The sequence below is a fragment of the Bacillus sp. USDA818B3_A genome (assembly GCF_009928415.1).
Lineage (GTDB): Bacteria > Bacillota > Bacilli > Bacillales > Cytobacillaceae > Neobacillus.
The window spans coordinates 519,043-634,385 of record NZ_JAABNN010000002.1; the positions used below are offsets into that span (position 1 = coordinate 519,043).

General features: G+C 38.9%; 89 protein-coding genes and 1 pseudogene (1 of these 90 running past the window's edge). 8 read left to right on the plus strand and 82 right to left on the minus strand.

All coding sequences use genetic code 11. The features are described 5' to 3' along the window. The first annotated feature begins 220 nt into the window (after positions 1–220). Complete coding sequence (locus GXK58_RS05510) at positions 221–709, plus strand: CBO0543 family protein (RefSeq protein ID WP_160720613.1); 489 nt, start codon at positions 221–223, stop codon at positions 707–709. Between the two features lie 55 nt (positions 710–764). Here GXK58_RS05510 and GXK58_RS05515 read toward each other — a convergent pair whose 3' ends face one another. The 21 genes from GXK58_RS05515 to GXK58_RS05615 all read right to left on the minus strand — a co-directional run bounded on the left by GXK58_RS05515 (position 765) and on the right by GXK58_RS05615 (position 25,324). After that, positions 765–1,877 carry an L-dopachrome tautomerase-related protein gene (locus GXK58_RS05515; RefSeq protein ID WP_202171293.1) on the minus strand — a complete coding sequence of 371 codons (1,113 nt, stop codon included), beginning with the start codon at positions 1,875–1,877 and terminating at the stop codon, positions 765–767. 62 nt (positions 1,878–1,939) lie between these two features. Beyond that, positions 1,940–2,923, minus strand: a complete 984-nt coding sequence (locus GXK58_RS05520) for an ROK family glucokinase (RefSeq protein ID WP_160720617.1) — start codon at positions 2,921–2,923, stop codon at positions 1,940–1,942. A 147-nt stretch (positions 2,924–3,070) separates the two neighbouring features. Next, positions 3,071–4,258 carry a Gfo/Idh/MocA family protein gene (locus GXK58_RS05525; RefSeq protein WP_160720619.1) on the minus strand — a complete coding sequence of 396 codons (1,188 nt, stop codon included), beginning with the start codon at positions 4,256–4,258 and terminating at the stop codon, positions 3,071–3,073. A 66-nt stretch (positions 4,259–4,324) separates the two neighbouring features. Continuing rightward, a complete protein-coding gene (locus GXK58_RS05530) occupies positions 4,325–5,146 on the minus strand; it encodes a sugar phosphate isomerase/epimerase family protein (protein ID WP_160720621.1) in 822 nt (273 codons plus the stop codon). A gap of 341 nt (positions 5,147–5,487) precedes the next feature. Then, positions 5,488–6,168, minus strand: coding sequence for an ATP-binding protein (locus GXK58_RS05535; RefSeq protein WP_160720623.1), 681 nt, complete (start codon positions 6,166–6,168; stop codon positions 5,488–5,490). Between the two features lie 16 nt (positions 6,169–6,184). Further along, on the minus strand, positions 6,185–7,039 hold the full coding sequence (locus GXK58_RS05540) for an SDR family NAD(P)-dependent oxidoreductase (RefSeq protein ID WP_202171294.1): 855 nt from the start codon (positions 7,037–7,039) through the stop codon (positions 6,185–6,187). 32 nt (positions 7,040–7,071) lie between these two features. Next, positions 7,072–7,365 carry a putative quinol monooxygenase gene (locus tag GXK58_RS05545; RefSeq protein WP_160720625.1) on the minus strand — a complete coding sequence of 98 codons (294 nt, stop codon included), beginning with the start codon at positions 7,363–7,365 and terminating at the stop codon, positions 7,072–7,074. Positions 7,366–7,406: 41 nt separating this feature from the next. Then, positions 7,407–8,684, minus strand: a complete 1,278-nt coding sequence (locus tag GXK58_RS05550; RefSeq protein ID WP_160720627.1) for an MFS transporter — start codon at positions 8,682–8,684, stop codon at positions 7,407–7,409. A gap of 81 nt (positions 8,685–8,765) precedes the next feature. Continuing rightward, positions 8,766–9,737, minus strand: coding sequence for a sugar phosphate isomerase/epimerase family protein (locus GXK58_RS05555; protein ID WP_160720629.1), 972 nt, complete (start codon positions 9,735–9,737; stop codon positions 8,766–8,768). Beyond that, positions 9,734–10,912: a Gfo/Idh/MocA family protein gene (locus GXK58_RS05560; protein ID WP_160720631.1), complete on the minus strand. Its 1,179-nt coding sequence runs from the start codon at positions 10,910–10,912 to the stop codon at positions 9,734–9,736. The genes GXK58_RS05555 and GXK58_RS05560 overlap by 4 nt, the downstream gene beginning before the upstream one ends. A gap of 471 nt (positions 10,913–11,383) precedes the next feature. Next, on the minus strand, positions 11,384–12,388 hold the full coding sequence (locus GXK58_RS05565) for a LacI family DNA-binding transcriptional regulator (RefSeq protein ID WP_160720632.1): 1,005 nt from the start codon (positions 12,386–12,388) through the stop codon (positions 11,384–11,386). A 710-nt stretch (positions 12,389–13,098) separates the two neighbouring features. Next, positions 13,099–13,800 carry a bifunctional 4-hydroxy-2-oxoglutarate aldolase/2-dehydro-3-deoxy-phosphogluconate aldolase gene (locus GXK58_RS05570; RefSeq protein ID WP_160720634.1) on the minus strand — a complete coding sequence of 234 codons (702 nt, stop codon included), beginning with the start codon at positions 13,798–13,800 and terminating at the stop codon, positions 13,099–13,101. Positions 13,801–13,809: 9 nt separating this feature from the next. Beyond that, a complete protein-coding gene (locus tag GXK58_RS05575) occupies positions 13,810–15,306 on the minus strand; it encodes a tagaturonate reductase (protein ID WP_160720636.1) in 1,497 nt (498 codons plus the stop codon). A 30-nt stretch (positions 15,307–15,336) separates the two neighbouring features. Next, positions 15,337–16,839, minus strand: a complete 1,503-nt coding sequence (locus tag GXK58_RS05580) for a UxaA family hydrolase (RefSeq protein ID WP_160720638.1) — start codon at positions 16,837–16,839, stop codon at positions 15,337–15,339. Between the two features lie 87 nt (positions 16,840–16,926). Next, positions 16,927–17,730 (minus strand): 5-deoxy-glucuronate isomerase, encoded by an 804-nt coding sequence (iolB, locus tag GXK58_RS05585; RefSeq protein WP_160720640.1) that lies wholly within the window; start codon positions 17,728–17,730, stop codon positions 16,927–16,929. A gap of 66 nt (positions 17,731–17,796) precedes the next feature. Beyond that, positions 17,797–19,011: an iron-containing alcohol dehydrogenase gene (locus GXK58_RS05590; RefSeq protein ID WP_160720642.1), complete on the minus strand. Its 1,215-nt coding sequence runs from the start codon at positions 19,009–19,011 to the stop codon at positions 17,797–17,799. Positions 19,012–19,059: 48 nt separating this feature from the next. Beyond that, entirely contained in the window at positions 19,060–20,550 is a 1,491-nt protein-coding gene (locus GXK58_RS05595; protein ID WP_160720644.1) for an aldehyde dehydrogenase family protein, read from the minus strand. Between the two features lie 41 nt (positions 20,551–20,591). Beyond that, on the minus strand, positions 20,592–21,683 hold the full coding sequence (locus tag GXK58_RS05600) for a substrate-binding domain-containing protein (RefSeq protein ID WP_160720646.1): 1,092 nt from the start codon (positions 21,681–21,683) through the stop codon (positions 20,592–20,594). A 108-nt stretch (positions 21,684–21,791) separates the two neighbouring features. After that, complete coding sequence (locus GXK58_RS05605; RefSeq protein ID WP_160720647.1) at positions 21,792–22,781, minus strand: ABC transporter permease; 990 nt, start codon at positions 22,779–22,781, stop codon at positions 21,792–21,794. Positions 22,782–22,793: 12 nt separating this feature from the next. Then, entirely contained in the window at positions 22,794–24,278 is a 1,485-nt protein-coding gene (locus GXK58_RS05610) for a sugar ABC transporter ATP-binding protein (RefSeq protein ID WP_160720649.1), read from the minus strand. Continuing rightward, positions 24,275–25,324 carry a LacI family DNA-binding transcriptional regulator gene (locus tag GXK58_RS05615; RefSeq protein WP_160720650.1) on the minus strand — a complete coding sequence of 350 codons (1,050 nt, stop codon included), beginning with the start codon at positions 25,322–25,324 and terminating at the stop codon, positions 24,275–24,277. The genes GXK58_RS05610 and GXK58_RS05615 overlap by 4 nt, the downstream gene beginning before the upstream one ends. A gap of 302 nt (positions 25,325–25,626) precedes the next feature. Between GXK58_RS05615 and GXK58_RS05620 the strand changes: the two genes are divergently transcribed. The 3 genes from GXK58_RS05620 to GXK58_RS05630 all read left to right on the plus strand — a co-directional run bounded on the left by GXK58_RS05620 (position 25,627) and on the right by GXK58_RS05630 (position 28,737). After that, entirely contained in the window at positions 25,627–26,799 is a 1,173-nt protein-coding gene (locus GXK58_RS05620; RefSeq protein ID WP_160720651.1) for a M24 family metallopeptidase, read from the plus strand. A 280-nt stretch (positions 26,800–27,079) separates the two neighbouring features. Continuing rightward, on the plus strand, positions 27,080–27,520 hold the full coding sequence (locus tag GXK58_RS05625) for a DUF1641 domain-containing protein (RefSeq protein WP_160720653.1): 441 nt from the start codon (positions 27,080–27,082) through the stop codon (positions 27,518–27,520). Positions 27,521–27,558: 38 nt separating this feature from the next. Then, positions 27,559–28,737, plus strand: coding sequence for an NAD(P)/FAD-dependent oxidoreductase (locus tag GXK58_RS05630; protein ID WP_160720654.1), 1,179 nt, complete (start codon positions 27,559–27,561; stop codon positions 28,735–28,737). A gap of 409 nt (positions 28,738–29,146) precedes the next feature. On the opposite strand, the gene GXK58_RS05635 is transcribed toward GXK58_RS05630, so the two are convergent. Together GXK58_RS05635 and GXK58_RS05640 are read right to left on the minus strand one after the other, a co-directional pair. Continuing rightward, positions 29,147–30,154, minus strand: a complete 1,008-nt coding sequence (locus GXK58_RS05635) for a LacI family DNA-binding transcriptional regulator (protein ID WP_160720655.1) — start codon at positions 30,152–30,154, stop codon at positions 29,147–29,149. A 103-nt stretch (positions 30,155–30,257) separates the two neighbouring features. After that, the gene (locus GXK58_RS05640) at positions 30,258–30,458 is read right to left on the minus strand and encodes a hypothetical protein (RefSeq protein ID WP_160720657.1); all 201 of its coding nucleotides are present in this window, start codon (positions 30,456–30,458) and stop codon (positions 30,258–30,260) included. Positions 30,459–30,663: 205 nt separating this feature from the next. On the opposite strand from GXK58_RS05640, the pseudogene GXK58_RS05645 reads away from it, so the two are divergent. Continuing rightward, positions 30,664–30,951: pseudogene (locus GXK58_RS05645) on the plus strand (formate dehydrogenase accessory sulfurtransferase FdhD); the annotation flags it as partial. A 314-nt stretch (positions 30,952–31,265) separates the two neighbouring features. Here the strand turns inward: GXK58_RS05645 and GXK58_RS05650 are convergent. The 14 genes from GXK58_RS05650 to GXK58_RS05715 form a co-directional block, all read right to left on the minus strand. Then, entirely contained in the window at positions 31,266–32,513 is a 1,248-nt protein-coding gene (locus tag GXK58_RS05650; protein WP_202171295.1) for an MFS transporter, read from the minus strand. A 427-nt stretch (positions 32,514–32,940) separates the two neighbouring features. Then, positions 32,941–33,240: a putative quinol monooxygenase gene (locus GXK58_RS05655; RefSeq protein WP_160720660.1), complete on the minus strand. Its 300-nt coding sequence runs from the start codon at positions 33,238–33,240 to the stop codon at positions 32,941–32,943. 31 nt (positions 33,241–33,271) lie between these two features. After that, positions 33,272–34,105, minus strand: a complete 834-nt coding sequence (locus GXK58_RS05660; protein WP_160720662.1) for a sugar phosphate isomerase/epimerase family protein — start codon at positions 34,103–34,105, stop codon at positions 33,272–33,274. 72 nt (positions 34,106–34,177) lie between these two features. Next, the gene (locus GXK58_RS05665; RefSeq protein ID WP_160720663.1) at positions 34,178–35,263 is read right to left on the minus strand and encodes a zinc-dependent alcohol dehydrogenase; all 1,086 of its coding nucleotides are present in this window, start codon (positions 35,261–35,263) and stop codon (positions 34,178–34,180) included. A gap of 1 nt (position 35,264) precedes the next feature. Next, positions 35,265–36,089, minus strand: a complete 825-nt coding sequence (locus GXK58_RS05670) for a sugar phosphate isomerase/epimerase family protein (protein ID WP_160720665.1) — start codon at positions 36,087–36,089, stop codon at positions 35,265–35,267. A gap of 146 nt (positions 36,090–36,235) precedes the next feature. Further along, positions 36,236–37,405 (minus strand): substrate-binding domain-containing protein, encoded by a 1,170-nt coding sequence (locus tag GXK58_RS05675; protein WP_160720666.1) that lies wholly within the window; start codon positions 37,403–37,405, stop codon positions 36,236–36,238. A gap of 42 nt (positions 37,406–37,447) precedes the next feature. Beyond that, a complete protein-coding gene (locus GXK58_RS05680; protein WP_160720667.1) occupies positions 37,448–38,623 on the minus strand; it encodes a substrate-binding domain-containing protein in 1,176 nt (391 codons plus the stop codon). A gap of 261 nt (positions 38,624–38,884) precedes the next feature. After that, on the minus strand, positions 38,885–39,727 hold the full coding sequence (locus GXK58_RS05685) for a sugar phosphate isomerase/epimerase family protein (protein WP_160720669.1): 843 nt from the start codon (positions 39,725–39,727) through the stop codon (positions 38,885–38,887). Between the two features lie 54 nt (positions 39,728–39,781). Beyond that, complete coding sequence (locus tag GXK58_RS05690; RefSeq protein ID WP_237389575.1) at positions 39,782–40,816, minus strand: zinc-dependent alcohol dehydrogenase family protein; 1,035 nt, start codon at positions 40,814–40,816, stop codon at positions 39,782–39,784. Between the two features lie 51 nt (positions 40,817–40,867). Beyond that, positions 40,868–42,091, minus strand: coding sequence for a Gfo/Idh/MocA family protein (locus GXK58_RS05695; RefSeq protein ID WP_160720670.1), 1,224 nt, complete (start codon positions 42,089–42,091; stop codon positions 40,868–40,870). 211 nt (positions 42,092–42,302) lie between these two features. Next, positions 42,303–43,283, minus strand: coding sequence for an ABC transporter permease (locus GXK58_RS05700; RefSeq protein WP_160720672.1), 981 nt, complete (start codon positions 43,281–43,283; stop codon positions 42,303–42,305). After that, positions 43,264–44,760, minus strand: a complete 1,497-nt coding sequence (locus GXK58_RS05705; protein WP_160720673.1) for a sugar ABC transporter ATP-binding protein — start codon at positions 44,758–44,760, stop codon at positions 43,264–43,266. The genes GXK58_RS05700 and GXK58_RS05705 overlap by 20 nt, the downstream gene beginning before the upstream one ends. 59 nt (positions 44,761–44,819) lie before the next feature. Further along, complete coding sequence (locus tag GXK58_RS05710) at positions 44,820–45,989, minus strand: substrate-binding domain-containing protein (protein ID WP_160720674.1); 1,170 nt, start codon at positions 45,987–45,989, stop codon at positions 44,820–44,822. A gap of 461 nt (positions 45,990–46,450) precedes the next feature. Further along, positions 46,451–47,164 (minus strand): LytR/AlgR family response regulator transcription factor, encoded by a 714-nt coding sequence (locus tag GXK58_RS05715; protein WP_160720676.1) that lies wholly within the window; start codon positions 47,162–47,164, stop codon positions 46,451–46,453. 241 nt (positions 47,165–47,405) lie between these two features. On the opposite strand from GXK58_RS05715, the gene GXK58_RS05720 reads away from it, so the two are divergent. Then, entirely contained in the window at positions 47,406–49,988 is a 2,583-nt protein-coding gene (locus GXK58_RS05720) for a substrate-binding domain-containing protein (protein WP_237389576.1), read from the plus strand. Positions 49,989–50,376: 388 nt separating this feature from the next. On the opposite strand, the gene GXK58_RS05725 is transcribed toward GXK58_RS05720, so the two are convergent. The 8 genes from GXK58_RS05725 to GXK58_RS05760 all read right to left on the minus strand — a co-directional run bounded on the left by GXK58_RS05725 (position 50,377) and on the right by GXK58_RS05760 (position 57,781). Then, positions 50,377–50,829, minus strand: a complete 453-nt coding sequence (locus GXK58_RS05725; RefSeq protein ID WP_160720679.1) for a CBO0543 family protein — start codon at positions 50,827–50,829, stop codon at positions 50,377–50,379. Between the two features lie 211 nt (positions 50,830–51,040). After that, a complete protein-coding gene (locus GXK58_RS05730; protein ID WP_160720681.1) occupies positions 51,041–51,379 on the minus strand; it encodes a DUF5655 domain-containing protein in 339 nt (112 codons plus the stop codon). A gap of 360 nt (positions 51,380–51,739) precedes the next feature. After that, the gene (locus GXK58_RS05735) at positions 51,740–52,183 is read right to left on the minus strand and encodes a pyridoxamine 5'-phosphate oxidase (protein ID WP_160720682.1); all 444 of its coding nucleotides are present in this window, start codon (positions 52,181–52,183) and stop codon (positions 51,740–51,742) included. Positions 52,184–52,205: 22 nt separating this feature from the next. Next, positions 52,206–53,384 (minus strand): acyl-CoA dehydrogenase family protein, encoded by a 1,179-nt coding sequence (locus tag GXK58_RS05740; RefSeq protein ID WP_160720684.1) that lies wholly within the window; start codon positions 53,382–53,384, stop codon positions 52,206–52,208. Positions 53,385–53,403: 19 nt separating this feature from the next. Beyond that, positions 53,404–54,375 (minus strand): VOC family protein, encoded by a 972-nt coding sequence (locus GXK58_RS05745; protein WP_160720685.1) that lies wholly within the window; start codon positions 54,373–54,375, stop codon positions 53,404–53,406. Further along, entirely contained in the window at positions 54,372–55,310 is a 939-nt protein-coding gene (locus tag GXK58_RS05750; RefSeq protein WP_160720687.1) for a fumarylacetoacetate hydrolase family protein, read from the minus strand. The genes GXK58_RS05745 and GXK58_RS05750 overlap by 4 nt, the downstream gene beginning before the upstream one ends. A 438-nt stretch (positions 55,311–55,748) precedes the next feature. Beyond that, positions 55,749–56,726 carry an alpha/beta hydrolase gene (locus GXK58_RS05755; RefSeq protein ID WP_160720689.1) on the minus strand — a complete coding sequence of 326 codons (978 nt, stop codon included), beginning with the start codon at positions 56,724–56,726 and terminating at the stop codon, positions 55,749–55,751. A 2-nt stretch (positions 56,727–56,728) separates the two neighbouring features. Then, the gene (locus tag GXK58_RS05760; protein ID WP_160720896.1) at positions 56,729–57,781 is read right to left on the minus strand and encodes a quercetin 2,3-dioxygenase; all 1,053 of its coding nucleotides are present in this window, start codon (positions 57,779–57,781) and stop codon (positions 56,729–56,731) included. A 238-nt stretch (positions 57,782–58,019) separates the two neighbouring features. Between GXK58_RS05760 and GXK58_RS05765 the strand changes: the two genes are divergently transcribed. Beyond that, complete coding sequence (locus GXK58_RS05765) at positions 58,020–58,919, plus strand: LysR family transcriptional regulator (protein ID WP_160720691.1); 900 nt, start codon at positions 58,020–58,022, stop codon at positions 58,917–58,919. Positions 58,920–58,954: 35 nt separating this feature from the next. Here GXK58_RS05765 and GXK58_RS05770 read toward each other — a convergent pair whose 3' ends face one another. From GXK58_RS05770 to GXK58_RS05890, 25 genes are all read right to left on the minus strand, one after another. After that, positions 58,955–60,361 (minus strand): family 4 glycosyl hydrolase, encoded by a 1,407-nt coding sequence (locus GXK58_RS05770; protein WP_160720693.1) that lies wholly within the window; start codon positions 60,359–60,361, stop codon positions 58,955–58,957. A 38-nt stretch (positions 60,362–60,399) separates the two neighbouring features. After that, the gene (locus tag GXK58_RS05775) at positions 60,400–61,299 is read right to left on the minus strand and encodes a glycoside hydrolase family 43 protein (RefSeq protein ID WP_160720695.1); all 900 of its coding nucleotides are present in this window, start codon (positions 61,297–61,299) and stop codon (positions 60,400–60,402) included. Positions 61,300–61,328: 29 nt separating this feature from the next. Next, complete coding sequence (locus GXK58_RS05780; protein ID WP_160720897.1) at positions 61,329–63,380, minus strand: glycoside hydrolase family 65; 2,052 nt, start codon at positions 63,378–63,380, stop codon at positions 61,329–61,331. 22 nt (positions 63,381–63,402) lie between these two features. Continuing rightward, the gene (locus GXK58_RS05785) at positions 63,403–65,022 is read right to left on the minus strand and encodes a response regulator (RefSeq protein ID WP_160720697.1); all 1,620 of its coding nucleotides are present in this window, start codon (positions 65,020–65,022) and stop codon (positions 63,403–63,405) included. A 6-nt stretch (positions 65,023–65,028) separates the two neighbouring features. Further along, a complete protein-coding gene (locus GXK58_RS05790; protein ID WP_160720699.1) occupies positions 65,029–66,855 on the minus strand; it encodes a sensor histidine kinase in 1,827 nt (608 codons plus the stop codon). A gap of 39 nt (positions 66,856–66,894) precedes the next feature. Further along, positions 66,895–67,740 carry a carbohydrate ABC transporter permease gene (locus GXK58_RS05795; RefSeq protein WP_160720701.1) on the minus strand — a complete coding sequence of 282 codons (846 nt, stop codon included), beginning with the start codon at positions 67,738–67,740 and terminating at the stop codon, positions 66,895–66,897. Continuing rightward, complete coding sequence (locus GXK58_RS05800; RefSeq protein WP_160720703.1) at positions 67,741–68,700, minus strand: carbohydrate ABC transporter permease; 960 nt, start codon at positions 68,698–68,700, stop codon at positions 67,741–67,743. 71 nt (positions 68,701–68,771) lie between these two features. Next, positions 68,772–70,076 carry an ABC transporter substrate-binding protein gene (locus tag GXK58_RS05805; protein ID WP_237389579.1) on the minus strand — a complete coding sequence of 435 codons (1,305 nt, stop codon included), beginning with the start codon at positions 70,074–70,076 and terminating at the stop codon, positions 68,772–68,774. A 220-nt stretch (positions 70,077–70,296) separates the two neighbouring features. Beyond that, the gene (locus GXK58_RS05810; protein ID WP_160720707.1) at positions 70,297–72,366 is read right to left on the minus strand and encodes a bifunctional aldolase/short-chain dehydrogenase; all 2,070 of its coding nucleotides are present in this window, start codon (positions 72,364–72,366) and stop codon (positions 70,297–70,299) included. A 120-nt stretch (positions 72,367–72,486) separates the two neighbouring features. Then, positions 72,487–73,449: a Gfo/Idh/MocA family protein gene (locus GXK58_RS05815; protein WP_160720709.1), complete on the minus strand. Its 963-nt coding sequence runs from the start codon at positions 73,447–73,449 to the stop codon at positions 72,487–72,489. Between the two features lie 119 nt (positions 73,450–73,568). Then, positions 73,569–74,288, minus strand: coding sequence for a LutC/YkgG family protein (locus GXK58_RS05820; protein WP_202171296.1), 720 nt, complete (start codon positions 74,286–74,288; stop codon positions 73,569–73,571). 2 nt (positions 74,289–74,290) lie between these two features. After that, positions 74,291–75,715: a LutB/LldF family L-lactate oxidation iron-sulfur protein gene (locus GXK58_RS05825; RefSeq protein WP_160720711.1), complete on the minus strand. Its 1,425-nt coding sequence runs from the start codon at positions 75,713–75,715 to the stop codon at positions 74,291–74,293. Between the two features lie 51 nt (positions 75,716–75,766). Then, positions 75,767–76,483: a (Fe-S)-binding protein gene (locus tag GXK58_RS05830; RefSeq protein ID WP_160720713.1), complete on the minus strand. Its 717-nt coding sequence runs from the start codon at positions 76,481–76,483 to the stop codon at positions 75,767–75,769. A gap of 283 nt (positions 76,484–76,766) precedes the next feature. Beyond that, positions 76,767–77,558 carry an alpha/beta hydrolase gene (locus tag GXK58_RS05835; RefSeq protein ID WP_160720715.1) on the minus strand — a complete coding sequence of 264 codons (792 nt, stop codon included), beginning with the start codon at positions 77,556–77,558 and terminating at the stop codon, positions 76,767–76,769. A 76-nt stretch (positions 77,559–77,634) separates the two neighbouring features. After that, positions 77,635–80,871, minus strand: a complete 3,237-nt coding sequence (locus GXK58_RS05840; RefSeq protein WP_272928122.1) for a rhamnogalacturonan lyase family protein — start codon at positions 80,869–80,871, stop codon at positions 77,635–77,637. A 127-nt stretch (positions 80,872–80,998) separates the two neighbouring features. Further along, a complete protein-coding gene (locus tag GXK58_RS05845; RefSeq protein WP_160720717.1) occupies positions 80,999–81,643 on the minus strand; it encodes a YesL family protein in 645 nt (214 codons plus the stop codon). A 72-nt stretch (positions 81,644–81,715) separates the two neighbouring features. After that, positions 81,716–82,555 carry a carbohydrate ABC transporter permease gene (locus GXK58_RS05850; protein WP_160720719.1) on the minus strand — a complete coding sequence of 280 codons (840 nt, stop codon included), beginning with the start codon at positions 82,553–82,555 and terminating at the stop codon, positions 81,716–81,718. A 3-nt stretch (positions 82,556–82,558) separates the two neighbouring features. Then, positions 82,559–83,521, minus strand: coding sequence for a carbohydrate ABC transporter permease (locus GXK58_RS05855; protein WP_160720721.1), 963 nt, complete (start codon positions 83,519–83,521; stop codon positions 82,559–82,561). An 86-nt stretch (positions 83,522–83,607) separates the two neighbouring features. After that, positions 83,608–84,918: an ABC transporter substrate-binding protein gene (locus GXK58_RS05860; protein WP_160720723.1), complete on the minus strand. Its 1,311-nt coding sequence runs from the start codon at positions 84,916–84,918 to the stop codon at positions 83,608–83,610. Between the two features lie 189 nt (positions 84,919–85,107). Next, positions 85,108–86,400 carry an ABC transporter substrate-binding protein gene (locus GXK58_RS05865; protein WP_160720725.1) on the minus strand — a complete coding sequence of 431 codons (1,293 nt, stop codon included), beginning with the start codon at positions 86,398–86,400 and terminating at the stop codon, positions 85,108–85,110. Positions 86,401–86,424: 24 nt separating this feature from the next. Continuing rightward, positions 86,425–87,984, minus strand: a complete 1,560-nt coding sequence (locus GXK58_RS05870; protein WP_160720727.1) for a response regulator transcription factor — start codon at positions 87,982–87,984, stop codon at positions 86,425–86,427. Beyond that, complete coding sequence (locus GXK58_RS05875) at positions 87,962–89,752, minus strand: sensor histidine kinase (RefSeq protein ID WP_160720729.1); 1,791 nt, start codon at positions 89,750–89,752, stop codon at positions 87,962–87,964. Before GXK58_RS05875 ends, GXK58_RS05870 begins: the two co-directional genes overlap by 23 nt. A 303-nt stretch (positions 89,753–90,055) precedes the next feature. Continuing rightward, entirely contained in the window at positions 90,056–90,862 is an 807-nt protein-coding gene (locus GXK58_RS05880; RefSeq protein ID WP_160720731.1) for a polysaccharide deacetylase family protein, read from the minus strand. A gap of 89 nt (positions 90,863–90,951) precedes the next feature. Beyond that, positions 90,952–92,352, minus strand: a complete 1,401-nt coding sequence (locus GXK58_RS05885) for a family 4 glycosyl hydrolase (RefSeq protein WP_160720733.1) — start codon at positions 92,350–92,352, stop codon at positions 90,952–90,954. Continuing rightward, positions 92,345–94,528: a glycoside hydrolase family 88/105 protein gene (locus tag GXK58_RS05890; RefSeq protein ID WP_160720902.1), complete on the minus strand. Its 2,184-nt coding sequence runs from the start codon at positions 94,526–94,528 to the stop codon at positions 92,345–92,347. Before GXK58_RS05890 ends, GXK58_RS05885 begins: the two co-directional genes overlap by 8 nt. 576 nt (positions 94,529–95,104) lie before the next feature. Between GXK58_RS05890 and GXK58_RS05895 the strand changes: the two genes are divergently transcribed. Continuing rightward, positions 95,105–98,218: a rhamnogalacturonan lyase family protein gene (locus tag GXK58_RS05895; RefSeq protein ID WP_160720735.1), complete on the plus strand. Its 3,114-nt coding sequence runs from the start codon at positions 95,105–95,107 to the stop codon at positions 98,216–98,218. Between the two features lie 123 nt (positions 98,219–98,341). Here GXK58_RS05895 and GXK58_RS05900 read toward each other — a convergent pair whose 3' ends face one another. The 12 genes from GXK58_RS05900 to GXK58_RS05955 all read right to left on the minus strand — a co-directional run. Beyond that, positions 98,342–100,672, minus strand: a complete 2,331-nt coding sequence (locus GXK58_RS05900) for an AraC family transcriptional regulator (protein WP_160720737.1) — start codon at positions 100,670–100,672, stop codon at positions 98,342–98,344. A 204-nt stretch (positions 100,673–100,876) separates the two neighbouring features. Next, on the minus strand, positions 100,877–101,542 hold the full coding sequence (locus GXK58_RS05905) for a YesL family protein (protein ID WP_160720738.1): 666 nt from the start codon (positions 101,540–101,542) through the stop codon (positions 100,877–100,879). A 33-nt stretch (positions 101,543–101,575) separates the two neighbouring features. After that, positions 101,576–102,268 (minus strand): DUF1961 family protein, encoded by a 693-nt coding sequence (locus GXK58_RS05910; protein WP_160720739.1) that lies wholly within the window; start codon positions 102,266–102,268, stop codon positions 101,576–101,578. Between the two features lie 183 nt (positions 102,269–102,451). Next, the gene (locus GXK58_RS05915) at positions 102,452–104,938 is read right to left on the minus strand and encodes a glycosyl hydrolase (protein ID WP_160720741.1); all 2,487 of its coding nucleotides are present in this window, start codon (positions 104,936–104,938) and stop codon (positions 102,452–102,454) included. Between the two features lie 147 nt (positions 104,939–105,085). Beyond that, positions 105,086–105,976: a carbohydrate ABC transporter permease gene (locus GXK58_RS05920; protein WP_160720742.1), complete on the minus strand. Its 891-nt coding sequence runs from the start codon at positions 105,974–105,976 to the stop codon at positions 105,086–105,088. 27 nt (positions 105,977–106,003) lie between these two features. Beyond that, positions 106,004–106,987, minus strand: coding sequence for an ABC transporter permease (locus GXK58_RS05925; RefSeq protein ID WP_160720744.1), 984 nt, complete (start codon positions 106,985–106,987; stop codon positions 106,004–106,006). A gap of 94 nt (positions 106,988–107,081) precedes the next feature. Then, complete coding sequence (locus GXK58_RS05930) at positions 107,082–108,596, minus strand: extracellular solute-binding protein (RefSeq protein WP_160720745.1); 1,515 nt, start codon at positions 108,594–108,596, stop codon at positions 107,082–107,084. Positions 108,597–108,775: 179 nt separating this feature from the next. Then, a complete protein-coding gene (locus GXK58_RS05935; protein WP_160720903.1) occupies positions 108,776–111,361 on the minus strand; it encodes an exo-rhamnogalacturonan lyase family protein in 2,586 nt (861 codons plus the stop codon). 180 nt (positions 111,362–111,541) lie between these two features. Further along, positions 111,542–112,738, minus strand: a complete 1,197-nt coding sequence (locus GXK58_RS05940; RefSeq protein WP_160720747.1) for an oligogalacturonate lyase family protein — start codon at positions 112,736–112,738, stop codon at positions 111,542–111,544. Positions 112,739–112,851: 113 nt separating this feature from the next. Continuing rightward, positions 112,852–113,166, minus strand: coding sequence for an L-rhamnose mutarotase (rhaM, locus tag GXK58_RS05945; protein ID WP_160720749.1), 315 nt, complete (start codon positions 113,164–113,166; stop codon positions 112,852–112,854). Then, entirely contained in the window at positions 113,167–115,167 is a 2,001-nt protein-coding gene (locus GXK58_RS05950) for a beta-galactosidase (protein ID WP_160720750.1), read from the minus strand. 47 nt (positions 115,168–115,214) lie between these two features. After that, positions 115,215–115,343, minus strand: partial view of a rhamnogalacturonan acetylesterase gene (locus GXK58_RS05955; protein ID WP_160720752.1) — the end only. 552 nt of this gene lie beyond the right edge of the window; only the last 129 of its 681 coding nucleotides appear in the window; its start codon lies off the right edge, out of view — the gene reads right to left on this strand; it ends in the stop codon at positions 115,215–115,217.

Here is a 115,343-nt window from a genome sequence, read left to right on the forward strand (position 1 = left end):
ATATGAATGAATAGAGAAAGAGACTTATTATTGCGTTTTTTCGTGGATTCAAAAAGTTTTAGAAGGAGCCAACATCAAACCGGGTTCAGTTCACAATAAGGACACCATTTTATATGAAAATAGAGCCTTATTAATTCACTGTTTACTTATCTAATTTTTGAATGTCCATAGTATAACCTCCTGCATCAGAGATAACCTATCATTATGGAGGTGCTAGACATTGGGTAAAAAATTCGAAAAAAACCTTATAAAATTCCTTTATTTATTCGGTATTAGTTCTTTTATATATTTAATTAAAAAACCACTTGCAAAGGACTGGCTCCTTGTTTTCTTTATAAAAAGTTATTATGCATCACTTGTCGATAATCTGGTTGTAAATAAAGGCTATGTTCAATATCCCACCCGATTTCCAAAACAAGTTAAAACAAACGTGTTGTTTGATTACATACTTTTCCCAATTACTTGTGTCTTTTATAATCAACTAACTAAAGATTCTCGCATTATTCAGTGCCTTATAAAAGTTCTGTATTTCAGTGTACCGATGACAATTGCTGAGCTATGGCTAGAAAAAAATACACAGCTTGTTAAATATAAAAAAGGATGGAATTGGAAAATCACTTTTTGTTCTCTCTCTATTTCCTTTTTATTGGTTAGATTTACAATGTCTGTTATAAGACGTATCTTCAATAATAAATACGAGTTATCTTAGATGGACATTCTTTAATCTCCTATAAGAATCAAAAAGATATTAGGAATGTTTTCTTTTAAAAGGTCGGAGCAGGAAATTGATCAATTTTGATACGAAGTAAACTATAAGGTTTCTGTCGTAAGTCTTTTCCATAATGATATCTAGGCTGTCGATGTAATTGGTTCACAATGACATACAAATATTGATCCGGACCAATTGAAAAAGTATCCGGCCACAAAATTCTCGGATCATGTGCGATAGTTTCCATTATGCCATTTGGCAATATCTTACGGATACTGTTGTTTTCATAATCTCCAGCATAAACAGTTCCCTTTGCATCGGTGATCATTCCATCAGACGCACCTTTTTCTCCCCAATACTCCACATGATAAGGTAAATCGATGTCCTGTATTATTCTGTCTCTTAGGGCTTCTGTTGAGATCGAGAACAAATGACGACTGGTTAGTGGAGCAAAAAATAATATCTTTCCATCGGGAGAAATCGCAAGACTATCAGACGCCAATCTAAATGGAGAAGTTGAACCGTCTTTGTTTCGATTCATTAAAATTTGACCTTCTACTTTTGGTAAAAAATAGGGGTCGGGTGAAGTTGAAGGTGCCCCATTTAACCGTCTAAACGCGTCTCCATTTGATAAATCTACGACGATAATAGCTCCTGGGCCTCTTGAAGAAGAATCCGTTATATAGGCATAACCTTCTTTTCCAACACGAAAATCAAAACGGACATCATTCAGATAAGTTGTAGGCAGGACAACATCTTCTTTAAAGGTATATACTTTTCTTATTGTATTGGTTTTTAAATCAACAGCGACTAATTTTGCCCCCCCTTTAATAGGTTCAGAAAAATTGGGTGCGGCTGTATCTAATATCCAAAGCGTTCCCCTTCCATCAGCAACTACACTTTGGACACTGATGAAAGTCATTGTGATATTCTCGGGGTTAACCAAATTGGTTTGTAAATTAGGATAAGGCTGCAATTTATCCTCAACAATTTCCGCCACCGTAAATTTAACATCGTCTCCCCATTTCGGAAAGCAAATAAAAATACGACCGGTTTCTGAAACAGTAACACCTGTAGGCATAGCCCCATAAAATGCATAAACTAGTTCTAACTTACCGAAATATTTTTCACTTGGTAACATAGGTTTCAAAATATCCTCCTCAGGCATTCAAACGGGATATCTCCTATATATGATTTATATTTTTTCTAGTGCATGTTTCTTAATAAGTTTTAAAGTGGTACTAACTTATTAATTAGCTTCTCTTTCGCCAGCCAAGCTCCTCCAATGACCCCTGCGTTATTGCCTAGTGTGGCAATAACAATCTCGACACCATGTGCAACTCTCGGAAAAGCGAATCGAATAAATTCCTCTTTCAGAGGTCTCAGCAATGTATCACCAGCTTTTGATACTCCGCCTCCAATAACGATTTTTTCAGGATTTAAGCCATTGGCTAAATTAGCAAGGGCCAATCCTAAATGGTAGGCAACCTCACCTATGACTCTGTTTGCGAGTTCATCCCCTTCGTTTGCAGCGTCAAAAACACGCTTGGCAGTCAGAGCCTGTCCATCATAAAAATTTCGTAATATACTAGTCTTGTTGGTAGAAGCTAATCCCTCCATTGCCAAACGGACAACTCCTGTTGCGGATGCTACCGTTTCCAGACATCCTGATTTCCCACAATTACAAGGTGAACCATCTCTAGGTACCGATGTTATATGACCTATTTCACCACCGGCTCCATTTACCCCATGTACAATCTCGCCATTAACGATAATTCCGCCACCAACACCTGTTCCTAAAGTAACACAAATTAAGTTTTTAGCCCCTTTACCCGCACCTTTCCACATTTCACCGATTGCAGCAATATTTGCATCATTGTCCACAACAACCGGCAGGGAGGTTTCCCTCTCAAGAATGGTTTGTAAAAGGAATCGCTCCCAGCCTAGGTTAACCGCCACTTCAACAGAACCATCATCCGAATTAACAGGGCCCGGCGCACCGATTCCGATTCCGACTAATTGATTTTTTGTTTGATTTAATTCTACTAACTTTTGATCAATCGCTCTTGCAATCGATGCAGGTATGTGTTTGCCCTTATTACTTAGATCAGTATCGATCTCCCAGCTATATATGATGTCACCCTGCAAACTGATAAAAGCCATTTTAACCGTGGTCCCACCTACATCAACACCAACTAACCATCTTTCTTCCATAACCATTCACTCATTTCCTTTAAGTTTTCCCACTTTGAAAAGCGCCATGTTTACAAAAGAGGCTCCTCGATTGAGAAGCCTCTTGTTAAGTTTGAGAATTGTCCAACTCCAACGCCCAGTGACTAATGGGCGCTTCTGCCTATCTCATTATTTTACAGCTGCCGCTGTTTTTTCAAGGTTAACCCATTGTCCATTTTCAGCGGATTCAAGGATTGCATCTGCAATTAATTCAATCTGGTAGCCATCATGGAAGTTAGGTGAGAATTCAGTACCCTCACTTATTGCTTTAAAGAAATCATATGTTTCAATGATCTTTGTTTCGCCGTAACCAATACCTAGAGCAGGAATTGGCCATAATCCTTCACCGTAAGGAGTAGCTGGTCCTGTGTAAACAGTTCTGAAGCCTTTTGCATCACTTGGATCATCTGCAAAGCAAACTTGAAGCTCGTCACGGCGCTCATAGTTAAAGTATAAAGAACCTTTTTCACCATGAATTTCAAAAGTTAGGAAGTTGTTGCGGCCATGTGCATTACGAGTTGCCTCGATCGTTCCAATTGCACCATTATCGAATTTGACCATGGTGATAAATTCATCGTCTACATCAACAGCTGCTTTTGGCACATCGTCGCCTCCAGCTTTCACTGTACCTAACTTGTCGATGCCGCCAGTTTGAATTGGTCTTTCAGGAATCCACGTTTTTGTGATCGCATTTACATCTGTAACTTCACCTACAAGGTAACGAGCATAATCAACCACGTGTGTTCCGATATCACCTAGAGCACCTGATCCAGCAATTTTCTTTTGGAAGCGCCATGATAATGGAGAATTCGGATCCGCAGACCAGTCTTGTAAGTATGTTCCACGGAAGCTTAGAACTTTACCAATTCTTCCTTCTTCAATATATTTTTTCGCAAGAGCAACAGCTGGTGTTCTTCTGTAATTGAAAGCAACGGCGTGTTTTACACCTGCAGCTTTTACTGCTTCTAACATTTCCTTCGCTTGTTCAGCGCCTAATGCTAAGGGCTTTTCACAAATAATATGCTTGCCTGCTTTTGCTGCTGCAATCGCGATTTCAGCATGAGTATTGTTTGGAGTAACAATGTCGATGACATCGATTTCTGGGTTGTTAACAACTTCTCTCCAATCGGTAGCATAGTTGTCAAAGCCTAATCTCGCTGCCGCATCTTTAGCTAATCCTTCGTTAACGTCAACTACTGTGTGACGATGAGGAATTGCTGGTGCAGGCCAGAAAAACATTGGCATACCTGCATATGCAAGTGAATGCGCCTTACCCATAAATCCTCCGCCGATCATACCTACGTTTAATTTTTTCATCTTAGTATCCTCCCACAATTATCTTCTTATTTTTAAAAAGTTTGATATTCTTAATGGATGAAACGTTTATGCTTGATTTACTTTATCAAATTGATTTAAATAGCTGCGGCTGATTTTAGCCCCTTGTTTTGGATCTGGGTAGCTGTCTAACTCAACTGTAATCCAGCCATCATAGTTTGCCTCTTCTAATGCTTTAACCATTTCATCAAATTTTTGATGCCCTTCACCTAATGGTAAAAACTCACCATTGGCATAATCTTTGAAGTGAACATATTTGATGCGGTCCACATATTTTCTGATGACAGCCACCGGATCTCCACCGCCAGCTTCAATGTGAGCTGTATCTGGGCAAAGGTTAATCTTTGTTAATGGCATTAGTTTATCTAATTGTTCAGGAGCCTGAACGTTCGTACCTAAATGCGGATGATAACTTGCAATCAGATTATATTTTTCAGCAATTTCAACTACTTTATTAAGTGCATTACCAAGAGCCGTATAATCGCTTTCAAGAATGCCGTTTGCACGCACCGCTCCGCCGCCGATTACCAGGTGGATTGCACCTGCTTCTGACGCGAATTGTGCTACACTTTCAATTTTTATTAATTCTTCTTCTAAAATATCAGGGAAAATAAAATTCCCGCCTGTATATACACCAACCAAAGATAAAGAATAGTCATTCATTAATTTTAAAAATTCTTCTTTTTTATCTTTATATTGCATCAGGTTTCCATCGAAGATTTCAAAGCCGTCATAGCCAGCTTCGGAAATATCCTTTAATGCCTCTTCTGTTGATCCGTAAGCAAGGTAGTAAGAATCCTTAACAGAAGTAACACCCGCTGGATGACCAACTACGCCGCCCCAAGTATTTGTTTGATAACCTAATTTCATGTGATTACCTCCATATCTTTTGGAATTTAGTGTGCCATATTTCATCCTATAAAAACCGAAGCAAACTCACCTTCAAAGTTAGTAATCGATTACATTTTTGCTAATATTATTACTCTCCACCTTAATAATATTAATATTTAAACTAAGTAATAAAAAAACATTAATGTAATCCATTACATTTTTATCTAAAGATGAAAATGCTGTTTCCTATAAGAAAGTAATGATTTATCCTATCTATCGCTAGTCCTCACTATCATCTGACTAAGAAATAGATGTTGTATCGCTTACAAGAATTATTGTAATCGATTACACCTGAATTTGCAACAACTAAATTTCGATTGTCACAATTTGTTCACGATAAGCGTAGGAGGAAAGGAAATTGTAAATATAGTTCCCTTTCCTTGCGAACTATCCACATGTATGGATCCGCCTAATCGCTCAATAATTTCTTTACTTACACTTAAACCTACTCCAGTCCCCTTTTCTTTTGTTGAGAAAAAAGGGATATATAACATCTCCCTCGCTTCTTCTGACATCCCACAGCCATTATCCTCGATGACGATTGTAGCAAATTCATTTTGAACAGACGCAGATAAATTAATTTCTCTTTCATGCTGATCGTCAATTGCTTCCATGGCATTCTTCATCAAATTCATGATTACCTGTTTTAATTGGTTCGTTGGGATATTCAGTACAACGTCATGATCGGCAGTAGAAGTAGAGAGTCGAATATCCCTTAATATCGCTTCACCTTCATAGAGCATGGCCATATCTTTGATCAGTTTATTCAGGGATGTTTTTTGTGCCAAAGGATGTTGTGGCTTTCCTGCATTCAAAAATTCATTAATGATTTGATTAACGCGATCAATTTCTTCTATCATCACATCCGCATAATATTCCTTGCCGATTTCCTTCAAATCGGGCTTTAGCAACTGAATAAAACCTTTTATGGTTGTCAATGGGTTACGGATTTCATGAGCGATACTAACTGCCAGCTTTTCAAGATGTTGACGTTTGTCCATTTCTAACGCTGCCAACTTACAGACTTGCAACGGAGCCACCATCAACTCGAAGGTTGACACCGTTTATAAAAGAAGCCTTGTTTGAAGCAAGGTACACAACAGCTGAAGCAACTTCTTCCACCGTCCCTGGCCGCTTCACTTCAACATGCGGACGATTTTCCTTAAGGAATTGCTGGATTGCTTCATCATAACTGATGTTCAACTTTTTGGCATTATCCTTCAACAGGCCCTCAAGCATGGGTGTCATTATAAACGCAGGCGATACCGTATTGACAAGTATTCCTTCTGCAGCATATGCCTTGGATAAGCTTTTTGTAAAATTAATCAGTGCTGCTTTAGAGGCATTGTAATGAGGCATGAATGCGTCTGGTTGAATGCCGGATTCTGATGAAATGTTAATAATGCGGCCAAATCCTGTTCTTCTCATAAAAGGAATAGTTGCTTTAGTTACACGTACAGTTCCAAAAAGATTGACGTCAAAAATATGCTGCCATTGGTCTATATCTAATGATTCAAAATCATCAAATCCACTAGCAATCCCCGCATTATTAACGAGGATGTCGACGGTTTTAAAACGATCAATAGCAGAAGCAATAAGATTGTCGACGTCTGCTTGTTTCGTTAGATCGGCTTGAATAGCAAGAACACTACCGCCGGTTTTCTCTAATTCAGCCGACGCCTCATTTAACGCTTCCGCGCCGCGTGCACAAATTACAACGTTGGCACCTTCTTCCGCAAAAGCCATGGCAATTGCTTTCCCAATACCTTTACTGCTGCCAGTCACAAGTGCGGTTTTATTTTTTAATTCCAGATTCATTTTTTCATCCACACCTTTCTTTACTAACCTGATACGCTTCCTTAGCTGATACATTGATCGAAGTTAAACCTTATGTTTGTTCAATATTATCTTTTTATTGAAGCCTCAAATAATTCTGCATGGATAGGTTCAGCAACAATAGGTTCAACAGCTTTTATGAATCTTTTAAAGTGTGGGGTTTCCTCATGCAGTTGAATCGCTTCTTCATCATTCCATTTCTCAACAAAGATAAAGCTGTTCACCTCTTCTGGGTTTTCATAATATTGGTAACTAATATTTCCAGACTCCGCTTGTGACGATTTTGTTACAAGTCTTGCCTCTTCCAAGAATATTTCCCGATAAGGCTCCTTCACCTTTATGTTTGCGTGAATGATAATCATGGTACATCCCCCTTAATTTAATTGGTGGCATTTCTAAAAAACTAACCTGCGTGTTTTTCTAATAAGATTTCTTTTTTATTATTTTCTTCGGAAGGAAGCTTCATAAACTTCATTAAATAAGCACCAAGGAAATACGTACCTGCGAAAATCCAGATAACCCCTTTTGCACCAATAAGTCCGATAAAAAGCCCAACAATTGCAGGTGCGATAAAGTAAGACATTCCTGCACCAAAGCTTACAATCGCCATCGCTGATCCTTTTTTCTCAGGAGCAAGTGATGCTACCAATGCTGAAAGCGGAACGAAACCACAAAGAACAATCCCCATAAAAATGCCCGCAATATTTAAAGCCAAGAAACTGTTGCCAAATACTTCAGGTGTGTAAAGCAAGACGAGTAACATTACGCCCATACCGAAGCTGCCAAGCCATTGAATCGTTTTTTGCCAGCCTAACCATTTATCACTGATGTAAGGAATGATTAGGTTAAAGATTATATTTGCAAACCACATGGTTCCCCACATTTGTAAAAACTGTTCAGTTGTGAATCCGTAATTGGACTTCAAGTACATTGGGAAAAAGATTGGCAATGAACCGATCCCTGTTGAATTGATAATCCGAACCACGCCGCCGATCGCCACTTTCGGCTGTTCGACACAAATGGTAAATCCACTCATTAAGCTCTTTAGCTTTTCCTTTGGATCTCCCTTTTGTTCCTTTTTTACATCACCTTTTACTACAATAAGACCGACAATTCCTCCGACTAACACCCAAGCTACAGCACTCCACAATAACCCGATATATCCGATCTTCGGAAGCATGTAAGCCGGGAAATAACTTCCTACAACATAAAGTCCGCCGCTCCACGCTGCCCAGAACAATCCTATAGCTGTTGCCAGAATCCGCTCTGGACTGCGATAAGTAACCCACACTAAGAAAGAGTAGCAGAACAAAGGATAACCTAAACCACGAATCCCATAAGTCGGGAGCATAATAGCGTAATTGTTTAACTTTAAACCATATTCAATGAATAGTACCTGACCGATTAACCAAGTAACAAGACCGATGACCATTACCTTCCTTGGTCCCCACATCTCGGTGAGTACACCAGAAAAATAAGATGCGATAGCTAAGATTGCTCCATAAACCGCAAAAAGAGTGGCTGATTGTTGAACGGTCAATCCCTTTTCAATCAGATAGGGAGACAACCATGCATGCTCAAGACCGTCACCAGCCATAAAAATTAACGTTGCTACAAACCCCCAAACCACTCCCATTGGAAGACCGCCTAAAGTACGTTCTTGACCTACAAACGTTTTCATTTTAACACCCCATTTTTATTAATTGGATGGATGGGTTGGTTCTCATGCTTTGGAAACACGCGAACCGTCCCTGTGCAATCCCTAAGCCCACCACATTTCCGATACTTGCTCTTTAAACAACGTCCCTTTTAACAGTGTGATTGCTTTCATTAAGCCTTCATCGATAGACGCCAACATATCTTCATGTTCAATGGAAACTACGTAATCATACCCTACCGCACGAAGTGTACTGATCATATCTTTCCACATTTTTTCGTTATGGCCATAGCCAACTGAGCGGAAGGTCCATGAACGATCCAATACTTGACTGTAATGCTTCGTATCGAGAACACCATTCACCTTGATATTGGCTTGGTCTAAATAGGTATCTTTTGCATGGAAATGGAAGATCGCATTTTCACGGCCTAATTTTTTAATGGCCTCAACTGGATCAATTCCTTGCCACACCAAATGGCTTGGGTCAAAGTTAGCTCCGATGTTCAGTCCTGCATGTTCCCTTAGTTTTAGTAATGTTTCCGGATTATAGACAACAAAGCCTGGATGCATTTCGAAAGCGATTTGGTGAATCCCATGCTTTTCCGCGAACTTTGCTTCTTCTTTCCAATACGGGATAACCACATCATTCCATTGCCATTCTAAAACTTCTGTATATTCAGGAGGCCAAGAGCATGTCACCCAGTTCGGAAACTTGGCACCCGGATGATCTCCTGGACATCCGGCAAATCCATTGATAACCGGTACCTCCAACTGCTCAGCCAGTAAGACCGTTTTTCTCCAAACGTCATGGGCGTCCTTGGCAGCCTTTACATTTGGATGAAGCGGGTTCCCATGACAGCTTAGTCCGCTGATGATTAATCCCCTGCTTTCAATCGCCCGTTTGAACGATCTGATTTTATCCGGATTCCCTAACAATTCTTCCGGATTACAATGACTATTTCCCGGATAGTTTCCGGTCCCTAACTCAACCGCCTCAACGCCCATTTCAGCTAATTTATCTAGCATCCCTTCGAATGGAAGATTTTGATATAGAACTGTAAACACACCTAGTTTCATACTAAAACCTCCTTTTCCACCTTAACCTTGACCCATTTTTGCTGTTCATGGCTTTCTAAAATGGCATCGGTAATAGCCATTGAAATATGACCGTCCTCGAATGTAGCAAAATTAGCTTGATCCTTTAAAGGATCTTTGCGATCACGTATAAAGGCATAATAATTTAACATCATATTTTTCAGTGCATCCGGCCAGCCTTCGTTATGTCCTCCTGGATGATGGATGGCTGATCTTGCTTCAGGTGCGAACATTGCCGGATCGGCTAGAAGGATTTCATTCGGCTTATCCCTGTGCCCCATCCATAGTTTTTCAGGCTCTTCCTGATTCCAGTAAGCAGAGCTCTCACTGCCATCGATTTCAAAGCTTAGTCGATTTTTTCGGCCTGCACTTACTTGTGAAACAGTGAAGACTCCTCTTGATCCATCTTCGAAACGAACTAGTACGGATGCATAGTCTTCTGTATTGATTGAAACATCTTCATATTCTACATCTTCAGTACCTTGTGTGCTGAAAGTGGCCACACTTCCAATTGCTTTCTTTCTAACTGGAATGACCGTTGCTAAATCAGCAAATACTTCAACAATCTTTTTACCGGTAACAAATTGAACGGTGTCACACCAATGGGAACCGATATCTGCCACCGCACGTGATTTTCCGCCGACTTCCGGTGCTAAACGCCAGTTAAAATCAGTTTGATATAGTAACCAATCCTGCAAATAGCTTCCGTGAACCAAATTCACTTTCCCAAGGTCACCGTTAGCAATTTTAGCTCGCAGGTTTTGCACACTCGCATGCTGTCTGTAATTAAAGTTCACACCATGTACAACACCCTGTTTTTGAGCCAATGCCAGCAATTCCGCTGATTCTTCACTATTCATCGCAAGCGGTTTCTCTGAGATCACATGTTTACCTGCTAAAATAATTTCTTTATTGATCGCGAAATGCACATGGTTTGGCGTACAGTTATGAACAACTTGAATTTCGCTATCACGAAGCATTTCGCTGTAATCGCCATAGGCTTTTGGTATTCCAAGTTCAGCTGCCTTTCTTTCCGCTTGTTCTTGACTCGTCTCTGCTAATGCTACGACTTCCACGAATCCAAGTCTTCTGATTGCTTCGATATGTGTCGGGCCAATGAAACCTGTCCCGATGATTCCTACTTTTATTTTTTCCATTTGTTTTCCGTCCTCCAATCGAACTTTTCGATTCACCTAAGAATGAGTAGAAGTCATACAGTGTAATCGATTACACTACCTCGCAAAAAAAATGTGTTTAGTCCTAGTAAATAAATAATTTACCTTAACCTTCAAACTTCATAAAATGTAATGGATTACATTTTAGTCGAAAAAAATATGAATTTATTCATTTTTTAAATTAAGAAATAATCTTTCAGAATAAAATACCTTCTCACTTTGCATTAAAATATTTTACTCTTTCTTTCGACACCCTTATTGTAATCGATTACAGTATAGAATTCAATATTTTTTTAAAACTTCTTCGGTTCTTTTTTATTCAGAATGATAAAAACTGTTCTTGAACCAATAGAATTATGTTCCCCTAATAATGACTAAAAGGGAGTGAACTATTGTTAAGTTCACTCCCCTTTTGTTTTTCATTATTTTTAATTCTAACAGGAATACGCTAAACTACTCTTCTATAAGTTCTTTGCATGATTCACGGACAATGAGTTTATCAGGAAGAATAAATTGATCTTTCTCTATTTCTTCATCTTTAATTAATTTTAACAGTAAACGCATCGCTTTTTGACCCATATCAAACGTTGGTTGTGCCACGGTTGTTAGAGCAGGTTCAAAAATTGATGCAAATTGAATATCATCAAAGCCAACAACAGATAAATCTTCTGGAACTCTTAAACCTTTAGATTTAGCGGCTTTTATGGCACCCATAGCCATTTCATCATTACCCGCAAAAAGGGCTGTAGGAGGATTCTCTAGTGATAAAAATTTCAACATTAAATTAAATCCACTTTCAAAAGAGAATTCGCCTTCCTGTACCAAACTTGGATCCACAGACAGGCCGTGTTGCGCCATTGCTTGATGAAACCCCCTACATCGATCACGTCCAACAACAATATTCAAGGGTCCGGAAATATGTCCAATTCTCTTGTGGTTTAAGCTAATTAAATATTCGGTTGCCTTTCTTGCACTGCTAACATTATCAATGGAGACCGTAGGCAGCTTGGAACCCTCATAGTATTCACAGGCCAATACTACAGGGTAATCCTGGGATAATTCCTCTAATATTTTTTGATCGGTCCTTGCGGTTAATAATATCAACCCATCGGCTTTTTTCTGTCCTAAAATCGTTAAAAAACTAGTTTCGCTTTCGACCTCGTTTCGTGCATCTCCTAGAAGTACTTGATATCCGTTTTCGATGGCAACGGATTCAATTCCGCGCAGCACCGCAGAAAAGAAAGTATTGGTTATATCAGGAACCACCACAAGAATTGTTTTGGTTTCAGATCTTCTCAATTGTCTTGCCAGCATATTAGGGTGGTAATTTAATTTTTTTATGGCTTCTAAAACTTTTTCAGCTGTTTCTTTTTTTACAGTCCCTGCATTACTTATGACTCGGGATACTGTGGCTGTTGAAACATTTGCCATTTTTGCAACATCCGCAATTCTGACCATGTATAACTTTCCCCTTCAGTGTTCGTTTACATTTATTGTAATCGATTACATTGAGAATTACAATAATTTTCGTAAATCAGCCATAAAACGGTATCTTTTAAAAATATTTTTCTCCAACAACCTGAAATTAAATGTACATCAGTCTATAAAAATTGGGCTTGCACCACATAAACATCTGCATTATATAAAAAAATCGCGAAGGAAGGCATGATTTTTACTTGTTCGGTTTTTAGTTATGATATCAGTTTGTTGCTAACTTAATCGTTTCCGAATCAAATCAACCAAAAAAAGAATGACAGGGATACTCACACACAAAAACCGCAATATGTAACGGATAATAAATGCCCCTTCTTCTAAATGTTCAATCGCATTGATTGCAATGAGGATCGAAAGGAAAAGGATGATAATCCCTCGCATAAAGGGACGAGTGACAATAGGGTCTCCCTTGCCTCCAGTTCCGTCCAAATCTTCCGACGCAAGTTCGGGTCGAAGGACACCGTCAATCCCTTTTCTCGGGCTTTACGCATAGCGACCTTACATGGCCCTTACATGTTTGTAACAATCCGTCCTTATAATAATTAATGGTGTTTAAACGATTTTTGGTTAATTCTTTTAAAATCATATACTTATCTCCTCTCCAACTAGTATTTAACAGAACAAAGATATCGTCCCCTTTTGCCCTATACACCAGAACGTTTGACTATCACCCATTAGAGCAGTGTTCTACCAAGTGGAAATAATGGTTTTCCATCTACATTATATATATTTGCCCTCACATTCTGGATAATTGAAACATACTCCTTTGCTGTACGCATAATTTTCATAAAGTCAGAAGCTGCAATGGCTTTACAGTCTACAAGATTCCCGCCAATTCCTACTGCGGACACACCTGATTCAATAAATGAAGCGACATTGTCCAGATGAATACCTCCAGCTGAAATAATAGGGACATGAGAAAAGAATTCTGTTACATCTTTAATATATTCCAACCCTAACCCTGCTGCCGGGAACACTTTGACAAGATCCGCTCCCGATTCGATGGCACTGACCATTTCTGTCATCTTCATAACCCTTGGTATTGCAACTTTGCCATACTTCAATGTCGTATGGATTACATCCTTATGAAGATTCGTACTTAGAACAAATTCCGCTCCCGATTCGATGGCTAGTCTTGCTCCCTCTTTATATTGCACCGAACCTGCACCTATGATGGCCCGGTCTTTAAAAAGATTTGAGAGTCTATTAATAGATCTAAAGGATTCAGGAGTATCTACGGTCACTTCCAGTGCTGTTACTCCGCCCGCGATTAGACTTTGTGCGACCTCCATTATTTTCTCTTCTGGGATGCCACGAATGACCGCAATAACACCACAATCCACTAATTTTTCTATTAATCTTACCTTTGACTGCATGGCGGCCTCCTATGGTAAAATTTCTTGTGCCATTTTAGTAGATGAAATAAGCGTATCTATAGCGTTTTCCATTCCTGACTCCAAAATCGTAGTCAGGAAACCGCATACTGTTTCAGGTAAATCATTAATTTCATTTAAATCTCTTTCCCATAAAGACTTACTCGATAAGATCGTCTTTACCATATTTTCTAGACATACGTTTTCATTGTTCAGCATGCTCCAGCATTCCATAAACAATTCAATCACTTCTGGTTGATCACGAATGATCCGGCTGCTGCCCTGCATTCGTTCTGGCTGGTAATAGGCGAATAAAGCCGCAAGCGAGAACGATACAATATCAGGCAGTTTATTCTTTTGGTTCGTCCAATCCTCCAGTGTAGGAAGAAGTCTGCTCTTATATTTAAATAACGCATTTAAACCGATATCACTAAGAAAATGCTGATTAAACGGGTTGGAGAAACGCTCGATAACCGAATCCGCAAACGCTTTTGTTTGAAACTCATTCATCTTGATTACCGGAAGAATTTCCGAATAAATCCCACGTCCGACGTATTCTTGCAACAGTTCATCCTCCATTGTCTCGAGCACCGTCTTTTTTCCAGATAGATATCCTGCCGCAAACATCATCGTATGTGCGCCATTTAAGATCCTAACCTTGATATCACGGAAAGGTCTTACATCTGACCAGAACACATTCAATCCAGCCTTGTGAAAAGGTATGGCATCAGCCGTCTCTTCATCGGCTTCAATTGCAAACAAATGATAAGGCTCACCTACCGTAATCAATTCATCTTCATATCCTAATCTAGTTCGATATTCATCAATATCATTTTTGGGATAACCTGTAACGATGCGATCGACAAGTGTATTACAAAATTTATTACTTGCTTGAACCCAATCAATGAATGAATCTGGCAGCTTCCAATCGTTCGCTATGCGGAGGACAATTTCTTTTAATAGATTCCCATTATCTTCTAGTAATTCACAAGGTAATATCACAAGTCCTGCCTCTGCTGCACCATTCATTACCTGGTAACGATGGTAGAGAAAAGCTGTCAATTTTCCTGGAAACGAAAGCGGTGATTTTTCTGAATTGTATTCCTCTGCGGAATAGCTTAAGCCTGCTTCGGTAGTATTGGAAAAAACGAAACGGATATCCTTATTTTCAGCTACCTTCAATACTTCCTGCCAATCGTTATAAGGGTTGATCCCTCTACTAATAGAAGAAACTACTTCAACTTTATCGATAATTTCTCCGTTTTCCATTCCCCTAAGTGCTACCGTATACAGAGCATCTTGATCATTCAGCTTCGGTACCACTTTCCCGTGTGGAGTTGGTTGAATGGCAACTATTTTCCCGTTAAACAAACCTTGTTTGTTCATTTTGTGGACCATCCAGTCGATAAAACCACGCAAGAAATTCCCTTCCCCAAACTGAATGATACGTTCTGGTAATTGATCCATGTGTTTTTGTTCAGTAAACCATTGTTTACTTAGTCTTTTCATGAGAAAACACTCTCCCCCAAATCTTTTAACTTAGAGTATGACACCATCTTTGAAGATGGCAATTTCCTTAAACCCATACTGCTCATTTTTGGTTCGGGTATCACCAGAAGCCAGCTTAACCATATATTCAAAGAAATCATGTTTCAGGCTAACCATATCCGTGCCCTCAATAAGCTGCCCAGCATTATAGTCAATCCAATTTTTCTTTTTCTCGAAAAGTGCAGTATTGGTAGAAATTTTTACAGTTGGGACCGGACCGCCAAAGGGAGTCCCTCTGCCCGTAGTAAACAATACGATATGGGCCCCAGATGCTGCTAATGCCGTAACAGATACCAAATCATTCCCAGGTCCTTCCACCAGATTCAATCCTGTTTTGGTAACCCGTTCTCCATAAGGTAAAACATCCACTACTTCACTAAATCCGCCTTTTTGAACACAGCCTAGCGATTTTTCCTCCAAGGTTGTAATACCGCCTGATTTATTTCCTGGAGATGGGTTCTCGTAAATCACCTGGTCATGGCGGATGAAATATTCCTTAAAGTCATTAACTAAATCCACTGTTTTCAAAAATACATCTTCATTCGCAGCCCGGTTCATGAGTATAGTTTCTGCCCCAAACATCTCAGGAACTTCCGTCATGATCGTGGTTCCCCCTCGTTCCACTAGAAGATCAGAAAAAGCCCCGACAAGCGGATTACCGGTTATCCCTGAAAAACCGTCTGATCCTCCGCACTTTAGACCTACCTTAAGCTTATAAACTGGAACCGGCTGGCGTTTAAATCCTTCCGCATAATCGACCAATTCACTAATAAGAGTCAGTCCTTCTTCCAATTCGTCGCCCGCTTTTTGGACTTCTAAAAATTTTACACGTTCACTCTCATATTCACCAATGGACTGTTTAAATAGTTCCACATAATTATTTTCGCATCCAAGGCCTAATACGAGAATTCCCGCAGCATTCGGATGATTTACAAGATTGGCCAGTATTTTTTGTGTATTGACCAAGTCATCTCCAAGCTGGGAACAGCCGAACGGATGAGGAAAATGAAACACTCCGTCAATGTCACGGTCTTTATGGGTTTCAGTACCCATTTTCGCGAGAAGCTCAGCTGTTTTGTTAATGCAGCCTACTGTATTGATTATCCAAATTTCATTGCGAATGCCTACCTCGCCGTTATTTCGCACATATCCCTTAAAGGTGCAGTCTGAAGCCAGCACTTTGACTTCTTCGCTTGATCTCTGATTGTATTGATAATCTAATTTCTCGCCTAAATTGGTTTGAACATTATGGGTATGAACCCATTCTCCTTCCTCAATATCTGATTTGGCCGAGCCAATGGGGTATCCAAACTTCAGGATATTATCCGTAATCCGAATTTTTTTGATGGCAATCTTATGACCAAAAGAAACGTCTGTTTTCAAGGTAATCTTTTTACTATTGATTATTATTTCTTCACCTGCAGGTAAATCGCGTAAAGCGACACACACCGAATCATCTGGATGAATAAGTAGATAAGTAGCTTTATCTTTCATGATTACACCCTTTTCAATAGAATTTGGACAAACAATAGACATAGCCGGATAAGTCTAGCTATGTCTATTGTCTAATTTCCTAAATATTTAATTTAGAGCATGAACCCATTTGTGATCCGGGTCATCATATGGCCTCAAGGATCTTCCTTCCTCCCCGGCCATGAACCACAGATAGTAAACCTGGTAGCCGCCTGCAGCATTTACAGGATGATACCCTTTGTCAATCGCAAAGCTGTCTCCATTACGAATGATATATGCATCATCAATGCTGCCATCTTTTGTGTAATGAAGCTGCACGCCGAATCCTTGTTCAGGATTCGCTTGATAATGATAGATTTCCTCCAGGTTGGGCTCCTCAGGATAATGCTCGCCATCATGCTTGTGAGGTGGATAACTGGACCATTCCCCTGCATGATTGAACGTTTCGCCTAAAATCATCCGATGGACTCTGCCATCTGCATTATCAGCGATAATGTCGTGAACTTCGCGTTTCCAATTGTTTTTTCCACGCTGATGGATAGCAACATCTTCTGGTCTGACGATAAAAGGCTCGAATTTTTCTTCTGCCTTAACTTTACAAACAGCAACATCCAAATCCGTTTCTGCTTTGATTACATACTCTGAATGACAAGGGATATAGGCAGTTGTTGCTTTGCCGCTGAAAACATTCTCGCGTCCGCCTAACTCCTCCCATGTCTGACTTTCACAAGATATGGTGGCAGTACCCTTTAAAAGAACAAGGGCGGTTTCAAAATCGTTCGTTCCACTTGTGTATTCCTGACCTGCTTTTAACACTATTTTTCCGAAGGCTAAATATTTTAAAAGCGGGCTATCTTCCTGGAAGATATCTTGGTAGCCTTCAATTTCTTTCGCTTTATAAAAACGTTCCATCAATCAGTTCTCCTTCCGCTTATCCTACTTGCTGCCGAGTAAATGACCAAACCGTGTTTGGTATTATTATACAGTTTGAGCGACAGGAGATTTCTGTTCTTCTGTAACGCCATCATTATTTGCTTCAAGGAATAGGTTTAGAAGATCTTGATAGCTTGTTTTTCTTGGGTTTGTTTGACTGTTCATATCCTTAGACGCATCTTCCGCTAAAATGCTCCAGTCAGAATCTTTAATGTTAAATGATCTTAGGGATGGAATATTTGTATCCTTCACCAATCTTTGTACCGCTACAACTGCTTTCTCTGCAGCTTCCATTGGAGATAATCCGTCAATGTTTTCACCCAATGCCACTGCAATGTCCGCGAAGCGGCCAGGACAAGCAATTAAATTAAACTTCATGACATACGGTAACAAGATCGCATTTGCAACACCATGAGGGATATCATAATGCCCGCCTAGTGGATGCGCCAGCGCATGAGCATTACCTAGTCCAACTTGTGGGAATCCAACTCCTGCCATTGTGCTGCCCAGCATTACCTTTTCTCTAGCTTCATAGTTTTCACCACGAGCATAGGCTTCGCGAAGGTTCGCACCAATTAAGCGCACTGCTTCAAGATTAAGAATATCAGCGAACGGTGAAGCACCATTTAGAGCATCTCTAGTAGTATAGGCTTCGATTGCATGTGTAAGAGCATCTATTCCAGTAGCAGCAGTAATGGCTGGTGGTAAACCAAGAGTCATCACTGGATCCACCAAAGCAACTACTGGTGCCATTAAAGGACTGCCAATACTTGACTTCCAATTTTTAGCTTCATTGGTAATAACGGCCCATTGAGTAACTTCGCTTCCTGTACCAGAAGTAGTAGGAATTGTAATGACATCTGGACCTTTTTTAGTGAACTCTTTTCCGCCGATATCATACTCGTTGATATCACCTTCGTTAACCGTCATCATGCTGATAGTTTTACAAGCGTCCATTGCACTGCCTCCGCCAACAGCAATGAAGGAGTCACATCCGTTAGAGCGGAAAATCTCCACACCTTTTACTACTGTTGCAGATGGCGGGTTTGGTGGAACTTCGTCAAAGATAACGTATTCGATATTATTACTAGTTAAGGACTCAAGAATTCCTTTTAATAAACCAGCTCTGATAATTCCCATATCTGTAACGACCATGACCTTCTTGTAATTTCTTGAAGCTAATACTTCTCCAGCCTGTAATGAAGCATTTTTACCAAAAACGATTTTAGTAGAGCAAAGAAATTGAGAATTTTCTAACATAATGAACCTCTCCTTAATAAGTTATTGTTTTTTTATGGTTTGTTTGTTTTACCATTTATAGAATTTATTTCTTTTGCCGACATGAATTTGCACTGTCTTCACTTCAGAGAATCCATCTAAGCCAAGTGTACCAAGCTCTTTTCCAAAGCCACTTTGCTTAAATCCGCCAAACGGTAGTTCAGAGTGGGCTTCCATGTAGTGATTAACCCATAGCGTGCCTGCTTTAATTGTTTGAGCTGCAAGTAATGCTTTATCGATATCCTTAGTCCAAACTGCTCCAGCAAGACCAAAGATTGAATCGTTCGCAATTTGCATCGCATCTTCGAAGTCCTTAAAGCGAATGACTGACAGCACAGGACCAAAAATTTCTTCCCTTGCAATTGTCATATCAGGGGATACATCTCCAAAAATAGTTGGGGCCATGAAGAACCCTTGATCATAAATACCACCAGTCAAACGTTTACCACCAGTAAGTAACTTAGCTCCTTCGGAAATTCCTTTTTCAACATACCCAAGAACAGTGTTTAAATGTGATTCTGTTATAAGAGCCCCCATTTCGGTATCAGCATCCAAAGGATTTCCAACTTTAATTTTGCTTGCTCTAGCAACCAATCTGCCAACAAACTCATCGTATATTTCATCCTGGACTAATAATCGAGATCCAGAGGTACACACCTCACCTTGATTGAAGAAACTACCAAACAGTGCACCATCTAGAGCATCATCTAAATCTGCATCCGCAAAAACGATATTAGGAGACTTTCCGCCTAACTCCATGGAAAGTTTTTTCAATGTATCTGACGATAATTTCATTAGTTCCTGCCCAATTTCTGTGGAACCGGTGAACGCAATTTTATCAACATCGGGATTGGTCGCAAGCTCTTGACCCGCTGCACCGCCTGGTCCTGTGATCACGTTTACCACACCTTTAGGAAAGCCAACTTCATCAAAGATTTTTGCGAACTCTACAGTCGTAACAGGGGTTGCGCTTGCAGGCTTAATGACTACTGTGCAACCAGCAGCTAGTGCTGCAGGCAGTTTTTGCATTAGAGTGCCTAAAGGAAAATTCCATGGTGTAATAATCCCAACAACACCAACCGGAATCCGCAGTGTCAAACCAAGCAAGCCGTCTTGGACTTGGTTCGAAGTCTGTCCATAAATAGATCTTGCCAATCCTGCATAGTAGTTTAAGATATTGGCAGCTGCACCAACCTCCCCCTTGGCTTCTGATAATGGTTTACCCATTTCTTTACTTAGAAGTTCAGCGATTTCGTCTGTCTTTTCTACGATTTTTAAGTAGGCGCTATATAGAAGAGCTGACCGCTCACGGCCAGACATCCTCGGCCATTCGCCTTTATCGAATGCCTTGCGTGCTGCTGAAATCGCCAGCTTTGCATCCTCAACTCCAGCTTTTGCTAATTCAGCTACAATCTCACCATTTGCCGGATTCCTTCTAACGAAAGTATCCCCGTTAGCAGAGTTGGACCATTCTCCATTAATGAATAACTGATAACTTTTCACTAATTGTTTTGTTGTCATAAAATCACCCTTCTTTCTCTAAAATTGAAGAATTATATATTTTAATAAGAGGAATTTGGATCATACATTTTCTCCGCATTCCCCCGATTAATAACCGGATTTGCAATATAATGAAGGGAAGGAACTTGTTTTCCTTGTACCACCTGAATGGCCATTTTTACAGCATCAGCTCCCTGTACCCTAGGATCATTACTAACTGTTACAACTAAACCTGATTTTGGATTTAAAACTTTTTTAATCGCGTCCTTTGTACCATCGATAGATCCAATAAGCACTTTATCGCTCAGACCCGTATTTTTCAAAGCTGTAAAAATACCAGGCAACATAACATCACTCATACAAAATACTACCTGTAAATCAGGATGGGATGTTGCGATGTCTTGCATTTCCGGAAGAGCCTTATCAGGTACCCAGTTACCAAAACGTTCTGCAACTAACTCCAAGTTTGACTTCCCGTATTTTTCTAACATGAAATCTGTCCAACCTGATATCAAACCATTTCGACGATATTGGGATACCAATTCTTTGGGATATCCACTAATCATGGCCGCTTTTATTACTTTATCGCCATATTTTTCTGAAGTAGCTTTAGCTAGTTCCCATCCTGCTTTATATCCAGTATCTCTCGGATCATCTGAAACAAAGGATACAGGATTGGCTTTAGAGTCAACGTTACTGTTAACCGCGATTAATGGAATCTTGTTTTGTGCTAACTTATTCGTTGCAGGTATTACACCTGAAGGATCTTGAGGGTTCATGATAACTGCATCGACACTTTGTGAAATTAAATCTTCAACACCAGATACTTGTTTGGCTACATCACCTTGGGCATCTAATACAACTAACTTTACATCCTGTCTTTTTGCTTCCGCTTCGGCTCCTCTAATTAGGTTTGTATACCAATCACTTCCGGCTACCCGCCTTTGGGAGAAACCGATTACAATTTTATCGCCATTTTTCTTTCTTGCGGGCTCAATTTTTTGTGATTCTTGGTTCGTATTCTTAGTAGTTTCTTGCGGCTTTCCAACAGTAGTGGTAGATCCATTCATCGGGACACAACCTGTAAGAAGAAAAACGATTAACAAAAGAGACAGTGCCGTGATTTTCATTCCAGAAATTGTTCTAATTTTCATATAGTTCCTCACCCCACACATTTAGAAGTAGTAATAACAAGAATTAACAAATACTATACATCTATCATTCTGAGTAAGAAAAAACTCATAGAGTGATAAGGTAATCTTTTAGGACTTCTTCCTTGCAGCCATTGTTGTTAGTAAAACTGCTACTAGAATAATTAACCCTTGAATCACCATTTGAGGGTATGACGCAACACCAGTAAGGTTCAGTATATTTCGAATAATCCCGATTAAAAAAGCTCCTAGAACTGCATTTAGAGCAAAGCCCTTACCGCCTATAAGTGAAGCTCCCCCTACCACAACAGCAGCGATAGCGTCAAGTTCAGCCCCTTGTCCATATAAGGCACTCCCTGTACTTAATCTTGCTGTCATCATCAATCCACCAAGCCCTGCTAATGCACCACTTATGGCATAAGCTATAATAATATCTCGGTTGATCGGTGCCCCGGCCAATCTTGCTGCCTCTGAATTTCCACCAATTGCATATAACCTTCTTCCAAATGTCGTCATCCTCAGTATGAAGATAAATAAACCTAGGGTTAAAAAGAGAATGATAATAGGAGTGTAAATTCCTCCAATTTCTGTCTTACCAGCCAAAATAGCGAGAAATGTGTTGTCTTCAATCGTAACCAAAGATCCCACCTGGAAAATATAAGCCAATCCTCTATAAATCGTTAACGTTGCAAGTGTGACAACAAAAGGAGTTATTTTACCATAAGTTACAGCTAGACCATTTCCTAATCCTGCAATTGCCATTAGTGCCATTACTAAAATGATCGTTAATATAGGATCAAACCCCGCTCCTAGAAATGAGGCTGATAACACGCTTGCTAAAGCTGCGACTGAACCCACTGAGAGGTCAATTCCTCCGGTTATTACTACCATCAATTGTCCTAATGCCAAAATAGAAATAACTGAATTCTGAAGAAGAATGTTACTCAAATTATCGAATGATAAGAACTTATCCGATAAAAACGAGCAGAAGATAACAAGTAAACACAGAAAAATGAATAAGTAATTTTTTATAAGCACTTTCAAAAATGAATATTTTGGTTTAAAGGACGGCGCACTTAATGTTTCATAATTTACTTTCAATCCATTCACCCCTTATAACATATATTGGATTACATTTTCTTCAGAGCATTCTTCGTGTGCAATCTCCTTTACTATTCTTCCACCTGCCATAACTAACACCCGGTCACACATGAGAACTTCAGGTAATTCAGAGGAAATAACTATTACAGAACCTCCCTCCTTAACAAATTGATTGATTAGGTTATAAATTTCAGCTTTCGCCCCCACGTCAATTCCACGTGTTGGTTCATCAAAAATGAGAATCTTAACGTTCTTAAATAACCAGCGAGCAATAATCAATTTTTGCTGATTCCCACCACTCAGCGTTCTAGTTTCCTGATCTAAACCGCTTACACGGACTTTAAGTTTTTTAACTAACGTATTTCCATCTACTTGCTCTTTGCTTCGGTTTACTACTCCAAATCTCGAAATATTATCTAAACCAGAAATTGTCATATTCTCTAGGGCAGACATTCCTAATACCAACCCCTGGTGTTTGCGGTCTTCCGGTAATAACGCAATCCCATGCCTTATGGCATCACGGGGAGACTTTACATCATATGGTTTACCAAATAACTCCATCTTTGCGGTACAGGGGTCTGCCCCAAAAATGGCCCTGACCAATTCTGTCCTTCCACTTCCGACCAGTCCTGCAATTCCTAAAACTTCACCTTCGAACAATTCAAAATTTATATCATTCAGGAGTTTAGGAGTATATAAATTATTGACCGATAAAACTTTGCTTTTCTTGTTGGTGATGGATCCCATCCGCATTTTTAAAACATCACGACCAACCATTAATTTTATTAATTGGTCACGATCTAAATCTTTAGTATCTTTCGTGGAAACAACCTGACCATCCTTGAGAACGGTTACCCGGTCTGAGATTTGAAAAACTTCTGGAAGTCGATGTGATATGTATACAATCCCAAGACCTTCATTACGCAATTTAAGTACTAAATCAATAAGCCGATCAACATCCTGATTGGCAAGCGGGGCAGTTGGTTCATCTAAAATGACCACTTTTGCCTTTTTATGGAGAGCCTTGGCTATTTCCACAATTTGTTGTTTAGCAATTCCAAGATCTCCAACGCGCTGGTCTACATCCATTTTAAAACCCATTTCTTCTAGAACAGTTTCAGCGTTTTTCCTCATCTTGCGCCAATCTACTACACTAGGAAACTTTTGCGGATAATCTCCAATGAAAATATTTTCAGCAACCGTTAATTCAGGGACTAAACTTAACTCCTGATGAATAATCGCGATACCAAGTTTTTGGGCTACGTCTGGTTTTGTGATGTGAACAGTTTCACCTTCAAAGACTATTTCTCCCGCATCCGGCTTATAAATACCCGATAAGATCTTCATCATCGTAGATTTACCAGCACCATTTTCCCCGCAAAGAGCGACTATTTCGCCTTTTCGAATCGAAAAGTCAACATTACTCAATGCTTTTACACCAGGAAAATTTTTTCCTATACCGCGCATTTCTAAAAGCACCTGATGAGAGCCTGTCATGTTAATTCCCCCTTTTTACCTGCTCTAAGTTTTTTTCCAAGAACCTTAAAGGGTGTTGTAGACCTTCCTTCCTTTAAGATCGGATATACCGTCGTAATCTTATCGAATGTTTCATTTCCTTTAATCATTTTGATTAAGATATTCGCGATTGTCTGACCCATTTCAAATAGCGGTAAGGACATGGTAGTTAAAGTGGGGTTCATAAAATGTGTCATCTCAATTCCATCAAAACCGATAACGGACATGTCATCAGGTACCTTTAGATTTAAATCGGTACATGTTTGGAGCACATGCGCTGCCGCCAAATCGTTATAGGTTGTAATGGCTGTCACCTGTTTCTTGATCAGCTGCTCGGCAATTTGATGGACACCTTTGTTATCAGCCTCTACCTGCTTGATTAAATCCCCTTCTAATGGAATATTAAAATCCTGCAAAGCCTTCTTATAACCTTCTAATCTCTGCATACTACTGTACGCACGTGGTGGACCGACAATAATCCCGATTTTTGTGTGACCTTGTTCTATCAAAAACTTGGCTGAAGTATATCCTCCATAATACGCATCTACAAAAACACAAGCCACTCCATCTGTGTCAACTTCACGGTTTAAAAGTACAACCGGTGATATCTTGGGGATTATCCTTCTAAGGTTCGGTTCGTCGAGTCTCGGACTGCAAAGAATCATTCCATCAACATTGTAGTTTTGCGATAGCTGGATATATGAGTTTTCTAGTCCAGCATCCTCTTCTGTTGTCATTAGGAAAACATTCAGGTTATTTGCTCGAAGTGTTCGCTCGATACCGCGTACTATTTCTCCGAAGAACGGATTAGCAATATCAGGAAGTAACACAGCTACCATATTAGTTTGCCTTGTTACCATGCTTCTTGCTTGAAGGCTGGGTCGAAAACCATGTTTCTCTATAATTCGCTGAACATGTTTTCTTGTAGATTCGTTCACCTCCGGTTTATTGTTTAAAACCCTAGAAATTGTTTGTCGTGAAACACCAGCGATCCTTGCAATGTCATTAATCGTTAATTTCTTTCCCATATTATCAATTCCTTTTATGTGAGCGTTATCAAAAATTTCAATCAAAATAACCTTTAAAAACAGAATTAAAGATATCGATTGTTGTGAGCGTTCACATAGGGTATGCAATAAAATTAACACTAAACCTTTTGAAGTGTCAATATTAATTTTTGAATATTTATTTTTTTATAAATTTTTAAAAAACATGTTGACTTTACCCTGGTAAATCAAATAAGGTTAAATTGTGAACGCTCACATATGAGTGAATCATCTATTAAATACAATTTTCGTCTTAGTGGACAAAATGAATGGAGGAATTAGTGATGACAGTTGGAGTACTAACAACAGAATTTGAAACAAGGTTAGCACGTACAAGGGAACAAATGAAGAAGCAGGGGATCGACGTTCTCTTCGTATATAGTGATGAATACCACCCAGGTTATTCTTTCTATTATACAGGTTTCCGTACCATTAACTGTATTGAAGAATCTGCACATGCCCTTTTCATTCCTTTAGAAGGTGAAATCCAAGCATTCTTAGGAAACCTAAACCGTTTCGCTGCAAAACGTTTCTCTTGGATTAAAAATGTTAATAATATCTATGAAATGGAAGCGCTTTTACCTAAATATGTGAGTGAGCTTCCATATGAAGTTAAGACAGTAGGAGTCGTTGGTGAAGAATTATTCCCAATCTCTTTATATCGTGAGATGGAAAAAGCGTTCGTAAACGAAGGCATTAAGATTGTAGATGCGGCTAATGTTGTGGTACAGGAAAGATTATACAAGAGTAAGGCAGAATTGGATTTAATTCGTAAAGCAGGAAAATTAGCTGATGACAGCATTCTAGCTGCGCTTGAGAAACTGGAAATCGGAAGAACAGAGATCGAACTATCTGCAATCGGTGAATATGTAACACGTTCCCGCGGCGGTGAAATTGGTTCCGCTTACTTAGTAGTTTCAGGTCCTGACCATACTAACCTACCTACTTGGAGACCAATGGAGCGTAAAATTGAACGTGGGGATTATGTATGGTTTGATTTTAATCCTATGGTTGAAGGATACTGTTCCGATACTGGTATTGCAGTCGCTATGGAGGGTGCTACTGCTGAACAAATAAGAATCATGGATTTCGCCTATGATACAAATCAACGTATGGTTGAGTTCATTAAGCCGGGAATGACTGGTAAACAATTGTTCCAGGAAACACTTCGCATCTGTGAAAACGCTGGTTTAGCAGAATACTTCCTACCATATACAAAAGGAATGAGAGCAATCGGCCATGGAGTTGGTCTAGAAGTAGTAGAAACACCAGACTTAGGACCTAACAGCGATTTCGTTTTCGAACCGAATATGTGTTTTGGAATTAAATTCGACCTTCATGGATTTCCTTTTGGCGGTGTCAGAGTTGAGCCTACCGTAATTATTACTGAAAATGGTGCAGAGCCTGTGAATGATCTCAGAGGAATGAGAGCTAAATACGAATCTAACTTTAAATAAAGTTATTGAATTTATTAAATTGTGGACTTTCTATTGGTTGTTACATAAATTTGGTAGACTATACTTCATTAAACTTATGAGTATAGAGTCCATTTCCAAACAATAGTTATGTCTGACATTGATGAGCAATCATTCATTTAAAATTAGACCACCACTAACCTGTAAGTGAACAAAATATAGAGGAACTTCTGAAATAAGAAAAAAGCAGCAAGCACTCTTTCAAAAGAACTCGGCTGCTTTTTTCCTTAATTTAACTATCAAATATAAGGAGGTTTATAGTATGCCAGGTTTAACGGTTACATCCCCCCATGCTGAGGAAGCTGTAAAAGCCAGATCCATGGAAGAGCAAATAGATTTGCTTGATCAACTGCTGAAGCCTGATGTACAGCAATCTCTGACCATTCTCGTAGAAAACTTGCCGAAACTAACAGAGATGGTTAATGCTCTCACAAAAACCTATGATGTTGCACAGTCCATCATTACTGATCGCCTGTTGGTTGATGATTTCGTAACAGGTATCCAGGCATTCGTAAAACCGGTAGAAGTTAAAATGAAGCAATATGCTGCGGCGGCTATTGAAGCAAATGACCGCGCAGATGATAACACGGAAGCGACAATAGGTGTATTTGGTTTGATAAAAATGCTCAAGGACCCACAAGTACAGAAAATGTTGCGCTTTGGACAGGCTTATTTAAATATCCTGACTGAAAAACAGAAGTAAAAACATATGTTTTGATTAGGTTTAACGGAGGATTGATTATGAAGAAAAACATTATCATCTTAGGCGGCGGCTACGGTGGGTTACTAAGTGCATTAACTGTCCGTCAAACTTTAGGAATAAATGAGGCTTCAATTACGCTCGTGAACCGATTTCCTACCCATCAAATCATTACAGAACTACACCGTTTAGCAGCGGGTAATTTGTCCGAAAAGGCAATTGCCCTACCATTAGAAAAGCTATTAAAAGGCAAAGATATTGAATTAAAAATTGCGAATGTCGAAAAGATTTCCCCGAATCATAACCAGATTACACTTGGGGATGGAACAAGTATCAGTTATGATTACCTCGTTGTCGCTTTAGGTAGCGAAACAGCTTACTTTGGTATACCAGGTTTACAAGAACATAGCTTTATTCTTAAGTCAGTGGATGATGCAAATCATCTACGTAACCACATTGATACCCGTATCTACGAATATAGTAAAACACACAACAAAAGTGATGCCACTTTCGTAGTTGGAGGCGGCGGTCTGACTGGTATTGAACTTGTTGGTGAAATTGCTGATCTACTGCCAGAATTGTGCCGAAAGTACGCCGTCGATAGTAAAGATATTTCTCTTTATTGTGTAGAGGCCGCCCCGACTATTTTGCCTGGATTCCCAGCTGAATTGGTAGAACGCGCCGAAACAAGCTTATCCGCACGCGGTGTAGAGTTCATAACTGGTACGCCTGTTACACAAATGGAACAAGCTATAGTCTATTTGAAGGATGGTCAACTCATTGAAACAAACACAATGGTATGGACAGGTGGTGTCCAGGGTAATGCTGTTGTGGCCAATTCAGGAATTGAAGTGAATCGCGGTCGTGCTATGGTGAACGAATTTCTACAATCCTTATCACATAAAGACGTGTTTGTAGCCGGTGATAGTGCAGTTGTTATGGGGCCTGAAGGACGCCCTTATCCACCTACAGCACAACTGGCATGGCAAATGGGAGAAGCAATCGGATTTAATATCTCCGCAGCTATTAAAGGAGGAACAATGGAAAAGTTTGTACCGGTATTCTCTGGTACACTGGGTAGTCTTGGCCGAAAAGATGCAATTGGTACAATCGGGGAAAACAAAATCAAGCTGAAAGGTTTACCTGCAATATTAATGAAGGAAGCCGGTAATGTTCGTTATCTTTCTCATATCAAAGGTCTATTTAGTTTGGCTTATTGATTAATTACAGAAATTAAAAACAAAACACCTTTTTCATTGGTATGTCTATTGACGCGTCAATAATTTTGACCTAAGAAAAATTTTCTTTGTTTTCGTGGTAAGTCGAATTGGGATGGAGCCTCTGAAAACCTGATGTTACGATAGAGGTATGTGGGATTTTGTACTTTTACGATGTAACATCCTTTCATGCTCCATTCTCCAAATAAAATCTTTACTCTCTCTTTAAAGCTTATGCTGAAATCTTAAACTAGTAAATCAAACTAGCATCCCAATTCTGATTTCAGCAAAAAAGCTTCATTTAATGATCACCAATATCAGAGAAAAGTTTACTGATTCCTAGTATTTCCATAACACCGAGTAATGGCTTTTAACTTTCTTCCCACGACAGAACCCACTTGGATATTTTCAATTAGAGACTAATCGATTTAGTTGAATTTCCCTTCTTTAAGATGGGATATACCATTGTTAGTCTTTCAAAGGGTTCATTTCCTTTTATCATTTTCACCAAAGTATTTGCAATTGTTTCGCCCATTTCAAAAAGCGGTAAGGACATTGTTGTTAAAGTTGGATTTGTAAACATTGATATAGCTATTCCATCAAAACCGATTATTGATATATCTTCAGGCACTTTCAAGTTCAAATCTGTACATGCTTGGATAACATGTGCAGCCGCTAAATCGTTAAAAGTTGTAATTGAAGTAACGTTTTTATTTATCAATTTCTCAGTCATTTTATGGACATCGTTGTTGTCTACTTCTACTTGCATGATTAAATCTTTTTCTAAAGGAATACCAAAGTCCTTCAGAGCCTTCTTATATCCTTCCAATCTTTGATTACTACTGTAAGCTCGCGAGGGACCCACAATTATTCCAATTTTGGAATGTCCTTGTTCAATTAAGTATTTAGTTGCGACATACCCGCCATGTGTGGCATCAACCACAACACAAGCAGTTCCATCTACATCAAGATCACGATTCAGCAAAACAACAGGTGATATTTCAGGTATCAATTTCCTTAGATTCGCATCGTCAAGTCTTGGACTGCATAAGATCATTCCATCCACATTGTAATTCTTTGAAAGTTGAATAAACGCATTTTCTTGTTCAACATCTTCTTCTGTCGTCATAAGAAAGACATTTAAGTTATTTTCTCGAAGAGTACGCTCAATACCGCGTAAAACTTCCGCAAAGAATGGATTTGCAATATCAGGCAGTAACAAAGCGATCATATTCGTTTTTCTTGTAACCATACTTCTTGCTTGAAGACTCGGCCGAAATCCATGCTTCTCAATAAGTCGCTGTACTTGTTTCCGAGTGGCTTCATTCACCTCAGGTTTATTATTTAATACTCTGGAAACCGTCTGGCGAGATACACCTGCCATTTGTGCAATATCCATAATTGTTAGCTTTTTTCCCATTTATATCATCCTTTTTATGTGAACGCTCTCAAACAGTTACAAAATTAAATTAACATTTACACTGTCATGGCGTCAACACTTGTTTCAAAAAATATTTTTGAAATTATCTGAAAATATATTGAATAAACCTTTCTAAATACTCTTTTATGAAATATGCTTGGATTTCATCTTCTAATAGGAAAAACAGCGCGTGTGCGGATTCCTCGATACAATTGATCGTACGAAAGTTTGTAAAATAAAAAGAATACCCAGGATGATATTCATCACTATAAACGAAAAGAGCATCGATACCTTGTTCCTTCATTTTTTCTCCGAAAACCTGAATCGATTTGCTGCGAAGCGTTTTTCAGGATAAAAAATCTGAATAAAATATATTAGATGCAAGCACCAAAATATGTCAGAGAACTTTCATATCCAGTTAAAACTGTTGTTGGTGGTGGTGAGGAATTGTTCCCAATATCTTTGTTATCGCGGAAATGGAGAAGACATTTGTTAAAGATGGAAATTGCCGGTATAATGCCTTTGATAAATTGTATCCAAACTGCCTTATAAACCTGATTTACTTGAAAGATAAGCTTATTGCTTTTAGCGGTAGAATCCCCTCAGAGGTGCTGCTTAAGGGTGCCAAGATTGGAGTTGGAATTATTCTTTCGAAATTTGCTCTGACCGATCTGGCTCCCGGTTTTGCTGAGGAGCTTGAGATAACGGCAATAGGGTTTATGCGTGGAAACGGATTAAATGTTTACACCCATCAGGATAGAATTTTGAGTATTGATGCCATTAGTCGAACATCTTGAGAAAATCATACACACAGGGGAAATTATTGTAACTTAGATCCAAGCCACTTAGTTTGGCAAGGAATGGATCTTGTGGAAGCAATGAAGAAGCATTGAAGTGAAAAATTCATCTTTCACTTCCATGCAAAAGATACTTATATGGAAGTTAAAAAGATATATATTTTTGTTAATATGATAAAAAAGCTCTAGGGATTAAATCCTTAAAGCCTTTGCACTTTAAAATTAGTAGACCCTCAGTCCAAATTGTATATTGTGATGATTTTTAATCAATCTAAAACCGCACGCCCTGACACTATTAAATAGGAAACTTCATTTTATGATACAACCTGCCCTTCAGGTTTCATCCCTGAATTTTTTGGACCAAGAGTTCGTCCATAGAGGTACAGTATGAACCCACCAATAATTGCTATGAAGCTGATAACTGTAAAGCCAGGAATGTAAGATCCAGTATGTTCTAATAAAAGACCGACAATAAAGCTTGAAATGGTTCCACCGAATCCAACTCCTATTCCGTTAACAATTCCGATAGCTGGACCAACAGAGCTTGGAGACACACTCGATTGAATGATCGCCCAAAAATTTGCTGTGTAAGTGCTAATGAGTGTTCCTAAGGAGAGCGTAATGAGAGCTATTTTTCCAACAGGGCTATCAACCACCGGAAGGAAAACTAATAAGATACCTGCAAATACTAAACCAACAGTTGCAATTAAGACACGTTTTCCTGTTCGATCACTAATCATGGACATCGGAATCGTTAAAATCACGGCAGCCAAGTAAGGCAATCCACTGAGGAATCCCTGTGTCAGTCCAGTAAAACCAAGGGATTTGACAGCGAGTGGGATCCAAAGAGTAATTCCCCAAAAAAGCATATTTTGACCTAAGTGAGCACCTATCAACAATAGAAAGCGCGAACCACCTAAAGAATGAAAGGTCAACTTTTCTTTCAAACTTTGTTCCTCTTTGGGCTTGGTTTCCATTCCGTCAGGTTCTTTTTTAAGCAGCCATAAATAAAGAGGCACTACAATAACCAAACCTGCGGCTCCTAGAATAATAAAAAGTGGTTTCCAACCCAAATTTTCATTTATAGGTATAAGTATCAAAAAACCTAAACCAAGGGCTAAAAATTGACCATAATGCTGAATAATAGTATTAGCTACGGTTAGTTCTTTTTTTGTAAACCACGCTTGCGCAAATCGAGATTGTTGAGGCCAATAAATACCCTCCCCAATTCCTAGAATAAGGCGGAAGAAGATTAAAAGCCCTACTGAATTCACCCAACCGGTTAAAAGTGTAGCAAGTGACCATAATGCATATACGAAAATTACAACCGTTTTAGGATTCATCCTATAGGTCAAAATACCGCCAAAAAAGTTTGCCAAGCCATAACCAATTAAAAAAGCGCTTAATGCCCAGCTGGATGTAACTGAAAAGTCAGTTCCGGAGAAACCAAGTTCTTTAGACATTCCCTCTATCCCTACAGATAAATTAGACCTGTCCAAGTAAGCAATAAACAATCCAATCATAAACGGGAGGGCAATTCTTATCCATTTTGATTTAATCAAATTTATCACAACCTTCTCTATAGTTATTACTATTAATAAAGTTATTAAAATTTCTCGTCAACTACTGAACAAAAGAGCCTACAATTGCTATGAGAACCTGGTTCGCTCACAAAAACTTTGTTAGGTCCTAAATCTGGTGTTTCCACTACCTGTAAGGACAACACCATGTCAAGACTTTCCCATTCTGGTACGTCCCTTTTCATTATAAATAGCATTCTAAGTAATCCATTTTTGACCAAAGGTACACTCAGACTGCTTTATTTGAGGAGCTTTTTACAGTAAAAGAGGCTCTAGAAATCGAGCCTCTTTATTTTTACAGCTGGTTGTTTATTTTACGGCACCTTGAATAGATTTTTGGTGATTTTAATTACCATTTATCTAATACATTTTCTTTCGTTACTAATAACGCAAGGACAGCTACTAAGAATTAGGCACCTTTTATTTCGCTTGCATCGAAAAGTTGTACCTGGATTGGTTCACTTAATAGTCCAGGGACGATATTAACGAAGTTTTGAAAATGAGCAGTCGCTTCGTGAACACCAATCGCCGCTTGATCCTTCCACTTTTCCATAAATACAAAGGTATTAAGCTGTTTTGGATTTTCAAAATATTCATAGCTGATATTGCCTTCTTCGGCTTGAGATGGTTCCGCTACTAGGTTTGCCTGATCCAGGAATACTTGACGTTGTTGAGGTTCCACTTTAAAGTACGCATGAATAATAATCATCTATAAATCCACCTTTTATACTTAATATCTTTTATGATAGCGCTCCAACAATTTCCTTCATATGTTTAATAGACTGCTTTGTGAAGTCATCAAAAACATTAGCTTCCCCTTGAAGCCCTGAAGCCACATAAGGATTTGACACGGCAGGTAGGAACTCCATCGTAATATAACCCTTATACCCTAATTCTTTAAGCAGGGAAATGACTGGACCAAAATCTGTTTGTCCTAGCCCCGCTGCTTCCCTTGTATTATCAGCGATGTGGACATGTGCAAGATAACGTGAAATCTTCAATATCGAATCCGTCATATCTCGTTCCTCAATGCTCATGTGAAACAGATCCGCCATAATCCCTACACCTTCTATATTCACTTCCTCCACAAAACGTAAGGCTAAGGTGAGGTTATTTACTAAGTAGGTTTCATAACGATTTAATGCTTCAATGGCTATGGTGATTCCTTGTTCCTTTGCATACAGCCCCGCCTCTTTCACACTTTGAATGGCATTATTCCATTCTTCCTCAAGCGTCGTTTCTGGGCTAAGTTTACCAACACAAGTAGGAACGACAATTAGGGTTGATGCATGTAAAGTCTTCGCTAAATCAACCGATCTTTTCACATATTCGACTGCCTTTTTTCTAATTTCGTCGTTTGAAGAGGAAAGATCCCTTTCAGGGGTAAAAATTCCACAAATAGAACTGCATTCAAGTTCATACTTTTTTAAGAGTTCTTTCGTTTCCTCAATATCAATGGTATACGGCTCGCCAGCGAGTTCGACTCCTTGATAACCATATTTCTTCAACCTTTTTAAGCTATCTTCTAAACTTTCATTTCCGAATATCCATTGTGTGGTACTATATTTGAACATTGAATTCACCTCTTAGATAATGAAAAAATCAGAGTTCCCATGCAACCCGTGAGAACTCTGTCTACCTATATATTAATTTGAGATTTTAACTACAGTTTTAAGGATATCCTTATTATGCTCTGCCGTTTCAATTCCGTGTTTCACATCTGCAAATTCAAAATGATTTGTGAAAATTGGAGTTGGATCAAAACGCTTGCTTGCGATTAAATCAATCGCTTTAGAGAAGGTATCATATGTTCCTGCATAGGAGGAAACAATCGTTAATTCTCGGCTGTAAATTTCAAATGGGCTTACAGGAATTGTTACATCTGCAGGGGCTGCTCCAAAAACCAGTACTTTTCCGCCTTTTCTCACTAATTTAAACGTTTGCGCGTAGGTATAGGCAGAACCTACCGCTTCAATAACAACATCAGCACCGCGGCCGTATGTTAATCTTTTAACAGCTTCTACCGGATCTTCTTCACCTGCATTGATGACATAATCAACACCAATATTTTTAGCTGATTCAATTCTCGCAGGATTTAGTTCGGAAAGGATTACTTTACTAGCCCCTTTCAATTTTGCAAGTAAGGCATGAGCGATACCCATTGGACCTCCGCCAATAATCGCGACTGTTTCACCGTATTGGACATTAACTTTATCCTGACCGCTTATTGCACATGCTAATGGCTCAATATAGGCTCCATTAATCCAAGACATAGAATCTGGCAACTTATGAATATTACTCTCTGGAACTCTTACAAATTCAGCAAATGCTCCGTTAATGTGTACCCCTAATTGAGTAATTTTTTCACAATGCAATTTTTGACCATGGCGGCAGTAATAGCATGTACCACAAGCAATATTGATATCTGCTGTCACGCGGTCTCCTGGCTGTACAAAGCTCACTTTAGAACCAACCTTTGCCACTTCACCGGAAAATTCATGACCTAAGATGAGTGGAAGCTTTGCAGGAAAACGCCCTTCATAAATGTGCGGGTCAGTACCACATACTGCTGTATACTTTACTTTTATCAATACATCTTTATCCCCAAGTTCAGGAACCGGTACTTCTTCTAATCTTAAATCCTCTTTACCATATAACACAGCAGCTTTCATTACTTTTTGATCAAACCCTGCTTCTAAATTTTCATTGTTTACTACTGTATCTTGTGCCATCTTATTTTTCCTCCTTAAATAGGTTTTTTAGGAAAGTAATTGACTCTTCAGTGTATTGATCATAAAACTCTTCACATCTTGTTCCATTAAATGGATCGGCAAATGGAGGAAGTAGCTCCATCGTTAAATATCCACTATAGTTAATATCACGTAAAGCCTGAGCGATTGGCTCAAAATCGATATGACCACGGCCTGGTGCAGCTCTATTACTATCAGCGATGTGAAGGTGATATAATTTATCTCCAACCATTCTTATGGTATCCGCAATATCGACTTCTTCAATATTCATATGGTAGGTATCACCCATCACACCTACGCTTGGGAGATTCACACGATTGACCAGCTCAAGTGATTGCTCCAATCGATTGATTAAATAGTTTTCATAGCGATTCCATGCTTCTACTGTTAAACGAACCCCATGCTCTCCCGCATAAATACCAGCTTCGCGTATTCCTTCCTCAGCCCACTTTAGCTCAGTTTCTCGATCGGCCTCTCCATAAATTTTCATACAAGCAGTTGGAGTGAGGGAGATTCCTTTTGCACCGATTTTGCTAGCAAAATCAACGCAGCTTTTTAAGTACTCTACTGCATTTCTTCTAATATTTTCATTACTGGAAACTAAATCTCTTTCAGCGTTATAAATGGCACAAATAGTGGAAGCTTCAATATTATATTTTTCCAATAATCCTTTAATGCGGTCTGCATCCATTTGTTCTGGCTCGCCTACAAATTCCACACCGTTATAACCATATTTAGCGAGTCTAGCAATACTAGTTTCAATATCTTCTCCTGCATATACTAGCGTGTTGTAAGAGTACTTAATCATTTGAACCTCTCCTTATCACTATTTTGTCTATGTAACTTTCCTGGATTTCAGATTTTTTAAATAGGGGCCGCATCTAAAAGCGGCCACTATTTCACTTTATTTCTAGAAAGTTTTGTAATCTGCTTTTCTTACTGGTTACGTGATGACTATTTTGCTGCCTTTTGAATAACTTCAGGGGCATCAAGACGATAAGCCATTTTCCAAACCTTTAAGACATTTTCCTTTGTAACTTTCATCGATGGAACAACATAGTATGGATCTAATTGTTTACCAAGTAATGAATATCCGGCAACAAGAGCCTGGGCAGCTCCGTTTTCATATGGTAACTGTGCGCCAAGACCTTTTACATTCCCTCCAGAAGCAATTTGAAGCGCCACATTGGTTCCTAAATCAACAGTAGTGATAACTAAATCATTTTTCCCTGCTGTACGAGCTGCGGCAAGTGTTCCTTCCGCTGGTACATCCCAAATCGCAAAAATTCCATCTAAATCTTTGTGTTTTGTTAACATACCAGAGGCTACTTTTTCAGCATCGTTAGGAGTGATAATTCCACCATGGGCAACAATTTTAATTTTTGGATATTTTTCTTTAATGGTCTTCTCAAAGGCATCTTTACGCTGGTTATTTACAAAGAAATTGACATCGTGGAAAATAACACCGATTTTTCCTTTTCCTTTTAGTTCATCACCCATAATTTCACCGGCAAAGATACCGTTTCCATAGTTATCTGATGAAACAACGCTGACATAATCTTTTCCAGCTTTGAAGCCTTTTGGTACATTATCCATGAAGACTAGTTTTACACCGGCTTCCGCAGCCTTTTTAAAAGCTGGAGCGGTAGCAACAGGATCAACCGGCAGAGCTACGATAATATCTGGCTTTTTAGCCATGATAGTTTCGATATCTGAAATTTGTTTTTCAGGCTTGAATTGTGCATCCGTAACGGCCACAACTTGGATGCCCATTTTTTCAAAAGTGTCTTTTACACCATTGATGATGGCAGTTGAGAAATCATTTCCTGCATAGTGCATGGAAATAGCCGCTTTGAATTTACCTTCTTTAATTTTCTTTACGTCTTCTTCAGACAATTGCAAAGTTGCTGCAGGTGTGGCTGTTTCTCCGTTTGGACCTGTACTTAAAATTTTCTCATCGCTTGGTATTTCAGGATTAATGGTAAGAGGATAAGTGACTTTTGCTGATGCTGCTTTTCCTTCTTTTGGCTGACCTGAAGCAGTTGAACTTTGTTTTCCACATCCCATAAGAGCCAAACTGCTAATTAAGAGTATCGTTACGATAAGTAAAGTAAGTTTTTTCATAGTAACCCCCAATAATAGATTTAGATAATAATAGTGTTTTTATTATTTAGCTGCCCCTTGGATGGACTTAGGTGCCTCTTGGTGGTATACAAGTTTCCATGCACCTAATACATTTTCTTTCGTTACATTTAAAGCAGGAACAGCTACATAAGCAGGTGCTTCTTTACCAAGTAAAGAATAACCGGCTAAAATCGCTTCAGAAATCCCCTGGTCATATGGCAGCTGGGCACCTAGACCTTTAATTAAACCATTTGAGGCGATGTCTAAAGCTACGTTTGTCCCTAAATCAATGGTCGTAATGACAAAATCTTTCTTTCCTGCAGTACGGGCTGCTGCTAATGCACCTTCAGCCGGAACGTCCCAAACGACAAACATTCCATCAAGGTCACGATTTTTGGTCAGCATACCTGATGCTACTTTTTCTCCATCGTTAGGGCCAATGATTCCGCCGCGTTCAACGATTTTGATTTTCGGATATTTTTCTTTGATTGTTTTTTCAAAGGCTTCTGTACGCTGTTTGGTCACAAAGTAATCAGCATCATGATAGATTACGCCGATCTTCCCTTTTCCACCAAGCTGTTTCGCCATGATTTCAGCTGCTTGAACACCATTGCCATAGTTGTCTGCAGAAACAACGCTCACATAATCCTTGCCAGCTTCTAATCCTTTTGGCTTATTATCCATGAACACAACTTTGACTCCTGCATCTGCCGCTTTCTTAAAAGCGGATGCAGTTGAAACAGGATCTACTGGTATCCCCACGATAATATCAGGCTTTTTAGCTAAAACCGTTTCAATATCGGATACTTGTTTTTCAGCCTTGAACTGTGCATCAGTAACAGCTACGACTTTAATTCCCATCTTTGCAAAAGTTGCTTTTAAGCCATTGATTTGTGCTGTTGCCCAGTCATTACCAGCATAGTGCATGACAATGGCCGCTTTGTATTTGCCTTCTTTGATTTTTTGCACTTCTTCTTCAGTAAGCTGCAATGTTTTTGCTGAAACAGCGGATTCTCCACTAGGACCTTTACTTAAAATTTCTTGATCGGGAATCTCTTGATTTATGGTGATTGGACCTGAACTAGCGGTTGTTTCTTCTGTTGTTGTGTTCTCTATTTCTTTGCTTGTGCTGCTAGTCGTGCTATCCTTGCCGCAGCCGACGAGTGCGATGCTAGTGATTAATAGAATCATAGTAAAAAAAGATAGTAACTTTTTCATGATTTGCCACCTTTTAATCCTTATTATTTTTTAATCCTTGATTGAAATACTCAAATATTTGGACCGTATTTATGTATCACATCCTCTGCAACTGTGTAATCGATTACATTTTTTTATTAATAAAAATTGATTTTTTCCTACTTTTCTACGGTGATTATGTTTTCTATTAAATTTTATAAATATTTGAAAAGATTTACTGGGCGAACCAGTTGCAATTAAACGCCTGCATCCGCCCCGATTATATTTTTTTCAATTAGGTTATTACTTACATCCAATTCCTTTTAACTTTTCTGTCAAGTAATCAATGGATGTTTTTGCATACCAATCAGGATCTGCTTTTCTAGTACCAAATCCAATTTCCATTGAGAGGTAGCCCTTGTAATCGATTTCCTTTAATGCTTTTAATACGGAATCCCAATTTACCGTTCCTTGCCCAGGCGGTAAACGATCGTCATCCGAAATATGAACATGATGCAACTTATCTTTCATTTTATAAACATAATCACTCGGTACTTCATTACGATATAGGGCATGGAAAGTATCAAACATTACTTTCACATTGGATTCACCTGATTCTTCAGCCAACTGAAGGGCATCATCTGCCGATTCGATTAAGTTACAATCCGCCGCTTGAGGTTCAACTACTAATGTGATTCCAAGATCTTTTGCATATTTTGCGACATCTTGCAAACCTTCCCGACTATATTTCCATGCTTCTTGTTTGTTCATTCCAAAGCCGTACCAGCCGGCAAGCCACATCACAGTTGGGCATTCCCAGTCATGCGCTAAGCGAATGACTTCTTTATAATGATTGATGGTAAATTCACGCTCTTCTTTCAAAGCTGAACTTGGATTCACTCCAGGTCCTCCTCCTGGAGCGGGAAGCATAGCTGCAACATTAAGATTATTTCTTTGTAAATGCTGAAGGATTTCCTTACGTCTCTGATTGGATAGATAATCAGGCCATGCATGCGGACTCGCACAACCGATTTCAATTCCATCATAACCAAATGCAGCAATTCTACTAATCACTTCTTCTAAAGGATAAAATGGCAGCATGGATGGAAAAGAATTATAAACCCAGGTATTAAATGAAAGTTTCATTTATTGATCCTCCTCAAAAATTAAGTGCCAACAAGTTCTATTATTTGTTAACGTTTATTCCCAGACAAACACAGCTTTCTCAGTCTTTCTTTCATCAAACATACGGAAAGCCGTTTCTGCCTCTTCCAATTTAAATTGGTGAGTAACTAATTTTTCTACAGGCAGATTCTTTCTCACAATAAACTCCGCAATTTCATCAAATTCTTGAATTGGGAAGTACCAAGAACCCATTACAGAAATCTGTTTTCGAATTAATTGCGCACTTGGTTTGATTGTTGTCTCTTTACTTTCGCCGATAAAAGCGACGCGTCCATGTGCTCTTACACAATCTAGCGCATCATTTTCACCAAATGGGCTTCCTGAGCAATCAATCGCAGCGTCTGCACCAAGCCCGTTAGTAATGCGGGCAATTTCTTCCTGCACATTCATCGTTTTACCATTAATCGTATAATCTGCCCCCAATTCCTTCGCAAGCTCTAAGCGCTCATCCAGCATATCAACAGCAATAACGGTTGCGCCTAATCCTTTAGCGATCATCACACCCGCACCGCCCATAGGACCCATTCCAAAAATAACGAGATAATCTCTACCGGAAATCCCTAATCTTTTTTGCGCGTGATAAAGGGTTCCAACTGCGTCGGTTGAAACAGCTGCTGTTACGAAACTCATGCTATCTGGCAATCTCATGCAGTTTTCCGCTGGAACGACCATGTACTCTGCGTCACCGCCATGAGAGTCAAAGCCGATACACTTAAACTCTTTGCAGAACATTTTGTAGCCGCTCTTACAATGTGCACATTCACCACAGCCAAGAGCTAAGTAAACAGCAACTCGGTCACCCGCTTTGTAATTGGAAACGCCAGCTCCTACTTCCGTGATAACTCCTGCAGGTTCATGCCCTGGTACCGTGCATCCACATTTTGTTCCTTCAAAAACGGATGTTCCATAATATAAGCTCATATCGCTACGGCAAATTGCTGAAGCTTTTAATTGAACTAATACCTCTCCCTGGCCTGGCTTTGGGATCTCAACCTGACGAATCTCTACCTTTTTATCTCCTGGAAAAAACACTGCATTCATTGTTGTCATGATACTTCCTCCGATCACTTATTCTTAAAACAATTAATCTATCATTTTTCCCTATAAATAGGATGTAAAGGGACCTGCCGGCCCTTTGGAAGCAAGAGAACCGTCCCCATGCTTCACTGCCTGTACCTTCACCCATTTCTGCTGCTGGTTACTTTCTAAGATTGCGTCTGTGATACACATCGAAAGGTGCCCGTCTGCAAATGTCGCAAAATTTGGCTTGTCTGTTTTCAGGCTTTTGCCGTCACGAACAAACGAGTAGAAATTAAACATCATATTTTTCAATGCATCTGGCCAGCCTTCGTTATGCCCGCCTGGATGATGAATAGCAGACCTTGCCTCCGGTGAAAACAACGCCGGATCCGCTAATAGAACTTCATTTGCTTTATCCCGGTGCCCGATCCATACCTTCTCTGGTTCTTCCTGGCTCCAGAATGTTGAAGCTTGACTTCCATTAATCTCAAAGCTCAATCTATTTTTCCGTCCCGCACTTACTTGAGATACAGTAAAGACTCCTCTAGATCCATCCTCAAACCGGACAAGAACAGATGCATAATCTTCTGTATTAATTGGTACATCTTCATATTTCATATCTTCTGCCGTCTGTGCCCCAAAGGTAGCTACGTTTCCTGTCGGTTTCTTTCTTACTGGAACAACAGTTGCCAAATCGGCAAAAACTTCGACAATCCTTTTGCCTGTTACAAATTGAACGGTATCACACCAATGGGAACCAATGTCTGCTACTGCGCGTGACTTTCCGCCTACTTCCGGCGCCAAGCGCCAGTTGTAGTCTGTTTCATATAATAACCAGTCCTGCAAGTAGCTTCCGTGAACCAAGTTCACTTTCCCAAGATCACCTTCAGTGATTTTTGCTTTTAAGTTTTGTACACTGGCATGTTGTCTGTAATTAAAGTTCACAGCATGGATAACACCGTGTTTTTCCGCTAACTCCAGTAATTGTGCTGATTCATCACTGTTCATTGCCAATGGTTTCTCTGAAACGACATGCTTTCCAGCTAAAATGATCTCTTTGTTGATGGCAAAATGAAGATGATTTGGTGTACAGTTGTGCACGACCTGGATTTCGCTGTCTTTCAGCATTTCTTGGTAATCACCATAGGCTTTCGGGATTCCAAGTTCGGCTGCTTTTTTTTCAGCAGCTTCCTGACTTGTTTCTGCCAAACCAACTACTTCTACAAAGCCAAGTCTTCTGATGGCTTCAATATGGGTTGGCCCGATAAAACCAGTACCAATGATACCAACTTTAATCTTCTCCACCTTTCTTCCTCCTGTTCAAAAGTTGATCGTGTTGTTCAAGGATGCAAATTTATAGACCTTATTCCGCTTTTTTTGAAAAGAATTCCGCCGCTTTTATCATTAATTCCGCCAATTTCCGAGGAAATCCCGCCAGTTTTCTCATTAATTCCGTCAATTTCCGGGGGAATTCCGCAGAATTCTGCTATTATTCCGCGGAAACCTCTATTAAAAATTACCTCTTCAACGCTTTCTTACCAAAAGCCACCGCCAAGATAATGATAATTCCTTTGATAATCATTTGCTGGCTGACATCAAGACCCATAATTATCAAACCATTGTTGATGGTACCAATCATTAGGGAGCCAACAATCGTTCCGATGATTGTTCCTACACCGCCAAACAAGCTTGTTCCACCAAGAATAACCGCAGCGATAACAGAAAGCTCATCGCCTTCACCGAAGGAGAAACGTCCGGCATTCATACGGCCCGCATAGAGAAGACCAGCTAAACCAGCCATTAAACCCGTTGCAAGGAAAACTATTAGCTTGATTTTCATTGTCTTTACACCAGAGAATCTAGCCGCATTTTCGTTACCGCCTGTTGCCAATACCTGGCGGCCAAATGATGTCTTACGAAGTAATATATGGGCAATCACTGTAAATACTAGAGTCCAAATAAGAAGCACTGGAATCGGCCCAATGTCCCCTGAACCAAAGATGAAATTGAAATTTGCGTCAACAATCGGAACTGGAGCAGTATCTGTAACCCACATCGCAGCACCTTTAATGGCTCCCATTGTTCCCAGTGTTACTAAGAAAGAAGGAATCGCTACTTTTGTTACTAGCAAACCATTGATTAATCCAACAACAAGTCCAGTTCCTACACCGCCGATCAGTCCACCGATGATGCCATAACCCGCTTGAATGGCCAGTGCACCAACTAGAGAAGATAGCGCAGCTATAGAACCCACCGAAAGGTCAATTTCTCCAGTGCTAATAACAAATGTCATCGCTAACGCCATCAAAGAAATTGTTGCTGTTTGTCTTACAATGTTTAATAAGTTCCCTGAAGTTAAAAACCCTTCATCACTTAAGCTGATAGAAAAATAGATTAATACGCCCACGAAGGCAAAATAGACAATATAATTACGCCACTCGAATCCTTTCAATGAAGGAGTTGCTGGCTTTTGAATACTAGAAACCTTGGATTGCATATTGTAATTCCTCCTCTGATTTAATCTCCCTGCGAGTCATTTCCTTTTTAATTTTCCCATCATGCATAACGATGACACGATCACTCAAAGCAAGCAGTTCTGGAAGTTCGGAAGAGACCACAAGGATTGCCTTGCCGTTTTCGGCCATGGCTCTAATAATCTCCACAATTTCGGTTTTTGCACCAATATCTACACCAATCGTTGGTTCATCCAACATCAAGACAGTAGGGTCGTTTGCCAGCCATTTAGCTAGAACGATTTTTTGCTGATTACCCCCTGATAACAACCCGGCCTTTTTAAAAATATTATCCGTTTTAATATTTAACTTCCTTACAAATTCATTACTAATTTCATTGGATTTCTTACTATCAATAAAAGCTCCTTTTTTCACCTTCGAAAGAATTGGAAGAATCATATTATCCTTGACACTATGTTCAAGGACCAATCCTTGCATCCGGCGGTCCTCCGGAATCAGTGCAAGTCCGGCTTCTATGGCATTCTTAGGATTCTTAATGGATTGTTTTTGACCATTGATATAGATGTTACCACTCTCAATGGGATCAATCCCGAAGAGATTTCGAAGTAATTCCGTTCTTCCGCTTCCCATCAACCCGGCAATTCCGACGATTTCACCCGGCTGAATTTTAAGATTAATATCCTGGACATGTTCGGCATTTAAGTTTCTTACTTCAAAAATGGGCGGCACGTCCGTTGCGTAGGAACGTTCTTTCCATTCAAACGCTTGATCAAATTGCATACCGACAATATGTGAAATTACAGTATCAAGATCAGTTTCACTGCATTTTTCTGTTGTGATATATCGGCCATCACGCATAATCGTGATACGGTCACATATTTCAAAGATTTCATCCATCCGGTGAGAAATATAGATGATGGAATAACCTTTTGCTTTCAATTTGTTAATAAAACTAAAAAGTACTTCCGTTTCATTTTTGGTTAAGGACGAGGTTGGCTCATCCATAATCAGAATCTTTGCTTCTTGGGAAAGTGCTTTAGCAATTTCCGTCATCTGCCAATAGCCAACCCCTAAATTTTGAACAACGTCATTTGGTCTAATATCTACGCCTAATTCTTCTAGCAATTTTTCTGTTTTCTTCTCACAATCCTTATCATCGAGCAGCCCTAATGATGTTTTCTTCTCACGAGTAAGATAGATGTTTTGGGCGACAGTAAGGGTAGGAATTAAACTAAACTCTTGGAAAATCATCGATATATTATTCTTTTGAGCATCATCATAACTTTTAATGCTTACTGGTTTTCCTTCAATTAAAATCTCGCCGCTGTCTGCTGAGTATACACCTGTAAGGATTTTCATTAACGTCGATTTCCCGGCACCATTCCCCCCCATCAAGGCGTGAACTTCACCTTTTTTGACGGAAAAATGAACATCGTTTAAAACGGTAATCCCATTAAAAGCTTTATTAATACCTCTCATTTCGAGAATCGGTTGTTCCATCCAAGTTCACCTTCTTTTTTTGTTAGAGGCTGCTTTCAAAAGCAGCCTTCATCCTACTATTATTTCATCGCATTTTTTACTGTGTCAGGAGCCTCTGTTCCGTAGATTAACTTCCATTCATCTAATACATTCTCTTTCGTAACTTTGATGGATGGTGAAGCAACATACGCTGGTGCTTCTTTTCCTAATAGGGCATAGCCGGCAAGAATCGCTTGTGCTACCCCTTGGTCATATGGCAGCTGTGCTCCAAGACCTTTAACAATTCCATCTTGTGCAATGGAGATTGCTACGTTTGTACCTAAGTCAACTGTTGTTACAACTAGGTCATCCCTGCCAGCCGTTCTTGCTGCAGCCATAACACCTTCAGCCGGTACATCCCATGGAGCGAAGATACCATCGATATCATGGTGTCTTGTCAACATAGCAGATGCTACTTCTTCTGCCTGATTTGGACCAGTAATCCCACTTTTTGCGACAATCTCAATATTTGGATATTTTTCTTTGATTCTTTTTTCAAAAGCATCAGAACGGTTTTTGGTTACAAAGAAATTTACATCGTGATACACTATGCCGACTTTACCCTTTCCGCCAAGTTTTTCAGCCATAATGTCTGCTGCGGTTGCTCCGTTACCCATGTTGTCACCAGACACAATACTGATGTAATCTTTACCTGCAGCTAAACCTTGTGCAGCACCATCCATGAATACTAACTTTACGCCTTGGGCAACAGCCTTTTTATAAGCTGGTGCGGTAGATACGGCATCAACTGGAACAGAAATCATAATGTCCGGCTTTTTCGCTAAAACGGTTTCGATATCATTTACTTGCTTTTCCGCTTTGAACTGTGCATCTGTTACAGCAACGATCTTGATGCCCATCTTCTTAAATGTATCCTTCATCGCACCAACTGCGGCATTCATATAGTCAGTACCAGAGTAGTGCATAACAATCGCCGCTTTATAATTACCTTCTTTAATCTTCTTTAGCTCATCTTCCGTAAGCTGCAATGTCTTAGCTGAAACGGCCTGTTCTCCGTTCGGCCCTTTATCTTGTACCGCTAAATCAGGAATCTTTGGATTGATCGTTAATGGTCCTGAAGCTGTTTCTGAGTAGTTTTCATTCTTTTTCGTGCTCGCTTGTTCAGATGTAGATTTTTTTCCGCCACACCCTGCAAGAAAAACACTTAAAACAAGTAACAGTAAAACTGTAATAGTAAAGCTCTTTTTCATTTGATTACCCCCACTATATTAGTTATTTAGTTGAAGCTCGTTATTTGTCGGTACCACCTTACAATCTATAAGTGTGGCACCACCCCCTTTTCATGAATCTAAGCTTAATAGAATATTACTAGTAATGGATTACATTCATTTAAGTTATGAAACCAAGCTTCTATGGACCTCAAAAAATGTAATTGATTACACTTTTTTCTAAAAATTTTTACATACTGCTGACGAAACAAATTCCTTCTTTTCTACATATATAATCCCTATCATCTTTGTTATTTTTCCTTTCTTGTTTCTATATTTGGATTGTAATCGATTACAAAATTGTCGTCTAATCATCTTCCGACAAGTTTTTTTTTCAACTGAAATCGTTTTCTATCCTTTTAGACACAATCATCGTTCATTCGGACAATAAAATCATAAATTTTAAAAAAAACAAAAAAAGTGAGGTCCGATAAACCTGGACCTCACAACGATTTATTTTTTTGTAATTCTGCTAACTTATTCTTGGAAACCTTTGCTGTCTCCTCATAATTTTTAAAGTATGCTTTGTACGTTTGCCCTGCCGTTTCAATCCTCTTTAAATATTGCAAATTAATAATATAGGAACGATGGGAGGCTACAAAACGAGAATCAAGAAGTCCTTCAAGATTCGTTAACGCCTCATTTACCTCTATTTTTTGATCAATTGTATGGATGACGGCCTTTCGGTCCGCTCGTTCAATAAAAATAATGTCATCTAACGGTATAAAAGAAAACTGATTGGACTGTTTAACCATTAAATCCTTCTTAACGGTTGGGCGCTCGCTTTCGACTGGAGTCTTAGCAAGTGCAGCTGCTCGTCCTAACGCTGCATAAAGACGGTCACGGTCAATTGGTTTGACAATGTAATCGATTGCATTTACACTAAAAGCTTCTAATGCAAACTCATCATGCCCGGTGATAAAGATAACTTGTAATGACGGAACTACTTTTTTACACGATTTCACCGCTTCCATCCCATTCAACAATGGCATATTAATATCAACCAAAATGATGTCCGGCTTTTCTATCGTCACCTTGCAAATTAAATCCTCACCATTAACTGCTTCTCCAACCATTTCATAACTCTGCAAAGGTTTAATGAGATGCTTCAATAGTTTTCTGGATGGTGCATGGTCCTCTGCAATTAAAACTCTCAAAAGATCACCTCATATTAAAAGCTTCTATTTAAGTGGAACATTAATATAAAAATTAATAGATAACATACTGCTATTGACTAACTACTCTCAGTATAAGGCAGTTTAAGCAGGATAGGAAGTATTTTAATATTAATAGGTATCGCGCTTTTTTGCAGTTTTAAAGAAGAATTCCTGTGGACTATACTAAAGATACGACTTCAGGAAAATGCATAATTATTATTTCGGAAGGCAGGTTATAAGAATGGAAATCACCCCTAACGAAAATTTATATAAAGAAGTTTTACAAACCATGTCTGAATGCGTCATTATTCATGAAAAGTCGGGGATAATGATTGCGCTAAATGAAAATGTTGAAAAGGTATTAGGGATTAAATCAGATTTATTAACAGAATCCAATGTAAGCCAATTAGAATATGTAAAAGAAGATGGATCCCCCCTACCCTATTCGGAATTGCCTGGAATCATCACCCTCGAACAGGGGATTCCTTTCCATGATTATGTCTTGGGAGTAAGCGATCGAAATAATGGGACTAAATGGCTTTCCATTACTTCAAAACCACTTACATTACATAAAGACGGGGAACAAGCTGCGCTTGTGACCATATCGGATATTACCGAAAGAAAAAAAATGGAACAAACGATCATTCAGGCAAAGGAAGCGGCGGAAAAAGCAAACCTAACCAAATCGGACTTTCTTTCCAAAATGAGTCATGAACTCCGGACCCCTTTGAACGGAATCCTTGGTTTTGCCCAGCTATTAGAAATAGATGAAACCTTAAATGAGGAGCAGCGGGACTTTGTCCAAGAGATCTTAAGCGGAGGGAAGCATTTATTAAGCTTAATTAATGATATTTTAGATTTATCCAGAATCGATACAGGTCAATTAAAAGTTTCAATTGAAGAGGTAGATTTGCTGACCATTATCAATGAATGTATCCATATCGTGCAGCCGCTTGCCATGAAAAAAAGAATTACCATTCATAATCAAATGGACCATTCGCAAACCGTAACCGTTCTTGCCGATCCGATTCGCCTGAAACAAATCCTACTTAATCTTCTCGATAATTCCATTAAATATAACCGGGAAGACGGCAAAGTCATGATTTTCTCGTATATGAAACAAAACGAGGCTGTTATTCATATCGCGGATACAGGGGTTGGGCTTTCTGTTGAAGAATATCAGAAAGTGTTTGTTCCATTTTATCGGATTGAAGGGACACAAGAGGAAGGTACGGGCATTGGATTATCTTTAGTAAAGCAACTTGTCCAACTTATGAGTGGAAAAATTAGTGTAGCGAGCCAAAAAGGAATCGGCAGCGATTTTTGCTTTAGCCTCCCCCTTCCTCATGATTTAACGACCGCGATGCAATGGGGGGAAGAAGTGATGGATTTACCAGCAAAGAATGCGAAGTCAGATCACTATGGTTTGCTGTATGTGGAAGATAATGAATCGAACTTATACTTGGTGAAGAACATCCTGAAATCCCAGCCATCCTATACGATTTTAACTGCTCGTTCCGGAAAAGAAGGATTGGCACTGGCTAGGACTGAAAAAGTAGATTTAATTCTACTAGATCTTAACCTCCCAGATATGCATGGTTATGAGGTGTTTGACCTTATAAAACAGGATGAAAAAACGAAAAATATAGCCATTATTGCTGTCAGTGCAAATGCCATGCCTCAGGACATCCAGCAGACATTAGGCAAGGGGTTTGATAATTATCTGACAAAACCTGTTAATGTAAAGGAGTTCTTAACAACTATATACGAAACTTTAACTAGTACAATTAATCAAAATATACCTGAACATAAAATTTTAAGTACCGGACCAAATGGAGAGGAAGCTGTATCTGCCAAGACACTGCAGTTGTCTTTGAAAGATTTAAAAAAGCTAAGAGAAAAGAACTATACAGCTGCTATTGCCATGCACTATACCGGGAATAATTGGGCAAGAGCACAAATTGAAGGATTGAAGACAACTTTTAATAAAATGGGGATTAAGGTCGTGGCTGTAACTGATGCCGAACTTAACAGGGAAAAGCAAGTTGCAGACATTCAAAAGATATTAGCAAAAAAACCGGATATTATTGTTAGTCTTCCCATCGATCCGTTATCAACCGCGGGTGCCTTTCAAACCGCAGCTCAATCAGGTGTTAAGCTGGTTTTTATGGACAATACACCATACGGATTGGAAGCGGGGAAGGATTATGTAAGCGTCGTTTCAGCCGACAATTATGGAAACGGGACCTATGCCGCCGACATCATGGCAGAGAAAATAGGTTTTAAAGGCAAGATTGGGGTCATGTATTACGATGCCGATTTTTTTGTAACGAAACAAAGATTAACGGCTTTTGAAAAGACGATTAGAGAAAGTTATCCTGACATTCAAATCGTAGCCCGCAGCGGTTTTACAAGTCCGAATGATGGGAAAGAGCTTGCAGACGCTATGATTTCTCAACACCTCGATTTGAAGGGAATCTTTGTTGTATGGGATTTGGTGGCGGAAGGTGCTATGGCCTCCGCCCGTGCCTTAGGAAAACATGATTTAGTTATTACAACAATGGATTTGGGTACCAATGCTGCTGTAGAAATCGCAAAAGATGGACTTATCAAGGGGTCGGGTTCGCAGATGCCCTACCATCAAGGAGTGGCCGAGGCGATCCTGGCCGGTTATGCACTGCTCGGCAAACCGGCACCGGCTTATGTAGCTGTACCGGCTCTAAAAGTAACGAAAGAAAATCTCCTTGAAGCATGGAAACTGGTGTATAACCAAGATCCCTCAGTATTAAATAGTTATGCAAAAACTGACCAGATGAAAATGTAAAAAACAAGCTTCAATTTTTTCGGTTTCCATATTTCATATACATAAATTAATAAATAACCGAAAGGAATATACACGATGTCCAGTAGAAGGTCGAACAGTTCATATTTTTCTCTCCTGTAATCTGATATAAATTTGGGGAAACAGAAGCAATTAAATGGTCCATGATTTTGGGCACGGCCATGCTGAACAAAACGATTAGAATGGTGATTTGAGGTTGGTATTTTTTTAGGCAGTCTCCATAATATATACTTAGAAAAATGCCAACCATAATTGTCCATTCATTTGAATCGAAATGTTTTCTCTTTCCATAATTTTTTCTGTATAGCGATAAAGGAACTGTTCTAATTAAACAATCCACCCGTTAATTCAAGAAAAAATCGCGACTTTATTACTGGGTTTCTCTTCTATCCGCCGTGTAGTCTAATACGAAATAAAGGATGTACATTGATATAAAATAAACCACCGCCGAATAGAGTATATTCCATTCACCATAATGTAAAACTCCAATATAAACTACATACAATTCAAGTAATACAAGAATACAGGTCCATCCCAATATATATATAAATTTCTTAATGGCATTAGATTTTAGGGGGAAATAATTAAAAATAATAACTAGTACACCAATCTCACCAAGGGCTACAACAAGGTACAACCACTCTATTTGTTCTTTATCAAAATACCAGTAAAGTTTGTACTTTAAATCAAGATACAAATCAGTTACAAAATTCATTAACAATGCAAACTGTATTGTAGCTAGTAACTCGTGCCTAGTTCTTTTTCTGGGAATTTTGAGGGCAACTAAAAGAACTAATATAACTGTCACTATAAATAGCTTCACCAAGAGGAACACCTCGTTTTAAAAAAACAACATTATCAACCATATTATCATTATTTATTTGATGAATTATTATTCTTCAACCAATAATAGCAATACGTTTATCTTCAAATTTCATTGGGAGCATTAGTAGCACAGAGAATAAACCAGATATTATACCAGATATAATTCATAAGAAAATGTTGTTCATTGGTAATAAATATCCTTTCTCTAACTAACTCATTAATTGATATGATTCTTTTAAAAGAACTAAAAACCCCTGATTTAGTTCGTCTTCATTATGAAATCTAAAGTTATTGTGAAATCTGTTTTTTGAAACTTGTTCAATTTTAGTAATCTTCTCGTGTTCAATTTGATGGTTTGTCACTAAATTAAAATCTAACCATTTCTTTTTTGGATGAACTCCTCCAAAGGAAGATTTATTCAAAAGATGTATAGAAGTCTTTTTAAACTCAATTTCAAAAGGTCCAATTTCTTTCAATAAATCGAGTATTTTTGAATATATTTCATAAACATTAGATGCCTTATTTGAGAATAATTCATCTTCTGACATATCACCATCTCCTACTTTCACTCTAACATATTAAACTTTATTACCTTTATTTTGCCTCTTTTTCATCATTTTACCATTTCTTTATTTAACTATCCCCCCCCCCTTTACTTTAAGTAAAATCCTTCACAATCTAAACTTGGTAGCTACTCCTTTCAACATAATGCAGGTGCAAAATTACTTATATTTAAGTTTTTATTCCCCATAAATCAAAAGCCCACCTTATGTCGCTTTGATTCATTCCACCATCTCCTTAATAATAGATTTAAATTTACAGTAAAAAGGAGCATGAATAGCTTTCCACTATTGATGCCCCTTATCTAAGTTGAATTTTCCAATATCCAGATTTTAATTTATTTACTTCTACTTAAGCAGCTCGTAAACTTCTGTATCTAACTTCTTAGCGAGTTCAGGATTGTAGGTTTTTTCGTATTCCGGTTCAACTGTCACCTTTCCGCCGTAAAACATTACATCTTCTACTTCTTCAATTTCAATCGTGACCACACATAGCTTCATCGTCTTTTCGAAAACTTCAGAAACTGAAGCTCTACCACGTACGGAATAGCAGCTTCCATCCCCTATCATGCCAACAATGACATTAGGATTGCTTTGAATATTATTAATACTTGATGCTTTAGACCCAAGTGCTACTTTTATTTGTGTGCCATCTGGATACGCATTTACCCATGAAACGACACTCAATTGCGGAAGTTTAGTTTCTGCATCCACCGTTATCAATGAAACCATGGTTTCTCCCTGCAAAGAAGAAGCGAGCGCTGGGCTCAGACGATCTAACGTTTTAGTCATTTTGATTCTCTCCTTCTCTTTTTTAGTATTCCACTTTAACCGGTAGACCGAGCTCAAGCTTACCGAAGAGTTCTCCGACCCAGTCAAAATTGAAGGCCGTATGCTGCGCTCCGGCATGGATATCACGCCAAAACTGTTGAAGAGGATGTCTCTCACTGGAAGCTGCGGCACCGCTGCTGGTAAAAATGGTTTCCATCGCTTCCGTACACATCTCTGCACAATACGCATAATTACAGCGTAAGCTTACTCGCTCAGGATAATCCAGTACCCGGCCGGACTCCACTAATTCCAAAGATTTATGGAGAAGTGCGTCGATCGCTTCGATTTTCGCTGCTACTTTTGCCAGGCGAATCTGTTGATGAGTTAAGTTCGCGACTGCTCCACCACCTCTAGCTTTATTTTTTCCAATGACTTGATCACGCCAGATTGCATAAGCTCCTTTGGTTGCTCCGAGAATGACGGATAATAGCGTAACAGGCATAACGGCTGACAATTGGATACGGTAAAGTGGTGCTGTATTAAGATCCATTCCAGGTGAGATCCCATGAAGATTCCATGGTTCCAACTCCATTGTTCGGTATTCCGGAACAAACACGTCTGTTAACTGCAACAAATTACTGCCAGTTCCTCTCATACCAATGACACGCCAAACATCTATCACGTTTAAATCACTTTTGGGAACAAGAAAATATAAAACTTTGGTTTCATCTTCCGTTATTGGTGCCGGGGCACTGATCATCACCCAGTCACAGTGATTGATCCCTGATGAGAATCCCCATTTACCGCTTAGCTTATATCCTCCATCTACACGGCTGATCGTTGAATCGGGACTTGGATTGATCGATGTTGCAAGGCATGCATCAGGATTATCTTTCCAAACATCTGCCTGGGCCTTATTTGGAAAAAAGGCCAGCATCCAACTGTGCAACAGAAGTAAGGAATAACACCAGCCTGTAGACGCATCACCTTTAGAAACTTCAATCGCTGTATCAGCTAACGTCTTCCAATTTAGTTCATGCCCGCCCCAGCGGCTCGGCACCAAGGATCGAACTAAGCCTGATGAAATAAATTCCTGGATGGTTTCGGCAGGTTGATGTCTTAATTCCTCTCCAAGGTTTGGACGGGATTGCAGGGTAGCTGCTAATTCTTTTGCACGGTCAACGGCTTCTTCGTATGAAAACTTCTTTAATACTTCATTCATGTACACGACCTCCTCTGGTTTATTCGATTACATTTGGTGTCCCGTATGTGTGAAAAGTAGATGGAAGCGGTGTTCCCCACGCTAACCCTTTTTTCCGTTCCTCCGGTGTCCAGGTAACTGTTTCCCAATCTGGTGTATAGATGAGAAAACCTCCTGAGCATACCTCAATCCGATTTCCTCCCGGCTCATAGACATAAACAAACATCGTCTGACCGGCAACATGTTTATTAGGTGGCGCCTCAATGAATATTCCATTATCTAAAAAAACATCTGCAGCGCGGAGCACCATTTCTGAACTTTCCACTTTGAAAGCAGCATGATGAAAACGCCCCTGGGCACCTGAATTATCAAGAGAAATGGCTAGGTCATATGATTTATTAGTGACGTGAAGCCAAGCCGTCGTTTGGTTCCCTTCATCGGTTATTGCTTGTTCACTCAGCCTGAAACCAAGTTGATTACGGAAAAATGTGCTATCTGCATCGACATTAGAGCTAAATAAGTTAATATGGTCCAACTGCGTTACTGCTGCACCTCTTGCTGAAAACTTTTGGGGCTGATTTTTCAAACCTGGCTTTAAGTGATCCGGTGTAACATTTTTATCTGCCTGATAGAACACTTCTAAAACATGCCCGTCTGCATCATTAAATTGGTAGGAGCGTCCATGCCCGTAATCTCCATCTGTCCAGCAAATTCCGTATCCGTTTTTCTCTAAGTCAATTACACGCCGCACGAGTGCTTGTTCCGAATAGGTTCTTAATGCTACATGTCCTAAGCCGGCCTCGCTTGCTTCTGTCAGTTTTAAGCTATAAAGCTGCTGGTCTCCCCAGCCGCGGAGAAAGACCGATTGTCCTTCTCGATGGACGATTTCCATACCGAGCAAATCGCGAAAAAATTCAAGACTCTCGGTTGGTTTAGGAGTTAATAATTCAATATGAGCCAAGTGGGCTACATCTCGAATGGGTTCTCGAATGGGTTCTTGATTTGATGTCATGATTCAGTCACCTCCATGATTGTTGTCTCAATCGCACCAATTCCGCTAATTTCAACTCTTACCTTGTCGCCATGCTGTAAAAATTTGTTCTGTGCTTCCCCAACCCCGCCAGGTGTACCTGTAAGGACGATATCTCCCGGCTCTAACGTTACGATGCCTGATAAAAATTCAACGAGGTGATTTACATTGAACAAAAGCTGCTCTGTATTAGATTGTTGTCTTACTTCCTCGTTAACAGTTAACGAAATGTCGAGGCTGTGAGGATTTTTAATTTCATCCTTTGTTACTAAAACGGGTCCGAGTGGAAGACTCTTATCCAAGGTCTTGCCTTGCAGCCATTGTATCGTCCGTTTTTGCATGTCACGGGCTGTAATATCGTTAGCAACTGTGTAACCAAACACATAGTCCAATGCATTTTCATACGGAATGTCTTTTCCTTCTTTTCCAATAACAAACGCTAATTCTGCTTCGTAATCTAGCTTTTTGGTCAAATTTGAATTTAGTGGAAATATATCATTTGGACCTGCTATCGCTGTTGCAAACTTGGCAAAAATTACTGGGTGAACGGGTAGATCCCGTTTCATTTCAAGAATATGATTCTTGTAATTTAGCCCTACGCAGATGATTTTATTTGGTTTCAGTACGGGTGCACCGATTTTGACATCCTCTTTTTGGTAAATAGCCGAAGATGTAGCTGCATTTTCAAGGGCAAAGGCAATCGCTTCTTGTGCAGTTTTTACAGCGAGGTCACCGTTTGCAATAAATTCTGTTGGATTTGCTGGTAATAAAGCGGTTGCAATTTCATTTACTCTTTGCTGGCCATTTTGAGTTAATAGCTCGATGTAGGCTTGCTGTGGATCTACAATGGTATTTTCGTCGACAAGAATGCCGAGTCGTAAAGGTTGGTTATTTGTGGAATAGGTTAGTAGTTTCATGGGATCTCCTCCTCGTTTTCCAACACAACTATGTGTTTTTCTCTCTAAGTTAATGATAAGCTACAATAAATTTTTTTTGAAATACACATATTGCATTTGAGAAATCATGATTTTCGATAAATTGGTATTTTTCTTTTCCACTATCTCTAGCTGATTGTTCATAATTTACATATCACGAACATATGAGCATCATTTCATCCCTTCATGCGAACAAGACCTTATAGTTTTCTACCCTTCTTGTCCTCATAGCGCCAGAATTGGGCTCATTTCATTGGAATCTACAAAGTAAATGCAGAATTCTACAAAATAAGAAGGAATTCTACGAAATAAAGAAGCAATTCTACAAATATTATATTTATTCTACAAATCCCGGCTCCGATTCTACATTAATTGGAAATTAAGTTCCACTTTTTAATAAAACACAAAAAAATACCCCGTCTAGACGGAGTATTGATTCGACTTTGACCCTTTTACAAAAAGGTGTCTCCGAAAAAAGGATTCTACTAATTCAAATATTCTTGCTTCACTAGTCATGACCTGCTCCGGTTTTCCGGCTTCAGCTTTACGCAGGTTCACGCCTACTGGCTGTTCATCCAAATCATTTTTATTGAAAAATCCGTGCCCCAGTCCTTCGATTAAACAGAGGGCAGCCTCATTTTCCTTTTCAATTAACGCATGATAGAGAAGTTCACTTTGGTGAGCAGGGACAGCTGCATCACTCAATCCATGCAAAATAAGAAATGGCGGCACATTTTTATCAATATAGGTAATTGGATTTGCTTCACGAACAAGATGTGGGACCGTTTGTATTGGCGCTCCCAACAATTGTGATTCCGGGGAATTGGAATCTGTATGGCTTCGGACTGGATGAAGTCGAATGGATTCGGGATCAATAGAAGGTTTTAATTCTACATTACTATGCTCTTCCATCTGCAAGAAATCTGTCGGGCCATACCCGTCAACAACAGCTTGTACTTCACTCGAGAAATCCTGATTTCCTAACTCTAAACCTTCCAGTCTACCAAACCCAGTCGTGCCGGCCAATGCTGCCAGATGTCCTCCTGCAGACGAGCCCCAAAGACCAATATTCCCACTATCAAGGCCATATTCATTTGCAGCCGAACGCAGCCAGCGGATGGCTGCCTTTACATCATGGATCTGTGCAGGAAACGTCGCTTCACTGCTTAATCGGTATTCGATGCTAGCCATCACATAGCCCTGCTCTGCAAATCTCACACGGAAATCCGGTCCAAGCTTTCGGTCTCCAATTCGCCAGCCGCCTCCATGGAGCCAGACAATGACAGGAACTGGCCCTTCTTTACCGATAGGCATATAAAGATCCAATAGTAAGGGATTACCATTTGGAGCAGCAAATTCAAGATCTGGTATAACCTTTACTTCAAAACGTTCACTCATTATCAATGAACCTCTTCAACTTCAGCTGGCGGAGCACCTGGCGGCTTTCCTAATAATTTTAAATCTAACTCGCAGATTCGCTGAATCACTCGGTCAAATCGATACGCCGCTGGTTCACTTGGGAAAATTGAATGTTCGTAAGGATCTCCTAGAATGCGGAAGAAGTCTTCAAATTCCCCTGGGGTCAATAATCCAAGGAACTTTGTATAATGGGCGTCACAGCGGAAGCGATGAGGTGTATTTGCCGGCACATAAGCAAAATCACCTGGTGATAAATGCAGCTCTTCACCATCCACCCAGAGAGTCATTTCTCCTTGTAAACACATGAAGGTCTCATTCGTTAATTCATGCGCATGTTCACCTATGGCTTCTCCTTTAGGTCCTTCAGAAACAAGTACGAGAAACTTGCTGTCTGTTGCGGCTTTAGTAGTTAGGAGGGTATGAACCGTATCGCCGCTAAGAAGATGGACCCCTTCACCTGATTCAAGTACATATGGTTGAACTTCTTGCGGAATGGCATTGCCTCTCATCATTTGAGGTAATCCTTCTGTTGGATGACTATTTACGAATTTAATATCTAGGCCAGCGGGATGTTGGTTTAAAATATCAAAGTTTAAGAGGTTCGTAGAAACCGGAGGGCGTTCAAACTTAGCAAATGGCTCTCCAATAATCGAATATAATTTAGCAACGTGACCATTTACAGTAAACGAATAAAAACGTGTTCGATGACTTTGCATCCGGTAAGCATGAACAGTTCCTGCCGGAATACTGACATAGTCCCCAGCCGTTAATAAATACAATTGTCCATCCAATTCGACTTCTAGTCTTCCGTCGAGAACAACGATGCCCTCGTGAGCATGTTCATGAACATGTGCTGGGAAACTATCACCTTTTCCTCCCCACAATTGAACAATCTCCATCATATCGCCGGTGCTTTCAGTTGTAGCAACAAGGGAGGCAACTTGGGTACCGAAAAGATATCGTTCTCCCTCTCCATTTTTAATAAAATATGGTTTCTTCTCGTTAGGTAGTTTGCCAACGACATTTAGAACCATCATCCCCACTCCTTATCTAAATATCCATTATAAATTAAGCGCTTCCAAATTAAACATAATACGAATGAAGGAAAATTGGAAATATAGGTATTCGATTTCTGTAATCACGTTTTTGCATTATTGTTTTTTGGAGGATGCAATCTTTAAGAGTTGTTTAATCTAGAATACTCTCATAATTTCGACTATTTTCTACTTCTTATGATAAAATAGTGGTAACTAAATAACAAGTGAGGATCCTATGGATATTCGTCAATTACGATATTTTATTACCGTAGCGGAGTATTTAAATTTTACCAAAGCAGCCAATCAACTCTATGTGGCTCAATCTGCCATCAGCCATCAAATTGCCGACTTGGAAGAACAAGTTGGTGTTAAACTTTTTATACGGAATAAACGTTCAGTACAGCTTACTCCTGCAGGGGCTGTCTTTTTAAAAGAAGCAATGGAGATTGTTGAAAAAGCGTCGGGAGCCATTGAAAAGGCAAAACAAACAGATGCAGGTGTGATTGGGAATTTGTCGATTGGTTTTTTGAGTGTTCATGTACGCAGTTTTTTACCAGAAGTCATTAAGCGTTTCCGAGAACTTTATCCGAAGGTAGAACTTCATTTAAACCATTTTCCTAGTAAAATGTTAAAGGAAGCGTTGGAAGAAGGAGAATTGGATATCGCTTTTACACAGCCGTCTGGGTTACATAGAATTGAAGAAATTGAAATTCAAACGGTAGCAAAGGAAAGATATTGTATTGTCATGCATAAGAACCACCCTTTTGCGTACCGAAAAACAATCAAGCTTTCTGAACTTGCAACGGAGCCGTTCATTATCCATAACCGTCATGATTCACCTGTTGGTTCTTATGATTTTATCGTCCATTTATGTGAACAAAATGGCCTGACTCCAAGAATTGTCAGTCAGCCTCGATTTGTCGATACTGTTCCCATTCTAGTAGAATCAGAGATAGGCATCTCTATACTGCCAAAAAGCTTTGAAGCGGTATCCAGCCCTTCGCTGAGATTTATCGAAATTGATGGTCTGGAGGGGCATGATTTTGAACTTGTTATGGCAAATAAGAAAAACAATTTAAATCCGTCTATATCGCTGTTTCAAAATGTGTTAGCAAATATTAATGTGGCAACATAAAAAAGCTCTGGTATAAAACCAGGGCTTTTTCCTAATTAAATAGAAACGGTTTGTTCTATATTCCAACCTTCTAAGTACCTCTGTGTATTAAAAAGCATCTTTTCAAAAAGTTCACTTGCATGTTCTGGAGTAAGATTAACAAGTGGATCTTGCACAAATGCCTGTAAGGCTAATCCCTTATCTTTTGAAAGAGCGGCTTGGAGTGTTGTTTCTTGATTATGAATATGGGTTAACACCATATTTTGAATAGGTGTAGGCAACTGGCCAGCTACAACTGGCTGAATACTGTCAAACGTAAATAAGGCGTTCGTTTCCACTACGGAATTGGTTGGTAATCCTTGTATTTGCCCATTATTTGGCAAGTTCACGTTTGTAACTAAATCGCCTAAACCCAACAATGCTTTTATCATAGCAACTCCATCTTCACCTGTTGTTTCGAGGATAAACTCTTCCTTTCCTTCTACAAGTCTGTCCCCCTTTTCAAGTAATTCTTGTCGATGATCTTTACGCCATTGCACATTTGTCAGTCCAAATTTCCATTCCCTGACTTTCTCGGGACTCTTTAAGTACCAGGAATTTGGCATAAATTCTGCTAAATGGCGATCACCAGCAGCTGCAATTAACCCAAACTTTTTAAATAAATCAAATTTCACTCGATTCGCCGAGGCAAAATGATTATTCATCCAATGACCTTTTTCTGTTCCTTCAAACCCTTCTTCATAATACTTGTTGACAAATTCCTTGTATAATGGGAACAGATCAATATCTTTATAAGATGCTTTATCAATCCAGGTATAATGGTTAATGCCTAATACATTGACCTTTACATCCTTATAATCCACACCTTCGATGCCTTCTAGTTCTTCAAGCATGGAAGCTAAAAGTTTTTGTGTTCCAAACACTTCATGGCAGCAGCCAATCGCTTTAATCTCCGGAAAGGTTTCATATAAAGTCCGAACACAAAGACTCATAGGATTAGTGTAATTAATGACCCAAGCTTTTGGAGCATATCTTTTTATTTGTTTCGCAATGTCTACGAAAATTGGAATGGTTCTTATTGCTCGTACCAATCCTCCTGGCCCTACCGTATCGCCTACTGATTGATAAATACCGTATTTTTCAGGTTCATGTACATCGGACTGCATTTCTTCAAATGTCCCTGGTAAAACAGAAATAATAACAAAGTCAGACCCTATTAATGCTTCTTCCATCGTTTTTACCGCTTTATATTTCCACTTACCCGCTACATCCTCCCTGTCATATAAGCGATTCCCAATAATTTCGTTCTTATAGGCTGCATTATAATCAATATCATAAAGTTTAACTGTCCCTGATAGCTTTTTTTCAAGAGCAAGGTCGCTCATTAACCCCCATGCCCAACCTCTTGAACCACCGCCAATATACGCTATATTTAGATTTTTCCCTTTTGATTTAGAAATCATTTCTACAACCTCCATTATCCTATCAATCTATTAGACTGCTACTCTTGATCCTGCTTTTGTACAATAATTTTTCCGTTTTCCTCTAAAATCGGAATGAATTTTGTCCGTTCATTAGGCGTTTGATTTGGAGCATGCAGCGTCAGCATCAGCTTTTCTTCAAATGTCCGAAAAATCATGCCGTGACCACCATCATTTTGATATATGGGGGTTTCATCGTGTACCCATGGTCCTGTTATTTCCCCGCTCACTGACAGTGAAATTCCTTGGGCATATATGTTGTTAACAAAACTGGCCCAAAGCATTAATAGATTTCCATTTGAAGCTTTGAACATAAATGTTCCATCAGTAACATAGTTATGTTCTGATTTTAATCTTTGATGCTTAAAAGAGGTTGGCCACGGTGCATCAGATGCATGAAATAAAAGAACTGGATCGCCCACCGTCCCCTTTAAATCCTCCGTAAGTCTAACCGCGCATATTTCTCCATCCCCCACCTGAACCCATTCATGACAGAACACCATCCAAGGTAACCCTTCTTCGTCTATGTAAAGTGTCCCATCCAAGCTATCCCATTCTTTAGGGGTTACCGGTCCATCACTATGAGGTTGAAATGGGCCTAGTAAACTATCCGATCGTAGGATGGCCGTTCCGCGATGATGGTTATCTTTGCGCAAAAAAGTAGCAAACATATAATAGGTTCCGTTATATTGATGAACCTCCGGAGCCCAAAAGTTTTCATTCGAATAGAAGTCCCCCATTGGACGGAAAACTGGATAGGGACCTTCCCAATTATTTAGGTCTTCTCCAATATAAACATCAAATCCGGTACCCGCTCCCCAAATACTTTTATCAGTACTTCCATACATGTAATACTTTCCATCATCCTTATTAGGATAGATAAATGGATCTCTTATTTGAATATGATTGTTTTCTAACATTACTCTTACCGCCTCTCCTATTTTAAGATTTATATAAATGGATGAAGACCTTCAAACTTAACAATCCATTTTCCATCCTTAGGAAAACCAGGTGCGGGGTATTTAGGAGATCCTTCCCATCCGCATGCCATCATAGAAACAGCCGTTAATAACCCTCCATTGCCGGGCAGATAGGCTGTTAAGCTTGGACTTTGATAATTGTGCCCATTGATCAAATATGTGTTTTTGGTGGCATCCATTAAAAGAAAATCGATTGCCCAATCAGGTTCCCCTAAACGGGCGGCAGTCATGGCACACATTGGAAAATCCCACCCCCAGGCTGTCTCCCACTGCCATTCATTTCGGACCCGCTCAAGTGTTTTCTTCATTTTCACCGGGGCAATTAATGTACCTGGCAAAATTCCTAAAGCTCCTACCATCGAAGGATGGTCATGATTAAAATGTTCAAACGTATCTGGACACCCTTCATGAGCAAGGTAAACGCCTTCAGAATGCGGCGGTTCAGCCAGTCCATTGCCAACCTCTATCCACTTTGGATTAACAGGCTCCCCGAGACGTTCAGCCCATTTTACGGCAATTTCTAAACCGTATTTCCAATATTCTAATTCGTATGGAGGGTTCCAGCTCTCTTCCGGTCGATGGCATTCCTGTGCTGGTATTAATGGCGGGCCAAGTATATATGCTTGCTTTTGTTCATCCCATACAGCAAAGGAAGCCATAAAATTAGCTGTTTCAACCACGATCTCTTTCCATCTTTTTAAAGTAGCTTCACTTAAATTTTCCTTGTACAATAGTTCAGCTAATGCGATTACATGAGGCTGCTGCCAGATTAGGACGGGAGCAATGGCCGAGGGACTCTGCTTCCCATCAAATCCAACCATTTTTGGCCAGCGTGCTCCTTCATAACCTTGGGCAGCCGCAAGCTCCTTTGCTAATGGCAGCATCGAGAGATACCAATTTAAACTATTTTCAAGTAAGACCCCTCTGCCCCATAATGGAAAATGAGCTCCATGCCACCAATGCATTTCCAGGTGAAATTTACCAAACCAACTATTATACATATAACCAGTTTCCTGAGGAGGCATAGAACCAGAACAATGGATCTTAGTTAAATATTGAGACAGAACAACCCGTCTCTCTAATTCATGCGACCTTTCATCCATGCTTTCAGATAAGTCGATTACCCCGCCTTTACTCCAAAAGTTAGACCAATGTTCCTTGCTTTCTTGATAAATTTCATAAAAGGAATATGTTTCTTTTGAGCCTTGTGAAAAATGTACGGAAAAACACAATTCCTCTGTTTCAACTTCAGGAGTCAAACTATATTCATGGACATCCGTAAATTTTATTCTCCCTGAATTCCAAGTCCAATGGACATAATAACGATCTTCATCCATCCTTCTATCAAGTGTCACTGATTGGTTATCTTCAGTAAAGATACTCGTCTGATGCCGGTCATTATTCTCCGAATTTATTGCAACCGATTCTTCCCACTTTCTGGATGTCATATCTGCTGCAGGAAAACGAATCACAACCTGTAATCGATTGTTATCTATAAGCGGCGAAACAACTTTAACACCAATCAGATCTAACTTGGGATGGCAGACGGTGGTGACAGATACTGGGTAGTCTTCGACAGTAAAATGGCTGTATAACGTTCCTTCCCAAAGATCTAACCTTTGGTTAATATTTTTAATATCATCTGCTTTAACAACCTGATTATTTTCCTTTTTTAGCCGAAATGAAATTTGGCCCAGTTGGAGCCGGTGTGGATTTTGTCTTAACCAATGGTAAGCCTCTTTCTTCCCCTCAGGATAAAGCGGATAACCAACTTTACGGTCATGAGTCTGTAATTCCTGAAATTCTACATCATCGAGTGTATATAATTCTGGATGTCCGGTATAATGCCATCCCCAATTTGATTGTGTCCCTAGTGGTACTTCATAATCGTTTGGAAAAGTTTGCAGCCCCGTTACGTCGGCTGTAAATGCAAATTCCCCGTTTCCCACAGATAAAGGTGCTAAAGGCTCTATTTTCGTTAATATAGGATGATGCCTGCCTACTAGTTTTTTTCGATCAATCACATTGTTCTCTCCTTATGCGTTACTTAATATATTCAGAAGGACTAACTCCAGTTATTGATTTAAAAACCTGACTAAAATAGGTTGGATTCTGGTAACCTACCATTTCACTTACTTCATAGACCATATAATGCTGTTCTCTTAATTTTTCCTTTGCTTTTTCTATTCTAAATTTGTTTAAATACGTTACAAAAGACTCGCCCGTCAGTTTTTTAAATAACTGCGACAAATAGTTCCTGTTTACAAATAATGATTCCGAAATTTCAGCTAAGGTGATTTCCTGATCATAATAGTTTTGAACAAACTCCTTGACTTCCCGGATCAGCTTATGGCTTTTTCTACCCCTGAGTTCTTCTATCATTTGGCCTTGCCAATCCTTTAGCTTTTCTCTCATCAAACTAGTTAACTCTTTAGTTGTTGGTTGTGTATGAATATTTTCAACGATTTCAGTCATCGTTAATGTTTTCTGCTGAAATTGATCATCGGAATAATAGTTAATCATTAATATATTAATAATACTTACACAAATATTCTGAACAATATATAATGGAGTCCGTTCCTTTAATACTGTTTGTTCATAGGTCTCCCAAACTTCCAATAAATGATCAAATTCTTTATCATGAATAGCTCTATGTATTTCTTTTATTAATTCAAATGGATACTGGTATTGTTCAGGTTCTTCATCGCCATATACTTCATTAAAGGCGAAAACCCTATTCATTTCTTGATACTCAGCAGCTTCCAGTGCCCTTTGACTTTCTAAATAGGAATTATTTATTTCATGTATCCCTAATTTCATGTCACCTATACCAACATTTGAGGATAATTTCAAAAAGATTAATATATTCTCTATCAACTTATTTGAAAAATCATAGCAAAGTTTATTTAATTCTAAGTTATTCTCCTTAGCCATAAAAACTAGTACAAAAGTGGAGTCAGTAAAATCAACTAGATGAATGTCTACTTGGGAAGTTAGTTGTTTCTCTTCTTCTATTAATTCTTTAACAATATTTCCTGTGCTAAGCTTCATTAACTGCCAATCTTTTTCCTTTGATTTCGTGATATAGGGAGGACGAATTATAGAAAGACTAGCCACAATAATGGTTGTATCTTGTTTAAGGTTTAGCAGCTCTAATTTTTCAATTGGTACCTTGTTAGGAGAGTAATTAGTTACTAACATTTCTCTAAGTAAGGCACCTCTGGTGTAGGTTAGGTATTCTTTTAACTGAGTATTATAACGAGCTAAAAGTGTCTTTTGTTTTTCTTCTGCATCCATATCTTGCGTAATCTCAGTTAACACCGTTTCTATTTCTTGAACGGTTGATGGCTTAAGGAAAAAATGCTTCACACCATACCGAATAGCTTCTCTCGCATTGTCGAAGTGATTATAACCACTGTGAATAATAATATAAATTGAGGGGTACTCTTGATTTATCGTTTTAATTAACTCTAAACCATTCATTTTAGGCATATAAATATCCGTTATTAATATATCTGGCTGATCCTGCCTGATTTTCAACAGGGCCTCGTCACCATTCCCCGCTGTCTCGATCACATTCATGTTTAATTTATTCCATGATATATGATCATTTAATCCATTAATAACACTTTGGTCATCATCGACAATCATTACCTTTTTCATTAAAACTCAGGTCCTTTCATGAAACATCAACCATTGCTGCTGGCTTTCCATCCAGTTAGTTAGCTCAGTTTGGTTTCTTATTACAGGAAGAATAATCTTAGCAACTACTCCGCCTCTTAGATGGTTAAATACATCAACTCCATATTTCTTCCCGCAATATGACCAAATTCGATCCTGAATATTTTTAATGCCAATCCCGTTTAAATGATTTAGATCCCAGTCTTCCGAAAGTCCGATTCCTTGGTCAGTGATTTCAATTTCGAGTACTTCCTCTTCATTCCTTTTAAAACACTTGCCAGTCACCTTTATATTAATGGGGGTCTGACCGACCTCAGGATAGCCATGCCGGATACTATTTTCGATAAAGGGCTGCAGAATAATCTTAGGAACATAGAAATCCTTCATAGATGCTGGTACCTTTATATCAAAGTGAATGTCTTTACCAAGTCTTGCAATCTGTATATTGGTATAGCATTTTACATGTTCTAACTCATCTCTTAATTGAATAAATTTTTGTCCGCCGCTAAGTCCGATACGCAGCATTTTGCTTAACTGATTAACCATAAGACTGATGTCCTCAGCATGATGGTCCATTGCTTTCCAGTGAATCATATCTAGCGTATTGTATAGAAAATGCGGATTAATTTGACTCTGTAACACCTTTAATTCAGCTTCTCTTCTGAAATGGTTTTCTTGTTTTAGATTATCCAAGGATTCAGATAACCTTGATGTCATGTGATTAAAGTTTTTTGAGAGAATATCATACTCTTCTATGTAATAAGGCCCAAGTTCAATGTCGAACTGACCTTTTTCAACATATTTCATCCCTTGAATCAATTGACCTATCGGCTTCATTAGTTTTTTTCCGATCCAATAGGCAAACGGGATGGACAATGCAAGGCCGCATAAACCTAGAAATAAAACAAACATACCAAGTTTCTTTGTTTTCGCATATAGACTGGCAACAGGTATCAGATGTACCATTCGCCACTGGTCATAATTAGGTTTTGATATTAAGAGAAGGTAGAGATCATTATTATGTTTAATAATATGATGAAAGTCTGATTTGTCTTTATATGAGTCTATTAACATATTAAATGGTTCGGAAAGAGAGGAAACTGTAATGTCAGCGATTACATTTTGATATTTAGTTGCTGAATTTTGAGCAATAATATTCCCTCCTGTATTTAAGAGCATTAAAGGCTCATTACCACCATTAACTAAATCCTCCACGCCCATGTTCTTGAAAAAAGTATCATCGAGTACATTTACCTTCAAATATCCTGCTGTTGCACCTTTTGGACCTGTAATCCGATGAATATAACTAATTACTTCGTCATGATTACTGTTACTTAAGGAAACGTGCTTAGGGACCCAGCCATTATCCATTTTATTAAACATTTTCATCCAGGGTTCTTTCTCTAATGTTTGTAGGGGATAAATGACATTAGTTGATAAGTTAGGATAATTTTTATATCTGTCTGTATAAATCTCAACCGAATAAATCGCACTTTTTAAACTCATCACCGCATTACATATCTCTGTTAATTCTCTTTGCTCAACAACAGCATCATAAGAGTTTGTTAGATTTTCAGAAAAAATTTCCCTAACGGTACGGTCTGCGGCAATATACGTCCCAACCTCTTTGACACTTGATATAAAGGTGGAAACCTTCCCAGTACTTTCGTTCAATAATTCCAGCTTGGACTGGCTGATTTCATCAGAAGTAAAATCAAAAAATACCTTATTAGCCATCAGTGTCACACCTGCAAGAAAGACTGCATTAACTGCAACAAAACTAATGACTAATATTGTGGTTAGTTTTCTAATCATATCGGAATGCCCTTCTTATATAGAATATTTTGTTTTATTCTATCCCTTTAATCCGGATGTCGCAATTCCCTCTACGATATATTTTTGAAAAATAAAGAAAATGATTGTTATAGGAAGCAATGCAAGAACAGACATCGCAAAAACAGCACCCCAAGAAGAATCCCCCTGAGAATCTAAAAATAGTCGTAAGCCTAGCGGAACAGTAAAGTTTTTAATTGTGTTTAGATATAAAATTTGGCTAAAGAAATCATCCCATGTCCAGATAAATGTAAAAATAGCAGTTGTAATTAAAACGGGCATTGACAGTGGAAGGAGTATCCTCCAATAAATTTGAAATATGCCGCAACCATCAATGGTGGCACTTTCATCTAATTCTTTTGGAATTCCACGGAAAAATTGGATCATTAAGAAAACGAAAAAGGCATCCGTTGCTAAAAGTTTAGGTACTGTAAGCGGCAATATTGTATCAATCCATCCTAAACTATGGAATATAGCATACCGTGGTACCAATGTTACATGGGCAGGCAGCATAATGGTTAGAAGCATACAAGCAAACCAAAGCTTTTTAAGTGGGAACTTTAATCTAGCAAACGCATAAGCAGCCATTGAGCAGGTAACCAAATTGGCTATAACAGATATAGCACTTATCAAAAAGGAATTCTTAAAGAATAGACCAAAACTTGCATCCTTTGTTATATTCCAGCCTTTCTTAAAGTTTTCCAATGTAAATTCTTTCGGCCAAATCCCTGGGTCTGAAAAGATAAGATTTTCAGGTTTTAGTGAACTTGCAAGCATCCACAATACCGGATACATCATTACTATTCCTATTATTATAATGAGCAAATGAAGTATAACCTTATGCAGTTTGAACTGTTTAAGCAACATTTATAATTTCCCCCCATCTTCATAGTGTACCCAGTATCTTGATGTCCAGAAAATCACAGCTGTCATCATACCTAACACGATGAGCATGACCCAAGCCATTGAAGAGGCATAGCCCATTTCAAAATAAGAGAACCCTTTTTGATATAAATAAAGAGTGTAAAATAAAGTAGAATTGATAGGCCCTCCCGTTCCCTCACTTATTATGTAGGAAGAGGTAAAGGATTGAATCATTTTGATGATCTCCATCACTAAATTAAAGAAAATCACAGGTGTTAGCAAAGGAATCGTAATATGGAATAATTGTCTAAATTTACTCGCACCATCGACAGCTGCAGCTTCATATAAACTTTGAGGAATTTGTTTTAGGCCTGCTAAAAAAATGACCATTGAAGATCCAAATTGCCATGCTGATAGAAGGATTAGCGTATATAAAGCATAATCTGGATTGGATACCCACCCTTGGCCTTTAATATGAAAGATTGCTAAAAATTTATTGATTAGCCCATCAATCCCAAAAAGGTTTTTCCACAATAAGGCAATTGCTACACTGCCGCCAAGTAAAGAAGGAATATAATAGACCGTTCGATAGATTCCAACTCCCCGTAAGCCCTTATTTAACAACAAGGCAACAAGTAAAGCCGAGATCATTTGTACAGGAACTGCAATAAAAACAAAGGTAATAGTGACTTTTACAGAATCCCAATAATTATTATCTGCAAACATTTCCTTATAGTTTTGTAACCCTACCCATTTAGGGACATTCAGCAAATCATAATGCGTAAAGGATAGATATAGGGAACTAATCATTGGGCCTAATACGAGTCCCAAAAAACCAATTAGCCATGGCAGTAGAAAAATATAAGCAATTAAGTGGTTTTTATTGAATTTTATATTCAGCCGTTTTTTGGTTTCGGTCAATACAATTGATTCATTCTTGCCAGTATTGCTGATGGTATCCATCTTAAGTCCTCCCATGATTATAATAGAGGAGACCGGCTTTTATTATCTAACCGATCCCCCTAGGCTGTTTACTAGTTAAATTTTTTAAGGATTTGCTGCACTTCTTTGTAGTAGTCTGCTGATGCCTTATTCACTGTATCTTTTTTAAACGAAATTTTTTCACTAGTTTCTTTGAAAAGCTTTTCATTTTCATTAAAGCCGGGTAAATTTGCTTCATAAGGAGCGTCGGAGGTTGAACCTACCCATTGGATATATTCAAAGATTTCTTTATCAATCTCATTAGCACTTTGGATTAATTTCTCTCTTATTTCGGAATTAACTGGTGCTCCACGGTCGTTTCCTAAAATTGCTGCTGCCTCTTGATCATTCACCATAAAGTTCAAGAATTTAGCCACTTCTTCTGGATATTTAGTTTTAGCATTTCCAGCTAAAAATTGGCTTGGTCTTAAAGCAACACCATTCTTTCCGTTTTCATACGGAGTAATGAATAACTTGAATTCATCCTTAGATGCATTGCTGTAAGCACCTAATTGGTTACTTGCTACCATTTGAATAGCAACCTTTCCTTGAACAATCAGTGATTGCTCAGGTGTTTCAGAACTTGCTGCTTGTACCTCAGGAGATGCTGCTCCTCCACTCTTTCTCATATCCTGCCAGATTTGGAACCAATCTTTTACGTCCTTTTCTTCAAATCCAAGTTTACTTCCATCCTCAGCCACTAGTCTCTTATCTCTTGAAGCTAAGAATGCCCCAAAGCCATTTTGTTCGAAATCGGCCACACCATATACACCTTTAAGTTTCTTGCTGATTTTAGTGCTAATATCATCTAAATCATTCCATGTCCACTCTTTACTTGGCAGTGGAACATTTGCTTTCTCAAATAATGTTTTATTTAATAGAACACTAAATGCATTAGAACCTAAAGTAACACCATAAAACTTTCCATTCATAGTTGCTGCATCTATCATACTTTTATCATGTTTACTGATATCAATTTCTTTACCTACATATTTATCAAGAGGAAGGACTACACCCTTTGCAACATAGTCATTCAAATTACCACCATATTGAATAATATCTGGTGCATTGCCTGCAGCGAACTGCGTGCTTAGTTTATCAAAATATCCATCAACACCTGAATATTCAGCTGTGATTTTTACATTTGGATGTTTCTTTTCATATAATTCGATAACTTTAAGGGTTCTGTCATGTCGATCTTGTCCGCCCCACCAAGCCATTCGCAACTCAATATTTGCTTGTTTTTCAGATTTGTCCTTATTATTACTATTAGTCTCGCTATCCCCACTTGATGATTGTGAACCGCAGCCAGTAATAATCAAAAGCATTGATATTACCGTTAAAAATAAGAGTTTCATTTTCTGCAAGATTATCTCCCCCTTCTAAGATACTCTCATTGTACAATGTAAGCACTTTCAGATTAATAAGAAAAAGTAAGGTAAATCATAACAAAAGTTAGATTTTTTTTAAGATTCCCACTTACTGATAAACAGTTTATATATATAGTAAAAAAGCTTGCAAGGATTGTTACCGATCCTTGCAAGCTCTTTTTAAATATATTAATGACTCAAATCAATTCTATCTTGTAAACGCTGCAGGTACCCCGCCGTCTACTGTTAACATACAACCAGTTGTACGATCAGATTTTGAAGAAGCAAAGAATGCAATAGATTCTGCAATATCGCTAGGATAGATATTTACAAGTAATGTGGTACGTTTACGATAGTGCTCTTCTAATTGATCAGGGTCGATGCCGTAAGCTGCGGCACGCTCCTCACGCCATCTTGAACCCCAAATCGCAGAACCTTGAAGAACGGCATCTGGAAGAACTGAGTTTACACGAATTCCAAACTCGCCGCCTTCTGCTGCAATACATCTTGCCAAGTGAGTTTCCAAAGCTTTAACAGAGCTATAAGCAGCTGCATTTTTACCAGCATACACAGAGTTCTTAGAACCAATGAATACCATGTTACCGCCAATGCCTTGGTCTTTCATTTGCTTGAATGCTTCACGGGCAACTAGGAAATAGCCTGTTCCTAATACATTCATGTTTAAGTTCCACTCTTTAAGAGTTGTTTCAGCGAATGGGCTAGATGTTGCTAAACCTGCATTATTAACAATAATGTCAACTCCGCCAAATGTTAAAGCTGTTTGATCAAAGGCCGCTTGGACCATTTCTTCACTTGTTACATCCATCTTAACAGCGAGCGCACGATCTCCTCCGAATTGTTCGTTAATTTCAGCTGCTACCTTTTCCGCACCTTCAAGGTTTAAGTCAGCAAGAACAACGGCAGCTCCTTCAGATACAAGACGTCGTGCTGTTGCACTTCCAATACCGCCAGCTCCTCCAGTAATAAAGGCTACTTTTCTAGAGAATTCCGCTTCAGCTGGAGCAAGAGATAATTTATATAATTCTAATGGCCAGTATTCTACATTGTAAGATTCGTTTGCACTTAGAGAAACAAAGTTTCCTAATGTTGTAGCGCCCTTCATAACAGCGATAGCACGGTGGTATAATGCGCCGCTGATTCTTGAATTTTTAACGTCCTTACCAGTGTTCACCATTCCTATACCAGGGATTAAGATCACACGTGGTGCTGGTTCAAACATTTTGTCGCCTTCATTTTTGTTTTCTTCAAAATATTCTTGGTAGGATTGCTTAAAGCTAGCAACTCCTTCTTTAATACTAGCAACTAATGCTTCCACATCATTTGATTGTGGATTCCAGTTTACATAAAGTGGAATCATTTTTGTATGAACTAGATGGTCTGGACATGCAGCACCGATTTGTGAAAGTTCTGGAGCATTCTGGCTGTTCACAAATTGTAGAACATCTTCACCACGGTCGTAAGTTAAGAGCATTTTCTTCTCGTCACTAACGGCACCGCGAATGACTGGCATTACTTTTGCTAGAATGCTAGTTGCTTCTTCTTCAGAAAGAGATTGATATTTTTGGCCGCCGAATACAGATGCTTCAACAATTCTTTCATTAATGTATGCTTCCGCTTCATTAATAATTTCAATTGTTTTTGCATAAGCCTCTTCAGAAGTTTCTCCCCATGTTACAAGACCGTGTTTTTCCATTAATACTAGTTCTGCATTTGGGTTATTTAATACTCCTTGTGCGATCATTTTTGAAAGAGTGAATCCTGGGCGGATATATGGTACCCAAACAAAACGATTTCCAAAAATCTCTTCAGCTAATTGTTTACCATTGTCTGCACAGCAGAGGCTGATGATTGCATCTGGATGTGTATGGTCTACATGTTTGAAAGGTAAGAAAGCATGTAATAATGTTTCAATTGATGCTCTTGGGTGCTTGCTGTCGATCATACAATGTGAAAGATAAGCAACCATTTCCTCATCTGGCATTTCGTCGCGTTCGAATAATGGACGAATGTCTTCTAAGTTAAGACCAGTAAAGTTATTTGCTTTCATCGTTGCTAAATCGGAACCGCTTCCTTTTACCCACATTACTTCCACATCACGGCCGCGGAAATCCTTTTCAATTGTCTTCATGGAAGTGTTACCGCCGCCATAGTTACATACGGCACGATCTGACCCGATTAAATTTGAACGATAAACTAATTCTTCTACCCCTTTTGTTACTTGTGAAGCTGTTTCTTTATTCCAAAGATTCTGTACCATCCGAAATCCTCCGTTTGTTTTGTTTTTATGTTTGTTATCTTCTGTTTTTATTATAATATATGTTTGTTTATTTTTGAATAAAAAGTTCAAAAATATTTCACTTTTTTTGTTTTATTGGTTTTATCCCAAATATATTGGCTGCCCGCTGATGGCAGATTGATTTGCAGCAAGTGTTACACGATGCGTTTTTAGAGCATCTTGATAGGTTGATAATATTTTAGATGAATCTCCAGTTTGGACAGCATTAAGGAAAATCTTATTTTCTGCAAGGTAAGGATTTGTTTCTTCTTTGTATTCTTCTACTCGATTACCTCTTATTACTCGTAATAAATCATTACTCAGTTCAATAATCCCTTCATCTGAATAGATATCTAGACCAACCTTACTTGAGTTTTTTAGAATACAGGTATTGGATATCGTGGCAATCATGCCATTTTTAAGTTTCATCGTCACACTGCCTACATCTGGCACTGTCGTTCCTTCGACCTTTTCACTCATAATTTGGTTACTATAGGCTGCATATACTTCATTAATGTCACCAAATAGGAAACGCAGCAGGTCCACAATATGTGTGGTCTGTTCGACAAATTGCCCTCCTGATTTATGTACATCTCTCCACCAGGGGACCATTGGCATCGAGCCCATCCAAAATCCCAAGGCCATCCCGGCTCGACATTCATTCAGTAACGTTAAAACTCTATTAGTCGTATCCTTATACCGCCAGTGGTACCCTACTGAAGTAATAAGACCCTTTTCTTCTATTCTTCTAACAAGGTCATTTGGTCCCTCATTCATTCCAAGCGGCTTTTCCACAAAAAATGGGATGTTTCTATCAATTAAGGCCGCTTCAATCGCTCCATGTGCATGGGGTGGAACACAAATATAGACTGCATCTAATTTCTGTTTATCTAACATCTCGTCTATATTTGAATAGCCAGTGGCATTTGACCAATTCCTTGCCTCTTTTTCCGCTTTTTCCAAACTAGTCCCGCAAAACGCTGTAATGTCTACTCCATCTATTTCTTTTAAAATACTTGCATGTGTTCTTGTAAACCATCCAGTTCCAACAAAACCTATCTTCATAAAAAATTCCTCCTTTAGTAAACAAACGCTTTCATTTTTTTGAAAAATAACGATTAGTCCTATATTAAAAGCTGTTCTAAAAAATCAATAGGATTATTAGAACAGCCTACCTATACATTTTAAAGATCGTTAATGACGATATAAGTCGCTTTAACAGGGCCGTGTACACCGACAACCAAATTTAACTCAATATCGGCTGAATTACTTGGTCCCGTAATAAAATTAATGCAGGATGCGACGTGTCCTGTTTTTTGGTGGATTTCTCTCATTTTTTGTGCTGCTTGTGTCATTCGCGGAACAATCGAGCTTTTCGGAATAAGGGCAATATAGGTTGCCGGTAAAAAGCTTACTGTCCGACCTTTGTTTTCATCACTAAATAACACAACCGTTCCCGATTCAGCCAGTGTAACTTCACTGATGGTGATACCAACATTAGCCTGCTCTGCTTTTGCGATGTTTTCTTCACCTTTTGTATGATCCCATTCGTACACATCGATACTATGGTTTGGCCATTCCTGTTTCATTAGAGAATCAAGTCCCCATTTAGAAAAGCGCTCATCCTTCCAAGTTACAATTGGACCGCCGCCGAAATTTGTGACGACTTCATTTAGGGTTGATGACAGTCCGCTTAAATCCGTCGTAAAAATAGTTGTATGAATTTTTTTACAATGTTCTTTTAATACTTCTAATAATTCATCTTGATTAGCACCTTTTAATACCTCATCCTGAGGGCGAAATTTCCAGTTTGGCCTTTCCACAGGTTTAGAGATACGCGGGCGCCCAAGTCTAGTGGAAATTTGATTAAGAAAGGCTTCACGATTTTGTATAGTTCCTGCCATGATCACTTGCCCCCTTGTTCTCGGTTTTTAAACCAATCTCTGAATCTTTCTTTATTTGGTGCCGGGAACTCACGGATATCTGTCCATGCTTTCAGAGGTCCCGGTCCCTTGGAAATTTTATCTCCCACTGTGAATGGATTCATTGCCGTTGGCGCAATTTTGGAACCAATTTTATAGAGTGTCGGTGAAGCTGCTCCTAGTCCAAATGCTTTCATGGCTAATTTTTCTGAGATTGGTGCTTTGCCTTCTTTTTCGACGATTACTTCCCGATGCTTGTGAAGAAGGTTGTGCAGCGGTATTTTAACCGGGCAAACTTCAGTACAGGCCCCGCAAAGTGTTGAGGCATACGGTAGTTCTTTGTAATCATCATAGCCGCCTAATAATGGAGACAAGACTGCCCCAATTGGTCCTGCATAAATGGATCCATAGGAATGGCCCCCAACATGACGATAAACGGGACAAACATTGACACATGCTGCACAGCGGATACATTGCAGAACGGATTGAAACTCTCCGCCAAGAATGTTGGATCTGCCGTTATCGACAATGACAAGGTGGAAATCCTCTGGGCCGTCTACGTCCAGTTCCTCTTTAGGACCGGTTAGTACAGTGATATAACTGGTTAACTTCTGTCCAACCGCACTTCTTGTTAATAAGGAAACGAGCACTTCCATCTCTTCAAACGTCGGAACAATCCGCTCCATTCCCATTACCGTAATTTGTGTCTTCGGTAACGCCGTAACTAAATCAGCATTCCCTTCATTCGTAACCAAACTGAATGAGCCTGTCTCAGCAACCGCAAAGTTACATCCAGTAATCCCGATATCTGACGTTAAATATTCCTGACGGAGTGTCTCCCTTGCATGCCAAGCTAGTTCTTCGGGTTTGGAGGTTTTGGTGTACCCAATCTTATCAGTGAACACATCCCGAATTTGCTCTTTATTTTTATGTAAAGCTGGTACGACAATATGGGATGGAGGATCATGATCATCTAATTGAAGGATATATTCCCCGAGATCCGTTTCAATCACTTCACAGCCTTCTTGTTCCAGCATGGCATTTAAACTGATTTCCTCGGTCACCATTGATTTGGATTTCACAATTTTTTTGGCATCTTTTTGCTGAACAATGCCTCGAATATATTCATTGGCTTCTTCTTTCGTTTGGGCAAAAAAGACATGCCCGCCCCGTTTTGCTACATTTTCACTTAATTGTTCTAAATAATAATCTAAGTGTTCTAAGACATGCTGGCGGATTTCTTCCCCATGCGACCGCCAGTCTTCCCAATTTCCAAGCTCGTCAGCGGCAACACGCCTTTTCACACCCATTCCGTCCTGGGCACCAGCCACTGCCCCGCGCATAAAGGAATCGTGAATTCCCTTATCCACGCGTTCCTTGAATTGCTGTTCGCTGATTTTCATTGCCATTTATTTTTCCCCCATTCCAAGCAATCTCGTTTTGGTCACCAATATTTTTGATTAGCGGCTGTTTAAAACTTCGGCAATATGAAGAACCTTAATTGGTTTTCCTTTGCGGTCGATTCGTCCACCGATATTCATTAGGCAGCCTGCATCCGCACCGATCAGATAATCAGCTTCTGTTTCTTCGACGTGGCAAACCTTTTCATCGACCATTTGCTCAGAAATTTGCGTCATTTTAACAGAGAAGGTTCCCCCGAATCCGCAGCATTGTTCTTTTCCTGGTAATTCCGTAAACTCTAATCCTTCGACATTGTTCAATAGAATCATTGGTGCCCTTTTAACACCTAATAATCTCGTCATATGGCAAGAGGTATGATAGGTAGCTTTCCCTTCAAATTTGGCACCCACATCTTCAACTTTTAATACATCGAGGATGAATTGGGTGAGTTCATAGGTTTTCTCAGCTAGTTTTTTGGCTTTTGGCTCCCAAATTGGGTCTCCTTTAAAAACGTGAGGATATTCGTGGAACATAAAAGCACATGATCCCGATGGTGATACTACATATTCAGCATCCTGAAACGTATCTATCATCCGCTTCATGGCTTCTTTTGATTCTTTTGTGTAACCGCTATTATATGCCGGCTGGCCGCAGCATACTTGTGACTCTGGAAACTCAATCTCACAACCAAGTCTTTCTAGTAATTCAACGGTTGCTTTACCGACATTACTTTGGAACATATCTACAAGGCAGGTTGCAAATAAGCTGACCTTCATGAATCTTCATCCCCTTTAAATGACGCTAAAAATCTTAAATAACTGAATTAGATTTTTATTTATTTTTGTTTTTATTATATTACATGTTTGTTTACTTTTGAATAGTAATCTTTTAATAAAAAATTAAATCGACAGATGCCCAAGAGCACTATCGATTCTTCCATCATTTTTAATTTTTTACTTTATCGGCACTTGTCGTAGATTTATCGGCACTTTTTGGGTACTTATCGGCACTCTCCATAAAACCTTTTACTTCTAAAAAAAACAACCATTTAAACAGAAGTTAAAAATTCTGTTTCCTCAACCACTTTTCACATAATCTCGTCCACTCGCTAGCCTCAGGATGTTCCTCCGCCAAACCTAATCCGTGCCTGCCGCTTTCAAAGATATGTAAATCAAAAGGTACCTTATTTCGGCCTAACCCAGCTGCAAACAGTAAACTATTCTCGACCGACACAGAAGCATCATCGGCAGTATGCCATAAAAATGCTGGTGGTGTGTCCTCTGTAATTTGTTTTTCATTCGATAAAAGTTCAACTAACCCAGCATCAGGATTTTCGCCCATTAAATTGGTTCGGCTGCCTTCGTGTGTATATTCTCCCATCGAGATTACAGGATAACAAAGAACTATTAGATCCGGACGGCTGCTATATCGCTCAACAGGGTCTTCGGCCTCCGGGTTTCCCCTATCATATTGAGTTCCTGCACTGGATGCAAGATGCCCTCCAGCAGAAAATCCGAGGATTCCTACACGGTTCGGATCTAGATTCCAGTCTCTAGCAAGTGACCGGACCATCCGAATGGCCCTTTTTGCATCATTCAATGGAATAGGATGCTTAAAAGGCGCGACTCTATAATTGAGTACCACCGCTGAGATTCCGATCGAATTTAACCATTTTGCAACCGGATATGCTTCATGTTCTGCCCTCCTGGCATATGCCCCGCCCGCAGCCACTATAATAACCGGAAAGGGCCCAGTTCCTTCAAGTAAGAAAGGCTGGATGCTTGGCGCATTTTCGTTTGGTCCACTTTCTTCAAGATTTATATCATTCCAAAGCGGCAAAATTACCGTCATTCTTTCATCCTCCAATTTTAATAGTATGTATGCAAAACTAAAATGAGAGAGAACACTGTCTCTCCCACTTTTAACGTTATTCCAAGGTTAATTCAGCCTTCGAAGTAAAGCTTTCCCCGTCCTGCAGGAACCCATTAATATTGACCTGAATAGTTCCAGTATAACCTTTTAAAGCTTCTGAAACTTGCTTTCTATCGAATTTAACCATTAATTTATTCGTTTTCTCGCCATTTACTGAGGGATGTGATTCCGCAAAAATAGTTTTTCCGTTAACAACCATTTTGACAGTTGCAGAATTAATCTCTGAAACTTTATGCTCTTTATCCAATTCAATAGTAACAGTCAATGGAACATTACCGCTAGTCTGTTTTCTATCAATTACATTCGGATTTACATCGACTGTGGCAGGAATCACTTTATTTAAATAAAAACTTGGGACAGGCGGCGTTGGCATATCATAGCCTAAGAAGAAGCTAGTATGCGGCGGCTGATTGTACCCAACATTTTGCCAAGCAATACCTGAACGGTACACAGGATCGTGCATCAATGTGCGAATACGCTGTTCTGTCATATCTGTAGTTGTATAGATTCGTAATGCACTGCTATCTTCCGTCCTCCAAATAACTTCTTCTCTCCAGTCACCAAATAGGTCGGCTTGTAAGCTCGGGTTACCTTTCGTACCGTTATTAGAGAAAGTTCCATCTGCAGTTAAGATATTTACTATTTTTTTATTCTCGTAGTCCCATTTACCAATTGTTCCTACCCCGACTTGATCAGCATCATTAAAATTACCATGATCTAGTATCTCGCGCTGCAGGTCACCATCCCACCAAATGGCAAAGTTGGCACCAGGGATGTCAGACGAAATTCTTTCTCCTTGAGCCGTAAACATATCTCCAGTTGGGTCATTCCATGCTCCCCCAACAGCCCATGACTCTTCACCTGGGTACCTAGGATCGATATCTGCTGATAATCCTCGTCCTGTATCTTTTCCGGTATATTTCCCCCAAATGGCCTCACCTGTTTCGACGTCTCTAAATTCAATCCCAAACTTTGAGTTTTTATCCTCATGAACAGCGAACATCTCTAAACCAGGGCGGGTTGGATCTAAATCACCGACATGCTGGGCATCTCCGTGGCCTAAGCCGGTTGAATAGAGACCTGTTCCATTATCATCGATTACCGCTGCACCATAGACGACTTCGTCTTTACCATCCTGATCTACGTCAGCAACACTTAGGTTGTGATACCCTTGTCCGGCGTACCCTCCATTGCCTTCTTTATTACTATCAAAAGTCCATACCTTTGTTAACTTGCCATCACGCCAATTGTAGGCAGCTACTACAGCTCTTGTATAATAGCCGCGTGCCATTAGAAGAGTCGGTCTTTCCCCATCTAAATAGGCAATTCCAGCCAGGAAGCGGTCTACACGGTTACCGTAGCTGTCTCCCCAATCGGCGACATTGCCTCTTGGCGGATCATAATCCGTTGTTGTTAGCGCTTTCCCTGATAAGCCATCAAAGATAGTTAAAAATTCTGGTCCGCTTAAAATATAACCGCTGGAATTACGGTAATCTGCTTTGGCATCACCGATCACTGTTCCTTGACCATCAACAGTTCCATCAGCTGTTTTCATCGCAACTTCCGCTTTCCCGTCTCCATCTAAATCATAAACCATCATTTGTGTATAATGGGCCCCAGAACGAATATTTTTGCCTAAATCAATCCGCCACAGCCTTGTCCCATCAAACTTATAAGCATCCACATAGGTATTTCCGGTATAACCTGATTGGGAATTATCCTTGGCATTAGATGGGTACCATTTTAAAATAATCTCGTATTGACCATCTCCATCCACATCCCCTACACTTGCATCATTGGCACTATATGTATAGGTTTTTCCGTCAGGAGTCGTGCCACCCTCTGGTTTTTGAATTGGGAGATCGTAATAATTTTGGCCCCAAACAACAGCTGAAGCTTCTGCCAGCGGTTCCTCATTTCCATTAAATACAGCACGAACATCATATTTGGAATCCTTTGTCCCATTTTTGTCTAAAAAGTTAGTGCTTGATGTAATCGGCTCTTTATTTACCTTTTGTCCGTCACGGTAAACATTAAAGGCCACTCCCTCGGGATCTGTCCCTAACATACGCCAGCCCACATAAACACCGTTTTCTACTTTTACAGCAACTAAGCCCCGGTCCAGTTTTTCCATTTGACGCTGAACTACCTTTGTTATAGGTGTTTCAATCGTGTTTGAAGGTTCGGAAATACCACCTAGGTTAACAGCTGAGACTCTGTAGTAATAATGTCTAGTTGGTGAAACGGACTGATCATTGAACTCCCCATTTTTGGAAATCCCCACTCTTTCGAATGGCCCTTGTGGAGACTTTGCCCGGTAGACATAATACATCAAAGCATCATCCGAAGTATTCCAATGGAAAGTGAGCGATTTGTCTGTTGAATTGATGAGTGTTGTACCTGTAGGAGTTTTCGGCACTTCCTTCGTTTTATCTACAAGAGCTGCATTAATTGAAGTACTTTCTGCTGATTCAATCCCCTTTTCATTTACTTGAGTAACGGTATATGCGTATTTCAAACCAAGTTGAACTGTTTCGTCTTTATATTCCGGAGTGCTTGTACTCCCTACTTTAATTGATGCTGTTTCTCCCTCGGCTTTTCGATAAACATTGTAACTTTGTGCCTCATTTACCTCAGCCCATTTTAATGAAACAGACGTATCAGGATAAAGACTTTTTTCTGTGAGTGCTAATCTGGTTGGAGCCGCCATTGGGATAATTTCAATCGCGTTGACCCTTCCATTCTCTCCAATATCAACGTTCAACTGACCATCTTGAACCGTCACTATTTTTGACTTTTCTGCAAAGTTGCCTGCACTTGAAGATATCGTACCTAGTGATTGTCCCTCAACGGTAAAACTAGTTTTATTAGTAGCTGTTTGATCCCCCGTTAAAACACTCACATAATAATCACCATTGGCAACGTCCACCGAGAATTTATAATTTGTCCCATTAATAAAGTCTCTTCTAAGGTCATCAGGTGCCCCTCTATCCCTGAAATCTACAGCATTGCTTAATCCATATCCTCTATCGCTGCTATAAATCGTATTATTAGTTACTTGTGTATATCCTTTTGCTACAGGACTAGTGCTGGAACCAAAGTCAAATTTTAGACTAGTCAACTCAGCAGCTTGGATTTGTTTTGTCGGGACTACTCCTGCCCCAGCAAACATCGATAAGACCACAGCAGAACTAACGACAACCGGCAACTTTTTTGAAAACTTTTTAATCATTATTTTCCTCCAATTAAAGAATAGTGAAAAATTTCTTTATGAAAGATTCATAGATGTAGTTTAGTCTGTCTTCCTTATTCGTGAATACTTATATAAAAAATCGGGCAGCCCTTAAGGAGACCCGATTCTATATACCTTGTTCCTGTAAGTAAACCTCATGCTTACGCTGAATCTTGTTAAACGAGTTACATGCAGGTTTCATGAATAGCATTGCTAATAAATTTCCGCTAAATAAGATACAGATAGGCGGCACATAGGACAGAACAAAACAGATTCCAAAACTTCCTATCAGCATATATAGAGTGGATAGTGGATTCATAATCATAACAAAAAATGAATTCTTGATTACATCTGTTATTTTCATCTCATAATGGACAAATATAGGAATGAGATAAAAAAGTGTACATACAAAAATAAAAGTGATGATGAAAAATGGTATATAGAGAAATGCGGCCATATCTTTTTCTGCATTTTGGATGAATAACAGATCTGCATATAACACCAATCCTGCAGCCACAATAATCACACCGAGGAGATTACTTTTTACAAATTCCTTTTTATAAGAAGCCCAGAAGGTTTGCACAATCGAAACCCCCTCTTCGCCGAGCATCCATTTTCGGACAACCGCAAACATTGCCACAGTAGATGGAAAAAAGCCGCAAACACCCAAACCAAGAATAGTACAAGCAATCCATAAAAGATTTAATAATGCGAGTTTCGAAATCCAATCCATTAGTTTATAAATACCACCCAAAATACTCGAAGTTTCCATATGCATTCTCCTTCAGATATTATAAAGTTGATCAAGCCCTGCCACTCCCGTATAAGGGAATGGCACGAATCATCAACCTTTTAATCCGCTTGTGCTGATTCCTTCTACTACATATCTTTGGAAAACAAAGAAGATGACAAAGACTGGAACCAAGGTCACTACGGACATGGCAAACATGGCACCCCAGTTAGAAACGGTTTCATTACTTAGGAACATATTTAATGCCATTGATACGGTATATTTTGCCGGGCTGTTTAAGTATAAAACAGGTCCTAGCAAGGAATCCCAAGTCCAATAGAATGAGAAAATCGCTGCCGTTGCCAACGCTGGTTTAATTAATGGCAAAATGATTTTATAGAAAATTTTAAAGGTATTACACCCATCGATTGTTGCAGCCTCATCCAATTCTCTCGGAATTGTCCGGATAAACTGAACTAATAAGAAAATAAAGAATGGATGTCCAAAGTATGCTGGCACTGCAATCGGCTTAATCGAGTTAAGCCACCCAAGTTTTGAAAAGATGATATATTGTGGAACCATTACAACCTCATAGGGCAGCATCAAGGTTACCATCATAAGTCCAAACCAGAGTGCTTTCCCTTTAAATTCTAATCTCGCAAAACCAAAGGCAATTAACGACGATGAAATAACTTGACCAATTAATGTCACGATAACCAGAATCGCAGTATTCTTGATAAATACTCCAAAGGTATTTCCGCCAATTCCCTTCCAGCCTTCGGCAAAGTTATCCAAAATGAATGGATCAGGTATCAGTGATTTGGCTGTTACGAAAATAGAATTACTTTCCTTAAAGGAGCTCATCAGAAGCCAAATAACTGGATAAAGCATGAGAACTGCAAACCCACCGACAAGTATATGGTAAGTCCACCATTTTGCTGATTTTATCCGCATACGTTATTTTCCTCCTTCTGATTCGTAGTGAACCCAGAATTTTGATGTCGCAAAAATAATAGCTGTTAAAATTCCTACAATAATAAGCATGATCCAAGCCATCGCAGCTGCGTAGCCCATATTGAAGAACTCGAAACCTTGTAAGAATAAATAGAGTGAGTATAGAAGTGTCCCATCTAAAGGACCACCAGTACCTTTGGAAATAATGAAGGCTGGAACAAATGTCATAAACGCAGCAATGGTCTGCATAACTGTATTGAATAAAATGACCGGACTTAGCATTGGCAGGGTGATTTTAGTGAATTTTTGCCAGCCATATGCACCGTCTACACTTGCCGCTTCATAATAGCTTTTCGGAATTCCCTTTAAACCTGCCAAGAAAATTAGCATTGAGGAACCAAACTGCCATATCGATAAAAAGATTAACATCCACAAAGCGGCCGTTGGATCACCGAACCAGCGTACAGTAGGGATTCCTAGGAATTGAAGCAAAATATTTATAATTCCTTGGTCTCCAAAGATGTTACGCCACATGATCGCAACCGCAACACTGCCGCCAATCAAAGAAGGAAGATAAAATAAGGACCGATATAAACCAACTGCTCTGGATGCCGTATTTAGCATCATCGCAATTAAAAGGGCAAACGCTAATCTTAGCGGTACACCCGCAAACACATAAATGAGAGTTACTTTTAATGATTGCCAATACCGTGGATCTGCGGTAAACATTTTTTTGTAGTTTTCTAGACCAATCCATCGAGGGGCAGAAAACAGATTATAGTTAGTGAAAGATAAATATAATGAGACAAGTATTGGGATTAATGTGAAGGCAAGGAATCCAACCACAAAGGGGCTGATGAATAGATAGCCTTGGATATTTTCCTTGAGGGCCTTTTTACGTGCACTTGCAGGAGCAATATAAACATTTTCTTGTGTGTTTTTCTTAACAATGTTAGTTGTTGCCATTTAGCCATCTCCTTTTCTCTGGATCATCACCCTAATATGAAAGGGTGATAGCTGATCCGAGAAAGGACCAGCTACCCGAATTACAATTACTTCTTATTTTGCGATAAAATGCTTTCAGCCTGTTGTCTGAATTGTTTTGCTGCATCTTTTACTTTAATATTTCCATAGCTCATTTGTTCACTTAGGCTGTCAAATAACTCAATCACTTCTCCTGCTCCAACTGGATCTGGACCGTCAAATGCGGAACTATTCTTTTCAGCCCATTCAACATATTCAAATACTTGCTGCTGTGCTGGAGAAAGTAAAGGCTTTAAGGCTTCTTTAACAGTTGCAGATCCCGGTACCCCACGATCGCCAAGTGCTAACTTGTTAGCTTCAATATCGTTAGTTAGGAAGTTAACAAACTTTGCTGCTTCTTCTTTATGCTTGGAGTTATTTGCAACTGACCAGAACATACTTGGTTTTAAGTACAAGCCTTTATTGCTGTCAGGTCCAGGCATATTATTAATTTCTAGCGGTCTGTTAGCCACTTGCTGTAAGCCTACGAATTGGTTCGACCATTGCCAAATACCAATTGCTTTTTGGGTTACTACTGGATCATCTTCAATACCTTTAATTTGGGCCATGAAGTCAGGTGTTGGAACTTCTTTTGCTTTTACTAGACCTGAGGTCATAGTGAAGAAATCTTCAAACAGCTTGTCATCTGAATATCCTAGTTTTGTACCATCTTTACTATAAAGTGATTTTCCTTGTGTTCTTAAATAATAGTTAAAGAATACATCTGCTTTCATACCTGTATCCATAAATAATCCAGCCGCTTTTGCTTTTTTAGCGATTTCTTTATAGTCATCCCAAGTCCAATTTTGATCAAGGGAGTCTACACCAACTTTTTTAAGTAATGCTGGATCATAGTGGAAACCTACTACGTTTACCCCTGCATTCAGTCCATATAACTTGTCGCCAAGTTTCCCGCCATCAATAATATTCTGATTTGTGTCTTTGGTGTCGATTTGCTTATCTAAGTATGGAGTTAAATCAGTGATTTGATTGTTTTGTGCATATTGAGAGAAATAAGAAAGGTCCATTTGAATAATGTCTGGTAATTGACTGGCAGCTGCTTGAGGGGCTAGCTTTTTCCAGTAATCATCCCAGCTTGCATATTCTGCTTCAATTTTTACATTAGGGTTTTGCTTCTCATACATTTCAATAATTTTTAACGTGTAGTCATGTCTTGGCTGTGATCCCCACCAGGCAATCCTTAGTGTTACTTTTTCATCTTTACCAGAAGCTTTTTCTTTTCCATCGGACTCACTTTTGCTAGTAGTACTGCTTCCGCTACAGGCAGCTAATGAGAATACTAGAATCAGTGAAAAGAGCATAACCATGAACTTTTTCATTAATTGATTCCCCCTATTTGTTTTTTGTAAGTGTTTACATTTGTAATTATACCTCCACTATTAGAATTGTCTGAATATAAATAACCGACCTTATTGTTTAAAAAACAGACATTATTAATTTAGGAAGATAAAAAAGACTCCATCTGGTTTTAAATAAAAACCAAATGGAGTCTATTACCTTTAAAAGTGCTATTTAGTGTTCTTTAAGATTTCATTTGCCTCTTTTCTAAATCTCTGTGCACCCTCGAGAGGGGTGATTTTTTTAAAAAGAATTTGTTCCGAGATCTCTTGTAATAAATTAACTACTTCAATGCCGCCTAACGGATCGGCTTTTTCTACCTTGGCATTACTATTTTCAACATTGATTACATAGTCAAAGGACTTTTTATGTTCTGTAGATAGTCCCTTCTTTACGTTTTCAGCCACTTTTGATGATACGGGTACTCCTCTTTCCCCTATTATTAACTTATTAGCCTCCGTATTATTAACGAAAAAGTTAATAAATCTTGCGGCAGCCTCCTTATGTTTGGAGCTTTTTGTTATGGAAAAAAGCATACTTGGTCTCACAGACAAACTTTCCTGTTGATTTGGCCCTGGCGGAGCGATAATTTCAAGAGAGTGGTCCGCCGCTTTTGAAAAACTATAATATTGATTAGAGTAACCCCAGGTCATTGGAGATTGTTGGTTTACTAGTAACTCATCTTCAATCCCTTTAATCTGTTCTGTGACATCTACCCTTGGAAAAGCCCCTTCATTAAGTAATCGTAATTGCATGTCAAAATAATCGACAAATAACTTGTCATCCTCATATCCTAATGACGTTCCCTCTACATTATATAAATTCTTGCCATTGGTTCGGAGATAATATGGAAAGAACACCTCTGGAGGTTTCATTCCATTTGTTCCGTATATATTTTTTTGTTTATGCACGTTTTCGGCAATCTTTTCAAAATCATTCCATGTCCAGTTAAGTTTAGGAACTTGATTTGTAGCGGAAGCAATTAAATTAGAATCCATTATGACAGCAGGAGCATTTAATCCTAGAGGGAAACCATATAATTGCTCCCCTACTTTACCTCCGGAAAGAATTTTGTCATCAATATAGGTAGTATGAATAATATTATTTCTGATATAAGGTGTTAAATCTTCAAGTAACTTATTTTTACTATATGCCTTTAAGTAGAGGAGATCCATTTGCATTATGTCTGGTAACTGATTTGCAGCTGCCATTGGAGCTAACCGCTTCCAATAATCATCCCAATTTGAAAATTCAAACTCAATATGGATGTCCGGGTTTTTTTCTTCAAACAACTTTATAACCTTAACCGTATAATCATGTCTAGGCTGTTCCCCCCACCAGGCAATCCGTAAGGTCACTTTTTCTTCCCTATTCTGAGAAGAATCCGCACTGCTGCTTTCTGAACAACCGGTGAAGGCCAACATTACTATCAGGGGTAAAATAGAGATCAATAGTTTTTTCATCGTTTATTCCCCTTTTGTTTCATTTTACAAACCTTGGACAGTTTCCCTTTTGTATTCTGATGGCGTAAAACCTGTTTGTTTTTTGAAAACCTGACTAAAATATTGTGCGTTTTCCCCAAACCCAATTTTTTCAGCTAACTCAAAGATTTTTACATCGCTTTCATTTTCAATCATGCTGATTGCTTTACTAATTCGGACCTTGGTTAAATAATTAGAAAACTTTTCACCTGTTTCTTTTTTAAACAGCTTTCCAAGGTAATCTGCATTCATATATAACATTTCATTGGCCACCCACTGCAAGCTAAGCTGAGGGTCGGCTAGATGATTTTCAATAACTTCAAGTACCCTACTAATAATGGCCGAATGTTTATTCTTATTTTGTTGATAGAAACCACTCGTTATTTCCTCGGCCATTTCTTTGAAAAAAGACTTCATACTTTGAATAGTCTCTAATTCCAAAAGGAGTGAAAGTTTGATTAAATAAGCATTCATTTGGTTTGAATCACATAGTCGTATCATGCTATTAAAAAGTTGAATGACATATGATTTGGTCGCATTTATATCAAATCTTAATTCAGTTAAGTAATTAAAAAAGATGGTAATCTCTTCCTCAACTTCAACCCAGCATCCGGTTTTGACAAGCCGGCAGAATTTCTGATCATCATAATAAAATTCCTCATGGAACTTATTATTTTTATACTCTATGTCCTCTTTCGTAATGATGCTGCCTTCTCCTAAATAAAAGCGATAATTTAGACAATCAAGTGCTTCTTTATATAATTTATTGGCCTGGCTGATTCTTCCTGTTTCACTAACAGCAATCGTACAATCAAGTTGATAATATTGGTAAAACGTTTTTCTTATTTGTTCCATTTTCTGATGGATCAGACTGGTTTCTACCTCATTATTTATAAGGAGTAAATTTAACTCTCCTACTGAACAACTAAGGACATGTTCTTTGAAAATCTGCTCTGCAATGTTTTTTATTGCTAACAGATGCTCAAATTCAAATTCACCCTCTATTTGGAATAACATTAACCGAACTTTTGGCGTCTCCAAATCTAACTGGAGAAGTTTTTGATAGTATTCAAAATCGCGATTTTCGTAAACATTGGTCACATATTCCTTCAACAATTGTTCTTTGGCATAGGGAAGGACATTTTTAAGTGTATCCTTCATTCTCTCTATAAATTGTTCGCGCTCTCTGGTTTGATTTAGTTCCTCTCCTATTTCTTTTAATGCATCCATGATGGTATGCTCATTACATGGTTTAAGCAGGTAATGTTTTACTCCAAACACCATTGCCTGTTTAGCATAATCAAATTCACTAAATCCTGATAACAAGATAAATCGAATCTCTGGATCATATTCATGAACCTTTGCAACTAATTCAAGGCCATTCATTCCAGGCATTTTAATATCGCTTATGACAATATCCGGTCTACTTTGTTTAATCTTTTCGAATGCTTCAAGTCCATTCTTAGCGGTACCAATTAGGCTCGTCCCAATCGATTCCCATTTAATTACTTTTGACATACCTTCTGTTATGATTCTTTCATCATCAACCAACATTACTTTGTACATGTTTTTCCCCCCTATCATATGGCAGAACGATGATTATTTTGGTTCCATTATTAGGCTCGCTTTCAATTTTCACCCCATAATCATTACCAAATGAGAGTTTGATCCGTTCATTTATATTTGATAAGCCAATTCCCTGCCCCCTTGTTTTCACTTCTCCTTTTCTTAATTTTTCTAAAAAGGCTGGCTCCATTCCGGGACCATTATCTTCTACGATAAGTTGAAAACGGTCTTGATATAAATCGGAATATATGCGGATTTTACATACGTCTACCATATTCTCGAGTGCATAGTGAATCGCATTTTCTACCAAAGGCTGTAAGGTTAGTTTTGGAATATAGACATCAAAAAGATCAGAGTCAACCTGCATCTTAAAGTCTAGTCTTTCATCGAATCTATATTTTTGTATAACAATATAATTTTTGACAATGTTTAATTCATCTTCCATTGGAATAAGCCGTTTTTTTAGGCTGATTGAATTGCGTAATAGGAAACCCAGTGCTTCCACCATTTTTGATATTTGGTCTTGATCATTCATTTTGGCAAGCCAGTTGATTGATTCCAAGGTATTGTATAAAAAATGCGGGTTAATCTGTGCCTGCAGAGCTTTAAATTCGGTTTCTTTAATGGTAAGCTGCTTTGAAAGATTTTCATTGACGAGTTCATCAATTTGCTGCGTCATACTTTGAAAATTTTTATGTAATTTTCCAACCTCATCCTCTGACAAAAAGGATGATTTCAAAAATCCCTTTTGTGCTTCTTTAAAATCTCCGTTCTGAACATACTGCATGCCTTTTACTAAATTTTCTAAAGGAATCGTTATATTTCTGGCAAACCTGATTCCAAGAATCGTGACGATAAAAAACATCAATATAAAAATAAGGATTAAGACAGTTTTAATAAGACTAATATTTTTAAAGATTTCATTGAACGGAATTGCATTGACATAACTCCAGTCAAAATAATGCGAGTTAATATGAACGAGGAAATAATTTTTGCCGGCAATTTTCTTTATTTGATACCCAGGCTTCTCTTTAATTGAAAGGGCAATCTCTTGTAGAAAGCCCGCTGATTCTTTCGGATAGATTAGTTCTTGATTATTAGTAATTAAGAATTCACCATCTTTTTTGCTTGAACCTCCAAAAAGACTGCTGACTAATTTATCCATATTTATATTAATAATTAACGTACCTAGTGGTTCAAAAGTTAGATTCTTATATTGTCTTATCTCACGAGCTGTAACAATCGTAAAGTCTTCCCCTTGCGGATTCACCCAAATATTTTTGCCGTCTGCAATAATTGCTTCTCGAATAATTTTTCTTTTTTGGTCAGTTGGCAATGTAAAATGTCTAGGTCCAGCAATGTATTCTTCACCGTTTGTATCGATGAGGATGAGGGACTGGATATATTTCTCGTTGTTAACATAACTCAATAATTTATCTACCATGTTCGTATGAATGCGATATTTCTCATACTCGGTACTCTTACCGCTGTTACTCGATAAATATTGTTGTATCTGTGGATCTGTCAGGATGTTGTAAGAAAGATCCTCCATTTTCTGCAGTTCATTTTCAATGATATTAGAGGACGTACTTAATACTTGCGAGGACTTACTATAAATTTGTTCATCATAATTTTGAAAGGCATACTGTAAACCAAAAAAGGTAAAAAGAAGCGAACTAATCATAATCCAAGAAACTAAAATAAACAGTTTATACTTAATTTGGAGATTGGCATAATTTTTTTTCAATAGATGAAAGAATTTTTTCATTCGATTATTCTCCTGAATGTTTATAAATGCTCGCATACTGAAAGCGTCACCATATTTCTATATTGTATATCATTCTACAAATTTTTTAAATCAATTTAAACTTTTCAGATTATAGAACAATAGGGAAGTTCAGCCTCTTTTTTAGGCAAACCATCGGAATATGTATATAAATCTAGTTCCAGCTTTTAAATAAAATGATTATAGTTTTCCAGCAATCATACTCTTTTCCTATAAAAGAAAATAGACCACACGAATAATAATCATTGTGTGGTCCTATATCCTATATTTCCCATTTTATTCTAATTAGGCTTGTACTAAATTAACTTGTTTGCCAGCTTTTACTTCGACAATCTGACTGTCTACGCTCAACCAAACTGACATGGCAGATGGATTATAAACAAAATGGCTATCAGCCGAAAACTTGAGGTTCTGAAATGCCTTGATATAGGCGACGATTTCAATATTGGTTGCATACCAAATATCGCTTCGTGCCCCTATATATGCACAAAAATCCTCGATTAAATCCCAGTTTTGATCATCCTCAAACTCATAGCTATGCCCCCAAACATACATCATATACAAATATTGGGTTTTATGGAGTTTTACAAATTCCTCCGCTATCTTGAGCAAGTCCCTTTTGTGATGACATGTTGGGTTCCATTCAAAAAAATCATCAGGCATCGAGAATTCCCCTGTACTTTTTACCGTCCGGGCGTACTCAATTCCTAGATAAGGAAGCATTTCTTTTACTAATTGGTTATAGGAGCCATTAGGGTAAGATAATCCTCTTACAGTGTAACCGGCTATTTTCTCCAAATTTCTTCGATCTTCGATTATTTCCTGGACAATTTGCTCTTTTGGTGACCTGGCAATGGTCGGATGCGTTAAGGTATGTGCGGAAATTTCATGCCCCTCATAAAGCCCTAAGACTTCTTCTTGGGGAATACGATCCCCAGTCCCGAATAAACCAGAATTAATATGGAATGTGCCTTTTATTCCATGTTGATTGAAAACTTCCACCAATTTTCTGTCCGCCGCCCTGCCATCGTCGTAACTCATCGTTAACACTTTATGCTTTCCCTCTGGAAAAGTCATAATTACTTTTGGCATCCTGCTCACCTCTTCTTTTTTTATGTTTCAATAGTATAAATGAATAATCCCTGCAAGTTTTTTTATGCAAGGTATTCTTTCTATTAGTCTTATTTTTTTACGGTTTCAAACTCCCAGCCTGGTAAATAATTTTTCGTATTAAACAACATTTTTTCAAAGAGTTCTTCCGCTTCCTCTGGCGTAATCGAGCTTAAAAGGGGATCCTGTTTAAATGCGCTCAGAGCTAATGGTCTATCACAGTCCATGGCTGCCCTAAGTGTCATTTCCTGATTATGAATATGGCGCAAGACCATATTATTTATCGATGTTGGCAATTCTCCCGAATGAATTGGCTGCACACTATTGTAACGAAACACAGCATTCGTTTCCACAATTACATCTTCTGGTACCCCAGCCATTTGTCCCCTATTTGGGAAGTTTACATTTGAAATAATCTCCCCTAATCCGAGAAGAGCTTTAATCATCTGAACGCCTTCCTCACCCGTAGGATTTAAAATGAAAGACTCCTCCCCTGAGGCCAAGCGCTTGCCTTTTTCATAAAGTTCTTTCCCTTTTTCTATCCGCCAATCTACCGGAGTCAAACCAAATTTCCATTCCCGCACCTTTTCAGGGCTTTGCAAATACCAAGTATTCGGCATAAACTCTGCTAAATGCCGATCACCCGCAGCTGCAATCATCCCAAATTTTTTAAACAAATCAAATTTTACTCTCTGTGCCGATGCAAAATGATCATTCAACCAATTTCCTGTATTTTTCCCTTCGAATCCAGACTCATAGTATTTATCTACGGACTTTGGATATAAAGGAAATAAATCAATATTTTGGTAGGATGCCTGGTCAATCCACGTAAAGTGATTAATTCCCAGAACATTGACTTTAATGTCACTCCGATGTACATTTCTAATTCCTTCTAAGTCTTCTAACATGGAAGCAAGCAATTTTTGTGTGCCAAATACTTCATGACAGCAGCCGATTGCTTTTATTTCTGGAAATACATGATAGAGAGTCCTTGTACAGAGGCTCATTGGGTTTGTATAATTGATCACCCAAGCATTTGGTGCATGTTCTTTAATTTGGTTAGCAATCTCCACAAATAACGGAATGGTCCGCAACGCCCTGACCATGCCTCCTGGCCCTACTGTATCCCCGACAGATTGATAGATGCCATATTGTTCTGGAGTATGGACATCTGATTTCATCTCCAAAAATGTCCCGGGTAAGATGGAGATAATGACAAAATCGGCACCATTTAAGGCTTCTTTTAATGTTTTTACTGCCTCATACTCCCAGTGTCCGACTACATCATCACGGTCAAGTAATCGATTACCAATAATGGCATTTTGCTGTGCTGCCTCATAATTGATATCATACAATTTCACTGTCCCTGAAATACTCTGCTCCGATGCAAGGTCGCTCATCAGACCCCAGGCCCAGCCTCGAGATCCTCCTCCAATATAAGCTATTTTTACATTTTTCACTTGATCAGCCATGTAAAACTCTCCCTTCGATTGGATTATTTGATGATTCATGAAGCCATTTTTTCAACTTTAAAGTTTCTATGCCTGAAAGTAAAACAATTCCGATTCCATGTGTATCATTTAGAATCCATGTCAAATCATGTTTGTAATAATCATTTGTAAATGCATAACCAGAGCCCTGGCATACACCGTAGACATTTCCATGATTATCAATACCCACTTTGGAAAGTCCTTCAAAGCCCCGGAAAACTGCTTCGATATATTCCTCAGGTTGATCGAGCCAGCGGTAGCGGATTCCCCTTGCAAAAGCGTAAATAAACATGGAGGTGCACGATGTTTCTTCATAGGATTCCGGGTCGGTCAACACCTGATGCCATAGGCCACTTTTCCCCTGCAATACAAGGTACCCTTTTGATAGCTCTCTAAAAAAGGTTAATAGTTCATCCCGCTCGGAATGATTTTTCGGCAATACTGCCAGAAGTTCGGAAAGTGAAAAGAGAACCCAGCCATTTCCGCGCCCCCAAGGAACTCCTGTTGCCGTGTTAAATTTGAAATCGTAGACATGTGACATAATGTTAATTTCCGGAATAAATAAAAGTTCCTTATAACGTAAGAATTGGTTAACAGCATCATCAAGATAAGCTCTATCTTTGGTTTCCTCGTAATACCGGGAGAGAAACGGTGTGCTCATGTATAAATCATCACACCAAACCGTATCTTTCATAAATTCTACACTGCCGAATCTGCGATATAATGCCTGATTTGGCAGGCGGTCTTGTTTATTGGAGATGTAGTCCGCAATATCATCGGCAACCTCCCTTGCATGGCGGATAGGCGATATTTGATTGGCTGCGAGCATTGTTGCCCCAAAAGATCCGCAATCATCTAAACTATCAATCGCCGACAATTGGGTATTCACTCCCGCTGCACCGTACTGATTACGATCCCAGAGGGAATATTGATAAAAGGACGTACAAGTCTCAATATGTCTCGAAGCATATTCTACAATGTCCGGGCGGTTCAACTCTTTTCCTGTCTTCAGTAATCCGTATAACGTAACTCCAAGAGGATAATCCCATTTCCCGAACGATGGATTTTCCAAGTATGGCCGCACCCATGTATCAGGCATGTCTAGTCGCCAATAGGCCGGACTGTCAACACCCTCCATTAAAGTATCCATCCTTAATATTTCTGCTAATGGAAGTGGTGTTGACAATGAAAAAGGACCTGAATAAAGCCACTCAGACTTGACACCTTCGATAGGCACCGGAAGGCTAAATCCTACTCCATCAAGCTGAAACCCCCACTCTTTTCCTGGACAAATGCTTTTGATGACTACCTGATGTTCACCTAATGGAAGATCGACAGAAACCTGAAATTCCTGATCTTTTGTTGAACGATAAACACTCTCACCATTGATAATTAATTCAATTGGACCTTTGTTTTCCCCTTTCAGATTATATGTACTGATACCCGGCTTTTTATTGACAAGCTTCGTCCAAGCGAGGGCTTGTGTATTTTCATTTCTCCCATACATTCTAGAGAGTTGAGGCTCTTCACGCTCCCAAGCTAGATTTGGCAGCCACTTCACATCAAAATCAGATTCAAACGTTCCCTCTCCAGGCAGCTGGACCAATTCACGATTCAATGGTTCTGTATAGATCCATCCTTCTTGACCATCGCGCTCTTTCGATGGTGAAATAAAATGCATCGGAAACCTTTTAAAAGATCCTGTTCCAAAAATTCCTCCAAATCCCGAAGGTGTTTTCATGAATTGCAGGATGAAGTGATTCCATCCCTTTTCCACCTTGACACGGAAATTCGTTCTTCTATTTGGATTGGTTTCCTCAACAATACTAGATTTAAAGACTAGCTCGTTATGAAGGTAAAACCGGACAGGTCCAAGGCAGTTTAGCCCCAATGCAACCTCTTTTGGTTCATCGCTCCATATTTTTGCCCAGGTGTAGACCCATTGGCCAACTCTTGCCTCCGGGAATCGATCGCCTAAATTCATTAGATATCGGTAATCGTTTCCACGAAGGAACCCTTTTTTACAGAAAGCCCTGTACGTTATTGGGTGCGGGGGATTACTTCCTATATATCTGTCAGAAATAGTAGACAAAATCCCTTCTATTTGATCGCCTAGCTTTGCATAAATACTCTCATTTCTATGAAAGTAAGATGACATCCTTTCCACTCACTCCCTCCTTTTCTTTCTACTTTAATCAATGAATGCGTTTCCAACAATGAAACTTTTTTAATTCGCTCTCCCAACCAAATAATACTTTTTTGCCGATTAAGCACAAAAATTGTTTTCACTGTAAAGGACTTAATCCAAAAGGCTTATTTTTTATCATACAAAAATGTATGATATACGGGTTGTCCAAAGGAAGTTACTATAAACTCAAAATAGATTCCTTGTTTTAAAGGACGTTCAAAAAAAGAAGAGTGAAATATTACTGTTTTTTCACACAAAATTGTAAACGTTCACACGAGTGCGGTTCGGAAAACAGTACTGTCTTACTTCTATTTGAGAACTTGTCCGAAGGAACAACTGGAGTCATGTATATGCTTTTCTAAAAGGGGGAATTTTTGAAAGGTCAAATGAGGTTTAAAGAAGGGACATACATGCTTGACCAATGCATCAGAGTGAACGTGTCCCATGTAAAAAAAGAAACAGGAAAATTCAATTGTTTTCAAGGGAAGACTTTCAGCATGAAAAACTAAAATCCTTGGTCCAAAAAACAGAGGAGTGAAATGAAAAGTGGGAAAAAATAAAAAGAAAAAGAGAATCGCTTCGATTGCTGCGACAGTAGGTCTAGTTTTTTCAAGCCTGCCATATGCGGCAGCAGAAACTGCATCCAGTCCTTATAACGTCTTATCTAGTACTAATTTCGATAATAATGATCTATGGGGGTTTTCCACAACGGGTGCTGCTGTATCCCTAAACAATAATAATATAGGTGGAAATACTACACCAAAGCTTGAATATAGCATCGTTGATCAAAAAGGCGGTCGTGTTGCTACAAAGAATTTTGCCTCGGCGGTTAAAGGAAGCGATATCCGTATAAAATTTGACTGGTATCCGGGAAAGATTAATGATAAAGGTGCCAATCCTGATGAAAATGGCGGCGAATTTAGACTTATTGATAGTTCCGGTAATATTGTCTTTACAATAAACAATACCCATAATTCAAAATTGAGCTATTTTGCAAAAGGTCAACCTACTGTAGTATCAAGTATTTCAAAAATGGAAGCATGGTATCAATTTGACATTCATTTTGATATAAAAAACAACTCCGTCACGATCAATATTGCAGATCAACAAGGTAATCCTCTTGAAGACCATACCTTTTCATTAGAGGGCTCATCCTTTGATGGTTCGATCGCAGCTATTAAATTGGTCGGGGTTCGTACAGCTGGAAATAATGAAACATGGGATACGTTCCTTGATAATTTCGAGGTTTCCAATGTACCGGTTCCCAATAACACACTTTATTTGGTAGATAAATTAGCATATCACCGTGTTTATGTGGATCAAACAACAACGGACATCTCTTCCATCGGTCTTCCTAAAACGGTTGGAGTAACGCTTGCAGATAATAGTAAAAAAGAAGTGGCCATAACCAAGTGGGAAAACGTTGGTGATAAAGCTTGGGATCCTAGTAAACCAGGAGTCTATGAGTTTAAAGGTACCCTTGCTAAAACAGACGGGATCGACAACTCCTTTAATAAATCTGCAAAAATCTATGTTTACAATCGGCTGACTCCTTCTGAATCCGACAGACAGACGGAGTTTCTTGACAGGGGTTTAATTGCTCTTAAATCAGATGCGGGTAATTTCGTTAGCTGGCGTTTGCTTGCAGATGAATTTAATAAAGATGTGACATTCAATATCTACCGTAATGGAGAAAAATTAAATAAGCAACCGTTAGAGGTTACAAACTATAAGGATTCTGAGGGTACCTCAGGGGATACTTACACAGTTGAAACGCTTGTAAATGGGAAATCGACAGAGAAAAATGACGTACAAGCAACCGATAAGGATTATTTATCAATCCCAATGCAAAAGCCTGAGGGTGGGACAATCCCTAACGGCGAGTCTTATACCTACTCGGTAAATGATTCGGGGGTAGGCGATTTAGACGGTGATGGCCAGTATGAAGTGATTGTAAAATGGTATCCATCTAACGCGATCGACAGCTCTTTTACTGGTTACACGGGCCCAACCATTTTTGATGCGTATAAATTGGATGGAACGCTTCTTTGGCGGATGGATATGGGACATAACCTTACTTCTGGTGCCCACTACAATCAATTTGTCATCTCCGATTTTGATGGTGACGGAAAAGATGAATTCATGATTAAAACGGCTGACGGTACAAAAACATACGGAGCGGCAAACGGAAAATTCGACAAGAGCAAGGTAATCAGTGAAATTGGCAACCCGGCCGATGATGGAAAATATATTGGCTCAAATGGCCATATCATCGGAGGACCTGAATATATTTCCGTTTTTAATGGGGAAACCGGAAAAGTCATTGATACCATTGATTATGCCTACCCAGTAGGAGAAGGAGGCCTTTCATGGGGTGATTCATGGTATAACCGTTCTGACCGTTTTCTGTCCGGATTGGCATACCTGGATGGTAAACACCCAAGCGCCATCTTCGGAAGAGGGTATTATGAACGTACAACTTTTGTTGCCTATACTCTAGAGAATGGCAAGCTTAAACAAGAATGGACTTTTGATTCTGACCAAGCAGGCAGAGGTGGCGGCTTAGGCTTCCACAATCTATCAGTTGGAGATGTCGATAATGATGGCTTTGATGAAATTGTCGCCGGTTCATTAACACTCGATCAGGATGGCAGCATCCTTTATGCCATGGATGGTGAGATGGGACGTGAACAGGGCTCACATGGTGATGCCCAACATTTGGGTGCATTTGATCCAGCCCGCGAAGGACTTAGTGCCATGGAAGTACATGAAATCCCTGCTGTTGCTTCTGAGGAGCTGCATGATGCTGCAACAGGTGAAACATTAATGTCATATTACGCCTACACAGACGCGGGACGTGGCTTAGCTGCCAACATTACTTCAAGCCCTGGTTATGAGTTCTGGGGAGCTGCCGGAACCACTCCTGAAACAGGCGGAGGCGTTTATAATGTCCAAGGCAATATGGAATTATCGAAAAAACCTACAGGACTTTCTACTAATTTCGCGCTGTATTGGGATGGCGACCTGTTGCAGGAATTACTGGATGATACCTCCATTACAAAATACAATGAAACAACAGGTAAAGTCGATCTTCTAAAAAAATTTGCAGATGTTCACAGTAATAATGGAACAAAGGCTACGCCAACACTGCAAGCAGATATTCTGGGTGACTGGCGTGAAGAAGTTCTTCTGCCGACAACAGACGATTCCGAGCTTAGAATCTTTAGTACAACGATTTCCACACCATACAGACTCTATACGCTCATGCAGGATCCTTTATATCGAAACGGGATTGGCTTCCAAAACAGCGGCTATAATCAGCCTCCTCATCTCGGCTTCTACCTTGGCGAAGATATTAAAGATTCTGTCCTAGCCGGTAACATAAAAGCACCGGGTGTCGACTATACAGCCAATCTGCAAGCGATAAAACATACGGTAGGGCTTGAGCTAAATGATCCAGCGTTTACTGTATTAAAAAATAATTTAGATCAAGCACAGCATCAATTGGACAAAGGCAGACCTGAACAGGCTGCAAATCTAATGGAGGATTTTGTTAAGCACCTTAGTGGAGAAACTAAGGTGACCGAAGCTCTCAAAACTAAATTAATAAAAGATGCCAACCAGTTAATAAAAGCTTGGAATAGTCAAGCTTCGAAATAATAAAATGAAAATGAATTGAACTGCACCCCCATTGTTTAGATTCTAGCTTACAATGGGGGTTATATTACTTTCAAAATAAAAAATGATGATTAATTTAAATTAACCATCATTTTTTAGCGTTAATTAGTTAATGTCTTGGTTAAGCTTTCTGAATTGACTAGGAGGAATTCCGATTTGTTTTTTAAATATCCGATTAAAGTAACTATGTCTGTAACCTACACCCTCAGCAATGTCATTGATTTTCATATCTGAGTGTATCAATAGTTCTTTTGCTTTTTCAATTCTTTGTTGGGTTAGATAATCAATAAAATTAATCCCAACAATTTGTTTAAATGCTTTACTAAGAGAATAAGGATTGGTACCAACTTCATCCGCACAACTTTCTAAAGAAATATCGTACATATAATTCTCATTAATTTTAGTTACTACCTGTTCTATTATTCTCTTTAATTCTATATTCATACGACCTTCGAGTCTCTGAATATATGGACTGATTACATCATTTATAAACCAGAGATTAATTCTATCCACATCACGTATCTGAGAGAGTTCCTCAAACATATTTTTTCCTTCAAATAAGTCATTCGGATGGATCCCTGAATGCAATATTTCATGCTGAATACTGCTATATAATTGAATAACAGCCTGTTGAATGTAAATTTCACTAATTTCTCTACAAGTTAATTCTTGGGTGAATTTTTTAATTAACACTTCAATTTCATCAAGTTGTCCCATTCGAATAGCTTGAATGATTTCTTTTTCAGTTGCAAACGGATAATGGAACTCAATATTATTTTTACTATTTTTGTACTCCTCCAAGTCAATAACCTGGTTAATGTTTTCAAACGTTCTAAGCCGCTTTCCCGTCCTTACTTCTTCAAAAATATAAGGTATTTTCTTTATACTTTCGGTTCTTTCACTAATTGTAATCGTTACCTGCAATTTTATAATTCTATTCACAGCCTCTGTTACATTCTCTGCAAAACGATGTAACTTTTCTCGGATTGAGTCATCATGATGATAAATCACTAACATCCCTACTGATAAATCTGAAAAGTTTATTACATTAAATTGCTCAAACATTTCTTTTGCAAACTCTTCCATAATATTGGCCGCCATGAATGTAAATAGTCCATCATCGCTTGTGGAGAAGTTTTCTTTGGAATCGGTCAAGCCAGTTAGTTGAATATCCAAAGCAATAAAAGAACGATTTTTTACATTCCACCCATATGTCTCCATACGCTGACGTAAATCCTCATCATCATAATGGAATAGATACCCTTGGACTAATTGAAAGATAAAGCTATCTTTTAGGTCTGTTAATTGCTCTGAAAGCCGATCTTGCAGCAAATCACTTTTTTGCGACATCTCTCTCCACTGCTGTTCTATGATGGAAAATTCATCTTTACCGGCTTGATTCCAGCTATCTGTTTCTTCTCCAACCAAATTTCTGACCAGTTTTCGGACAGGTGCATAAAGTTTTATTGATGTGAACCATGACAAAATGATTGCTAGAATAAGAGCAGAACTACTAATAATAATGATTAATCTTGACACAAATACAATTGGTGCTGTAATTGATGACATGGGCGCAGCTGAGACATATGTCCAGTTTGAATTAATCCTTGTAAAATGACCGAATGAGATGGAATAAATGCTACTATTATATTTAAATGAAAAAGATCCGCTGTTTTCCTTGTGTTTTTCTATTTCTTTTTTTAGCACATTAATAAAATTGGACTGATTAGTACTGTTAGAAGATAGTATTACATTATTTTGATCATTTAATAGGACAGCTGCCCCATTTTCATAAGGCGTTAATGTCTTTAATAGTTGAAGTGCTTTCTTATGATCGATGGTTACAATTAAAGCGCCAAATGGCTCTTTACTGGTTATTGGAATAGGACTGACAAAAGCCAGAGCTGGTGATCTTTGCCCTTTAGTTTGGGTGTACTCTACCCAATGAAGTTTTATTCCTTTTGACAGTAAACTATGATAAAAAGCTTTCTGTTTTTCATCTAATATATTGTACTGTGGCTTAAATAAGATTGGTTGATCCAAATCTAAATACAATTCGTCATTACTTATCAAATTATGGCTTCCTTGCAATAATGATAAGGTTTTGGTAACATCATAGGTTTCATTATATTGCTTTACAAAATCAATATTTTTTAGTGCTTCCCCAAATCTAGGTTCAAATACCCAATGGGTCGTATACTCCTCTATATATTGAAATTGTTCATCCATATTCTTTGCCCGTTGGACGATTTGGCTGGCATTGGAAGCCCGAAGCTCATCTTCAACTTTACCAACCCCAAACCAATATATGCATAAGCCAGTAATCAGTCCTGGAATGCTAGCAATGAGCAAGATGATAATAAAGCTATTTCGATGGAAGTTTCCTTTCCACCAAAAACGTTTTACTTTATTTCTATCAATATTTTTTAATAACATTTAGAACACTCCAAACCTAAAGCGATAACCACGATTGTATTAATTCTATTATTGCATACCTCCCCTCAAAATTGAAGGCGCTTTAATTTCAAAAACCTTAAAATACAAAAAAACTTGGCTGCAACATGCATACCAAGTTTAAATTTTCTTTTATTTATAGGCTCCATTGATTTTTGATTTCCGTGAATTACCATTCGTACAATTTTACCCATTCCTTTTGTTTAGTGCTGCCTCCCCAACTCTTGAAGCAGCAGCCTGTTCGACTCTCTGTATTCTCGAAAAGGCAAAAAAAGCAGACCACATAATCACAAGCGCCAGCGTGCTGCCGCTAAATAATGGAATTAATCCAGGAACGGTCGTCATTAAAAGATAGACCGCACTCCCCCCCATCACCATTAGAATAGTGGAAAGCGGATTCATCAACATGATAAAACAAGAACTTTTTAATACCTGATGTACCTTCAAATCATAATGGACAAAAACAGGAAAAGCATAACATACAGTTAAAACAAACCCTAGACAGATAAGCAGTGCAGGATAATAGATTAAATTAAGCAGTCCACCCGTGGTTCTTATTAAATGAAGATCTACATATAAAAAGTACCCTAGAATGAACAAGATAAGACCGAGCAGATTACTTTTAATAAAGTCTTTTTTAAAAGACTCCAGGAAGGTCTTAAAAACGGGTATATCAAAGTCACCCATCAGCATTTTCCGGATAACGACAAACATTGCCAGCGTTGCAGGAAAGAAACCCAATACAACTAAACCTAAAATGGAAAAAACCATCCATAATAGATTTATGAAGGCAAGCTTCATAATCCAATCACAAAGCTTATAAAATCCACCGATTGCCCCTTTCATCTGCATGCTCCATTCCCCCTATTTATCTAATAAAAGTATTTAATTTAGAATTGCCTTATGAATAACCAAATTAGCATAGGCTGCTTTCATTGGAGCCATCTGCCTGAAGCCTATTTTTCCTCCTCCATAAATTGGACCGTATGTCTGACCGTCATCTTCCCATTCAAGTACTACCAATTCATTAATGGAAAACTGGACCATCCCTTCATATTTTACTAATTTCAAATGATAAGGCGGGAGGGCATCCTCTACAGGCGGCAATGGATCGGCTCCTATGGCTGCTAAGTGGAATCCGAAGCTTTTCCGTAAATTACACGTGCGAAACGCCCTTTCATCTGCATATTTATGCCTGAAATAAGATAAGTGCAGAGCATTTATCGCACCTGAATGGTATTCAGGATATAGACCATTTCTAACCGGCAATTGTTCATCAAACAGGTCCTCACCTTTTCGCCCGGCTGCAGCGAAAAAGAACATACAAAGACCTGGCTCCCGTAAAGGATAGAATTCCCACTCCATAATAATTTTGTCCGGAAAATCTATTGGACACCAATAAACCCAGTGTGCATGATCCCCAAAAAGATCAGGGTCTAGTTCGTTTTCTAAATGCAAACGATTATGTTCAAAACTTATCTTGGCTTTCCCTTCTAATTTCCAACCCTTTAAATCTTCTTGATTTGAAAGGGGATTAGCGTAGAGGCATTCTCCTTTTTCAAATTGTTTCAAGCTCACTAAGCCTAACCTCCTTTAAAGCTAAATCTACTAATTATATACCTACTAATATAAGACACTCACACTTTTCCTACAACCATACTATTTTGAAATTGAACACTGTTTGACTGTATTTCTTCATATAGCTATAAATAGGTATATATCTAAAACAAATCCAAGTGATTTATTCACTTGGGATTTGTTTTACTGCGAAAAGGAAAAAAGCTTTAACGTTACCGGTCCAATTAGTCCAGATTTTACAGACTCTTTAACATACTCATTCGCTTTACTGTTGGTAACGATAATTTCTAGATTTAGGACATCTGTATCAATAAATGGGGTAATGTCAAAAAGATACGGACTCCACAGTTTAACACCTGCTCTTTTTCCATTGATTTTTAATTCAGCTAACTCACAAACTTCTCCTAAATCTAATTCCACTCTTTGATATCCTTTTATGGAATTCAGTATAACTTTTGACCGATAAATAGATTCACCGGAAAAATACATCATATCTTTAAACTCAGTCAAAGAAACCAAATCATTGATGGACTCATTATCTCGAAATGGATTAGTGATTGTCCAATTTTTCACATTTACAGTGATAACTTGTGGTGAAGTCTTTCTCTGTTGCGCAAAAGATGGTGAATCATCCGGATTAACACTAATGATCAACGATTCACGATGTTGTAAAGAAAGGTTGAATTTTGTATATCCATCAACGACTTCATTAATATCCATTACTTCAATCTTGGACTCCCAGGCATCCCACTTCTCTACATCCCCCGAACATTTTATAGCCAGCTCTCCATCAATGGCATGCTCGTCTTCATTCACTAATACGAAGAAATCAATGCCTTCTTTAACTATATGCGTAACCCGTAACCCCGGATTACTAGGTGTCATATACACATCCCTAGATTCAATACGATCAATCGCACCTATTACGCCATCATAGTTATATAGTTGGATAATATTTCCTTGTAACAGAAGATGTTTCTTTTTAGGATTATATACAATCACATTCCCCCCATCTTCAAGAAACAATTTGATTTTATGGACAAGTTCAATTGATTCGAGCTGATTGAGATTTTCAAGAATAATCGTTCTATAAACTTGCTTTTGAATCCTCACTTTACCTGCTTCGATTATACAATCATGAAGAAAAAGATCTTCCTCCAAATAATTAAATTCGATTTGATTTGTATATAACGGCTCAGCAATTTTCCAAGGAATATGATCCTCTTCACATAAAATGGCAATGTCTGTTACATTTGTACAATTACTCAGCAGCCATGACATCCGTTTTTCATAATCAGCGATCAATTTATAATATTTCCACCACGAGTTATGAGGCCCGTTGTCAGGTGCACGCTCATTTAAGCGTTCTCCTTCAATGGAATAATAAAATGCATGGGGATAAAGCATATTAACGCCCCGGACGAAAAGCCAATCGACAAACCATTTCATATCATCTACAGTAAATTGCCATTGATGACTATTCGGCCCGCAACAGCCAAAACACTCATTGGCATTTCGAGGCAGTCCGCGATGCCTTGCCGCATCGGAGGAACATTTCCCCAAAGTACTGTCACGCCCTGTTATTCCTTTATTTTCTTCCGGTCCTACCCATCTCCATACCAAATCCTGGCCGGGCAGCTGAAAATACTTTAAAAATCCGATATCATCACTAGTTTCCGGATGCCCTGTCAAATGAATGCCATGGCTCTCACACCATTCGGAAATGGGGCGGTAATACGTTTCCTGAAGGCGTTTATTAACCGCTTTTTTAAATTTTGAACTTTTGATGTTTGTGTCACTGCCAACGTCAAACCATAGTGATAACAAGTCCGCTGGATTATTTCCATTTTCCTTATAATAATCCATAAAGCCAATCGTCCATGGTTTAATTTTTTCGGTATCCACACAACGTCCGACAACACTCGGTTCATCTGTAAAAAATGCTGTTATCGTATTTCCGAAGTACTCCTGCAAATGTTCATAATAGACATCATGGGTTACACGGATAAATTTTTGCATCGCATCCGGGTTTAATAAATCCCCTGCCGGTGGAGCCCCAGGTTCGCCATCATCTTCCCCAAAATGGAGACCGCGAATCGTTCCTTTTGAAAAAGTGGAAACAAGGAACACAATCGACCAATTTCCACTTTCTTTAGGTTCAAAAGATACCGTATTGTTTTCAACTTCCAACAAAATGACGGAGAGAGGATCAATCTTCCTTTCCCCTGTAACTTTTACAGCTACCGAGAGAACAATCTCTTCATATTCTTCCAATTTTTCTTCTAATTGTGTAAAACCGTAAACCGAATACGACGACATCCGCAGTCCGCGTGCCGCATATTCCGGATTGTTTTTTACCACCATGCCATGGGCTGATCCTGATGGATACATCCCTTCATCATAAAGGATCACTTTCATTCCCAATTCCGCAGCTTCTTCCACGATAAAGCGCATCAAATCCATAAATTTTGGGCCTAAATATTCAATATCCTCTGGAATACCAATACGCGGATGGGCAACAACGCCGAAAACCCCTTTTGATTTAAAATCACTCAATTGTCTAGCAATCTCTCCTTTATTAAGATTTCCATTTAAAAACCAAAATGGGAAAACTGAATATTCCGCAGAAGGATTATAAAAATCATGTTTTAGTTGTGTTAAATTGTTCATTTGCTCACCCTTCGATTGTTGATATACTGCAGGAAGGCCTATATTTTGGCAATCCTTTATTTAAATACTAGACTTTAGAAAAGTAAAACAGGCGGTTAGATTTTTAATCATCTCCCCGCCTGAATTCTTTGATTAAAATTTATGCTATTATCCTTTGACTGACCCCAAAAGCATCCCTTTTGCAAAATGTTTTTGCAGGAATGGATAAACAATTAAAATTGGCAAAGTAGCCACAACCACAACAGCTAATTTTAATGATTGTGCAGGAGGCTCGACAAATGATGCTCCTTGAGAAGCGGTATCCGCAAGATTTCCCTGAGATAAAATAATAATTTGTTGGAGCAGAACTTGGACTGGCCACTTGGTGTTGTCACTAATATACAATAGGGCATGAAAGAAATCGTTCCAAATCCCGACAGCATAAAACAAGGCAAATGTAGCAAGGACCGGTTTCGACAGTGGTAAGATGATTCTCCAAAAAATCCCCATTTCTGTACAGCCATCAATCTTAGCTGCTTCTTCCAATTCATTCGGAATCCCTTGGAAGAAAGTTTTGACAATGATTAAATTAAATGGATTGATTGCGCCTGGTAAGATTAACGACCAATAGGAATCTAATAATCCCAATTGCTTTACTACGATATACGTTGGGATCATTCCCCCGCTGAATAACATTGAAAATACAATCATATTCATAAATAAGCCGCGTCCCATTAAATTCTTTCTCGATAAGGGGTAAGCCATTGTAAAAGTAAAGAATAGACAAACCAGTGTACCAACTAAGGTGACACCTATCGATACCAGAATGCTGCGCGAGAATGTTGCGGTTGAGAAAATATATTCATAGGCACTTAGGGTAAACGTTTCCGGCCAGATAAAAAAGTTTCTCCTCGTTAACTCAGCCTCTGTAGCAAACGATCCTGCTATTATATAAAGAAATGGCAGAATCATAATAATCCCGATGATGGCTAAAATAACAACGTTAAAGCCATCAAATATGCGCCCTCCACGTGTATTATGCATTTTAAGATTTGCCATATTCTGCACCTCCTTGATAATTGAACATTAAAAGATTCCATCCTCTCCCATTTTCTTGGCTAATTTGTTTGAGCCTAAAACAAGAATGATTCCAATGACAGACTTAAAGAGCCCGACAGCCGTACTATAGCTATACGCCCCCTGTGTAATCCCAACAAAATAAACATATGTATCAAATACATCAGCAACTCCACGGTTTAATGAATTGGACATTAAGTAAATTTGTTGGAAGCCAGTGTCCAGAAAACGGCCAAGTTGAAGGATGAGCATGACTATGATTGTACTTCTAATGGCCGGCAGAGTGACATGCCATAATCGTCTAAATCTTCCTGCTCCGTCGACAATTGCTGCTTCATACTGTTCTTTATCAACAGATGTAAGCGCAGCTAAGAAGATAACCGTTCCCCAGCCAGTCTCTTTCCAAATAATTTGCAGCATAATTAATGGACGAAACCAATCTGGTGATGATAGAAAATCAATCTTTTTCCCGTAAATTTGGGAGACAATATCATTCATAATGCCGCCGCTTGTAGTAAAAAAGATATACGTAATACTCGCAATGATTACCCATGACATGAAGTGAGGTACATAAATAAACGTTTGTACAACTTTCTTGTACGATTCTACACGCAATTCATTTAACAGGATCGATAAAATAATCGGTGCCGGAAAGAAAAATACCAAGTTTAACACCGCAAAAATAGCTGTATTTTTTAATAGTCGAAAGAAATCCGGATTTTTAAAGAAGTCTATAAAATTATCAAATCCAACCCATTTACTTCCGAGCACCCCCGTAAAAGGTGAATAATCTTGGAAGGCTATAACAATGCCCCACATCGGAAGATACTTAAATACAATAAAATACACCAATCCCGGGAGCAGTAGGATATAGAGCCATTTATCTCTCATAATTCGTTGAGCCGGAGAAACAGCTGACTTTGTCTTCGTTTTTGTTTCTATCACCGGTTGGGTTACGTCAGTTTCAGTAATTTGCGCACTAATTTTCCCCATTATCGTTTCCTCTCCTTTCCTTTTTTAAGTTTATTAGTTTTGTTGGATAAACAGGCAGTTAGAAAAACTGCCTGTTTTTTTACCTCGATGGTTACTATTTGTTTTCTTTGTATAATTTATTTATTTCTTCAACATAATCGTCTCCGCCAGAACTGCGCCATAATTTAATGGCATCTTTAAAACCTTTATCATCAATTTGGCCAACAATATATTTTATACGGGCGTCATTGATGATGTTGTCTAATTGCTGTCCTTTTTGGGCGTATACATCGGAAATCAAGGATGCCGCAGGATTTGGTACAACAATTTCTTCATTTTGTTTCATGATTTCGTTTTCTTTTACTTGGAGCGGTGTATACTCTGGGTGTTTGAAATTACTTACAGGAATCCCTGGTACAAATTGGTTAAGGTCCGTATATTCAGTAGCTTCCGGGTCTTGGGTTGTAAAAAGAGGTACGATATTGTTATTCTCCATCTTATAATGACGTCCCTCGACACCAGCATAGGCTATTGTTTGAGCAGGTTCATTATTCAGCTTATCTATAAAAGATAAGACCTGTTTTAATTGTGCTTCGGTTTTCACACTAGATTTTGGGATTGCCAGCATGCCGCTATAACCCGCAGTAGGCAGATTATGAAGACCTTCCGGGCCTGAGACTGCTCCCATTACACCAACTGCGTCTTTTAAATTTGGATCGATTTTTTCCATAGCAGTCTGATTACGATGAGCTTGGTCCAATACGTTAACAATAGCTCCAGCTTGTCCTTTCTGGAATGGAATATCCCATTGTCCAGAATCCATTACAGCAAAATCCTGGTTGATTAATTTTTCGTCATACATTTTCTTAAAGAATTTCAACGCATTCGTATACTCCGGTGTCATGAAATCTGGTTGGAGCTTGCCATCCTCTGTCATGCCAAATTTATTCGGAGCACCAAACCATGTTTGCATAACATCAAACGGACCGGTAAATTTTGAAATAACCATACCGTACGTATCATTTTTCCCGTTCCCATCAGGATCGTTATTTGTAAAGGCTTTTAAGACGTTATAAAAGTCTTCAATCGTTTTAGGCTCTTGTAATCCCAACTTTTTTAACCAATCCTGGCGGAAATAGATCCCGTTTCTTCCAAGCGGGCGGGCCCGATAAACCCCATAGACTTTTCCATCAATTTCACTATTTTTCAAGGTCACTTCATTGGCCTTACTTAAATTTGGATAATCTTTCAAATAAGGTGTAAGATCCCAAAAAGCTCCATTACGGACAGCGCTGACGAAGCTTGGGATTTTATCTGGAATCATGATGATCGTCGGAAGCTTGCCTGAGGCTAAAGTAACATTTAACTTATCTGAATAAACCGAATTCAGAACATAATTTACAGTAATATTAGATTTTGTATACTTTTCCAGCGCCTTTAGGGCCGGACTGTTACTAGAAGGCGGCGTAGCTGAAAACGCTGTCGTCATAATTGAAATATTTAGTTTTCCATCTTTACTCGCTTCACTCGATGACTTTTCTGAATTACTGCATGCTGCAAGGGAAGAAAGCAGCATGGCTGAAAGGAATGGGATTGTCACTTTTTTACTCAACTTTTTACTTTTTTTCATTTGAATACCCCCAATTTAATGTCGTTCCTTACTTGCTTATTCAATTACTAGGCTAGTTCTTCGACAAATAATCCAGTAACTGTTCTTGCTATAACCATAATTTAAACCGCTTTCATTTTTCGGACAATTACATTTTTTTGTCTTTACGAAAACCTTGATTTATCAAGGTTTTCAAACCTTTAAACACTTTTTTGTTGGACTAATACTTTCTTGAATTCTTGATTTGGCAGGTATTCACCAATTAACTCCAAAGATACAATCGTATTTAGACACCACTGTGATGTAGTATTAGTCGTAATACTTGGAACTTCTGTTATCCTCCTCCAACTTTGGACCTTTTCTTCTTTTATTGGCAGCGCCATTTGACTAATTTCTTCTTCTAATAAAAGATTCCAAGCTTTTTCGGCCAGATTTTTATCTTTTTTCCTTGCGGCTGCATAAGCAACCATTCCAGAAGCAAGCATTGGTAAACTAAATAATTTATTGTGAAGAATACCATTGCTTCTAACCAATTTTTCTTCATTACTTAGTACGTAAAATTCGCCAAATTCGGCTAACATATCGTCCCAACCTTCATCATCTAGAACCTGTGCAATTTCCATCCACGCTTGCGGGCCCCCGAAAGCAATCACCATATGATAGCCCCCCTCATTTCCATCCCCCATATGAAGAAGATTGCTAGTCTTCGGGTCATAACCAAAGGTTGGTCCTGAGAGCAATCGGAATGGCAGCTGCTTTAACGTATTTATTCCTGTCATAATCTTTTCTTTGTACATTTGATTTCCTGTTCGTTCCCACTCTGATAACCAATTGGAACAGAAAGCAGCCCAATCTGGACCTACACGGGCATGTGTTGGGAATTGTTCTGTTGAATAGAACTCTCTCATTGGATCAAGATTGGCTATTGCTTGGTCGGCATCTTTTACTTCTGTGAGTAAATCTCTTACTCTTTCATCGGTTGTTAAGAAATAATAGTATTTATGTAACCCCGCCATACTAATTCGCGCTTCTTTACAGCCGCATCCCCAATGGACAACGTTATGGCGAGAACCTAAACCGGCATACTCACCAAAGTGGTAGCAATCGACTTCACTGGTATGTCTTGTCATCGCCTCAGCCATAATAAACACGTCTTCTCGTCCTGACCGTAAAAATGAATACCAGAGCCAAATATTTGGCACGAGCTCCGTATTTTGCCAAGCAAAGCCTCCGATATCATACATCCATTGATGACGGACCGGGTCGTATGTATGCATGACGTCACCATAATTCCAATAACCATACCATCTGCGCTGTTCAATTTCCTTTTTATAAAAATCAAAGGCCCTATCAAGCTGTTCTTCTAAAAGTGCTTTCATTGGGGTGCTGCGATCTTCTAGGCTCCATACACCTGATGCTTTTGTATCGTGGTAGTGCTCTGGTTCACATACTAATAATATAGGTGCTTGCCATTCCTCTATTTGACTAACTAACTTTTCATTTGAAGGTGAATCGGAATAAAATTGTAAAAATATCTCACTGGTGTTGGCTATCCCAAACGGGGTGGAACGCATTTCATCAAAACCCTCATAGGCACTGACAACATGTGTTTCGTTATTATAATGCCGCAGGTCCATTGCTCCGGCATCCGGTGACCAAAACCAGGCTTTCAGCTTTGCTTCGGACTGATTTAAATCGCTAACTTCCAATGCTGAGGGAAACTTTTGCCAAAAATTCTTTATCCCGACAGCAATTCCATAATCCTCTCCACCAATATAAAGCAGGCCCTTTGCTCTAGTACCATGAGTGGATTCCACCCAGGCACAGGATTCTTGTGTCCGTTTGATGATTCGATAGTGGTCTGCTGAATCCTGCTGAATTTTGAAATCATTCCAAATCGCATTTTGTTTGGCATGTTCTAATAATTGAGAGTGTTTTTCTTCTTTTAGGCTGACAATTTCACCAGCTATTTGTTTTTGAAACAAGCCATCAACATTTCTATGTCTTCTCGTAAGCAGAAGCTGGGCTGCTTCCGAATAAATCCCTTCATCTCCTGAAAAGCGAACATTACGATTCCAAGCTTCTCCCGTTAGTGGAACTGATAGTTCCAGTCCTACCCCTTTAATAAAATCCTTTTCTGGATCGCCATCGTAAAGTAAGGTATGAACGGTACGCACGGATTCAGTGTTTGCATAAAAGTAAAGCCTTAATTCAAACGGAAGCAATGTACTTGTTCCTGCTTCTGCCTGATGGGTTCCTTCAAGTTTAATAACAGCTCTTAAAGGACCATTTTGCTCAATTTCCACATTATTGATAATTCCGGCAAATGGTTCTTCGCGGATAACGGTAATCCCATTTTCCTTACTGCGAGTCTCTCTAATTGCCTTTAATTTACCGTCAAACGCAACGGTTTCTGTACCTCTTTTTACAAAATTAATAACTCTATCTCCCCATTTATTTAGCGAGAATAATAGTTTACCTGTATCGATTACAATAGTATGATCAATTTCCTTTACCTGCAAGATACTGTCAGATTTTACATGTTCACTAATAGATACTTCATATGAATCTTCATCGCCCTGAAGGACTGCTGCATGGCCCGTCCACTTCACACTTCCGTCCGGCCAAAAAGCCATTGGCCAAGTTTGTAATGGACTTTTTTTACCGCCGCTGCTCTGGAGACAGATGGTTTCTCCTCTTTTTAATGTCCCTCTTTCCCAAGGAATCCCCCAAGAAATTCCTGTAGGATTCTTCGGCCTTTTGTTTAACCAATGTAATTTCATAATCCCACTCTCCCACTGGCTGGTTTTATATGTTACAATCCTATTATTTTCAGTCTTTTACTTTCCATCAACGCTCAATTTTTGCGAACAATATAATTTGGCTTATTATGATCACCTAAGACATTTTTGCACTATTAACAAAAAAAAACAGGCATTTATTTTTTGCCTGTTTATTCATGTTTATTAACTTTTTATCAATTTTCCTTCTACTAGCTCTGGCAGACTTTCAAACTCAGGAACTTCTACCAGATAAATATTTCCGTATCCAGTGCGATCACTTGTAAATAATATTTTTGTCCCATCGGGAGTATACCGGGGATGGACATGGACTTGCTGAATTTGAAAGCTTCCTCGATGCTTACATAAAATCCGCGGTCCTTCCATTCCCTCATTAGTTTTTTTCCATAAGAAAATACAATCCTGATACCTTTCACCATGGTAGGCACTTGATTGTTGTCCATCTCCTACAATGAAGGTGGAGTCGTTGGAATGGATGTGCATATTTTGATAGGGAAATTCAAACTCTTCACAAGCTGAATTATCATATTTAGCAAACCCAAGAAATTTTCCGTCCTTCCGGTCCAATGATCCGGTGAAACCATGGTAGCCAATATGCAGGACGTCCGCATGCCAATACTCATGTCCTGCATATTGGTTTGGTTCACCCTCTCTTATTTTCCAAACTTCACCGGTATTAATATTCAATACCCATATACGATGGTCCACTTTTTCCCATGGCCCTTCATGACAGAAGGTAATTAGATGCGGCTGTGTTGGTGATGCATTGACATGGCCAATCCACCGTTTTTCCTCATGGATTACTTTTGTTTCTCCCGTCTCAAAAGATAGTAAACATATTTGACAGTGCGGCCTTGCTGCTTCGGTTTCTTCAAACCCGACATAGCCGCCTGATAAATTACTATTAATTGTTTGGGACAAGTCTTCAGAGAGACCAAAACATAGATATTTTCCATCAGCTGTACAGCTTAGATTACTAAAGTTATATCCTTGTGGCAAAGTAAAGATTATTTTTTCCTCATATGAATCTAGATCAATCGCAATAATTGTTTTACCATAGGTAAAGTACGCTTCATTTTTGACAGGATTGATATAGGTTCCTTGTAACCCCTTGGAAATGTTTTTATCTAGGTCTGTTATTTGTGTTAATTCCCCGTTCTTCAAGTCCAGACTAAAAAGGTTAGTGGCGTTTCCACGGTCCGAACAAATTAAAAGTTTAGAACCGTTATCATACCAGCCGTCATTGGTAAAATACAGATGATAACTATGAGACAAGTAATCTGTTAATTGTGTAATGGCCGCACCCGTAATCGGATCTCGGAATTCCTTCATTTCAGATGGCCATTTTGTTCCCTTCCCCATGCTATATTCCTCGTTTCTCTTTAATCTAGGCTCTTTAAAATTGGCTGATGATTTCCACTTCAGGCGCTCCAATCAACAGAGATAAATCACAACAATAACGTTTAAGGAGAGCCCTAATCTAAATAAAATACCTGCTTTAAATCAATTGCTACCGGACTATTATCTGGGTTGGTTTCCATAATATCTTTCATATAGGCCCACCATTTCTGGCACACTTCGGTTTGAGCCATTGCATTCCACTTTTCTTCACTTTCAATTTCAACATAGGCAAACAGATTATTCGTTTTTTCATCAAGAAAAATCGAGTAATGATGGGCACCGTGATTCTTTAATTCTTGGGCCAGCTCAGGCCATATTTCATCATGCCGTTTCTTGTATTCCTCGTGAAATCCTTCAAACACCTTCATGACTGTAGCTTTTCGAATCATTTAAAACCACTCCTTATCATTAATACGAATCATTTTATATTCAAATTTTCCGATTTCAAGTTTTCCCTGGCTTACTTTGCGATTAGTCTGTAGATCGATTCCTTCCGTTGGCAGGGTAACACTTCCACCATTACCGTCCATGTTGATCACAAACCATACAGAATATCCATCACCTTGTCTCGGAGCAACAATGGTTCCCTTGGTTACGTCTGTTCTAAGTGATAAATCCGCTTCTTGTGAATAATGATCCACGAGTTTCTGTAACATTAGGGATCCTTCCGCCCCTTGAGGCATGGAACCAAGCATAACAATTTTTCCCGTCCCTAGGCGATGCTCGGTAATAAAGGATTTCCCTTCAGAAAGTCCCTCTTCAATCATGCCAACTGACTTTTCTTGGTCGAATTCAAATACTGAACTCCACATCCCAAGCGGTGCAGATACATCGAAAGCACGGCCAATGGTTCCGCTGTTATCCATAGGGTAAGTAAATAAAACCTCCACACCAGCAGTATTTTCAAGTTCCCCCAATGCACGATCGGTATGGACCGTATGGGACTCAGTCCTTCCTCCTGTAAAAGGACCGGCGATCCAGACCCCGCCATTTTCAACAAATCGCTTCGCACGATCTAGAAACTCTGATGACACATAAGGGATAAACGGTGTCAATAATACTTTATATCCCTCAAGGCTTGCCCCTTCAGGAATCAGGTCGCGGTGTATCCCCATTGATAATACATTTTCATAAAAATCTGTTACTAAAGAGCGATGATTCAACCCACGATGTGGTTCCGTTTTCAAAAATGCCTTTGCCCTATCGGAATAGGTAATGGCCAATTCTGCCTGACTTGGTCTAGTCGCTAGGATAATTGGTTCGATTTCCTTTCTCATCTTCTCAACTTCCAGCACATTGGCATAGCCCACGGTTGGTTTTCCCCACGCACTAATAACAGAACCATGCGGCTGTTCGCAGCCTGCACGCTGCTGTCTCCACAGCCAATACGAAAATCCTTCCGCCCCTAAAGCATAAGCAGCTGCTGCCTCGGCTACTAAATAGCCATTTGGATGCGGGCTTGCATAGCTTTCAAGCGATGCAGCATAGGACGTGCTAGTTTCCATAACCCAAAAGTCTTTGCCTTTCTTAAAGTTCCGCCACAAATCGCTGTTAATAAGATAGGCAGGGAAATTATCAATGGTTGCATAGGTATCAAAAGAAGCAAAGTCAAGATTTTTAAATAGTCTCTCATTATCAACACTAAACATAACGGAACTGTTATGGGTAATCGGTGCATCCGAATATTTTCTAATAATCTCTGCCTGCTCATCGCAGAACTCCGCAATTTTTTCCATAGAGAATAATTGATACATTGTACTCAACGATGAGTTGTGTAAAAATGGTGCATTCCCTGGCTGAGGTACCTGTTCAAAGCTATGGTAATATTCACTCCAAATTTGTGTACCCCATGCTTCATTAAGTTGGTCGACCGTCCCATACCGTTCTTTTAGCCACTGATGCCATAATTCTTTACATGCAGCGCACATACATTCACTAACATGGCATTTAAATTCATTATCGATCTGCCAGCCAATCACACCTGGCAGACTTCCCAGTGCTTGGGCAATATGTTCGGTAATCAGCGCTGCTTTTTCGCGGAAATAGGAATGGTTGGTGCAGGCATGCTGTCTAGAGCCATGTCCCATTACTCTTCCGTCCCGCTCGACATACATCCGTTCCGGATGTCCGTCTGTGTACCAGATTGGCGGAGTGGGAGTCGGCGTACACATTACAGTCTCTATACCATTCTCATAGAGTTTATTAATTACATTCATAAAAAAGGATAAATCAAACTCGCCTTCTTTCGGCTCCATGTTGGACCAAGCAAATTCACCTATTCTCACTACATTAATACCCGTTTGTTTCATTATATTAATGTCTTCATTCATTACCTTTTCATCCCATAGCTCAGGATAATAAGCTGCTCCGTGATATAACTTTTTGCCCATTTGACTACACCTCAGTATTTGTATTTAGGCTTAAGGATTCTATCAATCTATTCTTTAATAAAATCAGTGATTGGTAATTGTAATTCCTTTATTCCTTCTATGACTAATTTTGCGACCTCACCTGCTCCGTGTTCACAAAAATGAGTGTTATCCTCAATCCCTTCTGGGTAATTAGG

Bases quoted from the DNA above. Each gene is read 5' to 3' on its own strand.
- GXK58_RS05515 (WP_202171293.1), bottom strand. From the start codon at position 1,877: ATGCCTGAGGAGGATATTTTGAAACCTATGTTACCAAGTGAAAAATAT.
- GXK58_RS05520 (WP_160720617.1), bottom strand. From the start codon at position 2,923: ATGGAAGAAAGATGGTTAGTTGGTGTTGATGTAGGTGGGACCACGGTT.
- GXK58_RS05525 (WP_160720619.1), bottom strand. From the start codon at position 4,258: ATGAAAAAATTAAACGTAGGTATGATCGGCGGAGGATTTATGGGTAAG.
- GXK58_RS05530 (WP_160720621.1), bottom strand. From the start codon at position 5,146: ATGAAATTAGGTTATCAAACAAATACTTGGGGCGGCGTAGTTGGTCAT.
- GXK58_RS05535 (WP_160720623.1), bottom strand. From the start codon at position 6,168: ATGGACAAACGTCAACATCTTGAAAAGCTGGCAGTTAGTATCGCTCAT.
- GXK58_RS05540 (WP_202171294.1), bottom strand. From the start codon at position 7,039: ATGTATCAGCTAAGGAAGCGTATCAGGTTAGTAAAGAAAGGTGTGGAT.
- GXK58_RS05545 (WP_160720625.1), bottom strand. From the start codon at position 7,365: ATGATTATCATTCACGCAAACATAAAGGTGAAGGAGCCTTATCGGGAA.
- GXK58_RS05550 (WP_160720627.1), bottom strand. From the start codon at position 8,684: ATGAAAACGTTTGTAGGTCAAGAACGTACTTTAGGCGGTCTTCCAATG.
- GXK58_RS05555 (WP_160720629.1), bottom strand. From the start codon at position 9,737: ATGAAACTAGGTGTGTTTACAGTTCTATATCAAAATCTTCCATTCGAA.
- GXK58_RS05560 (WP_160720631.1), bottom strand. From the start codon at position 10,912: ATGGAAAAAATAAAAGTAGGAATCATCGGGACAGGTTTCATTGGCCCG.
- GXK58_RS05565 (WP_160720632.1), bottom strand. From the start codon at position 12,388: ATGGTCAGAATTGCGGATGTTGCAAAAATGGCAAATGTTTCAACAGCC.
- GXK58_RS05570 (WP_160720634.1), bottom strand. From the start codon at position 13,800: ATGCAGTCAAAGGTAAGATTAATAGAAAAATTAGTGGATTGTGGTGTT.
- GXK58_RS05575 (WP_160720636.1), bottom strand. From the start codon at position 15,306: ATGAAAAGACTAAGTAAACAATGGTTTACTGAACAAAAACACATGGAT.
- GXK58_RS05580 (WP_160720638.1), bottom strand. From the start codon at position 16,839: ATGAAAGATAAAGCTACTTATCTACTTATTCATCCAGATGATTCGGTG.
- iolB (WP_160720640.1), bottom strand. From the start codon at position 17,730: ATGGAACGTTTTTATAAAGCGAAAGAAATTGAAGGCTACCAAGATATC.
- GXK58_RS05590 (WP_160720642.1), bottom strand. From the start codon at position 19,011: ATGTTAGAAAATTCTCAATTTCTTTGCTCTACTAAAATCGTTTTTGGT.
- GXK58_RS05595 (WP_160720644.1), bottom strand. From the start codon at position 20,550: ATGACAACAAAACAATTAGTGAAAAGTTATCAGTTATTCATTAATGGA.
- GXK58_RS05600 (WP_160720646.1), bottom strand. From the start codon at position 21,683: ATGAAAATTAGAACAATTTCTGGAATGAAAATCACGGCACTGTCTCTT.
- GXK58_RS05610 (WP_160720649.1), bottom strand. From the start codon at position 24,278: ATGACAGGCTCTCATCAGGTGCTTTTAGAAATGCGCGGTATAGGAAAA.
- GXK58_RS05615 (WP_160720650.1), bottom strand. From the start codon at position 25,324: ATGGGAAAGAAATTAACGATTAATGACATTGCAAGGATCGCTGGTGTT.
- GXK58_RS05620 (WP_160720651.1), top strand. From the start codon at position 25,627: ATGACAGTTGGAGTACTAACAACAGAATTTGAAACAAGGTTAGCACGT.
- GXK58_RS05625 (WP_160720653.1), top strand. From the start codon at position 27,080: ATGCCAGGTTTAACGGTTACATCCCCCCATGCTGAGGAAGCTGTAAAA.
- GXK58_RS05630 (WP_160720654.1), top strand. From the start codon at position 27,559: ATGAAGAAAAACATTATCATCTTAGGCGGCGGCTACGGTGGGTTACTA.
- GXK58_RS05635 (WP_160720655.1), bottom strand. From the start codon at position 30,154: ATGGGAAAAAAGCTAACAATTATGGATATTGCACAAATGGCAGGTGTA.
- GXK58_RS05640 (WP_160720657.1), bottom strand. From the start codon at position 30,458: ATGAAGGAACAAGGTATCGATGCTCTTTTCGTTTATAGTGATGAATAT.
- GXK58_RS05655 (WP_160720660.1), bottom strand. From the start codon at position 33,240: ATGATTATTATTCATGCGTACTTTAAAGTGGAACCTCAACAACGTCAA.
- GXK58_RS05660 (WP_160720662.1), bottom strand. From the start codon at position 34,105: ATGTTCAAATATAGTACCACACAATGGATATTCGGAAATGAAAGTTTA.
- GXK58_RS05665 (WP_160720663.1), bottom strand. From the start codon at position 35,263: ATGGCACAAGATACAGTAGTAAACAATGAAAATTTAGAAGCAGGGTTT.
- GXK58_RS05670 (WP_160720665.1), bottom strand. From the start codon at position 36,089: ATGATTAAGTACTCTTACAACACGCTAGTATATGCAGGAGAAGATATT.
- GXK58_RS05675 (WP_160720666.1), bottom strand. From the start codon at position 37,405: ATGAAAAAACTTACTTTACTTATCGTAACGATACTCTTAATTAGCAGT.
- GXK58_RS05680 (WP_160720667.1), bottom strand. From the start codon at position 38,623: ATGAAAAAGTTACTATCTTTTTTTACTATGATTCTATTAATCACTAGC.
- GXK58_RS05685 (WP_160720669.1), bottom strand. From the start codon at position 39,727: ATGAAACTTTCATTTAATACCTGGGTTTATAATTCTTTTCCATCCATG.
- GXK58_RS05690 (WP_237389575.1), bottom strand. From the start codon at position 40,816: ATGACAACAATGAATGCAGTGTTTTTTCCAGGAGATAAAAAGGTAGAG.
- GXK58_RS05700 (WP_160720672.1), bottom strand. From the start codon at position 43,283: ATGCAATCCAAGGTTTCTAGTATTCAAAAGCCAGCAACTCCTTCATTG.
- GXK58_RS05705 (WP_160720673.1), bottom strand. From the start codon at position 44,760: ATGGAACAACCGATTCTCGAAATGAGAGGTATTAATAAAGCTTTTAAT.
- GXK58_RS05710 (WP_160720674.1), bottom strand. From the start codon at position 45,989: ATGAAAAAGAGCTTTACTATTACAGTTTTACTGTTACTTGTTTTAAGT.
- GXK58_RS05720 (WP_237389576.1), top strand. From the start codon at position 47,406: ATGGAAATCACCCCTAACGAAAATTTATATAAAGAAGTTTTACAAACC.
- GXK58_RS05730 (WP_160720681.1), bottom strand. From the start codon at position 51,379: ATGTCAGAAGATGAATTATTCTCAAATAAGGCATCTAATGTTTATGAA.
- GXK58_RS05735 (WP_160720682.1), bottom strand. From the start codon at position 52,183: ATGACTAAAACGTTAGATCGTCTGAGCCCAGCGCTCGCTTCTTCTTTG.
- GXK58_RS05740 (WP_160720684.1), bottom strand. From the start codon at position 53,384: ATGAATGAAGTATTAAAGAAGTTTTCATACGAAGAAGCCGTTGACCGT.
- GXK58_RS05745 (WP_160720685.1), bottom strand. From the start codon at position 54,375: ATGACATCAAATCAAGAACCCATTCGAGAACCCATTCGAGATGTAGCC.
- GXK58_RS05750 (WP_160720687.1), bottom strand. From the start codon at position 55,310: ATGAAACTACTAACCTATTCCACAAATAACCAACCTTTACGACTCGGC.
- GXK58_RS05755 (WP_160720689.1), bottom strand. From the start codon at position 56,726: ATGAGTGAACGTTTTGAAGTAAAGGTTATACCAGATCTTGAATTTGCT.
- GXK58_RS05760 (WP_160720896.1), bottom strand. From the start codon at position 57,781: ATGGTTCTAAATGTCGTTGGCAAACTACCTAACGAGAAGAAACCATAT.
- GXK58_RS05765 (WP_160720691.1), top strand. From the start codon at position 58,020: ATGGATATTCGTCAATTACGATATTTTATTACCGTAGCGGAGTATTTA.
- GXK58_RS05770 (WP_160720693.1), bottom strand. From the start codon at position 60,361: ATGATTTCTAAATCAAAAGGGAAAAATCTAAATATAGCGTATATTGGC.
- GXK58_RS05775 (WP_160720695.1), bottom strand. From the start codon at position 61,299: ATGTTAGAAAACAATCATATTCAAATAAGAGATCCATTTATCTATCCT.
- GXK58_RS05785 (WP_160720697.1), bottom strand. From the start codon at position 65,022: ATGAAAAAGGTAATGATTGTCGATGATGACCAAAGTGTTATTAATGGA.
- GXK58_RS05790 (WP_160720699.1), bottom strand. From the start codon at position 66,855: ATGATTAGAAAACTAACCACAATATTAGTCATTAGTTTTGTTGCAGTT.
- GXK58_RS05795 (WP_160720701.1), bottom strand. From the start codon at position 67,740: ATGTTGCTTAAACAGTTCAAACTGCATAAGGTTATACTTCATTTGCTC.
- GXK58_RS05800 (WP_160720703.1), bottom strand. From the start codon at position 68,700: ATGGATACCATCAGCAATACTGGCAAGAATGAATCAATTGTATTGACC.
- GXK58_RS05805 (WP_237389579.1), bottom strand. From the start codon at position 70,076: ATGAAACTCTTATTTTTAACGGTAATATCAATGCTTTTGATTATTACT.
- GXK58_RS05810 (WP_160720707.1), bottom strand. From the start codon at position 72,366: ATGGTACAGAATCTTTGGAATAAAGAAACAGCTTCACAAGTAACAAAA.
- GXK58_RS05815 (WP_160720709.1), bottom strand. From the start codon at position 73,449: ATGAAGATAGGTTTTGTTGGAACTGGATGGTTTACAAGAACACATGCA.
- GXK58_RS05820 (WP_202171296.1), bottom strand. From the start codon at position 74,288: ATGGCAGGAACTATACAAAATCGTGAAGCCTTTCTTAATCAAATTTCC.
- GXK58_RS05825 (WP_160720711.1), bottom strand. From the start codon at position 75,715: ATGGCAATGAAAATCAGCGAACAGCAATTCAAGGAACGCGTGGATAAG.
- GXK58_RS05830 (WP_160720713.1), bottom strand. From the start codon at position 76,483: ATGAAGGTCAGCTTATTTGCAACCTGCCTTGTAGATATGTTCCAAAGT.
- GXK58_RS05835 (WP_160720715.1), bottom strand. From the start codon at position 77,558: ATGACGGTAATTTTGCCGCTTTGGAATGATATAAATCTTGAAGAAAGT.
- GXK58_RS05840 (WP_272928122.1), bottom strand. From the start codon at position 80,871: ATGATTAAAAAGTTTTCAAAAAAGTTGCCGGTTGTCGTTAGTTCTGCT.
- GXK58_RS05845 (WP_160720717.1), bottom strand. From the start codon at position 81,643: ATGGAAACTTCGAGTATTTTGGGTGGTATTTATAAACTAATGGATTGG.
- GXK58_RS05850 (WP_160720719.1), bottom strand. From the start codon at position 82,555: ATGCGGATAAAATCAGCAAAATGGTGGACTTACCATATACTTGTCGGT.
- GXK58_RS05855 (WP_160720721.1), bottom strand. From the start codon at position 83,521: ATGGCAACAACTAACATTGTTAAGAAAAACACACAAGAAAATGTTTAT.
- GXK58_RS05860 (WP_160720723.1), bottom strand. From the start codon at position 84,918: ATGAAAAAGTTCATGGTTATGCTCTTTTCACTGATTCTAGTATTCTCA.
- GXK58_RS05865 (WP_160720725.1), bottom strand. From the start codon at position 86,400: ATGAAAAAACTATTGATCTCTATTTTACCCCTGATAGTAATGTTGGCC.
- GXK58_RS05870 (WP_160720727.1), bottom strand. From the start codon at position 87,984: ATGTACAAAGTAATGTTGGTTGATGATGAAAGAATCATAACAGAAGGT.
- GXK58_RS05875 (WP_160720729.1), bottom strand. From the start codon at position 89,752: ATGAAAAAATTCTTTCATCTATTGAAAAAAAATTATGCCAATCTCCAA.
- GXK58_RS05880 (WP_160720731.1), bottom strand. From the start codon at position 90,862: ATGCCAAAAGTAATTATGACTTTTCCAGAGGGAAAGCATAAAGTGTTA.
- GXK58_RS05885 (WP_160720733.1), bottom strand. From the start codon at position 92,352: ATGGCTGATCAAGTGAAAAATGTAAAAATAGCTTATATTGGAGGAGGA.
- GXK58_RS05890 (WP_160720902.1), bottom strand. From the start codon at position 94,528: ATGTCATCTTACTTTCATAGAAATGAGAGTATTTATGCAAAGCTAGGC.
- GXK58_RS05900 (WP_160720737.1), bottom strand. From the start codon at position 100,672: ATGTTATTAAAAAATATTGATAGAAATAAAGTAAAACGTTTTTGGTGG.
- GXK58_RS05905 (WP_160720738.1), bottom strand. From the start codon at position 101,542: ATGCAGATGAAAGGGGCAATCGGTGGATTTTATAAGCTTTGTGATTGG.
- GXK58_RS05915 (WP_160720741.1), bottom strand. From the start codon at position 104,938: ATGAACAATTTAACACAACTAAAACATGATTTTTATAATCCTTCTGCG.
- GXK58_RS05920 (WP_160720742.1), bottom strand. From the start codon at position 105,976: ATGGCAAATCTTAAAATGCATAATACACGTGGAGGGCGCATATTTGAT.
- GXK58_RS05925 (WP_160720744.1), bottom strand. From the start codon at position 106,987: ATGGGGAAAATTAGTGCGCAAATTACTGAAACTGACGTAACCCAACCG.
- GXK58_RS05930 (WP_160720745.1), bottom strand. From the start codon at position 108,596: ATGAAAAAAAGTAAAAAGTTGAGTAAAAAAGTGACAATCCCATTCCTT.
- GXK58_RS05940 (WP_160720747.1), bottom strand. From the start codon at position 112,738: ATGGGGAAGGGAACAAAATGGCCATCTGAAATGAAGGAATTCCGAGAT.
- rhaM (WP_160720749.1), bottom strand. From the start codon at position 113,166: ATGATTCGAAAAGCTACAGTCATGAAGGTGTTTGAAGGATTTCACGAG.
- GXK58_RS05950 (WP_160720750.1), bottom strand. From the start codon at position 115,167: ATGGGCAAAAAGTTATATCACGGAGCAGCTTATTATCCTGAGCTATGG.